At 67.5% G+C, this 115,343-nt stretch carries 103 protein-coding genes and 2 tRNA genes (2 of these 105 only partly in view); 62 read left to right on the top strand and 43 right to left on the bottom strand.

The genetic code is table 11. The features are described from left to right. On the bottom strand, positions 1-519 hold the 5' portion of the coding sequence (locus VYJ16_RS20365; RefSeq protein ID WP_336352155.1) for a M14 family metallopeptidase. 279 nt of this gene lie to the left of the window's left edge; the window shows 519 of its 798 coding nt (coding positions 1-519); its start codon is at positions 517-519; its stop codon lies off the left edge, out of view. Positions 520-720: 201 nt separating this feature from the next. On the opposite strand from VYJ16_RS20365, the gene VYJ16_RS20360 reads away from it, so the two are divergent. From VYJ16_RS20360 to VYJ16_RS20320, 9 genes are all read left to right on the top strand, one after another. After that, on the top strand, positions 721-2,370 hold the full coding sequence (locus tag VYJ16_RS20360; RefSeq protein ID WP_336352154.1) for an ABC transporter substrate-binding protein: 1,650 nt from the start codon (positions 721-723) through the stop codon (positions 2,368-2,370). 4 nt (positions 2,371-2,374) lie between these two features. Next, positions 2,375-3,376 (top strand): ABC transporter permease, encoded by a 1,002-nt coding sequence (locus VYJ16_RS20355; RefSeq protein ID WP_336352153.1) that lies wholly within the window; start codon positions 2,375-2,377, stop codon positions 3,374-3,376. 105 nt (positions 3,377-3,481) lie between these two features. Next, entirely contained in the window at positions 3,482-4,549 is a 1,068-nt protein-coding gene (locus VYJ16_RS20350; RefSeq protein ID WP_379762917.1) for an ABC transporter permease, read from the top strand. After that, entirely contained in the window at positions 4,546-5,826 is a 1,281-nt protein-coding gene (locus VYJ16_RS20345; RefSeq protein ID WP_336352151.1) for an ABC transporter ATP-binding protein, read from the top strand. Before VYJ16_RS20350 ends, VYJ16_RS20345 begins: the two co-directional genes overlap by 4 nt. Further along, entirely contained in the window at positions 5,819-6,892 is a 1,074-nt protein-coding gene (locus tag VYJ16_RS20340) for an ABC transporter ATP-binding protein (RefSeq protein ID WP_336352150.1), read from the top strand. The genes VYJ16_RS20345 and VYJ16_RS20340 overlap by 8 nt, the downstream gene beginning before the upstream one ends. A gap of 146 nt (positions 6,893-7,038) precedes the next feature. After that, the gene (locus tag VYJ16_RS20335) at positions 7,039-8,742 is read left to right on the top strand and encodes a CTP synthase (RefSeq protein WP_336352149.1); all 1,704 of its coding nucleotides are present in this window, start codon (positions 7,039-7,041) and stop codon (positions 8,740-8,742) included. Beyond that, a complete protein-coding gene (gene guaA / locus VYJ16_RS20330; RefSeq protein ID WP_336352148.1) occupies positions 8,742-9,659 on the top strand; it encodes a glutamine-hydrolyzing GMP synthase in 918 nt (305 codons plus the stop codon). The genes VYJ16_RS20335 and guaA overlap by 1 nt, the downstream gene beginning before the upstream one ends. 118 nt (positions 9,660-9,777) lie before the next feature. After that, positions 9,778-10,098: a DUF7126 family protein gene (locus tag VYJ16_RS20325; RefSeq protein ID WP_227133491.1), complete on the top strand. Its 321-nt coding sequence runs from the start codon at positions 9,778-9,780 to the stop codon at positions 10,096-10,098. Between the two features lie 171 nt (positions 10,099-10,269). Further along, complete coding sequence (locus tag VYJ16_RS20320; RefSeq protein ID WP_336352147.1) at positions 10,270-10,983, top strand: FkbM family methyltransferase; 714 nt, start codon at positions 10,270-10,272, stop codon at positions 10,981-10,983. Positions 10,984-11,030: 47 nt separating this feature from the next. Here the strand turns inward: VYJ16_RS20320 and VYJ16_RS20315 are convergent, their stop codons facing one another. The 9 genes from VYJ16_RS20315 to VYJ16_RS20275 all read right to left on the bottom strand — a co-directional run bounded on the left by VYJ16_RS20315 (position 11,031) and on the right by VYJ16_RS20275 (position 22,374). After that, a complete protein-coding gene (locus VYJ16_RS20315) occupies positions 11,031-11,981 on the bottom strand; it encodes a WD40/YVTN/BNR-like repeat-containing protein (protein WP_336352146.1) in 951 nt (316 codons plus the stop codon). 80 nt (positions 11,982-12,061) lie between these two features. Continuing rightward, complete coding sequence (locus tag VYJ16_RS20310; RefSeq protein ID WP_336352145.1) at positions 12,062-12,706, bottom strand: helix-turn-helix domain-containing protein; 645 nt, start codon at positions 12,704-12,706, stop codon at positions 12,062-12,064. A gap of 162 nt (positions 12,707-12,868) precedes the next feature. Further along, entirely contained in the window at positions 12,869-15,190 is a 2,322-nt protein-coding gene (locus VYJ16_RS20305; RefSeq protein ID WP_336352144.1) for a DUF7846 domain-containing protein, read from the bottom strand. Between the two features lie 6 nt (positions 15,191-15,196). After that, positions 15,197-16,351 carry an ABC transporter ATP-binding protein gene (locus tag VYJ16_RS20300; protein WP_336352143.1) on the bottom strand — a complete coding sequence of 385 codons (1,155 nt, stop codon included), beginning with the start codon at positions 16,349-16,351 and terminating at the stop codon, positions 15,197-15,199. Between the two features lie 35 nt (positions 16,352-16,386). Beyond that, positions 16,387-17,997 carry an ABC transporter permease gene (locus VYJ16_RS20295; RefSeq protein WP_336352142.1) on the bottom strand — a complete coding sequence of 537 codons (1,611 nt, stop codon included), beginning with the start codon at positions 17,995-17,997 and terminating at the stop codon, positions 16,387-16,389. 25 nt (positions 17,998-18,022) lie between these two features. After that, complete coding sequence (locus VYJ16_RS20290; protein ID WP_336352141.1) at positions 18,023-19,183, bottom strand: extracellular solute-binding protein; 1,161 nt, start codon at positions 19,181-19,183, stop codon at positions 18,023-18,025. Between the two features lie 176 nt (positions 19,184-19,359). Next, positions 19,360-20,529, bottom strand: a complete 1,170-nt coding sequence (locus VYJ16_RS20285) for an alpha-1 4-glucan-protein synthase (protein ID WP_336352140.1) — start codon at positions 20,527-20,529, stop codon at positions 19,360-19,362. A gap of 101 nt (positions 20,530-20,630) precedes the next feature. Further along, positions 20,631-21,449, bottom strand: a complete 819-nt coding sequence (locus VYJ16_RS20280; RefSeq protein ID WP_336352139.1) for an alpha/beta hydrolase — start codon at positions 21,447-21,449, stop codon at positions 20,631-20,633. A gap of 268 nt (positions 21,450-21,717) precedes the next feature. Continuing rightward, positions 21,718-22,374: a MaoC family dehydratase gene (locus VYJ16_RS20275; RefSeq protein ID WP_336352138.1), complete on the bottom strand. Its 657-nt coding sequence runs from the start codon at positions 22,372-22,374 to the stop codon at positions 21,718-21,720. A gap of 217 nt (positions 22,375-22,591) precedes the next feature. Between VYJ16_RS20275 and VYJ16_RS20270 the strand changes: the two genes are divergently transcribed. From VYJ16_RS20270 to VYJ16_RS20210, 13 genes are all read left to right on the top strand, one after another. Further along, the gene (locus VYJ16_RS20270) at positions 22,592-22,915 is read left to right on the top strand and encodes an AbrB/MazE/SpoVT family DNA-binding domain-containing protein (RefSeq protein WP_227130721.1); all 324 of its coding nucleotides are present in this window, start codon (positions 22,592-22,594) and stop codon (positions 22,913-22,915) included. 13 nt (positions 22,916-22,928) lie between these two features. Beyond that, the gene (locus tag VYJ16_RS20265; protein ID WP_336352137.1) at positions 22,929-23,372 is read left to right on the top strand and encodes a hypothetical protein; all 444 of its coding nucleotides are present in this window, start codon (positions 22,929-22,931) and stop codon (positions 23,370-23,372) included. A gap of 44 nt (positions 23,373-23,416) precedes the next feature. Further along, positions 23,417-23,962 carry a poly(R)-hydroxyalkanoic acid synthase subunit PhaE gene (locus VYJ16_RS20260; RefSeq protein ID WP_336352136.1) on the top strand — a complete coding sequence of 182 codons (546 nt, stop codon included), beginning with the start codon at positions 23,417-23,419 and terminating at the stop codon, positions 23,960-23,962. A gap of 1 nt (position 23,963) precedes the next feature. Next, positions 23,964-25,367 (top strand): class III poly(R)-hydroxyalkanoic acid synthase subunit PhaC, encoded by a 1,404-nt coding sequence (gene phaC, locus VYJ16_RS20255; RefSeq protein ID WP_379762875.1) that lies wholly within the window; start codon positions 23,964-23,966, stop codon positions 25,365-25,367. Positions 25,368-25,988: 621 nt separating this feature from the next. Continuing rightward, the gene (locus VYJ16_RS20250; RefSeq protein ID WP_336352135.1) at positions 25,989-26,810 is read left to right on the top strand and encodes a DUF4112 domain-containing protein; all 822 of its coding nucleotides are present in this window, start codon (positions 25,989-25,991) and stop codon (positions 26,808-26,810) included. 121 nt (positions 26,811-26,931) lie between these two features. Then, positions 26,932-28,491 (top strand): hypothetical protein, encoded by a 1,560-nt coding sequence (locus tag VYJ16_RS20245; protein ID WP_336352134.1) that lies wholly within the window; start codon positions 26,932-26,934, stop codon positions 28,489-28,491. Between the two features lie 102 nt (positions 28,492-28,593). Then, positions 28,594-29,712 carry a hypothetical protein gene (locus VYJ16_RS20240; protein WP_336352133.1) on the top strand — a complete coding sequence of 373 codons (1,119 nt, stop codon included), beginning with the start codon at positions 28,594-28,596 and terminating at the stop codon, positions 29,710-29,712. 15 nt (positions 29,713-29,727) lie between these two features. Then, the gene (locus VYJ16_RS20235) at positions 29,728-30,795 is read left to right on the top strand and encodes a hypothetical protein (protein ID WP_336352132.1); all 1,068 of its coding nucleotides are present in this window, start codon (positions 29,728-29,730) and stop codon (positions 30,793-30,795) included. Positions 30,796-30,859: 64 nt separating this feature from the next. Then, the gene (locus VYJ16_RS20230; RefSeq protein ID WP_336352131.1) at positions 30,860-31,729 is read left to right on the top strand and encodes a hypothetical protein; all 870 of its coding nucleotides are present in this window, start codon (positions 30,860-30,862) and stop codon (positions 31,727-31,729) included. Between the two features lie 82 nt (positions 31,730-31,811). Continuing rightward, entirely contained in the window at positions 31,812-32,846 is a 1,035-nt protein-coding gene (locus tag VYJ16_RS20225; RefSeq protein ID WP_336352130.1) for a hypothetical protein, read from the top strand. 46 nt (positions 32,847-32,892) lie between these two features. Beyond that, positions 32,893-33,480 (top strand): hypothetical protein, encoded by a 588-nt coding sequence (locus tag VYJ16_RS20220; protein ID WP_336352129.1) that lies wholly within the window; start codon positions 32,893-32,895, stop codon positions 33,478-33,480. Positions 33,481-33,537: 57 nt separating this feature from the next. Next, positions 33,538-35,355, top strand: coding sequence for an ATP-binding protein (locus VYJ16_RS20215; protein ID WP_336352128.1), 1,818 nt, complete (start codon positions 33,538-33,540; stop codon positions 35,353-35,355). After that, positions 35,352-38,087, top strand: a complete 2,736-nt coding sequence (locus tag VYJ16_RS20210; RefSeq protein ID WP_336352127.1) for a PQQ-binding-like beta-propeller repeat protein — start codon at positions 35,352-35,354, stop codon at positions 38,085-38,087. The genes VYJ16_RS20215 and VYJ16_RS20210 overlap by 4 nt, the downstream gene beginning before the upstream one ends. A 99-nt stretch (positions 38,088-38,186) precedes the next feature. On the opposite strand, the gene VYJ16_RS20205 is transcribed toward VYJ16_RS20210, so the two are convergent. The 11 genes from VYJ16_RS20205 to VYJ16_RS20155 all read right to left on the bottom strand — a co-directional run bounded on the left by VYJ16_RS20205 (position 38,187) and on the right by VYJ16_RS20155 (position 56,627). Further along, the gene (locus VYJ16_RS20205; protein WP_336352126.1) at positions 38,187-41,039 is read right to left on the bottom strand and encodes a hypothetical protein; all 2,853 of its coding nucleotides are present in this window, start codon (positions 41,037-41,039) and stop codon (positions 38,187-38,189) included. Continuing rightward, positions 41,032-42,039: a hypothetical protein gene (locus VYJ16_RS20200; protein WP_336352125.1), complete on the bottom strand. Its 1,008-nt coding sequence runs from the start codon at positions 42,037-42,039 to the stop codon at positions 41,032-41,034. The genes VYJ16_RS20205 and VYJ16_RS20200 overlap by 8 nt, the downstream gene beginning before the upstream one ends. A gap of 1 nt (position 42,040) precedes the next feature. After that, positions 42,041-45,169, bottom strand: coding sequence for a hypothetical protein (locus VYJ16_RS20195; RefSeq protein ID WP_336352124.1), 3,129 nt, complete (start codon positions 45,167-45,169; stop codon positions 42,041-42,043). 1 nt (position 45,170) lies between these two features. After that, a complete protein-coding gene (locus tag VYJ16_RS20190; RefSeq protein ID WP_336352123.1) occupies positions 45,171-46,373 on the bottom strand; it encodes an FtsZ/tubulin family protein in 1,203 nt (400 codons plus the stop codon). Beyond that, positions 46,373-48,457 (bottom strand): hypothetical protein, encoded by a 2,085-nt coding sequence (locus VYJ16_RS20185; protein ID WP_336352122.1) that lies wholly within the window; start codon positions 48,455-48,457, stop codon positions 46,373-46,375. The genes VYJ16_RS20190 and VYJ16_RS20185 overlap by 1 nt, the downstream gene beginning before the upstream one ends. Positions 48,458-48,492: 35 nt before the next feature. Next, positions 48,493-49,626 (bottom strand): hypothetical protein, encoded by a 1,134-nt coding sequence (locus tag VYJ16_RS20180; RefSeq protein WP_336352121.1) that lies wholly within the window; start codon positions 49,624-49,626, stop codon positions 48,493-48,495. After that, positions 49,623-49,946: a hypothetical protein gene (locus VYJ16_RS20175; protein ID WP_336352120.1), complete on the bottom strand. Its 324-nt coding sequence runs from the start codon at positions 49,944-49,946 to the stop codon at positions 49,623-49,625. The genes VYJ16_RS20180 and VYJ16_RS20175 overlap by 4 nt, the downstream gene beginning before the upstream one ends. Beyond that, on the bottom strand, positions 49,943-51,352 hold the full coding sequence (locus tag VYJ16_RS20170; protein WP_336352119.1) for an FtsZ/tubulin family protein: 1,410 nt from the start codon (positions 51,350-51,352) through the stop codon (positions 49,943-49,945). Before VYJ16_RS20170 ends, VYJ16_RS20175 begins: the two co-directional genes overlap by 4 nt. Positions 51,353-51,447: 95 nt before the next feature. Next, the gene (locus VYJ16_RS20165; RefSeq protein ID WP_336352118.1) at positions 51,448-52,923 is read right to left on the bottom strand and encodes a hypothetical protein; all 1,476 of its coding nucleotides are present in this window, start codon (positions 52,921-52,923) and stop codon (positions 51,448-51,450) included. Between the two features lie 11 nt (positions 52,924-52,934). Then, positions 52,935-54,515 (bottom strand): cell division protein FtsZ, encoded by a 1,581-nt coding sequence (locus tag VYJ16_RS20160; protein WP_336352117.1) that lies wholly within the window; start codon positions 54,513-54,515, stop codon positions 52,935-52,937. A 243-nt stretch (positions 54,516-54,758) separates the two neighbouring features. Continuing rightward, positions 54,759-56,627, bottom strand: coding sequence for a hypothetical protein (locus tag VYJ16_RS20155; protein ID WP_336352116.1), 1,869 nt, complete (start codon positions 56,625-56,627; stop codon positions 54,759-54,761). Between the two features lie 301 nt (positions 56,628-56,928). Between VYJ16_RS20155 and fabG the strand changes: the two genes are divergently transcribed. After that, entirely contained in the window at positions 56,929-57,672 is a 744-nt protein-coding gene (gene fabG, locus VYJ16_RS20150; protein WP_336352115.1) for a 3-oxoacyl-[acyl-carrier-protein] reductase, read from the top strand. Between the two features lie 226 nt (positions 57,673-57,898). Here fabG and VYJ16_RS20145 read toward each other — a convergent pair whose 3' ends face one another. Next, the gene (locus VYJ16_RS20145) at positions 57,899-59,125 is read right to left on the bottom strand and encodes an orc1/cdc6 family replication initiation protein (protein ID WP_336352114.1); all 1,227 of its coding nucleotides are present in this window, start codon (positions 59,123-59,125) and stop codon (positions 57,899-57,901) included. Between the two features lie 1,063 nt (positions 59,126-60,188). On the opposite strand from VYJ16_RS20145, the gene VYJ16_RS20140 reads away from it, so the two are divergent. Both VYJ16_RS20140 and VYJ16_RS20135 read left to right on the top strand, forming a co-directional pair. After that, positions 60,189-61,352: a thiolase family protein gene (locus tag VYJ16_RS20140; protein WP_336352113.1), complete on the top strand. Its 1,164-nt coding sequence runs from the start codon at positions 60,189-60,191 to the stop codon at positions 61,350-61,352. Then, positions 61,349-61,846, top strand: coding sequence for a PhlB family protein (locus VYJ16_RS20135; RefSeq protein ID WP_336352112.1), 498 nt, complete (start codon positions 61,349-61,351; stop codon positions 61,844-61,846). The genes VYJ16_RS20140 and VYJ16_RS20135 overlap by 4 nt, the downstream gene beginning before the upstream one ends. A 100-nt stretch (positions 61,847-61,946) precedes the next feature. On the opposite strand, the gene VYJ16_RS20130 is transcribed toward VYJ16_RS20135, so the two are convergent. Next, positions 61,947-62,753 carry an NAD(P)H-hydrate epimerase gene (locus VYJ16_RS20130; protein ID WP_336352111.1) on the bottom strand — a complete coding sequence of 269 codons (807 nt, stop codon included), beginning with the start codon at positions 62,751-62,753 and terminating at the stop codon, positions 61,947-61,949. Continuing rightward, positions 62,750-63,619 (bottom strand): DUF7547 family protein, encoded by an 870-nt coding sequence (locus VYJ16_RS20125; RefSeq protein ID WP_336352110.1) that lies wholly within the window; start codon positions 63,617-63,619, stop codon positions 62,750-62,752. The genes VYJ16_RS20130 and VYJ16_RS20125 overlap by 4 nt, the downstream gene beginning before the upstream one ends. Positions 63,620-63,805: 186 nt before the next feature. Here VYJ16_RS20125 and VYJ16_RS20120 point away from each other — a divergent pair, with 186 nt between their 5' ends. Further along, positions 63,806-64,483 carry a DUF7504 family protein gene (locus tag VYJ16_RS20120; RefSeq protein WP_336352109.1) on the top strand — a complete coding sequence of 226 codons (678 nt, stop codon included), beginning with the start codon at positions 63,806-63,808 and terminating at the stop codon, positions 64,481-64,483. A gap of 31 nt (positions 64,484-64,514) precedes the next feature. Here the strand turns inward: VYJ16_RS20120 and trxA are convergent, their stop codons facing one another. Continuing rightward, the gene (trxA, locus tag VYJ16_RS20115; RefSeq protein WP_336352108.1) at positions 64,515-64,946 is read right to left on the bottom strand and encodes a thioredoxin; all 432 of its coding nucleotides are present in this window, start codon (positions 64,944-64,946) and stop codon (positions 64,515-64,517) included. 139 nt (positions 64,947-65,085) lie between these two features. On the opposite strand from trxA, the gene VYJ16_RS20110 reads away from it, so the two are divergent. The 4 genes from VYJ16_RS20110 to VYJ16_RS20095 all read left to right on the top strand — a co-directional run bounded on the left by VYJ16_RS20110 (position 65,086) and on the right by VYJ16_RS20095 (position 70,584). Then, entirely contained in the window at positions 65,086-67,545 is a 2,460-nt protein-coding gene (locus VYJ16_RS20110) for a TrbL/VirB6 family protein (protein ID WP_336352107.1), read from the top strand. A 180-nt stretch (positions 67,546-67,725) separates the two neighbouring features. Continuing rightward, positions 67,726-68,130 (top strand): acyl-CoA thioesterase, encoded by a 405-nt coding sequence (locus VYJ16_RS20105; RefSeq protein ID WP_336352106.1) that lies wholly within the window; start codon positions 67,726-67,728, stop codon positions 68,128-68,130. A 106-nt stretch (positions 68,131-68,236) separates the two neighbouring features. Next, the gene (locus VYJ16_RS20100) at positions 68,237-69,022 is read left to right on the top strand and encodes a ribonuclease H-like domain-containing protein (RefSeq protein WP_336352105.1); all 786 of its coding nucleotides are present in this window, start codon (positions 68,237-68,239) and stop codon (positions 69,020-69,022) included. Positions 69,023-69,138: 116 nt separating this feature from the next. Beyond that, on the top strand, positions 69,139-70,584 hold the full coding sequence (locus VYJ16_RS20095) for a cytochrome P450 (RefSeq protein WP_336352104.1): 1,446 nt from the start codon (positions 69,139-69,141) through the stop codon (positions 70,582-70,584). A gap of 44 nt (positions 70,585-70,628) precedes the next feature. Here VYJ16_RS20095 and VYJ16_RS20090 read toward each other — a convergent pair whose 3' ends face one another. Continuing rightward, positions 70,629-71,075 carry a TIGR00725 family protein gene (locus VYJ16_RS20090; RefSeq protein WP_336352103.1) on the bottom strand — a complete coding sequence of 149 codons (447 nt, stop codon included), beginning with the start codon at positions 71,073-71,075 and terminating at the stop codon, positions 70,629-70,631. 119 nt (positions 71,076-71,194) lie between these two features. Between VYJ16_RS20090 and VYJ16_RS20085 the strand changes: the two genes are divergently transcribed. The 3 genes from VYJ16_RS20085 to VYJ16_RS20075 all read left to right on the top strand — a co-directional run bounded on the left by VYJ16_RS20085 (position 71,195) and on the right by VYJ16_RS20075 (position 73,008). After that, complete coding sequence (locus VYJ16_RS20085) at positions 71,195-71,752, top strand: hypothetical protein (protein ID WP_336352102.1); 558 nt, start codon at positions 71,195-71,197, stop codon at positions 71,750-71,752. A gap of 69 nt (positions 71,753-71,821) precedes the next feature. Next, on the top strand, positions 71,822-72,376 hold the full coding sequence (locus tag VYJ16_RS20080) for a hypothetical protein (RefSeq protein ID WP_336352101.1): 555 nt from the start codon (positions 71,822-71,824) through the stop codon (positions 72,374-72,376). A gap of 71 nt (positions 72,377-72,447) precedes the next feature. After that, a complete protein-coding gene (locus tag VYJ16_RS20075; RefSeq protein ID WP_336352100.1) occupies positions 72,448-73,008 on the top strand; it encodes a hypothetical protein in 561 nt (186 codons plus the stop codon). Positions 73,009-73,035: 27 nt separating this feature from the next. Here VYJ16_RS20075 and VYJ16_RS20070 read toward each other — a convergent pair whose 3' ends face one another. Then, entirely contained in the window at positions 73,036-75,021 is a 1,986-nt protein-coding gene (locus VYJ16_RS20070; RefSeq protein ID WP_336352099.1) for a 3-hydroxyacyl-CoA dehydrogenase/enoyl-CoA hydratase family protein, read from the bottom strand. A gap of 116 nt (positions 75,022-75,137) precedes the next feature. Between VYJ16_RS20070 and VYJ16_RS20065 the strand changes: the two genes are divergently transcribed. The 3 genes from VYJ16_RS20065 to VYJ16_RS20055 all read left to right on the top strand — a co-directional run bounded on the left by VYJ16_RS20065 (position 75,138) and on the right by VYJ16_RS20055 (position 78,958). Then, entirely contained in the window at positions 75,138-76,289 is a 1,152-nt protein-coding gene (locus VYJ16_RS20065; RefSeq protein WP_336352098.1) for an acyl-CoA dehydrogenase family protein, read from the top strand. 141 nt (positions 76,290-76,430) lie between these two features. Then, a complete protein-coding gene (locus VYJ16_RS20060; RefSeq protein WP_336352097.1) occupies positions 76,431-78,143 on the top strand; it encodes a sensor histidine kinase in 1,713 nt (570 codons plus the stop codon). Positions 78,144-78,226: 83 nt separating this feature from the next. Further along, entirely contained in the window at positions 78,227-78,958 is a 732-nt protein-coding gene (locus VYJ16_RS20055; protein WP_336352096.1) for a class I SAM-dependent methyltransferase, read from the top strand. Between the two features lie 35 nt (positions 78,959-78,993). On the opposite strand, the gene VYJ16_RS20050 is transcribed toward VYJ16_RS20055, so the two are convergent. The 3 genes from VYJ16_RS20050 to VYJ16_RS20040 all read right to left on the bottom strand — a co-directional run bounded on the left by VYJ16_RS20050 (position 78,994) and on the right by VYJ16_RS20040 (position 80,404). Continuing rightward, positions 78,994-79,395 carry a hypothetical protein gene (locus VYJ16_RS20050; protein ID WP_336352095.1) on the bottom strand — a complete coding sequence of 134 codons (402 nt, stop codon included), beginning with the start codon at positions 79,393-79,395 and terminating at the stop codon, positions 78,994-78,996. A gap of 87 nt (positions 79,396-79,482) precedes the next feature. Beyond that, positions 79,483-79,890 (bottom strand): hypothetical protein, encoded by a 408-nt coding sequence (locus VYJ16_RS20045; RefSeq protein ID WP_336352094.1) that lies wholly within the window; start codon positions 79,888-79,890, stop codon positions 79,483-79,485. Between the two features lie 109 nt (positions 79,891-79,999). Continuing rightward, positions 80,000-80,404 (bottom strand): hypothetical protein, encoded by a 405-nt coding sequence (locus tag VYJ16_RS20040; RefSeq protein ID WP_336352093.1) that lies wholly within the window; start codon positions 80,402-80,404, stop codon positions 80,000-80,002. Between the two features lie 156 nt (positions 80,405-80,560). Between VYJ16_RS20040 and VYJ16_RS20035 the strand changes: the two genes are divergently transcribed. The 3 genes from VYJ16_RS20035 to VYJ16_RS20025 all read left to right on the top strand — a co-directional run bounded on the left by VYJ16_RS20035 (position 80,561) and on the right by VYJ16_RS20025 (position 82,379). Next, positions 80,561-81,199: a DNA-3-methyladenine glycosylase family protein gene (locus VYJ16_RS20035; RefSeq protein WP_336352092.1), complete on the top strand. Its 639-nt coding sequence runs from the start codon at positions 80,561-80,563 to the stop codon at positions 81,197-81,199. A gap of 155 nt (positions 81,200-81,354) precedes the next feature. Further along, positions 81,355-82,044, top strand: coding sequence for an AzlC family ABC transporter permease (locus VYJ16_RS20030; protein WP_379762915.1), 690 nt, complete (start codon positions 81,355-81,357; stop codon positions 82,042-82,044). After that, positions 82,041-82,379, top strand: a complete 339-nt coding sequence (locus VYJ16_RS20025; protein ID WP_336352090.1) for an AzlD domain-containing protein — start codon at positions 82,041-82,043, stop codon at positions 82,377-82,379. The genes VYJ16_RS20030 and VYJ16_RS20025 overlap by 4 nt, the downstream gene beginning before the upstream one ends. On the opposite strand, the gene VYJ16_RS20020 is transcribed toward VYJ16_RS20025, so the two are convergent. Together VYJ16_RS20020 and VYJ16_RS20015 are read right to left on the bottom strand one after the other, a co-directional pair. Continuing rightward, positions 82,380-83,735 carry a RimK family alpha-L-glutamate ligase gene (locus VYJ16_RS20020; protein ID WP_336352089.1) on the bottom strand — a complete coding sequence of 452 codons (1,356 nt, stop codon included), beginning with the start codon at positions 83,733-83,735 and terminating at the stop codon, positions 82,380-82,382. A 158-nt stretch (positions 83,736-83,893) separates the two neighbouring features. After that, a complete protein-coding gene (locus VYJ16_RS20015) occupies positions 83,894-84,646 on the bottom strand; it encodes a GNAT family N-acetyltransferase (RefSeq protein WP_336352088.1) in 753 nt (250 codons plus the stop codon). A gap of 96 nt (positions 84,647-84,742) precedes the next feature. On the opposite strand from VYJ16_RS20015, the gene VYJ16_RS20010 reads away from it, so the two are divergent. The 6 genes from VYJ16_RS20010 (at position 84,743) to VYJ16_RS19985 (ending at position 90,287) form a co-directional block, all read left to right on the top strand. Continuing rightward, entirely contained in the window at positions 84,743-85,783 is a 1,041-nt protein-coding gene (locus tag VYJ16_RS20010) for a succinylglutamate desuccinylase/aspartoacylase family protein (protein ID WP_336352087.1), read from the top strand. 238 nt (positions 85,784-86,021) lie between these two features. Continuing rightward, positions 86,022-86,423: a succinate dehydrogenase, cytochrome b556 subunit gene (gene sdhC, locus VYJ16_RS20005; RefSeq protein ID WP_336352086.1), complete on the top strand. Its 402-nt coding sequence runs from the start codon at positions 86,022-86,024 to the stop codon at positions 86,421-86,423. Next, positions 86,423-86,800, top strand: a complete 378-nt coding sequence (locus VYJ16_RS20000) for a succinate dehydrogenase hydrophobic membrane anchor subunit (protein ID WP_336352085.1) — start codon at positions 86,423-86,425, stop codon at positions 86,798-86,800. Before sdhC ends, VYJ16_RS20000 begins: the two co-directional genes overlap by 1 nt. A gap of 2 nt (positions 86,801-86,802) precedes the next feature. Further along, entirely contained in the window at positions 86,803-87,696 is an 894-nt protein-coding gene (locus VYJ16_RS19995; protein ID WP_336352084.1) for a succinate dehydrogenase/fumarate reductase iron-sulfur subunit, read from the top strand. A gap of 34 nt (positions 87,697-87,730) precedes the next feature. Then, positions 87,731-89,575, top strand: a complete 1,845-nt coding sequence (locus tag VYJ16_RS19990; protein WP_336352083.1) for an FAD-binding protein — start codon at positions 87,731-87,733, stop codon at positions 89,573-89,575. A 196-nt stretch (positions 89,576-89,771) separates the two neighbouring features. Beyond that, positions 89,772-90,287, top strand: coding sequence for a histidine kinase (locus VYJ16_RS19985; protein ID WP_336352082.1), 516 nt, complete (start codon positions 89,772-89,774; stop codon positions 90,285-90,287). Between the two features lie 13 nt (positions 90,288-90,300). Here VYJ16_RS19985 and VYJ16_RS19980 read toward each other — a convergent pair whose 3' ends face one another. Further along, entirely contained in the window at positions 90,301-90,495 is a 195-nt protein-coding gene (locus VYJ16_RS19980) for a XapX domain-containing protein (RefSeq protein WP_336352081.1), read from the bottom strand. Between the two features lie 95 nt (positions 90,496-90,590). Between VYJ16_RS19980 and VYJ16_RS19975 the strand changes: the two genes are divergently transcribed. Continuing rightward, positions 90,591-90,671 (top strand) — tRNA-Val (locus VYJ16_RS19975). Between the two features lie 328 nt (positions 90,672-90,999). Beyond that, positions 91,000-91,236 carry a TrmB family transcriptional regulator gene (locus VYJ16_RS19970; protein ID WP_336352080.1) on the top strand — a complete coding sequence of 79 codons (237 nt, stop codon included), beginning with the start codon at positions 91,000-91,002 and terminating at the stop codon, positions 91,234-91,236. Positions 91,237-91,322: 86 nt separating this feature from the next. On the opposite strand, the gene VYJ16_RS19965 is transcribed toward VYJ16_RS19970, so the two are convergent. The 3 genes from VYJ16_RS19965 to VYJ16_RS19955 all read right to left on the bottom strand — a co-directional run bounded on the left by VYJ16_RS19965 (position 91,323) and on the right by VYJ16_RS19955 (position 93,082). Further along, positions 91,323-91,607 carry a hypothetical protein gene (locus tag VYJ16_RS19965; protein ID WP_336352079.1) on the bottom strand — a complete coding sequence of 95 codons (285 nt, stop codon included), beginning with the start codon at positions 91,605-91,607 and terminating at the stop codon, positions 91,323-91,325. Between the two features lie 92 nt (positions 91,608-91,699). After that, positions 91,700-92,515, bottom strand: coding sequence for an HD domain-containing protein (locus VYJ16_RS19960; protein WP_336352078.1), 816 nt, complete (start codon positions 92,513-92,515; stop codon positions 91,700-91,702). A gap of 90 nt (positions 92,516-92,605) precedes the next feature. Then, positions 92,606-93,082 carry a peroxiredoxin gene (locus tag VYJ16_RS19955; RefSeq protein ID WP_336352077.1) on the bottom strand — a complete coding sequence of 159 codons (477 nt, stop codon included), beginning with the start codon at positions 93,080-93,082 and terminating at the stop codon, positions 92,606-92,608. 189 nt (positions 93,083-93,271) lie between these two features. On the opposite strand from VYJ16_RS19955, the gene VYJ16_RS19950 reads away from it, so the two are divergent. From VYJ16_RS19950 to VYJ16_RS19905, 10 genes are all read left to right on the top strand, one after another. Further along, positions 93,272-93,577, top strand: coding sequence for a twin-arginine translocase TatA/TatE family subunit (locus VYJ16_RS19950; RefSeq protein WP_336352076.1), 306 nt, complete (start codon positions 93,272-93,274; stop codon positions 93,575-93,577). A gap of 20 nt (positions 93,578-93,597) precedes the next feature. Beyond that, positions 93,598-93,670, top strand: a tRNA-Arg gene (locus VYJ16_RS19945). Between the two features lie 608 nt (positions 93,671-94,278). After that, entirely contained in the window at positions 94,279-97,989 is a 3,711-nt protein-coding gene (locus tag VYJ16_RS22215) for an ATPase, T2SS/T4P/T4SS family (protein WP_379762856.1), read from the top strand. Continuing rightward, a complete protein-coding gene (locus tag VYJ16_RS19935) occupies positions 97,986-100,037 on the top strand; it encodes a type II secretion system F family protein (protein ID WP_336352075.1) in 2,052 nt (683 codons plus the stop codon). Before VYJ16_RS22215 ends, VYJ16_RS19935 begins: the two co-directional genes overlap by 4 nt. Then, complete coding sequence (locus VYJ16_RS19930) at positions 100,037-100,564, top strand: DUF7287 family protein (protein ID WP_336352074.1); 528 nt, start codon at positions 100,037-100,039, stop codon at positions 100,562-100,564. Before VYJ16_RS19935 ends, VYJ16_RS19930 begins: the two co-directional genes overlap by 1 nt. 2 nt (positions 100,565-100,566) lie before the next feature. After that, on the top strand, positions 100,567-101,211 hold the full coding sequence (locus VYJ16_RS19925; RefSeq protein WP_336352073.1) for a DUF7288 family protein: 645 nt from the start codon (positions 100,567-100,569) through the stop codon (positions 101,209-101,211). After that, complete coding sequence (locus VYJ16_RS19920; protein WP_336352072.1) at positions 101,205-102,239, top strand: DUF7261 family protein; 1,035 nt, start codon at positions 101,205-101,207, stop codon at positions 102,237-102,239. Before VYJ16_RS19925 ends, VYJ16_RS19920 begins: the two co-directional genes overlap by 7 nt. Continuing rightward, entirely contained in the window at positions 102,236-102,787 is a 552-nt protein-coding gene (locus VYJ16_RS19915; protein WP_336352071.1) for a DUF7266 family protein, read from the top strand. Before VYJ16_RS19920 ends, VYJ16_RS19915 begins: the two co-directional genes overlap by 4 nt. Further along, complete coding sequence (locus tag VYJ16_RS19910; protein ID WP_336352070.1) at positions 102,784-103,536, top strand: DUF7289 family protein; 753 nt, start codon at positions 102,784-102,786, stop codon at positions 103,534-103,536. Before VYJ16_RS19915 ends, VYJ16_RS19910 begins: the two co-directional genes overlap by 4 nt. 83 nt (positions 103,537-103,619) lie before the next feature. Beyond that, entirely contained in the window at positions 103,620-105,374 is a 1,755-nt protein-coding gene (locus VYJ16_RS19905; protein ID WP_336352069.1) for a bacterio-opsin activator domain-containing protein, read from the top strand. A gap of 43 nt (positions 105,375-105,417) precedes the next feature. Here the strand turns inward: VYJ16_RS19905 and VYJ16_RS19900 are convergent, their stop codons facing one another. Then, on the bottom strand, positions 105,418-106,770 hold the full coding sequence (locus VYJ16_RS19900) for an NAD(P)/FAD-dependent oxidoreductase (RefSeq protein WP_336352068.1): 1,353 nt from the start codon (positions 106,768-106,770) through the stop codon (positions 105,418-105,420). 127 nt (positions 106,771-106,897) lie between these two features. Here VYJ16_RS19900 and VYJ16_RS19895 point away from each other — a divergent pair, with 127 nt between their 5' ends. After that, positions 106,898-107,962 carry an ABC transporter ATP-binding protein gene (locus VYJ16_RS19895; protein WP_336352067.1) on the top strand — a complete coding sequence of 355 codons (1,065 nt, stop codon included), beginning with the start codon at positions 106,898-106,900 and terminating at the stop codon, positions 107,960-107,962. Next, the gene (locus tag VYJ16_RS19890; protein WP_336352066.1) at positions 107,959-108,735 is read left to right on the top strand and encodes an ABC transporter permease; all 777 of its coding nucleotides are present in this window, start codon (positions 107,959-107,961) and stop codon (positions 108,733-108,735) included. The genes VYJ16_RS19895 and VYJ16_RS19890 overlap by 4 nt, the downstream gene beginning before the upstream one ends. 23 nt (positions 108,736-108,758) lie before the next feature. Here VYJ16_RS19890 and VYJ16_RS19885 read toward each other — a convergent pair whose 3' ends face one another. The 4 genes from VYJ16_RS19885 to VYJ16_RS19870 all read right to left on the bottom strand — a co-directional run bounded on the left by VYJ16_RS19885 (position 108,759) and on the right by VYJ16_RS19870 (position 111,759). Beyond that, positions 108,759-109,550 carry an urease accessory protein UreH domain-containing protein gene (locus VYJ16_RS19885; RefSeq protein WP_336352065.1) on the bottom strand — a complete coding sequence of 264 codons (792 nt, stop codon included), beginning with the start codon at positions 109,548-109,550 and terminating at the stop codon, positions 108,759-108,761. Positions 109,551-109,552: 2 nt separating this feature from the next. Beyond that, positions 109,553-110,149 carry a TlpA family protein disulfide reductase gene (locus VYJ16_RS19880; protein WP_336352064.1) on the bottom strand — a complete coding sequence of 199 codons (597 nt, stop codon included), beginning with the start codon at positions 110,147-110,149 and terminating at the stop codon, positions 109,553-109,555. 103 nt (positions 110,150-110,252) lie between these two features. Continuing rightward, the gene (nucS, locus tag VYJ16_RS19875) at positions 110,253-111,020 is read right to left on the bottom strand and encodes an endonuclease NucS (RefSeq protein WP_336352063.1); all 768 of its coding nucleotides are present in this window, start codon (positions 111,018-111,020) and stop codon (positions 110,253-110,255) included. Positions 111,021-111,135: 115 nt separating this feature from the next. Next, positions 111,136-111,759, bottom strand: coding sequence for a DUF420 domain-containing protein (locus VYJ16_RS19870; protein WP_336352062.1), 624 nt, complete (start codon positions 111,757-111,759; stop codon positions 111,136-111,138). Between the two features lie 223 nt (positions 111,760-111,982). On the opposite strand from VYJ16_RS19870, the gene VYJ16_RS19865 reads away from it, so the two are divergent. The 3 genes from VYJ16_RS19865 to VYJ16_RS19855 all read left to right on the top strand — a co-directional run bounded on the left by VYJ16_RS19865 (position 111,983) and on the right by VYJ16_RS19855 (position 114,574). Next, complete coding sequence (locus VYJ16_RS19865; protein ID WP_336352061.1) at positions 111,983-112,399, top strand: cobalamin B12-binding domain-containing protein; 417 nt, start codon at positions 111,983-111,985, stop codon at positions 112,397-112,399. Next, positions 112,396-113,454 (top strand): methylmalonyl Co-A mutase-associated GTPase MeaB, encoded by a 1,059-nt coding sequence (meaB, locus tag VYJ16_RS19860; RefSeq protein ID WP_336352060.1) that lies wholly within the window; start codon positions 112,396-112,398, stop codon positions 113,452-113,454. Before VYJ16_RS19865 ends, meaB begins: the two co-directional genes overlap by 4 nt. 127 nt (positions 113,455-113,581) lie before the next feature. Beyond that, a complete protein-coding gene (locus VYJ16_RS19855; protein WP_336352059.1) occupies positions 113,582-114,574 on the top strand; it encodes an alpha/beta fold hydrolase in 993 nt (330 codons plus the stop codon). A gap of 33 nt (positions 114,575-114,607) precedes the next feature. On the opposite strand, the gene VYJ16_RS19850 is transcribed toward VYJ16_RS19855, so the two are convergent. Together VYJ16_RS19850 and VYJ16_RS19845 are read right to left on the bottom strand one after the other, a co-directional pair. Continuing rightward, positions 114,608-115,000 carry a Zn-ribbon domain-containing OB-fold protein gene (locus tag VYJ16_RS19850; protein WP_336352058.1) on the bottom strand — a complete coding sequence of 131 codons (393 nt, stop codon included), beginning with the start codon at positions 114,998-115,000 and terminating at the stop codon, positions 114,608-114,610. Continuing rightward, a protein-coding gene (locus VYJ16_RS19845) for a thiolase domain-containing protein (protein WP_336352057.1) crosses the window boundary here: on the bottom strand, positions 114,997-115,343 show its end. The gene runs 823 nt beyond the window's last position; only the last 347 of its 1,170 coding nucleotides appear in the window; the start codon falls outside the window, past its right edge; its stop codon occupies positions 114,997-114,999. The genes VYJ16_RS19850 and VYJ16_RS19845 overlap by 4 nt, the downstream gene beginning before the upstream one ends.

The raw sequence follows: 115,343 nt of genomic DNA, 5'->3' as shown, positions 1-115,343 counted from the left end.
CGCGAGGGCGTTCCTGACGACGCGCTCGGCGTTGTCGACCGCCGTTTCGGTGCCCTTCAGGCCGCATTCGACGGCGACGCCGTCGACGTGCGACGTGAGACCGCCGGCCTCGGTGCGGATGTCGACGGCGCGGTCCAGGCCGGTGCGTTCGAGCAGTCGTCGCGTCTCCGGGGTGAGTCGCTGGTAGAGCGCGAACGGTTCGGCCGTCGACACCGTCGAGTGGAGGTCGAGGACGGGGAGGCCGTCGACGACGTCGAGGAGTTCGGTCGCGAGCCGCGCCTCGTAGGCGTCGGCGTCGGGGTCGCCGGGGTACGCGCGGTTCAGGTCCACGTCCACGAACCGCTCGCCGGCCTCGGCGGCGCGCTCGTTCGCGACGACGAACAGGACCGCGCCCGCGACCCGGAGGTCGTCGTCCGCGAAGAGTCGCTCCATCGCTCGTTCGCCGCAGGGTTCGTCGCCGTGCTGGCCGACGACGACGGCGAGCGCCGGTTCGCCCTCGCCCAGCGTGTGCGTTCGCATCGACGGTACTCGCGCTCGAACGGGCATAACTGCTCGTGCGTCGCGGGTCACAGCTCCGGTGGTCCGACGCTCCGGCACTCCGGCACCCCGGCGAGCCCGTGTCAGCCGTCCTGAATGAAGCGGCGAGAGTCGGTGAAGAAAGCCGCGACTGCTGGTCATTTCTACGGTGGATTTATATCCATGTCGGCGGTAGTACGGGTCATGCCAGAGAATGACACCCGAAGGCGGGACTTCCTGAAGTACGCGGGCGGCACCGCAGTCGCGGCGGCACTCGCCGGTTGTCTGGGCGGGAACGACGACGAGGGGGACGGCGACACCGACACCACCACCGGCGACGGTGGCGACGGTGGCGACGGCGGTGACGGTGGCGACGGCGGCGACGGCGGCGACGGGATGGACCTCCCGGACTTCCCCGTAAGCGTCACGCAGGGGAACATGCCCTCCGGCCTCGACCCCCACGACCACCGCGAGACCCCGACAGACGTCGTGATGCTCCACGCCTACGAAGGCCTCATCACGCGCGACGCGGAAGGCGCGGCTCAGCCCGCGCTCGCGACCGACTGGTCGCGCGTCGAGGGCGAGGCCGCCGCCGAGTTCCAGCTCCGCGAGGACGTCACGTTCCACAACGGCGATACGTTCGTCGCCGCGGACGCGGCCTACAGCATCAACCGCATCGTCGACGAGTCCGTCGGATTCGCGAGCCCGCAGAGCGACCAGCTCGCCGGCGTCACCGGCGCGGAAGCGGTCGACCAGACGACCGTCCGCGTCCAACTCGACGGCCTCAACCCCATCGTGTTCAGCGAGTTCGCGACGTACTGCGACATCATGCAGCAGTCCTGGGTCGAAGAACGCTCGAAGTCCGAGATCGGCCAGCAGATGAACGGCACCGGACCGTTCCAGCTCGACAGCTACACGCAGGACGAGGAGGTCGTCCTCACGCGCTACGAGGACTACTGGGACGACCCCGCGCAGGTGTCCGAACTCACGTTCGAATCCGCGAGCGAATCGAGCACGCGCGTCAACCAGCTCCTCCAGGGCGAGACCGACATCATCGTGAACGTCCCGCCGCAGGAGGTCAACCGCATCAACAACAGCGACGCCGGGAGCGTCGCCGCCGCACCGAGTACGCGCATCATCTACAACGCGATGCGGTACGACGTCGAGCCGTTCTCCTCGAAGCAGTTCCGGCAGGCGATGAACTACGCCATCGACCTGGAGAGCATCGTCTCGAACGTCCTCGGCGGGTTCGGCGCGCAGACCGGCCAGCCGACGCTCCCCGAGTTCGTCGGGCACAACGACGACGTCGACCCGTACCCCTACGACCCCGAGGAAGCCGAACGCCTCGTCGAAGCGTCCGGGCACGCCGGCGCCGAGATCGAACTGAACACGCCCGTCGGCCGGTACCTGAAGGACCTCGAGATAGCGCAGGCGGTCGCGGGGTACATCGACGAACTCCCGAACGTCTCCGCGACCGTGAATCAGCGGGACTTCGGGTCGCTCGTCGACGAACTCCTCACCGGGAACATCGAGGACAAACCGCCGTGGTACCTCATCGGATGGGGCGAGGCGACGTTCGAGGGTGCGCTCGTCATGACCGCCTTGCTCACGACGAACGGCGCGCTCACGTCGTGGAGCAACGACGAGTTCGACTCGCTGCTCGAGACCGCCGGGAACTCCACGGGCGACGAACGCATCTCGGCGCTCGAGGAGGCGAACGCGCTCGCGCACGAGGAAGCGCCGTGGATCTTCCTCAACCAGCAGTTCAGCGTCTACGGCGTCAGCTCTCGCGTCGACTGGGAGCCCCGGTCCGACGAGCGCATCGACGCCTACGCGATGAGTCCCGCCGAGTAACTCGATGTCGTTCGCTCGGTTCCTGACGAAGCGACTGTTGCAGGGCGCGTTCGTGGTCTGGGGAGTCGTCACCATCGTCTTCGGGTTGCGCGTCATCGCGCCCGGTGACCCCGCGAACGTCCTGCTGCCGCCGGACGTCGACCCGGAGGTCAGACGGCAGGTCATCGCCGACCTCGGCCTCGACGAGCCGCTGCACGTCCAGTACTGGGAGTTCATCAGCGGCATCCCCGTCGGCGACCTCGGCACGTCGCTGACGACGGGGACCGAGGTCACGTCGCGGGTCGCGCGGTCCATCCCGGCGACGCTCGAACTCGCGGTCGCGGCGACCGTGGTCGCGGTCATCATCGCCATCCCGCTCGGCGTCGTCAGCGCGACGAACCGCCACGAGGCCCCGGACTACGGCGCGACGCTGTTCAGCCTCGCCGGCATCAGCACGCCGAACTTCTGGCTGGGCGTGATGCTCATCATCATCCTCTCGGTGCAACTGAACCTGTTCCCGACGAGCCAGCGCGCCATCGGTATCCCCGCCGTGTTCGAGCTCCTGTTCGCCGGACAGCTCGAGGCGGCGGGCGAAGGCCTCGTGACGTGGCTGTGGTACATCACGCTCCCGGCGATAACGCTCGGGACGTACTTCACGGCGCTCATCACGCGACTGACGCGCAGCGGGATGCTCGACGAACTCGGGAAGACGTACGTCCGGGCGTCGCGAGCGAAGGGCCTCCCGGAGTCGCTCGTGCGCTACCGGCACGTCCTCCGGAACACGCTCATCCCAATCATCACCGTCGTCGGCCTCCAGCTCGGGACGCTCATCGGCGGTGCGGTCATCACGGAGTTCGTCTTCGACTGGCCGGGGCTCGGGCAGGTGCTCATCAATAGCATCAACTCGCGGGACTGGCCGATGGTGCAGGGGTCGCTCATCGTCATCTCCGTCGGGTTCGTCGTGGTGAACATCGTCGTCGACACGCTGTACTCGTACGTGAACCCGCGGGTGGGGTTCGACGGATGAACGCGGAACTACTCGACGCATGATATCGGAACTACTCGACGCATGATATCGGAACTGCTCGGCTGGCTGTTCGCGAGGCTCCCCTTCCAGGAGGGCCTGCGCGGGCTGGTGTCGCCACGCACCGTCCGGAGCCTGAAGCGCGGCCTGAACCGGAACGCCCTGGCGAAGGTCGGCATCGTCGTCGTCGTGGTCGTGCTCCTGGTGGCGTTGTTCGCGCCACTGGTCGCACCGGACAAACCGGGCACGCAGAACCTCGAAGAGGCCCGCCTTCCGCCGCTTGGCTTCACGAAGGCGACCGTTCAGGAGGTCCCGGTGCAGGAGAACGGGAGCGTCGTCTTCGAGGACGGCGAGATACTCACGGAGAACCGGACGGTGTACGAGAACGCGACGATAGCGCACCCGCTCGGGACCGACGGGAACGGCCGCGACATCCTCTCCCGGCTGATATACGGCGCGAGGGTGTCGTTGCTCGTCGGGTTCTTCGGGACGGCGCTCGCGATGCTCGTCGGCGTCAGCGTCGGGCTCGTCGCCGGCTACTACCGCGGGAAGGTCGACGACGTCCTGATGCGGAGCGCGGACGTGATGCTCGCGTTCCCCTCCATCGTGCTCGCCATCGCGCTCATCGGCGTGCTCGGCGATTCGCTCGAACAGAGCCTCCCCGACCCGTTCGTGCAGAGCGGACTGTCCGAGGCGTGGCGGTCCGCGCTCGGCCTCCCGACGGGGATGCCAGAGAGCACGGTACTGCCTGGGACGATCATCGTCGTCGTCGCGCTCGTCAACTGGGTGTGGTTCGCGCGGGTCGCGCGCGGCGAAGCCCTCAGCTTGCGCGAGCAGTCGTACGTGAAGGCCGCTCGCGCGCTCGGCGCGAGCGACGCGAAGATACTGGCCCGCCACGTGCTCCCGAACGCCATCACGCCCATCCTCGTGCTCGGCACCATCCAGATCGCCGCGATCATCCTCTTAGAGAGCGCGCTATCGTTCCTCGGGTTCTCGTCGGCGAACGTCTCCTGGGGGTTCGACATCGCGCTCGGCCGCCAGTACCAGTCGACCGCGTGGTGGATCGCCGCGATGCCGGGGCTGGCCATCGTGATAACGGTCGTCGGATTGAACCTCGTCGGTGACTGGCTCCGGGACGCCCTCGACCCCGGCATCGAGGGGGAGGGCGGGGTATGAGTCGCGAGACCGGCCGCGAGTCCGCACGCAACACCGCCCACGAGCGCGACCGCCTGCGCGTCGAGAACCTCACGACGCGCTTCTTCACCGAGGAGGGCCAGGTGAACGCGGTCGAGTCGGTGAGTTTCGACGTCCGCGAGGACGAGATCCTCGGTATCGTCGGCGAGTCCGGGTCTGGGAAGTCCGTGACGGCGCTGTCGGCGATCGACCTCATCGAGTCGCCCGGACGCGTCACCGGCGGCGAGGTGTGGCTGCGCGAACCCGACCTCGCCGAGGAGTTCCGCGACCGGACGCCCGACGCGGTCGACGGCGACTTCGTCGACCTCCGGCAGCTCCCGAAGGGCGTCCGTCGGTCGCTGCGCGGCCCGAAGTTCAGCATGATATTCCAGGACCCGATGAGTAGCTTCAACCCGTCGTTGACGGTCGGCGAACAGATCGCCGAGGCCGTCGAGGTGCAGCGCCGCGCGTCCGCGAACCCCCGGAGCACGCGCTCGCGAACGCAGGGGTACGGGCTCGGGAAGCTCATCGTCGACACGCTCGTCCCGGGCCGCGAGTACACGAGCGACGCGAGCCGCGAGCGCGCCATCGAGCTCTTAGAGCAGGTCGGTATCCCCGACCCCGTGGAGCGCGCCGACGAGTACCCCCACCAGTTCTCGGGCGGGATGCTCCAGCGCGCGATGGTCGCGCAGGCGCTCGCCGGCGAACCCGACGTGTTGTTCGCGGACGAACCGACGACCGCACTGGACGTGACCATCCAGGCGCAGATCCTGGACCTGCTGCGGGACATCCAGCAGGACCGCGGGATGAGCGTGGTGCTCATCACGCACGACCTCGGCGTCATCGCGCGGATGTGCGACCGCGTCGGCGTGATGTACGCGGGCGAGGTCGTCGAACGCGGGTCGCTCGAGGACGTCTTCGAGCAGCCGACGCATCCGTACACGCAGGGGCTCCTGGGTTCGATTCCGGACGTCGAGGACCCCGCAGCGCGGCTCCAGCCCATCGAGGGGAACGTCCCGAACCTCGTCGACAGCGAGATGCCCGACCGCTGTTACTTCGCGGACCGCTGCCCGAAGGCGATGGAGGCGTGCCTCGAACGCCCCCACGAGCGCCCGGTCGACGGCGACCCGGACCACACCGCGCGGTGCGTGCTCGCCGACGGCGAGTACGACCCCGCGACCGCGCTCGAAGACGGGTACTTCGAGGAGACAGCCGACGCGACCGACGGCGCGGCCGACCGTGGTGACGCCGCGACCGACGGAGGTGCCGGCGATGACTGAGGACCCCCTCGTCGAGGTCGAGGACCTGGAGAAGTACTACTTCGAGAACGACACGCTGTTCGACCGACTGCTGGGCCGGGAGCCGCAGGCGGTGCGGGCGGTCGACGGCGTGTCCTTCGACGTCGAGCGCGGGGAGACGCTCGGGCTCGTCGGCGAGTCCGGGTGCGGGAAGTCGACGACGAGCGAGACGCTGCTCGCGCTCCGCGAGGCGACCGGCGGGTCGGTCCGCTTCGACGGCGCGGACGTCTTCGAGATGACGTCGCGCGAGCGAACGCAGTTCCGGCAGGACGCCCAGATCGTCTTCCAGGACCCGTTCTCGAGCCTGGACCCGCGGATGACGGTCGGCGAGATCGTCACCGAGGGGCTGCGCATCCACGACCTCGCGGACAGCGCGGAGCGCACCGAGCGCGCGAAGGAGCTCCTGGAGCGCGTCGGGCTGTCGGCGCGGCAGGTCGACCGGTACCCCCACGAGTTCTCCGGCGGGCAACGCCAGCGCATCGGTATCGCGAGAGCGCTCGCGCTCGACCCCGAGTTCGTCGTGCTCGACGAACCCGTGAGCGCGCTGGACGTCTCGGTGCAGGCGCAGGTGCTGAACCTCCTGGAGGACCTCCAGGACGACTTCGGGCTGACGTACCTGTTCGTCGCGCACGACCTGAGCGTGGTGCGGCACATCTCCGACCGCGTGGCGGTGATGTACCTCGGGAAGGTCGTCGAGACCGGGCCGGTCGACGAGATATTCGAGAACCCACGGCATCCGTACACGCAGGCGCTCCTCGACAGCGTGCCGCGCGCGAGCGTCGAGGAGTACGGGCGTCGCGGCGGGACGCTTGAGGGCGACGTGCCGTCGCCGCGGAACCCGCCGACGGGCTGTCGGTTCCACACGCGGTGCCCGCACGCCAGGGAAGCCTGCAAGCGGGAGTTGCCGCCGGACTACGACGTCGGCGCGAACCACGACGCCGCGTGCTTCCGCGCGGACGACGCCCACGAGTACTGGCAGAGCGCGCCACTCGAGCACGTCGACGAGACCGAGGACGTGGCGAGCGGTGGGGTCGCCGACGACGACTGAGCCGAACCGGCCGACCCGTGGAGTGACCGAACGTCCATGTTCGAGGCGTCTCACCCGACCAAGGTCAGGGTTTCTCCACCGTGCTACCGACCGCCACGCCGGGGGTGCTCCGAAATGGTTTTGGGGCGGCCTCGCGCACACTCGGTATGCCGAAGGAGTCCGACACCGAGTACGACCCGACGCTCGGGAACAAGTTCATTTTCGTAACAGGTGGCGTGATGTCCGGGCTGGGGAAGGGCATCACGGCCGCGAGCACAGGCCGTCTCCTCAAGAACGCTGGCTTCGACGTGACCGCGGTCAAGGTCGACCCGTACCTGAACGTCGACGCCGGCACGATGAACCCCTACCAGCACGGCGAAGTGTACGTCCTCAAGGACGGCGGGGAGGTCGACCTCGACCTGGGGAACTACGAGCGCTTCCTCGACGAGGACATGACGTTCGACCACAACGTCACCACGGGGAAGACGTACAAGCACGTCATCGAGAAGGAGCGCGCGGGCGACTACCTCGGGAAGACCGTCCAGGTGATCCCGCACATCACCGACGACATCAAGCGACGCATCCGCGAGGCCGCCGAAGGCACCGACGTCTGCATCGTCGAGATCGGCGGGACAGTCGGCGACATCGAAGGGATGCCCTATCTCGAAGCGCTCCGCCAGTTCGCGCACGAGGAGGACGAGGAGGACTTCCTCCTCACGCACGTCACGCTCGTCCCGTACTCGAAGAACGGCGAGCAGAAGACCAAGCCCACCCAGCACTCCGTGAAGGAACTCCGGTCCATCGGACTCCAGCCGGACATCCTCGTGGGGCGCTGCGAGGACAAGCTCGACGCGGAGACCAAGGAGAAGATCGCGTTGTTCTGTGACGTCGCGACCGAGGCCGTGTTCTCGAACCCGGACGTCGAGGACATCTACCACGTCCCGCTGATGGTCGAGGAAGAAGGGCTGGACGAGTACGTCATGCAGGAACTCGACCTGCTCGGCACCGCACTCCCCGTCCCCGAGCGCGACAACTCCTGGCGCGACCTCGTCACGCGCGACCGCGACGGCAGCGTGGACGTGGCGCTCGTCGGGAAGTACGACCTCGAGGACGCGTACATGAGCGTGAACGAGGCGCTCAAGCACGCCGGCTTGCACGCCGGCATCGACGTCGACGTGCACTGGGTCGATTCCGACGAGATGGTCGACGGCGACGACGACGGCGAGAACCGAGAGCGCCTCCGCGAGTGCGACGGCGTCGTCGTCCCCGGCGGCTTCGGGTCGCGGGGCACGCAGGGGAAGATAGAGGCCATCCGGTACGCCCGCGAGAACGACGTCCCGTTCCTCGGGCTCTGTCTCGGCTTCCAGATGGCGGTCGTCGAGCACGCGCGGAACGTCCTCGGGTACGAGGACGCTGACTCCGCGGAGATGGACCCGGACACGCCCGACCCCGTCATCGACATCCTCCCCGAGCAGTACGAGGTCAACGACATGGGTGGGACGATGCGGCTCGGCGCGCACCAGACCGACATCACGCCGGGGACGCTCGCCGCGGACGTCTACGACGCGAACGTCTGCACGGAACGCCACCGGCACCGGTACGAGGTGAACCCCGAGTACTTCGAGGACTTCGAGGAGACGCCGCTCGTCTTCAGTGGTCGCGCGGGCAACCGCATGGAGATCCTCGAGCACGAGGACCATCCCTACTTCCTCGGGACGCAGTTCCATCCCGAGTTCCGGTCGCGGCCCGGTCGCCCGAGTCCGCCGTTCGTCGCGCTGCTCGACGCCGTCATGGAGCGCGCGGGCGTCGACGGCGCCGACAACGGGGCAATCGACGGCGATGTCGACGAGGGCGAGGAGGTGACGGTCTGATGGTGGACGTCGACTCGTTCATCGACGAGAAGATCGCTGAGATCAGCAACGAGGTTGGCGACGCGAACGCCGTCATCGCCCTCTCGGGTGGCGTGGACTCCTCGACCGCCGCCGCGCTCGCGTACGAGGCCATCGGGAGCCAGCTCACGCCCGTGTACGTCGACACCGGCCTGATGCGCGAAGGCGAGACCGACCAGATACGCGACGTCTTCGACTACATGGACTCGCTCCGCATCGTCGACGCGAAGGACCGGTTCCTCGACGAACTCGAGGGCGTGACCGACCCCGAGGCGAAGCGTCACGTCATCGGCGAGCAGTTCATCCGCGAGTTCGAGACGGTCGCGAAGGACGTGGACGCGGACTACCTCGTCCAGGGCACCATCTACCCGGACCGCATCGAGAGCGAGGGCACCATCAAGAGCCACCACAACGTCGGCGGGCTCCCCGATGTCGTCGACTTCGAGGGCATCGTCGAACCGATGCGCGACCTCTACAAGGACGAGGTCCGCGAGGTCGCACGCGAGCTCGACCTGGAGGAGATCATCGCCGAACGCATGCCGTTCCCCGGCCCGGGGCTCGCCGTGCGCATCATCGGCGAGGTCACCGAGGAGAAGCTCGACGTCGCGCGGATGGCGAACCACGTCGTCGAGGACGAGCTCGAGGAGTACGAGCCCTGGCAGGCGCTCGCTGCGGTGATTGGAAAAGCGACGGGCGTGAAGGGCGACAACCGCGTGCACGGCTGGGTCGTGAGCGTGCGCTCGGTCGAATCCCGCGACGGGATGACCGCTCGCGCGCAGGAGATCGACTGGGAGACCCTCCAGCGCATCCAGTCCCGCATCACGGGCGGCCACGACAACGTCGCGCGCGTCGTCTACGACGTCACGCACAAACCGCCCGCGACCATCGAGTACGAGTAGCGCCGCGGTCGGCGCCGCAGTCGGCGTCGCGGGGCGCGTGGACGCGTCCCGCGGCATCGCGACGCACGCTCGCGTCGGGGGAAAAGGCACATACTTGCGCGGCCCGATTGGTGACGTGATGCACGCGATTTTCGCTGGTGTCGACGAACACGAACTCGTGGGTGAACTCGAAGCGGTGGGGTACGACGTCACGGTCGTCCCGGACGTCGCGAACCGGCCGGCCCTAGAGGAAGCCGGGGTGCACGACGCCGACCTGTTCGTGCTCACGGACGTCGGGCAGGCGACCTCGATCCCGGTCGCGAAGGACCTGAACGAGGACGTCCGGGTCGTCTGCTACACGGACGACTCGCTGCCGGAGTTCGTCTCCGGCCAGGAGGTGCTGTCGGTCGACCCCGCGCTCCTGGACTCCGCGACGGTCGCCGAGGAGCTCGCGGCCTGACGCGCCCCGAAGTACGCACGCCGACCGCTCGCGGCCGCCGTCGCGAGCACCCACCAGCTCGTTCTTCGCGGTGTCCCGCCGCTGTCGTGCGTATCGAGCGTCGAAACGAGCGCGGAGTCGACGCGCGAGGACGAACGCGAGTTGATGCCGTCGGGACGCGACCGTTCGTGCATGCTCGGGAGCGTCACCAGTCGTGTCACGTCGACCAGCGAACCCGCGGACTCGCCGACCGAGGACGGCCCGGGGACCGTCCAGTCGGTCTACAACCGATTCGTCCGCTCGCATCTGCCGTACAAGCTCAGCACGCACAACGGCGTCACCGCTCGCGGCGCGAAGCTCTTCGACTTCACGGACCGGTTCCCGGAGTACGAGGCGGACATCGTCGCGGCGTTACGCGACCACGTCCGCGACGGCGACGACGTCGTCGTCGTCGGCGGCGGGTTCGGCGTGTCGTCGGTCGTGGCCGCCCGCCGCGTCGGCCCGACGGGGTCGGTGACGACGTACGAGGCGGGCGCGGACCAGTACGACCTCGTCGCGGAGACCTTGGAGATAAACGACGTCGAGAACCGCGTCGACGTCGAGCACGCCATCGTCGGGTCGGCGGTGTCGACGTACACGCCACCCGAGGACGCGGCCGTGGTCGACGCTGCGGACCTCCCGGCGTGTGACGTCCTCGAGATGGACTGCGAGGGCGCGGAACTCGGTATCCTCCGCGAGCTTCGCATCCGGCCGCGCGTCGTCGTCGTCGAGGCGCACGCGAACTTCGATGCGCCGGAAGCGGACGTCCGCGCGGAACTCGACCGCCTGGACTACGACGTCGTCGACCGCGGCGTCGAGGACGCAGCGAAGGGCATCGTCATCCTCACCGCCGTCCGCGACGACTGAGGCGACGGCGCGGTGGACTCGATACTGTGCTCGCTACTCGCGTCGCGTCAGCGTTCGACGATGGTGCCGCCGGCGCCGACGGCGACGGCTGATTCGCCGCCCAGCAGGACCACTGCTTTGAGGTTCTGGCCGGTCGGCGTCGCGTCCGCGGTCCACTTCTCATCTTCGCGGTCGTAGACCTTGCCGCCGCCGCCGACGACGTAGCCCTCGTCGCGGCCGGCGACCTCGATGTCTCGCTGGCCGGCGTCGCCGGTATCGCTCCGGATCCACTCCGAGCCGTTCCAGTGGAAGATGGTGCCGCCGCCGCCGGAGACCCAGACGTCGTCGAAGCCGTCGGAGTCGACGCCGTAGAAGTTGTGGTTCGCGTTCTCGATGCCGAGCTTGTCCCACGTCGCGCCGTCGCGCGTGTACAGCACCGTCTGGTTCCCGTCGACGATGTGTCCGGACGTGGCGTCGTGGAAGTCCACCGCGTTGATCGCCGACCCGGACGCGGGCGTCGTGTACTCCCAGGTCTGAGATTCGCCGTTCTCGAAGCTGTAGTACAGCTTCCCGCTATCGCCCGCGACGTAGACGTTCGCCTCGCCCGCGCGGCCGGTGACGGAGACGTCGTTGAAGTTGTTCGTGACGTCCATCGGCGCGGAGTGGCTCTGGAGCGTGCCGGTCTCGACGTCGTACTCGCCGATGGCACCGCTGGAACCGACGAACCAGAGGCGCTTCCCGTCGTCCGTGACGTCCGCGCCGTACAGCGAGTTCCCGTTCCCCGTCGGGCCGCCGTCGAGCACCTTCACGTAGCCCTTCGGCGTGCGTTCGAGCACGACCCCGCCCGCGCCGACCGCGTACACGCCCGCCGTGGTCTCCTCCACGTCGTACAGCGTGCTGCCCGTCGGCGACTCTCGCGTCGTCCACCCCGATTCGGCGCTCGCGCCGGTCGCACCGACCGCTGCGAGTGCTGCGACACTTCCTGCGCGCTTCATGAACGTGCGGCGATTCGGCGTCATCGTTGTCTCACCAATAGTAATTACTGGGCTGGAAACCGTTGGACGTGACGCCGAACAATTCGATGATTTAAGTACCCGAGTCAGTCGAAGACCTGGTCGCCTATCTTCTGGCGAGCCGCACGGATGTGCGCGGAGAGCGTCGACTTCGAGATGCCGAGGTCGGCCGCGACGTCCGCGGCGGTCGGACCATCCAGCGAGAAGTAGTCGTTCGCGACAGCGTACGCCGCGACCTCGCGCTGGCGTTCCGTGAGCTCGTCGAGGTCCACGATGGCGATGGACCCGTCGCCTGGGAGCGCGTCGGCGTGGAGCTGGCGGAGGGACACGTCGAACCCGGCCTCGCGGAGCGCGCTCACGCACTCGCGGACCTCGGCGTCGTCGCGCGCGGCGAGGTGACAGGAGAGCTCGCCGTCGCGGAACCGCAGGTGGAAGGGTTCGACGGGAAGGAAGCCGAGGCCGCGCCCGAGACAGGGGTCGTGCGGGCACTCGTCGGGGTCGAGCCGACAGATGGCGTCGGTCTCCACCTCGATGACGGGACGAACGCCGTCGACGTCGCTCGCATCCGCCGCCGGGTCGCCGTCGTCCTCGGGAGCGACGACGACCTGCGCCGGCCCCGTCGGGGACCCGGGGACGAACCGGCGGAGGTCGAGGTCCTCGGCGAGCGCGTCGAGCGGACAGGCGTCCGCGGGGTCGACGGCGAGCTCCGCGTGGACGCCGGCGACGTTCATCACCGCTCACCTCCGCGAAGCGGGCACTCCCAGGCCATGCAGGTTCAGTTGTCCAGTCCGGTCACGTAAGGGTCTTCTGTGTTCGATTGCCAATGGAAATATTGGTTCTGTTGGCCGTTCTGGAGCCTGAAACAGTGTCTCTGTCCGTTGTCCGACGGCGACTCAGCGTTCGGTCGAGCGGCAGGCCGAGAGCACACCGGCAGGACAGCTCGCTGGCTTCCGAGAGCCCATATCAGTTGCTCGAGCGGCGGTGGCACCCCCGGTGTCGTCCCTCGCGCTCGTGCTGGACGCGTTCCCGGTCGCGGTCGCCCAGACGTCCACCGCGACGGTGACGCCGGGGTCGCTCTCCTCGGGGAGGTAGGCGGCCCCACCACGGCACGTCCCGAACTCGACGCACGTCTCGACGTACGGCGTCATCACCGCGCTCTCGCTCCCGTCGTGGCCGCCGCGGACGGGGGTCTCGACGCGGTACGTGAGCCCCGCAGTTCCCTGTCCACCGAGGAACGCGGTCACGGTGACGGTGTCCGTGCTCCCGACGCGGACGCTCCCGTTCCCCGTCCGCGGCTCGACGTCGCTCCCGACGAGGCGCGCACGACCGCCGGCGACGACGAGACGCGCATCCACGCCGTCGGTCGTGTCGTTCACGTAGTACGCCACGGAGTCCTCGGCGGTCGTCAGTTCGACCGCGCCGCGGACCGTCCACTCGGGCGTGCCCAGCGAGACGTCGACGCCCGCCCGGTCGCCGCGGGCGACGTCGACGCGCTGGACGCGCGGTTCGACGGATTCGCCCTGGAACGGCAGCCACTGTCCGCGGTACGTGTACCGGTAGTACGAGCGGTTCGGGAACGCGTCGACGACCGCGAAGTTCTCCTCGTCGCGGTCGAGCGCGTACACGGCGTCGCCGTCGAACCCGGGGTCGTTCCGGTACCCCTGTAGCGGGTGGTTCAACCAGTCGCCGTAGATCTGTGGAAGGAAGACGACCGCGTCGTCGTACTCGCGTTCCACGTCGTACGCGTCCGAGAGGTGCTCGCTGGTGACGTAGTTCGCCGCCAGCGGGTGCGCGAGCGCGCCGACGCCGACCGCGGCGACGACGAGCGCGAGCGCGACGCCGACCGCTGCGACGCCCCGGCTCCTGGCGCCGTCTGTTGCGGCGACGCGACGGCGGACTCGGCCAGCGAGGTCGCGCGCGCCGACGGCGCCGAAGACGGCGACCGGGACGAGGACGTCGAAGTGATAGTACGGGCCGAGCGTCCACACGAGGCCGTCGCCGAGGACGTCGAGGTCCCCGAGGACGTTGAGGTTCCCCCAGAACGCGACGTTCCCGAGGACGACGACGGGTGCGATGGCGAGGAGGAGCGCGCGCAGCGTCCGGTCCGGCAGCGCGTCGCCGCCCGTCAAAGCGGTCTCGTCGGTCGCAGTCGTCTCAACGACCTCAGCGTCGTCGTCGATGTCGTCGTCGAACGCGCGCCGAGCGCCCCACGTCGCCAGGAGCGTGCCGGCGATACCGAGGGGGACCCAGCGGACGAGGAGTCTGGCGACGACCTCGGCGTTTGCGCGGACGGCGAGCGCCGGCGTGTACTCCCGCGAGTAGTCGAGTATCTCGCGCGTCCCGAACCCGAGGCCGTCCGCTGGCGCGAACGCCTGGTACGGGAACGTGAGCGCGTCGCCGGTGACGACGACGTTGTAGGCGAGCGCGAGTGCGACGAACGCGACGCCGAGCGCGCCCGTGACGGCGTTCGCTGCGAGCGCGCGCCGCGACCGCACGGCGAACACCCGGTACGCGGCGTGCGCGACGAACGGCGTCGCGAACAGGACCGCGGTGTACGGCCGCGAGAAGAACGCGAGGCCGACGGCGACGCCCGCGACCGCCGCCCACGCGAGCGCGCGTCGGCTCGCGCCGAACCGCGCGGGAGCGTCCGCGGCAGCGCCCGCGTCGTCCGCGGCGTCGACGCGGACGCTCCGGACGTACGCGTACGCGAACGCGAGGTTGAACAGCGTCGTCGGCGCGTACGAGAGGAACACCGACGAGGAGACGACGAACAGCGGCGAGACGAGCAGGAGTCCGCCGGCGAGGAGCGCGGTCCGACGGTCGAACGCCGCCTTCGCGAGCGCGACGACGAGCGCGACGTTCCCGGCGGCGACGACGCCGAGTGCGACGCGATACGAGCCCGCGAGTGCCTTCCCGGCCGCGAAGACGGCGGCGGTGACCGGCGTGTACTTCGAGTACAGGACGTCGCCGTCGCGCACGAAGAACCACGGGCGGAACGCCTCCGGAACCGGCGGTCGCATGAAGACCTGGCCCTCCAGGAGGAGCGCGGCCTGCTGGAGGTACACCGCCTCGTCGTGATTCGTCGAGTGATACGGGAACACGAGCACGGACACGCCGAGCACCACGACGCCGGCGAGTGCGCCGAGCGCGAGCGAACCGGCGCGGTCGCTCGTCCAGACACGTGCGGACGCGAGGAAGGAGTCGACGTCGACCACGAGCAGCTACTGGGTGGGGTACCAGGCGATCGTGTGGTCGGCGACGAGTTCGACGTTCACGCGCTGGCCGAGCTCGAAGTCCGTGACGTGATTGTGCTGGCAGTGCACGACGTCCCCGGACTCCAGTCGAACGCGGTAGACGAACGACGGCCCCATGTACTGGCGGTAGATGATCTCGCCGTTCCCGCCGGACCCGTCCTCGACCGGAGTCGCGCGCAGGTCGTCCGGGCGGACGAGCAGGTCGACCTCGGCGTTCTCGTACTCGGTCGTCAACCCCTCGACCATCGACGCCGGGAAGTCGCCGAGCGCGGTCTCGACCGCGCCGTGCGCGAAGTGCCCGGTGAGGAACGACGCCTGTCCGAGGAACGACGCGACGAACCGCGACTCGGGGTGCTGGAACACCTTCTCGGGCGTCCCAGCCTGCTCGACGTCGCCCTCGTGCATCACCGCGACGCGGTCCGAGATGGAGAGTGCCTCCTCCTGGTCGTGGGTCACCGACACCGCGGTCACGCCCGTCTCCTTGAGGATGGCGCGAACCTCCTCGCGCATCTGCTCGCGCAAGCGCACGTCGAGGTTACTGAACGGTTCGTCGAGCAGGAGGACGCTCGGTTCCGGGGCGAGCGAGCGCGCGAGCGCGACCCGTTGCTGTTGGCCGCCGGAGAGCTGCGCGGGCTTCGAGTCGCGCTGGTCCGCGAGCCCGACGAGGTCGAGGAGTTCCGTGACGCGAGCGTCGGTCGCCTCGTCGTCGCGGTCCTGGAGCCCGAACGCGACGTTCTCCGCGACCGAGAGGTGCGGGAACAGCGCGAAGTCCTGGAAGACGATACCGACGTCGCGATGCTCGGGCTTCCGGAACGTGCCCTCGCCGTTCGCGATGACGCGGTCGTTCAGGCGGACCTCGCCACCGTCCGGTCGCTCCAGGCCGGCGAGCATCCGGAGCGTCGTCGTCTTCCCGCACCCCGACGGCCCGAGGAGCGTGAGGAGTTCACCGTCGTGCACGGACAGCGACAGTTCGTCGACCGCGCACTCCGGCCCGAAGACCTTCGTGACGCCGTCGAGCTCGAGGACGACGTCGTTCGTCGCCGGATCCTCGACGTCGTCTGTCGCCGACGCCCCGTACGGGTCCTCGCGCTCCAGGGCGCGCTTCGGTTCGTTACGAGACATCGCTCACACCATCCATGACGTCGCTTGCACCTTCATTACGTGACATCGTTTCCACCTCGAGAGAGCAACACCAGCATCGAGACCGCGGAGATACCGACCAGCACGAGCGCGGGGACGGCAGCCTTCCCGTAGTGGCGAGACTCTTGTACCATCCAGATGTACGTGACGAGGGTTTCAAAACCTCCCGGTCGAAGCAAGAGCGTCGCCGGGAGCTCCTTCATCGTCGTCAGGAACACGAGCGCGGCCCCGGAGACGATACCGGGCGCCACCAGTGGCAGGGTGACCTTCCGGAACGCCGCTCGCGGCGAGTGCCCGAGCGTCCGCGCGGCCTCCGTGAGTCGGCCGTCGACCTGGAGGACCGACGACCGGACGCTCCCGACCGCTTGCGGGAGGAACCGGACGACGTACGCGAACACGAGCAGCGGAATCTGGCCGTAGAGGAACGGCGCGTACTTGCTGCCGAGCGCGACGAGCGCGACGCCGACGACGATACCGGGGACGGCGTACCCGACGTACGTCCCGCGTTCCGCGAGCCGCGACAGCCGGCCGCCGTCGGTGACGGAGTTGTACGCGACCGGGAGCGCGAACAGGATGCTCGCCACTGCCGCGAGGACGCTCACGGAGAGCGAGTTCCAGCCGTACTCCCAGGAGAACGCGTACCCGAACCCAGTCTGGCCGGTGTCGCGGACGAGCCAGAGGACGAGCACGGCGATGGGGACCGCGAGCGCGGCGACGACGACGAGCGAGCAGAGCGCGAGCGCGGGCCCCTTCAGCCACCCGAGTTCGAGCCGGGTGGCGGCGTCGGGGTTACTGGACGCGTACCCGGAGGCGTCGCCGGCCTCGACCGCGGACTCCAGCGCGATGATGACCGCGGTCACCGCGAGCAGCTGCACGGAGAGCAGCGCGGCGAGCTGGAAGTCGTAGTAGTTCACGAAGAGGATGCGCGTGAACACGTCGTACCCCATGATGGCGGGCGTCCCGAAGTCGCTGAGCGCGTAGAGCGCGACGAGGAGGCCGCCGGCGGCGATGCCGGGGAGGACCTGCGGGAAGACGACGCGGAGGAACGCCGAGGTCCGCGAGTGGTTCAGCGTCCGCGCGGCCTCGAGGAGCGTGCCGTCGAACGACGCGAGGCTCGCGCGCGTCGACAGGAAGACGTACGGGAACGTGAACAGCGTGAGGACGACCGCGGTCCCGACCAGTCCCGTCATCGGCGGGAGCGAGACCGCGATGCCAGCGTCCGCGAGTGCGGCGGTGAGCGCGCCGTCCTCCCCGAAGCCGGTGAAGTACGCGAACGCGCCGATGTAGCTCGGGACGACGAGCGGGAGCGAGATGGCGACCGTGAAGAACCGCCGGAACGGCAGGTCGGTCTGGCTCGTCAGGATGGCGAGCGGGACGCCGAGGACGACCGACGCGCCCGTGACGATACCGACGAGGAGGAGGCTGTTCACGAGCACCTGGACCATCCGCGCCCCCGCCAGGAGGTTTACAGCTCGTGTAAACCCGACGGTGCTCGCTTCGAGGAGGATCCACGCGACCGGGGAGAGCACGAGCGCGGCGATCGCGGCGCTCAACAGGGTGAGTGCGAGCGTGCGTTCGCCGCGCGCTTCGCGACGCAGCGCGTCGACGAATCCCTCCTCGGTCGCCATCAGTGCTCGCCCCCAGCGACCCCCATCAGAGGACGCCGACCTCCCGCATCAGTTCGAGGGTCGGTTCGAGGTCGCTGAGTTCCGTGAGGTCCAGTTCCGGCGGGTTCAGCTCGTCGATCGTCGGCAGGTCGCCGACGGGCTGGACGCCACCGATCATCGGGTAGGCGTACGCTCGCGTCGCGAAGAACTCCTGGGCTTCCGCGGTGAGGAGGTGCTGGGCGAACAACTGCGCGAGTTCGGAGCGCTGCGTGCCCTTGATGATCTCGACGCCGGAGACGTTGACGAGCGCACCCGCGTCGTTCTCGGTGAACGCGAGGTCGATGGGCGGGTTCTCGCGCGCGGCCTTCACGCGGAGCGCGTAGTAGTGGTTCGCGAACCCGGCCGATATCTCGCCGGTGGCGACGGCGCGGGAGGTGAAGTACTCGTCGCGGAACTCCTTGGTGTTCTGGTCGAGCATCCCCTGGAGCCACTGCTTGGTGGCTTCGCGGCCGTCCATGATGCGCATCGCGGTGACGAAGGACTTGAACGCGCCGTAGGTCGGCCCCCACCCCATCGAGTTCGCGAACCGCTCCTGGTTCGCGAACGCGTCGACCTTGTTCGGGATGTCGCTCGCGCTGAAGCGGTTCGTGTTGTACGGAATGGCGCGAGCGCGGCCGGCGACGCCGACCCAGCGACCGTTGCCGTCCTGGAGTTCGCTGGGGACGGGGTCGGTGACGGCGCTCGGGAGCGAGGTCGCGTACCCCTCGTTGGCGACGAGGCCGAGCGAGGAGGCGTCGATGCTCCAGAAGAGGTCCGCGCGCGGGTTCCCGTTCTCGCTCTCCTGGATGATGGTGTTCGCGAGCTGCGTGGAGGGCGCGGACTTCAGTTGTGCGTCGAAGTCGGGGTACTTCTGCTGGAGGAGTTCGATGAGGCCGCGGTAGAGACCGCCCTCGCCGCCGCCGATGTAGATGGAGAGGGTGCCCGAGAGGTCGTCGAGGTCGTCCATCGAGGTGCCTTCGGGTGCGGCGCGGCCGGAGACGAACGGGCCGGAGCCCCGGAAGTCACTGAGACTGACCTCCTGTCCGTCCTCTTCTCCGCCGAAGATGCTGCCGACGCAGCCGGCGGTCGCCGTTGCGGCGCCGGTTGCTGTTGCCGCGAGGACCTCGCGGCGACCGAGACGTCGTCGTGGTCCGTCGTCGTCGCTCATATCTTGATTTAGGTCCGCCTAAAACTTATATACTTGCCGGTTTTAACTCGGGTGTACGCGCCGAGTCGCGGTGAAAGAAACCATACACGGCGGTCGCGCCAGTGCGAGTCACGGCAAGAAGCGACTCTCGACGCGGTGAGAGTGGTCGGCGAGCGGTTCAGCCCGTCGCGACTGCTTCAGTCGTCCGCGAGCGCTGCGGCCTTCTGGCGCGCGGGGAGGCCGTCGAGTTCGTCGAGCGCGTCCAGCCAGTCGTGCATGTACTCGCCGACGTGGTTCAGGAACTCGCCGTTCTCCCAGTCGTCGAAGTCGCCGTCGGCGAGCGCGGTCGCCATCCCGTCCATGACCGCCGCGTACGAGTCCGCGTCCGCGCCGGCGTCGTCGACGAGCTCCCAGACGTGCTCGTTCAGCTCCAGGCCGGGGACCTCGTTCGCCAGGTCACCGAACGTCGACCGCGCGGCCTTGTTGTGCTCGCAGAGCGGGTCGCCGTTGTAGATGCGTTTCCCGAGGACGTCGCAGGCGCGCTTGAGGAACAGGCCGCTCCAGATGTCGTCGAACCGGCCGACGTCCCACGCGTTGTCGTCCATCGGGCACTGGTAGAACGCGGGGACGACCTCGCGGCGGAACGCGAGGTTCATCGAGCACACCGTGAGGTAGTTCTCGCGCGCGGCGACGAAGTCCTCCCCGAAGTCCTCGGCGCTCGTTCGCGTCTGGGCCTGCCCCTGGAGGTCGCCGTCCATGAGGATGCGGACCGCGTCCAGGTCCGGGACGTTCGTCCACAGGCCCTGCGACGCGACGACGTTCTCGACGTGCGTGGTGCCGACCTCGCGCTCCTCGTCCATCGCGGAGTAGGGATACCCGCGCGGGTAGAGCTCGTGCTCGTCGAAGTTCTGGTAGAGGACGTTCACCCACTGCTCGTCGCTGGCGACTTCGGTCAACTCGCCCTCGTACTGGAGGTTCTCCATGTGCGTGCCGAAGAAGTCGACGTCGTCGTGCGGGAGCGTGTCGTCGTCGATGAACAGGCAGTAGGGGTGGTCGTGCGCCCAGAGGTACAGCAGGCCGAAGGAGGTCTGCGCGTGGCTCGCGGCGGGCACGAGGTGACTGTACTCGCTGATGCCGTTGGCGTCGTACCAGTCCTCGCGCGCGGCCTCGTCGAACACCGAGCCTGCGACGTCGAGGTCGTCGAGCATCGCTTGCATCTCGTCGGTCGGACAGAAGTCCTCGGTGACGAGGACGAATTCGAGGCGGTCGGTGTCGAAGCCGTGCTCGCGGGCGTTCGCGACGTAGTCTTCGATGCAGTCCCACTCGCGGATCGTCGGGACGACGACGCAGATGTCGGGTTCCGTCATCAGTTACCCGTAGCCTGTTTAGGCATACCTAAAAGATTGTCTATCTCTTTCGGCGAGCCTAAAGCGGACGGCGACACGGGCCTAGCGGCCCGAGAGTACGGTTACCACTGCGCGACGACGTCGCCGATGCAGCCCTCGCCGGGCTGGTCGTACGAGAAGTGGTCGGGGACGTAGTCGACGTTGTGGTCCTGGTAGTTCCCTGGTTGCGTGCCCTCGCAGCCCTCCTCGCCGACGGCGGAATCCCACTCCGCGGTCGTGTACGCCCAGTTCAGGACGTCGTCCTCGTCCTTCCAGAAGTTGTCCGCCTGCCCGACCGCGTTCGCGACGTGCGGACCGTACCGGCCGCCGGTCGACACCGCGTCGTTGTCCGCCGCGCCGCCGAGCAGCGAGATGGAGTCCACGTAGTCCGTCACGTCGGAGTCGTCGAGCACCTCGATGGCGCGCAGGAGGACGCGGGCACCCAGCGAGTGACAGACCAGTCGAATCCGCGTGTCGGGGTTCTCGTTGCGGTAGTCGTACACGAACTGCGCGAGCTTCAGGCCGTTCGCCTCCGCGATCTCCGTGGAGTCCCACCACCCGAACACCGTCGAATCCGAATCCCACGTGAACCCGACGACCGGCTGGTCGTACCCGTTCGCCCGGTACGCCTCGCGCGCCTCGCGGAACCCGTCCACGGCCTCGTTCGACTCGTTCCGCCACCCGTGGACGTGCACGAGCAGTTCCTCGGGCGCGCCGCCGTCGAGACCCGGTATCGACCCGACCGTGTCGTACTCCCACTTCGTGTACTCGTCCTTCCGATAGACCGACCCGTACCAGGTGATGTCGTAGTGCCCTCGCGTACTGATCCGCGGGAAGGTCGCCGCCTCCTCGGCGTTCGCCCCGCCGCTCGCCGCGAGCAGCCCCGTCGCAGCGGCGCCCACCGCGCCCGCTCGACGCAAGAACTGTCGCCGCCCCGGTTCGGTACCATTGCCCGTGGTAGCCTCTGACAAGCGAGACATATTCTCGTATGAGGGGCATAGGGAATTTATAGCTACCGAGCGAACAATCAAGTAACGTTTTACTCGGTTTGCGATTTGAAAGACAGAACTAGTTCCCGAAACGGACAATCCAGGAGACGCCGGTCGGCCAGCGACGGAACCAAAACGAACGCGGGGCCGGGACCGACGGTCGAGTCCAGGGAACGGGGCGTCAGTTCTCGGGGAGTTCGTCGATGAGGACGACCGCCTCGCCGTCCACGACCGGCTTGTCCGAGGACTCGTCGTGGATGACCGTCGACAGCCGGTACTGGTTGTTCCCGAGGTCCTCGAGGACCTCCACGGTCGCACTCACGCGGTCACCGATCTTGACGGGCCCCTGGAACTCGAGGTCCTGCCCGAGGTAGATGGTGAGTCCGGGGAGACGCGCGAGCGCCGCGCTGATGAGTCCGGAGACGAGCGTGCCGTGAGCGATACGGCCACCGAAACGGGTCTCCGCAGCGAACTCGTCGTCGAGATGCAGCCGGTTCGTGTCGCCGCTCGCACGAGCGAACGCACGGACGTCGTCCTCGTCGATCTGTTTCTCGAACGAGACCGTGTCGCCGACCGTGATGTCGCTCGGCGCGTCGACCGTTCGTTCGAACGCCCAATCCAGTTCCTCGTACGCCAGCGACGGGACCGACCCCTCGCGTACCGCTTCCGGGTCGTCGTCGCTCGGCGCGTACGCGTCGGCGTACCCGTCGACCGTGAACGCGGAGAACGCGGCTCGATTCGCCGCGGTCGCGCCCTTCACCGCGGTCTCAGCGAACCGCGTCCACGCCGACGCCATCGCGGTCAACGGCGTCGCAACCTCGCTATGTCGTTCGCTCATGTTAGAGAGCATACGTCGGTCGGCGTTAAGTCTCCTTTGGCTCGTGGTGAATTCGCCGGGAGATGGCCGGAGAACCCCGATATCCGACAGAATAGCGGTCTGTAATCCGGAGACGGCGACACGTTCACCCCCCGCCTCGGACCCTCTGTTGGTATTGAGAACCATCTGTTACCATTCAGCGGAACGCTTATCATGGATGCGGTCGTACCTGTTGGTGATGACGGACGAGTCGCCGAAGATGCCCTGGTCGCCCGCGATGATGCAGCAGTTCCAGGAACAGATGCAGGAGGCGAGCGAACAAGCAGTGAGCTCCCAGCAGGAGCTCTTCCAGCAGTTCCTCCAGGCCTCCACCGGTAGTTCCGACGCGATGACCGACCTTCGTGGCCTCACGATGGGGTCCGCGATGTTCAAGACGCGCGTCCAATCCGGCGGACGCATCAGCATCCCCGACGCCGAGCGCGAAGCGCTCGACATCGAGGAGGGCGACATCGTCCAAACGATCGTCATCCCAGTCAAACGCAACCGTGATTCCAATGAGTGACACCACCAACCCCATGACCGCAGCCTTCGAGATGCAGCGCCAGATGATCGAGCAGACCCAGGAGATGACCCACGAGGCCATCGACGTCCAGAAGGAGACCGTCCACCAGTTCGTCGACACCATGGAGAACATGGAGTCCCTCGCCGAGCAGAACAACGACGTCTCCAAGCAGACCTGGCACGCGATGTTCGACGCGATGGAGTCCATGATGCCCGAGGGCAGCGCGGACTTCAGCGAGTTCGAGAAGATGGTCGACGACGGCTTCGACCAGCTCACCGAGAGCCAGCAGCAGGCGTTCGACGCGATGAACGACGCGATGGCCGACGGCGCGAGCGCGTACGACGAGTTCGCCGACGCGTACGTCGACGCGGTCGACTCCTCGTTCGACTCCTTCCTCGACACGCACGAGCAGGTCGAGGCCGACGTCGAGGACGTCACCGAGTCCGTCTCCGCGTAATCGTCGACCCAACCGTTTTGAGTACACCCTTCGGAGTAATTACTATGGCAAACCAACAGACAGTCCCGACAGATTGGAACGAGTTCGTCTCCGACATGAACGAGCAGTTCATGGAGGCGATGGAGCAGAACATGGAAGCGCAGGCGTCGTTCGTCGAGCAGTGGAGCGAAGCCGTCGACGCCCAGCAGATGAACCAGCCCGAGATGGAGGAGGGCCTCGAGGGCTACAAGGACGCGTACCAGGCGTGGATGGACGCCGCCGACCAGATGGTCGACCGCGTCAACGACTCGATGGACGGCGAGGAGGTCGACCCGAGCGAGTTCCGCGACATCTGGCTGAACACCGCGAACTCCGCGTTCAAGGACGTCATGGAGACGACCGCGTTCGCCGCGTGGACGGGGTCGACCGTCCAGCAGATGATGGAGACCCAGCGGCAGGCCGACCAGATGGCCGAGGACACCCTCGAACAGCTCGGGTTCGCGACCGACGAGCAGGTCGTCGAGGTCGGCGACCGACTCGTGGAACTGGAGCGCCGCCAGCACGCCGTCGAGCAGAAGCTGGACAAGGTTCTCGAGCACCTGGAGGACTAGCGTGAAGAACCCCTTCGCTGCCACCATGGAAGCCCAGCGGCAGGCCTGGGAGAACGCGAGCGAACTCATCGAGAAGACGACGGTCGCGCCGGAGCGCGCGGAGACGTTCCAGGACGTGGAGGTCGGCGAGACGCCGAGCGAGGTCGTCTACGAGGAGAACAAGCTCAAGCTCCTGCACTACGAGTCCCGGACCGACGAGCAGCACTCGGTCCCGATCCTCGTGGCGTACGCGCTCATCAACCGCCCGTACATCCTCGACCTCCAGCCCGAGCGGTCGGTCATCCGAACGCTCCTGGACAACGGGTTCGACGTGTACATGATCGACTGGGACGAGCCGTCGTCGCTCGACCGGTCCCTGAAGCTCGACGACTACGTGAACCGCTACATGGATAACTGCGTGGACGTCGTCCGCGAGCGCTCCGGGCAGGACTCGATCAATATCCTCGGGTACTGCATGGGCGGGACGATGAGTACGATGTACGCCGCACTCCACCCGGAGAAGGTTCGGACGCTCGCGCTGATGGCGGCCGGCCTGTGTTTCGCTGGCGACAGCGGCGTCCTCGAACTCTGGGGCGACGACGAGTACTTCGAGCCGCGCGCGGTCACGGACACGTTCCACAACGTCCCCGCGGAGTTCCTCGACGTCGGGTTCGCGCTCATGGACCCCGTCCAGAACTACGTCACGAAGTACGTGAACCTCTACGAGAACGTCGAGGACGAGGACTTCGTGGAGAACTTCGCGCGCATGGAGGAGTGGCTCGGTGACGGCATCGACGTCGCCGGCCAGACGTTCGTCGAGTTCATCGAGGACATCTACCAGGAGAACAAGCTCATGAACAACGAGCTGTACCTGGGCGGCGAGCACGTCGACATCGAGAACATCGAGATGCCCGTGCTCCAGATCGTCGCGGAGTACGACCACCTCATCCCGCCGGAGGCGTCGAAGCCGTTCAACGACGCGATTCCGAGCGACGACAAGACGATCATGGAGTTCCCGACGGGTCACATCGGGATGAGCGTGTCCTCGAAGAGTCACGCGAAGCTCTGGCCTGACGTCTGCGACTGGTTCGAGACGCGGATGCCCGACGAGGCGGACGCGGCCGAGCACGACGTCGACGAGGCCGAGGGCGCGGATGCCGCCATCGCGGAGGACGCGACGGACGCGTCCGCAGAGGCACCCGACGGCGACGGCGTCGAGATCGAGGTCGAGGGCACCGACGCCCCCGAACTCACGGACATCGACGGTATCGGGCCGGCGTACGCCGAACGGCTCTCGGACGCGGGCTACGATTCGGTTGCGGCACTCGCCGACGCGGACGCGGTCGAGGTCGCGAGCGACACCGACCTTCCGGTGTCGCGCGTCGAGGACTGGATCGCGCAAGCGAACGACCACCGGCAGGCCTGACTCCTCGGTCCGCTCCTGCCGCGGTCGACCGCGGCGGGACTCGGTGAGCGGAACGGAATCACGGCGCTTCGTGGCGTTCCCGGACGAATCGGGGCCACGGGAGCGTGAGCGGTCTTTCTCTGAGCGGTCTTTCTCTGGCGTTTCGCGGGCCACAAGCTATAGTTTCCTTCGGTTAGCAGGTGCGACGAACGTCGTATGTCTCTCGAATCGCATCGAGGGTCGAGGGGGGACGAGGGGGACCGATTGATCGCGGATGGCGGTCGGCGCGGCTCGAGGACGGAGGTGTGTAGCGAGTGTGGGAACCGCATCGACGGCGGGAAGACGTACTGCCCGCACTGCGGGACCCACGAGCGCGACCGGGGTGACCGGCGGGGTGCTGACGTCTCCTCGCGGCGGACGGCGACGACCACGCGGCGGACCGACGCAGGTGGTTCGCGGCGAGGAGACGATTCGCGACGCGGTCGTGACGTGGGTCGGGATGACGGCTCTGGGAGCGGAGCGCGTTCGCGAGGGGGTGGTGGATCCGTCGACGACGCCGGGCCCTCGCGGCAGCGGGAGGACCAAGGTCGGTCGGCGCGCGGAACGCAATCTGAGCGCGGACGCGACGAACCCCCACGGTCGGTGAACCCAGCGGGTGGTGAATCCCGCAGTGACGGTCGGCCGACGCCGGGCCCTGACGAGGAGTACTGCATCGCGTGCGGGGCGGTGATCGCCGTCGACGCACCGAACTGTCCGGTGTGCGGCGACGAGCGCGGCCCTGCCCGGTCGGAGTCGTCGGCGTCATCGTCGGCGGCCGCCGGAACGGCCGGCGGCGCGGGAGCGACGGCAGGTGGTGCGGCGGCGGCCACCGGCGGTACGGGTGCGTCCGGCAGTGCGGAGTCGGCACTCGATGCGACCGTCGAACCGACGGGGTCGACGGGGGAGTCCGCGAACTGGAGTGGTGCCGAGACGGGCGGCGGCGCTGGCCTGAACCTCGGGTCGAGCGGGAGGATGATGACCGGTGATTCGGTCGGCCGGCTCGACGCGCTCGCGACGACGCTCGACGAACGATGGCGGATACCTATCGTGGGCATCAAGGTCGGCGTCGACCCCCTCATCGGGCTGATTCCGGGAGTCGGCGACACCATCACGCTGCTCATCTCCTCGTACATCGTGCTGAAGGGTATCCTCCTCGGCGCCCCGAGTAGGGTCCTGGCGAAGATGACGGGCGCGCTGGTTGTCGAAGCCCTCGTCGGGTACGTTCCGGTCGTCGGTGATGCGATCGACTTCCTCTGGGGTATCAACGTCAACAACGTCGAGCGACTGAAGGCGAACAGGGAACAGCTCTCGGGAACGCCGAACTACGGGTTCCTCGTCGTCGGGTTCTTCGGACCGATACTGCTCGTGCTCGCGGTGATGGGCTTCGCGTTCATGTGGCTCATGTCAAGTCTCGGCGGTATTTGAGTTCGGACAAGGTGTTACCCGCCCTAGCCATAAATTATAGAACCGTTCCGTTAGGAAATCGAAACAATCGGAAATGTGTCCAGACGAAGGAGCGGAAAGGGGGAGCGGGGAACCGAGAGTCGTGCCCGATGGGGGTCGGCCGGCGTCAGGCAAGGAGGAGTGCGGTAGCTGCGGGAAGCTCATCGAGGCCGGGACGACGTACTGTCCGCACTGCGGGACCCACGAGCGCGACCGCGGGAGCGACGGCGGCAGTGGGTCCGACCGCGGGTCCAGCGGTGGGTCCTCGCGTCGAACCGCGACCGTCTCCCGCCGCGACGACGGCGGGGACGGCGGGAGTCCTTCCGGCAGTTCGAGCGGGGGCTCCTCGCGGAGCACGAGCAACTTCGCGGGCGGGAAGAGCGGCCGCGAGGGGTTCGACGAACGACGCCGTAACCGCGACAGCGGCCGCAACGGCGACGCCGGTCGCGGGGACAGCGGCGGGCGGTCCGGTGGCGCGAGCGGTCGAGAGGGGAGTGCGCGTGGTCGTGGTGACGACGGCAAGCGCGGTCGGGACGACGGACGGCGCGGTCGCGGTGGCGGCTCCCAGCGCGACCGCGACCGGTCGAACGACCGCGGCGATCGGTCGGGACGAAGTGGTGGTTCGAACGACCGCGGCGATCGGTCGGGACGAAGCAGTAACTCCGGTGGGCGCGGTGGCCGCGGCGGGAGTCAGGCCGCGCAGAACGCTGATTCGAGCGGGTCCAGCGGCCGCGGCGGCGGAACCGACCGCGGTGGACGGGACCGGTCGGGGAGCGAATCGCCGGGTAGCGGCGGTCGTCGGATGCCCGACGACGACGAGGAGTTCTGTGCCGCGTGCGGGGAGATAATCGACGCGAGTGCGTCGGTCTGCCCGTCGTGTGGCGACGAGCGAGAGGTAGCGTCCGCCTCGTCGTCGAGTGCTGCGGCCGCGAGTGAGTCCACCGGCTCGTCCGACACCGACTCCGGTGGGAGCGCGGCGAGCGCGAGCGAATCCAGTAGCAGCGGTCGGAGCGGCGGGGGCGCGAGCAGCGGGTCGCCGTCGACGTCGACGTCGCTGAACAACCCGTCGGTCAACGGCTGGCGCTGGAAGATCGGCTGGCAACCCAAGAAGATAATCGTCGGGTTGACCATCCTCGGCGCCATCGTCGGCGCGATGCTGGAGTACATAGGGCAGTTCGCGTTCTTCGGGCTCGTCGTCGGTGTGCTCGTGTGGTTCTGGGGCCGCGGCGAAGTCAACGCCAAGTACATGTCCCTCATCCAGGACTTCCGCGATCAGACGCGGTCGAAGGTCGAACGCGAGACCGGCGGCATGTCGCTGTCCTCGGCGCACACGTTCATCGGCGGGCACGGCAGTTCGCCGATATTCATCGAGCCGTCCAAGAAGTACAAGGCCTCCCACCTCCTGTTCGGCGACACCAGCGTCGTCATCAACCGACAGTACCACTACAAGATGCCGCCACGCGACACGACCCAGGGCGGGAAGCAACAGGAGGTGTTCTACGACCAGATCGCGAACGTGCAATCCGAGGACTTCGCGAACTACGCCGAACTCCAGATATCGCTGTCGAGCGGGCAGACCGAACGTATCAAAGGACGCGACACGTCCGGTATCAACGCCGTGAAGCGCGACCTCCAACAGAAGATGCGCGAAGCACGTCGCTGACCGATTGCGACGCTCCGTCGAGGTCGTCGACGACCCCTGGACTGTCCGTTCAGGTGCTCGTTGGCCGGAACAATTTAGAACCTGATTGTTATAGTAGCGTCTATGTCACTACTGCCGGTTGACACGGACGCCCTCAAAGACATCTGCCGCGACGTGGCGATGTCGAACTACGGGTTTCTCTACGTCACCGACAAGAAGGGGGAGCTGCAGAGCGCGTACGAGAGCGCTGACACGGGGACACTGAACGCGAGCGACCTGTCGGGGTCGGACATGCGCGATGCGTTACGCGAAGTGGCAAACGACGAGTTCAGCGACCTTGAACGCATCCGCGACGGCGTCTACTACGTCGACACGTTCAGCGTCGGGAGTTCCGACGCCATCACGAACGAGTTGACGAGTACGTTCAGTCACAACGTCGTCATCACGTCGGAGACGCTCAGGTCGCGGTTCGACCTGGCGATGGACGACGTCGAGTTCTTCGTCTCCGAACTCACCGAACGCGACCTCGTTCAGCGTATCACGGCCGGCGAGCGCGACTACTACACGATCGGACCGCGGTTGAAGGAGCACGCGGAGAACGTCGGGTTCGACTCGCAGCTCGAGCGGAAGGCCGCGAACGGGAAGATCAGTCACAGCGACCTCGAGGACATCATCAGTATCGCGGCGACGAAGGACATCATCCGGTACCTGGAACAAGAGGGGTACGTCATCGACCTGGACGGCGAGTACCTCGTCGAGAGTGCCCTCGGCGAGTTCGGCCAGCACGCCGCCCATCGGATCGAGGGTAGCGTCGAGGAGCGCTTCGAGGAGTCGAAGTACCTGCTGCCGACCGCGGAGTTCCCGGGCGTGATCCGGTCGGAGATCGAGGAGCAGTTCGACGTGTTGTCGTACGCGCATCGCGTGCAGGACGACATCGTCGAGGAGACCAGGGACGCGGTCATGACGCGATTGGGGTTGGAGACGGAGGACGACATGGTCGTGATGCGCGAGGAGTTCGACGCGTTCGTCGACCAGGAGGCGCGACGCATCCTCGGGGACGTGAAGGCGGAAGCGGACGTGCTGCCGGCGTCGCCGCCCGAGTTCGAGGAGGCGGCCGAGGAGCACGTCGAGGTCGTGCAAGTGAGTAACACAGCGAGGGTGAACGAGCACGTCAGGGAGTCCATCGCGGACGAGTTCGCGGGCGTTGTCGCCGAGGAAGAGTTCGGGGGCGTGGACGCGTAATCTCACGAGAGTGCCATGACACGAGAGTACACGTTCGAGACGAGGGCGGGAGACGGCGGGAGCGCCGTCGTCGCGGCGCCGGCGAGCGACGACGCGGAACGCGTCGAGCTGGAATCGGCGTGGCTTACCGATGGGGACGTCGAGGGGGAGTGGGAGCGTGCGGTCTACGCGGTGCTGGACGCCGAGCTATTCGAGTCGTTCGCGGTCGGTGACGGCGTGGCTCGGGTCGAGCAGTCGACCGCGGTAGAGGCACTCGTCGAGTTGCTCGAGGACATCGGCGACGAGGCGCAAGCGGACGCGCTCGTAGCGTACCTCGCCGACGCGGACGTCTGGACCTTGGACGGCGAGGACGTAGTCGTGCTCAAGGACCCGCGAGACGCGACCTTGTCGGGTCGCGAAGCACTTTCGTGGGCGTTGGCTCTCGACGTCTGTATCGCTCGGATCGACGAGTTCGTCGACGAACTCGAGACGCGTGCGGACCGCGTGAAGACGCTCGACGCCGAACGCGACCGGTTCGAGGCCCGCCTGCACGCGGTCACCACCGAGATGCGTGCACTCGGGCGGGGGTCGAAGTTCCCGGAGGACCCGTCGGCACTCGACGAGGCAGCAGGCGAACGGTACGCGGCGCTCCGCACGCTCCTGGGTGACCTCGTCCGGACCGAGACCGATCCGCGCGGGCTGGGCGCTGACCGGAACGTGTTGATGTCGACCCGGGAGGAACTGTGTACCCGTGCAAGCCAAGTTCGAACTCACGCGATTGAGGGACGAGCGTTCCCGGACGACGCGATCTCGGTCCCAAACCGCCTGGACCGCGTCGTTTCGACGCTGGCGTCCGAGGACGTAATCGGGGTCGTCGAACTGCTCGAAGAGACCAGGATGACATCCGGGAGCGCCGGCAAGTCCACCAAAGCTGCGGGCGTGGGAACCGTCAAAGAAGCGGTCGAGACCACGTCGGATGAGGAGTTAGCGAAGATGGTCGAGGAAGACCTTCCGAACTTGGAATTAGAACAGACCGACATGCCGGAGCTGGCCGAGGAATGCACCGAGGAGGATGCGGACGACGGAGGGACTGATGACGACTGACCGGCGGCGACGGTGGGGTGGGGGACAGGTGCGGAATCGACTGACTGCAGTAAATTAGCTACCAATGCAACGCAACTACACGTTCGAGAGGACGACGGTCGATGGAACCGAGTATGTCATCGCGACCCCGTGCGGGGAAGGGGAGATGGTCCGGATGGAGGTGGAGTGGATGGAGGGTGAGTTGGAGGGGGACTGGGAGCGCGCGGTTCGCGCGGTCCTCGACGCGGAGCTGTTCGGGGCGATGACTGTCGGGTCGGGGGAGGCTCGCGTCGACCGTTCGACGGCGGTTGCGGTGCTGGTCGAGGCGTCGACGGACTCGTCGTCGAACCGCTTGGACCACGTAACGCGCGAGGCTCACGCGGATGCACTGGTCGCGTACCTCGATTTCGCAGATGTCTGGACGGTCGACGTTGGCGACGTTGTGGTACTCCGCGATCCGCGTGACGGGGCGCTCTCCCGACGCGAGACGGTGGCGTGGGCGGTAGCACTGGACGTTTGCGTAGACAGACTCGACAAGTTCATCGAGGATGTCGACGGACCCACTGGGGATAGTGTAGGGAACGAGACCGTCACGGCGAAACTGTCGTCCGTTCGCGGGGGATTCGAGACGAAGGCCAAAGAGATTCGCGCCCAAGCGATTCAACATGGCGAGTTCCCGGTGCACGGAACCGAGTTCACGGACTGTTTCGAGGAACTCGTGATGGAACTCTCAACCGACGACCTATCCACCGTCGGCGAAACGATTGACGACGTGGTGCCGGAGCCCGCGGGCGTCGGAGACGTCAGCGAAAACGTGGAGAACACAACTCGAGATGATCCAGTACGAATCGTGGAGAACCTCAGTGCGGTGCTGGCCGAGCTTGGAGAACAGGATGGAATCGAAGCGTTTGTCGAACAGGAACCGGACACGTCCACGTCGAAACCCGATCAATGACTGTCTCACCCCGAGCGAACGGCGGCAGCGATTCGACGGCGTACAGGCGCGGAACCGAGCGAGTGCAGTGAACTAGCTACCTATGCCACAAAATTACGAGTTCGAGAAGACGACGGTCGACGGTATCAAATACGTTATCGCGAACCCCAAAGGGAACGGGGAGATGGTCCGGATGGAGGCGGAGTGGACCGAAGGCGACGAGGTCGAAGGAAAGTGGGAGGAAGCGGTTCGCGCCATCATCGGCGAGGATTTGCTGGGAGATATGAATCTCGACGGCGCGAACGGCCGCATCGACAAGCGGACCGCGGTGGAGACGCTCGCCGCAGCCGAAGAAGACGGGCAGCCGGTGGTTGCAAGTGAACGGCAGGCTGATGCACTCATCGAGTACTTCGCCGACCAGGACATCCTTCGGCTCGAAGGGAACAAGGTCGTGCTCCTGCAGGACCCTGGAGATCAGAATCTGTCGGGACGAGCGGCTCTGAACTGGGCCGCGACGATGGACGCATGCATGGAGAAGATAAAGGAGACGAAGGAGAACATCGAGCGCGCAAAGAAGAAATTAGAGGAGAAAGAGGAGGAGTTCAAGAGCGGACAGAACGACATCAAGGAGCGGATGCACGAGACCGGACAGAAGTTGAAGAGCTTGGGTGATTCTCCTGGCGTTCCACAGTCACGAGCCGAGTTGGACGAATCCGAACGGACTCGATATGACAACCTCATGGAGGAGTACATCCATCACAAGAAGATGCACGAGGCGCACGTCGAGGACGTTGTCGAGAAGACGAACCAGGGGAAAGGAAAGCTGGCGCGGCAGATGAGTATGCTCAATTCGACGATGGAGACGCTCGAGGAGAAGAAGAAACAGATTCGAAGTGCTGCGGTCCGCGAGCACGTCTTCCCGGACGAAGCGATCGAGATGACGGAGAACGTCGGGAACATCGTCACCGAACTCGCCGGGGTGGGGAACGTTGCTGAGACGGTCGAGAACACCTCGGAGGAGGACTTCGCGGAGATGGTCGAGAACGATCTTCCCAACATGGGGGGGCTGGAGGAGGCCGAGGAACAGACCGAGCAGGAGGAGCACGAGGACACGTCGAATACGAACTTCAATCAGTAACCATCGCATGTCGAGGACGTTACTGGCGAAGTCGTTGTTCGAGCCGTTGAAGACGGTCGAGAGCGCGCTCGAAACCCTCTCGACCGTCGATTCGTACGTCGACGTGGACGTCTTCGAACTCGCGAGCGAAGCGACGGGCGCACTCGCTGAACTCGGGTCGACACTGCACGAAGCCGCTCCGTTCCCGGCGATGGAAGCGACGGAGGCTTCGGGTGACGGTTCGGTCGGCGCGCTTCTCCAGTCGCGGTACGGTACGGAGTCCGATCGAGAGGGTGCGGACGTTGGATCGTCTGACCGCGTGGAGGTCCGTGACGGACGCGAGGTGATCCCGCTCGGGGTTGACGGGGCGACGCGAGGGAACTGGGCCCCGGCGTTTCGGGTGCTGCGTGAGTTCGTCGAAGAGCTCTTGGTGCGCGCTGGGACAGTGGTCCGTCGCGTCCGAACGTTGGAGGACCTCGACGCCCGTCGCGTCTGTCGGTCGGTCCGGCGGATGCTCGCGTCGGTTCGTGACGTGCTTGCTTGGTCTGTCGCTGGCGCGAGGTTCGTCGGTCGGCGCGCAGACAACGGTGCGGACGCACCGATAACGTTCGCGTCGTGGGCGAGCGACACGCTGACCGGAGGGAACGATGCGTAACCAGAGAGATGCGGGCGGCGACGGACGGTCCGATCGAACGCGGGGACGGAGGGAACGATGCTCAATCTGACGCCGATACTCAAACAGAAACAGCCGACGGCGATCGTGGAGATAGGTGAATCGAAGTTCGGGACCGAGCCGGACGTGGTCGCGGTCGAGCACAACAACAGGCGTGCGTACTTCGATCTGGAGACGGTCGACGACGGGCCGTTGTCGACCGATACGATCGGGAACAGCGTCCGGATGCATCAGCACGTCCGCCAGATCTTCGGTGGGATCCGCTCCGATCGCGACCTGAAGGTGGATACGAACGCGTCGGCTCGCGAGGTCGTCGAGTGCCAGTCGGTGAAGATCCATCCGGGCGATAACGACCCGGAGGCGCTCGAGCCGTTCCTTCGGGATTCGTACCTCCTGCATCGCGTCGACGAGGTGATGTTAAAGCGCGGGTCGGAGTTCACGACGTTCAAGCCCCGGGAGATCGAGCCGAGCGATTACAATACGGTGAAGATCGGGTCGGGGACGGACATCGAGTTCGTCGATGGGACGGAGCTCCGTGAACTGGAGTCGGCGCCGTCTGGGACGAGCGGTGGGGCTGCTGGTCCGGGACCGGGCGGTGCCGCCGGTGGTGGCCCGTCCGGTGGTGGCGAGGACGAGTCGGTGGACGTGAACTTGGAGCCGAAGAAGCCGACGGTGTCGTTCGAGGAGGACGTCGCCGGGTTGCCGGAGGTGAAGCGGACGGCGCGGATGCTGCTCGCGTTGTTCGACCCGGAGACGCGGAGCGAGGTCGAGCGGCGGTACGGGGAGGCGTTCGCGTCGCGGGGGAGTTCGATGATGCTGTACGGGCCGCCCGGGTGCGGGAAGACGCTCGTGTCGGAGGCGATCGCGCACGAGGCGATGTACAACACGAGCATCGAGGAGGATTACGGCGAGGTGAAGTTCCTGGAGGTCCGTGGGTCCGACGTCCTCTCGAAGTACTCGGGGGAGTCGGAGAAGCGCGTTCGGGCGGTGTTCGAGAAGGCTCACGGTATCGCTCAGGAGGGGTTCTGCGTGTTGTTCTTCGACGAGGTGGAGACGCTCATCCCGGATCGTGGGGACGATTCGCTCCAGCGGCACGAGCGGTCGTTGACGAACGCGTTCCTCCAGGAGATGAACGACGTGGAGGACAACCTGCTCGTCATCGGCGCGACGAACATGCCGTTCACTATCGACCCGGCGGCGACGCGCCGGTTCCCCGTCCAGCAGTTCATCCCGCAGCCGGACGAGACGGTGATGGCGCAGGTCTGGGAGAAGCACTTGGATTCGGTGTCCGCGGCCGGTGACATCGATTACGACCGGCTCGGTGCGGCGTCGGTCGGGTACACGCCGGCGGAGGTCGCGGACCGCATCCTCGGGAGCGAGTTCCAGCGGGAGCTGGTGCGGAGCGTCATCGAGGGCGACCCGATCGAGCCCGACACGGAGTACCTCCTGGAGAAACTGGAGGCGTCGGAGGCGAAGACGGTCAGTCAGTACGTCGCGAGCGTTCGGAACAAGACGGACGACCTGGAGGGGTACCCGGAGATGCGTCGGTACGTGGAGTCGCAGGCGGAGCGGCTCGGTATCGAATTGGGCGACGAGCCGTCGGGGCTGGCGTCGCTGCTCGGTGCCGGCGACGGCGGTACGGGCGCGAGCGACGCCGGCGACGACGGGCCGGGCGGTTCGGGCGATGACGGGACGGGCGGTTCGGGCGATGACGGGACGGACGGTTCGGGCGATGACGGGGCGAGCGATTCGGGCGGTGACGGGACGGGCGGTTCGGGCGATGACGGGACGGGCGGTTCGGGCGGCGGTTCAGGCTCGGGCGACGCGTCAGGTGGGGCAGTGGGTGATGGAGTGTGAGCGAGTACGCGGAGGTCGGGTCGTTCGAGCTGTCTGGCGTGGACGCGAGCGCGGCGGGCGAGGACGAGGTCGTGTTGGTCGCGGACGGCGACGTCGTGCACGTACAGGGCCGCGAGCGGACGACCCTCCAGGTCGAGGGCGAACCCGTCGACGTGGCGGTCGCGGAGCTCGTGTACGTGCTCACGGCGGGGTCGCTCGTGGCGCTGTCGGTGGACGGACGCGGGTCGCGCGGGTGGTCCGTGGACCTCTCGGGCGAGGACGTCGAGGCGGTCGCTGCCATCCCCGATTCGGACGTCGTGTGCGTGCTCACGCCCTCGTCGCTCATCGGCGTCGACCGGGAGCGCGGGTCGCGGCGGTGGTCGACGGAGCGACCGTACGCGGACATCGAGGGCGAGGACGACCTCGCCGCTGGCGACGAGCACGTGCTCTACGGGACGTGGACGTTCGTCACGGGGTTCGACGCGAGCGGCGAGCAGGTGCTCGACGAGACGCTCGACAGCGCCGTCGTGGACGTCGGGTGGACCGACGGCGTCGTCGTCGCAGCGCTGAAGACCGGGAAGCTCGTCGGCCTCGACGTCGCGGACGGGAGCGTCAGCTGGGAGACCGAGATCAGTGCGCGAGCGGTCGCGTCCGGCGGGGCGACCGAGGCGTTCGTGCAGACCGACGACGGCGTGCTCCGCGTGTCGAGCGACGGGAGTTACGAGCCCGTAGACGACCTGACGCCGGGGACGGTGTATCCGGCTCGAAGCGGGGCGCTCGCGTGCGTATACCGGGACGGGATGTTGTCGGTGTATCGGCGACGTATCGACCCGGACACGGTGGAGGCGGTCCTCGAGACGTCGACGGTCGAGCCGGGGTCGGACGTCGAGGTGCGCGTGCGGAGCGACCTGGAGCGGGCGGCGACGGTGCGGGTCGACGCGACCGTCGACGATGCGGTGCTCGACGAGGACGGCGTCGCCGTGGACGTGCCGGCGGGCGGCGAGGGCGTGGCGACGTTCCGCGTCGAAGAGGTCGAGCGCGTCGACGAGACGACGGTGACCGTCGCGGTCAACGACGTCGAGGTCGTCGAGGAGACCGTCGGAGTGGAACGGCCGACGCCGTCCGCGGACGATATCTCGTGTACGTTCGACCTCGACCAGGTCGACGGGTCGACCGTCGAGGGGACGGTCGTGGTCGAGAACGACGGGGAGACGTCACCGCGACTCCGCGTGGTGGAGGACGACGTGGACCTCGGCATCGTCGGTCCGGGCGAGGCGGCGACGGCGTCCGTGAGCGCGCCGTTCGTCCCCGGCGAGCCGGTCGAACGAACGGTCGCGAGCGAGACCGGCGAGCGCGTTGCGACCGCCACGTCGACGCTCGGTGACGGTCGGACGACGGTGACCGTCGAGCAGACCGTCGACGACGAGTTCCTGTTCGTCGACGTCACGGTCTCGAACGGGACCGACGCCACCGCGACCGACGAACTGGTCGTGTTCGGGCTCGGCGCGCTCGACCCCGTCGAGCGCGAGGTCACGTGCGTCGCCGGGGCGACGTGGACGCTCTCGCTCGCCGTTCCCGGGCACGTCGCGGCGTCCCTCGACGGGAACACGGTCCGCGCGCAACTCGACGGGTCCGCGGCGAACGACTCCGTGGAGCTCGCACTCGACGACGCGTTCGCTGACGCCGACGCCGGCGTCGGTGACGCGGCCAGTGCGTCGCAGACGGGCGTCTCCGCGACCGTCGACCGCTCCCTGAGCGCCGACACCGTCGCGGCGACCGAGCGCTTCCAGGAGTACGTCGCCATCGAACTGGACCGCGACGTCCACGACCTCACGCTCGTCCTCGACGGCGAAGAGCACGCCGTCGGGTCAGCGTCCGCCGGTATCGAGCGACGCCTGGAGCGCAAGCACGCCGTCGCGGTCGACGGCCAGCACCGCGTCGAGGGCGGGCGCGTGGTCGCCGACGGCAACGACGCGGGCGAGTTCGACGCCGCGACCGCGTCGGTCGTCGACGGCGAGATCGCCGCGCGGACGACCGTCGAATGCGGTGACTCGCGCGTGCACGTGGACGGCGAGATCGAGAATCGGACCGGGGACTACGTCGACGTCGTCGGCGTTCGCGTCGACCGACTCGGGACGTGGGACCTCCGCCTCGGTGACGCGCTCGCGCCCGGCGAGGTCGTCGTCTGGGCTGGTGACGTCGCGCCGTCGGAGACGGACGTGACGGCGGCGGAGAGCGCGCTCGGGGTGACGGTGGAGTTCGGCGACCCCGAGGCGCCGGCGGAGTTCCAGTCGCTCGCTCCCGTCGAGCGCGCGAGCACTGACGGACTCGCGGACCGACTGGAGGCGGCCGTCGGCGAGGGAACGCGCGTCAGGGACGAGTACAGTAACGTCGCGCTGGAGCTGACGAACGTCGGCGACCGCGTCGAGCGCGACCTCGAGTTGTCCGCGGCCGGTGACGTCGTCAACGACGTGGTGTACGTCCCCGAACGCATCGACGAGCTCGCGCCAGGTGAAACCGCCGTGCATCCGATCGACGTGAAACCGGCTGGCGAGTCGCTGTCACTCGACGTGACCGTCCACGGTGGCGAGCAGACCGCGCGCATCGAACTCGAAGGCCCGGTCGCGCCGGGCGACGGCGAGTGGGATGCGAGCCATCGCGACGCGTGGCGCGCTCGCTGGGTCGGTGGGAGCGCCGACGACGCGGTCTCGTACCCCGAGCACGTCGCGACCGACTACGAGCGGACGCGCTGACCGTACACTCCGACGGCTTTCCTCGCGAACTCGAAGAACGGAATCGGACGAGAACAGGACGGTTCCGGTGGCGAGCCCCCTCGAATCGACGCTGGCGCGTCAGACGAGGAACTCGCCGGTCGCGGTCTCCTTCGCGTCCGAGATGTACGCGATGACGCCCCTGAGCAGGTGCGCGACCAGCGCGATGAACGCCACCACGTACCCCGCGGACGCGACGTACAACGCGGTCTCGGCGGTCTGGTAGGCGTTCGCGGTCGCCTCGCGCTCCTGTGCGACCTCCGACGCGGTCTCGCTCTCGCCCGCGGCCGCGAACCGCTCGCGAGCGGTCACGTAACTCGACAGCACGCTCTCGGACTTCGACTGGAACTCGCCGAGGTCGGCCGGGTTCAACAGGAGCGGCTGCCCGCCCACGACGGTGAACACGTCCGCGGTCAGGTTGTCGTCGGTCGACCGCGCCGCCTGGAGGTTCTCCTGGCCGGCGCTCACGTTCTCCGCGTACTGCTCGAACGCCCGGTCGGCGGCCGACTGCAGGGTGTTCGCGCGACTCTCCTCGCCCTGCAGTACCGCGATACGCGCGAGCTCGCGCTTGACGATAGCGGCGTCGAGCAGCGACGTGTTGTCCCCGGACAACTGTTGCTGGTAGTGCGCGCGCTGCGTCTCGATGAGGTCGTTCAGCGCGGTGTTCCCGTCGGCGAGCGCGTCTTCACCGAGCCCAGCGAGCTCGTCGTCGGAGAGCTGGGAGACGTACAGCGACACCGTATTGTACGTCGAGGACGCCCGCGTCAGGTCGCGTTGCGCGGCCTCGTGTTCGTCGGCTTCCAGGTGCGCTCGCGTCTGCTCGGTCGCGTTGACGAACGTCGCGAACGTCTGTGCGGCCGTGAACGCCCGCGAGATGTCAGTACCGGATTCGAGGTCGCCGTTCTCGATCTTCGACTCCAGGCGCGTCAGCATCTCCGTCATCGTCGTCGCGGCACTGCCGACGTTCCCGCTCTCGTCGGCGTACGTCGACAGTCGGTCCTTGGTCTCTTGCGCGTCGATGAGACCGGGTTCGGCCGTTATCGTCACCGTGTGCGCGTCGACGTTCTCCCCGTCGACCCTGAACGTCCACTCGTACTCCGTGAGCACCTCCGCGTCGGTGTCGAACTGGAGGCCGAACACGACGTCACTGGACTCGCCGGCGGTGAGCGTGCTCGGGACGTCCCGCTCGACGGTCACCCAGCCCTTGTCCGGGCCGTCGACGCGTTCGAGCGTCAGGTTCCGGACGTCGTTGTACCCGAGCGCCTCGGTCACGGATACGGTTCGGGTGTCCGAACGCGTGATCTCGAGTCGACCGAACGACACCGCGGACTCGCTGAGGCTCACGCGCGTCTCGTGGTCGATCTCCATCTCCGTCTCCACCGTCTCGGTTCCAGCGGACGCGTTCGAGGACGCGTACTCGACGACGAGCGTGTGCGTGCCTTCGGGGGCTCGACTGTCGACGGTGACGTCGAGGATGAAGTCCCGGCTGCTGGTTCCCGGAACTCGGTCCGGGCCGCGCGTCAGTTCCGCGCTCACGTACGAATCGTCGAAGTCCGGCGACCCGACGCTGATGGAGTCGACGGAGAGCGGCAGGTCACCCGTGTTCTCGACGGTCGTCTCGACCTGTCTCGTGTACTCCGAGGCGCCGCGTTCCTCGTCGAACGTGTACGACACCGAGGCGGCGGACGTCTGCCCGAACGCCGCCGGGTAGAACGTGCGCGCGTCGACCTGGAACGTCGTCGCTTCGGCGTCCGAGTCGCTCGTCGGTTCCAGTCTGATGAGCCACGAGAGCTCCTCGTGCTGGGGAGAACGTTCGTTCACCGAGACCCGGAGCGTCCCGCTCTCCGAGCCGCCAGCGGGCACGTACCCGTCCAGGTCGGAGATCCGAAGGGACGCGTTCGGGCCGGCGCCGATCGCTCGCACGATGTCGACGCTCGCGTCGTCGTACCCGGTCTGCTCGACGAGTTCGACCGGGACTTCGACGCTAGTCCCGCGGAGCACCCCGCCGACGTCGTACGTGCTCTCGTCGGCCGTGACGCGCGTCGCCTTCCGCACGTTCACGTCGAACCGGATGGTCTCGCGGTGGCCGAGGTTGTCCTCGACGACGACCGCGACGTCCTTCGGGCCCTCCCTGACGGACTCGTCGACGGTAACCACGACCTCGAACGAACCGCTCTGCCGGCTGTTGACTCTCGACGGCGTCTGGCGGACGGACGCGGAGACGCCCGAGTCCGCGGACGCGCTGACGTCCTGTACGTTCATGTCCCCTTGTCCGTCGTTCCAGAACTCGACGGACACGCGCGTCGATTTCTCGGACTGCCCTTCGAACAGGACCGTCCCGTCGGGCGCTTCGCTCCGCCCGAAGCTCGGCGAGACGTAGTTCACGTCCGCGCTCAACGTCCCCGTCCCGACGTTCGACACGGTCACGTCCACCGACCGCGTCGTGTCGAAACCGTCCTCGCCGCGAGATTCGCCGACGGCGTCGTAGTACACCGTGTACGTCTCGCCGTCCTCGATCTGGAACGTCGAACTGGACCCGCTACGCCCACCACCGGACCACCCGCTGAACGTGAACGTCACCTCGCCGTCGGAGTCCTGGCTCTCCGCCGTCACGGTCGTGTTCTCCGACGCGGTGAAACTGAGGGAGACTCGACCGCTATCCGTCGACCCCTCGAACGCCTCCTGAAGTTCGAGGGTCGTGGACGCGGGCGTCGACAACGCCGCGCCCGCAGTGTCGTTCGATTCCGCTTCCGCGGAGGCATCCACAGCCGGTTCCGCATCCGCGGAGGCACCCACGGTCGATTCCGCCGCCGCGGCACCGACGTCGTCGGTCGACGTCGGCGCGACGTCCGCGCTGGCGACGGTCACCGGCGCGAACGCCGCGACGACGACCAGCGAGAGCACCGCGACGACGAGCGCGGTGGCGTTACGCATCGTTCACCTCCTCCAGCATCACTATCTCACCGATCTGTGACGCCTGCACGGTCTCGCTCCACGTGACGATGCGATGCCCGACGAGCATCGCGACCAGGGCAAGCACCAGACCGTACCCGACGAGGACGCCGGCGCTCGCAACCGCGAGCGTCCCCCGAACGGTCGACACGTCCGACCGCGCTGCCGCGAACGACGACGCGCGCTCGGAGAGCCCGTGCTTCTCGGCGAGCGACTCCGCCTCGCGAAGCTCCGAGATCTTCGAACTGGACTCCAGGTAGTACTCGAACGTCTGCAGGCCGTTCGACGCGAGCGCACCCTGCACGTCGCTACAGGACGAACACGCGGACAGGAACGACGACGCCGTCGACGCCGACGCGTTCATCGTCTCCACGTTCCGCTGGTACTCCGAGCGGACGCTCTGGTACCGCAAGCTCACCTGCGAGAACTTCTTGCTCGCGCCCGCACGCCGGAACGCGACCGACGCCAGCTCCAACTGCTCTATCTGTTCGGGCGTCCGCGACGCGTTCGCCGCGGCCTGCAGGAACTCGTCGCCGCGGTTCTCGTAGAACCGACTGACCGCGATGTCGGCGAGCGGCGCGTACGTCAACCCCTGTTCTTTGAGGGACGTGACCGACGAGAGCGTCCGGTTCGCGGCTCCGAGACTCGTCGTCGTCGACCCGTTCTGCGCCGCCTGGTACGCCTCCCGGAACGACCGGAGTAATCGGAGTGTCGTCGCCATCTCGCGTTCGGTCGCGTCGTCGAACTCCGCGACCTGTAGCTTCGACACCGCGAGCGACCTGATGGTCTCGAACTGCGTGTATCGGTCGAACGCCGGTACCCCCTCCATCGACTGGAACGCCGATAGGTACTCGTCTGCGGTCTCCGGCGGCCCCGAGTCGTCCACGGTCGTCGCCGTCGACGACCGCATCGCAGCCCCCGGTTGTGCCGCGACGACCGACCCCACGACGAGCAATCCGATCAATATCCGAATCCCATTCATGTCAGAACACCGTCTGTTGCATCCGTTCGCGTAACTGGTCGTGCTCGAACGCCTCCTCTACCGCGTCGAGTAACGCCGCGACGAGCAGCGTCTTCGCCGCTCGCTCGACGTCGTCCGATTCCCGCCGCGCCTCCTGGAAGAGCTCCCGGGAGAGCTCCCAGACCTCAGTCACCGGCTCCACCTCGGTCAACGTATCTCGCTCCCGGTCGATTCGGCTCTTCGTCTCCTCGATGCGTCGCGTCAGGTTCCCGTCGTTCGCGTCCGACGCGTGCTCGAGGAACGCGTCGAACGACGCCGCGTCACCCCGGAACTCGACAGCCGCATCCGGGAGGTCCGCGCACGCGGCGAACACGTCCACGTTCCGTTTCGTCGTCATCGCCGTGTTCACGCGAGTGACCGCCTCCTCGGCGACGTCCAGGAGTGCGTCCGCGACGGCCTCCGGGTGCGTGTCCACGTCCACGAAGCGATGCCCTTGCTCGGGGAGCGATTCGACGACGTCGAGCAACGTCTCGACGACCGACCCGTAGTACCGCGGGAACGCGACGTCGCGTCCGGCGCGGTCCGAGAGCGCGGCGACGTCCTCGCGCACGTCCGACAGCCGCGTCCGGACTGCCGGTGGGAGCGTCCACTCGAAGGACGCACGCACCGAGACTCGCGCGTTCCCGCCACGGTCGATCCTCGCGGTCGTCGTATCGGTCCGGAACTCGCTGGACGCCGCCGCGGGGAGGTCCAGGTCGACGACGTAGTCGCCGACGAGGACGTCCACGGTCGCCGTCCCGTTCCGGTCGGTCTCCAGCGTCTGCCGGCGCTCGCGAGCGCGGAAGTCGTCGCCGTCGGCGGGCGCGATGGCGACCGGGAGGTTCCCGGTCGCGACACCGTCGACCTCCGCGGTCACGGACAGCGACCCAGTCTTCCGTTCCAGCCCGACGTCGAACGCTTGCTTCTGGTCGTCGAGCGAGACGTCCCGCGTCGCCCCGACGTACTTCGGGTGCGACACCGACAGCGTCGCGGCCGTGGCGGTGAACGGCAGGACGACCGCGGCCTTTCCACTCCGGTTCGTCGTCTCCTCGACGGGGTCGCCGTCGTCCGGCTCGACGTGCACGGTCGCGTCCGGCAGCGCCTCGCCGTCCGCGCCGTCCGAGAGCCGGACGGCGATCTGCGGGCGCTGGCAGACGATGCGCGCCTCCTTCCCGCGGCTGTGACCGCTCCCGATGTCGACGCGCGTCTCGTACTGCTGGCCCGCGACCGAGGCGCCGACCGTCCACGTCCCGGGCTTGAGCTTGAGTTTCGCTCGGCCCGTGTCCGTCGTCGTCGAGTGGTCGTCGCTGCGCGCGGTCGACCGCGCGGTCACGCTGACCGACCGCTGCACGCGCCGGTTGTCGTCCGTCACGATCTGGACGGTCACCGGAACCGGCGTCTCCGTCCGCGACGTCGACCGACGCTTCGGTGACGTCTTCCCCCAGAGCCCAGCGCTCGCCATCCCGTACGCGGCCGGCCAGGAACCGACCATACTGAAGAAGGCGCCGATGCCCGCGGCCGGAAGCAATCCGAGCGGCCCGAGGTCGCTCGCGGCGAGCCAGATGACGAGGACACCCGCGATGATGCCGGTGATGAGACCGAAACCGAGGACGATCAGCGCGCCGTGTGCATCCGTTGGTCTGACCCCATCGACGCTCGCGTCGATCGCCGACCGGTAGACGCCGAGGCCGGCCGAGACGAGCGCGCCCAGCAGTAGCGTGACGACGACGAGGATACCGGTGTTCACTCCAGTGTACCCGGCCGGGAGGAAGAGGAGCCCGCTCGCGGTAGTGTTCCCGGCCGTCGACCCGTTCGTCGTCGTCGGTGTCGTGGTCGGCGTGCCGTTCCCGGCCGAGGCTGGCGTCTGGAAGTTCGCGTTCGCCGACGAACCGCTGTAGACCGCGTTCGCGCCGACGACGACGAGGTCGGCGTTCGCCGGGACGGTCTCGTTCCCGGCGACCGCGTAGGTGCTCGCGAGGTCGCCGACGTTCGTCAGGTTCACGCGCCGGACGGCGCCGTCGAGCGTCTTGAACAGGATGCTCTGCGCGCCGACGTCCGGCGACACCTGGACGTAACTCCCGTTCAGGGCGACGGAGACGTTCGAATCCGCGTAGGTGCCCTTCCAGCCGTCGAGCACAACGCGGTCGCTGCCGTCGGCGACGGTGAGGTTCGCGGTCACGTCCGCACCGATTGCATCACTCGGGAGCGGAACCCGGTCTCCGCTCGCGGTGACGTTCCCGACGTACTTCCCGGTCGGTTCGGTCGTCTCCACGTCCAGCAGGTACTCGTTCGCGTCGAGCACGCCGACGAGCGGGTTCTCGACGACGAACGATTCACCGGCGACGACGAGTCGCGTCGCGTCCGTCGCCGCAGCGTGCACGTTCACCGACGTCGCCGTCTGCGTGACGTTCACGGGCGCCGCGGTCGCGTCGACCGCGACGCGAGCGTTCCCGAACAGTTCGTCCCGCGAGAGCGTCGAGAGCTCGCTCCGGTCGAGGACGAGCGCCTCCGTCGCGCCCGCGGCGTACGTCGCGTTCAGGCTCCCGTCACCGACCAAGAGCGCGACCTGCGACCCTGGCTCGAACCCGCGCAGCGAGAGCCCGGAGACCCGTAGCGGCCCGTCGTCGAACGCGGCGCTCGCCCCCGAGAGGTCCGCGTACTGGAGGTTTACCGAGTCCGTCCCGAGAACGGACCCGTTCAACTCGACGGCGACCGACGCCGCCGACAGGTCGTCGGTCGTCTTCGGGCCAGTCAGTTGCTTCACGGCCATTCCCGTGACGTACGTCGCCCCGTTCCGCTTCGATTGGAACGTGACGTTCTTCGCGTTCGCAGCGCCCGTATCCGTCACGTTCACCAGGAACTTCGTCTTGGTCTGGTTGCGCGTCGTATTCGTGAACGTCACGTTCACGCGAATCCGGTTCGTGTTGACTCGCTCGACGGCGACCGTCGCGTTCGGCGCGGCCGTCGCGCTCGACGGACCCGAACCGGCGTCGCCGACCGAAGCGATTCCCGGACCGGCGACCCCGGGGCTCCCCGCGGCGACGCCACCGACGACCACCCCAGCGAGTGCGAGCACCGCGACGAGGAGCGTGACGCGTGTTCCCCCCCGCATACTATCCCTCGTTGTGGTCGCGGTACTCCTCGAGGTTCTCCATGACCTGCTGTAACTCGCGGTCACTCAACCCCTCGCCGCCGGGCGCAGCGCCTCGAGCGAGGTTCTCCGTGACCTGCTGGTGCTGGTCCATCGAGTGGTCGAGCAACGGCGTCAGGTCGAACCCACCGAGCAGCAGGAGGACGTCGACGTCGGACCCACGGCCGCGCTTCGGCGTGAGGCTCGCCTGCCCCGCGATACTGAGGTCGTGCTTGTTCTGCCACTCGTTGAACGTCCGGTACACCTCCGGCTCCGTGATCTCGCCGTTCTCGATCATGCTCTCGGGCGCCCGCACGACCGGGAACACGATCTGGGATGTCGCCACGTCCATCGGGACGAACGGGTTCTCCGCCGCCTTGTCGAACATGTACTCCAGCTCGTAGATGTTCCCGTCCATCCCCGTCGCGACCGCGGGCGTGAAGTGATAGGACCCGTACCGTGAGGGGATGGTGACGTAGTCCTCGATGTCGATGACGCCGTGGGTCTCTCGGCCCGCGCCGATCATCAGGTCGATCGCTTCGATGATCATCTCGTTGACGCCATCGTAGTTCTGCCGGCTCCCGCCGTCGTCCAGCTGGGAGTTCGCCGCGAGGATGACCATGTCCGCGTTCTGGCCGCCGTCGAGCACCTTCAGGAGGCGCGAGAGCCCGCAGACGGCGTTGAAGTGCCGTTGGTCGGGCTCCCAGTAGAACGGCCACACCGCCATCGCCACGTGGATGACGCTGTCCATCCACGGCTCGCTCTCCCCGACGCTCAACCCGTTCTTGAACTGGTCGATGACGTACGGAATCGACCCGTTCCCGGTGCCGCCACCGAGCGTCGCGACGTGCAGGAACGCGTCCGCCGTCCCGAACACGCGCTTGACGCGGTTGATGATGCGGTCGAGGTCCTGCTCGGCGGCCTTCCGGCCGTTGTGATACGAGTTCCCGGCGCCCGCGAGGTCACCGAACTCGAGCGCGTGCGTGCTCTCGATGTCCGCGTCCTCCGTGATCGCCGCGTCGATGCGGTCGACGGTGTTCCGGATGTCGTTCCGGTTCGTGTTCATCACGAGGATACGGTCCTCGATGCCGGGGTTCTCCGCGCGACTGAAGAACTGCGAGGCGATACGACCACCACCCTCGCCGGACGCGATGACCGCCCAGCGCGTGAACTGGCCCTGGGACATCACGCATCACCTCCGGCGTGCTTGCGCAGTCCATCGTCGGTCGCGTCCACCGGGAGCCCCGAGTCCGTAGCGAGCGACGCGATGACCTCGTCCGGGACCGGCGTCGACAGGAAGTTCGACCGCACGCGTTCGTAAGAGATGCTCTCGTTCTCGTCGATATTGTACTGGATGACGTTCATTATCTCCTGAGATATCTGCGAGTCGTCGTAGACGTAGATGACGCCGTCGGCACGCGATATCGCGTACCCCTCGACGTCCGCCCACGCGGCTAACAGGCCGGGGACGTACTCGTCGGTAATCGGGAAGTCCATCGCCGTACTGAGGTAGCCCGTCTCCGCGAAACGGTCCTCGAGTCGCGGGCCGAACTCCTCGACCTGCGTTCGAATCGTCGCCTCGCGGTCCCCGACGAGTTGGTCGTACAGCGACACCGCCTCGACGTCGACCGTCGTCTCGACGTCCTCGTCCACCTGAAGCGTGCGCTCGACGGCCGCGTAGTCGTCCTCGCGCGGGTCGACCGAGAGGACGTACTCGCCGAAGGGAACGTCCGCGAATCGCGCGGACCCGACGAGGTGCGTCTCGACGACCGCTCGCTCGTCGAACCCGTCGTTCGCCAGTTCGACGACCGCCGTCCGCTTGTCCTCGCTCCCCTCGTCGTACGCCACAGTCACCTCCACGGTGTACGTCTCGACGGTCCCCCGGGAGAGCGCGGGCGCGTCCGGGTCGAACTCCACGTCCGGGTTCCGCCGGAAGTACAGCCCGAAGAACTGCTCCGCGTGCCGGACCGGCAGGTCGCCGGCCGTCACCGTTCCCTCCGAACGCAACTGCTCGTCAATCGTCTCGGAGACGTCCGGGTACGCCTCGACGACCGTCGCCTTCGTGTCGAGCGAATCGACCGCCTCCACGAGCGGTTCGATCGAGGCCCGCCACTCCGATTCGAGCTCGGAGACGTCGTCGAGCCGCCGGAACGTGCCCGCGTGGTCCTCGTCCGCCGCGGCAGGGCGAGTGTAGTAGCCCGCGGGCAGCGACTCCGATTCGAGCGTTCGAACCGCCTCCTGCAGTTCGGATTCCAGCGCCTCGACGATGTCGCGGGTCGCGGACCGCATCGCGTCCCGATGCCGCGTCAACGCCTCCACGTCGAGCGCGGAATCGAGCGCCTCCAGTTCTCGCTGGACTTCCTCCACCCGGTCGAACGGCTCGACGGAGACGAACCGGTCTGCGTCCGACGCGAGCACCACGTCCGCGAGCGAGAGCAGGGCTTCGCGGTCCGCGTCGAAGGACCCGCTGAGTTCGCTCTCCAGTTCCGAGCGCGCCGCGAGCACGTCCTCGACCGCCTCCTCGTACTCGCCGTCGCGTCGCGCGTTCGCCGCCGAATCGAGTCGCGACTCGACCGCCTGCTCGTCTATCGGGCCGGTCGCGCTCCGACGGATGTCCCGCACGCGTTCGATGGCGTCGGCGACCGTCTCGTCGGCCACGTCTCGGTACTCGGTCAACGGGTCACCGACGACGTCCCGGTAGTCGACGCCGCTGGGCGCGCCCTCCGCGGGCGTCGGCGGCTCCTCGTACGCCGACGGGGGCGCGGTCAGGCCCGCGTCGGCGAGCGCGGCGAGGCTCGACTCGACGCTCGCGAGTCGCGTCGTTACGAACTCGTAGAGCGCGTCGTCGCGGTCCGCCGCGAGCGTCGTCAACTCCCCGTCGATACGCTCTAACTCCTGGAGTTCCGCGCTCGCCGCGTTCGAACCGACGGTGAACGACCCCGATTCGCGGTCGAACTCGCCGGCTTCCGCCTCGTAGTCCGCCGCGAGCGAGTCCGCTCGCGCACGGAGGTTCCCGACGTCGAACCGCGGGAACTGCGTCTCGATGGCGTCGAGCGACCGCCAGACGTCCCTGAGCGACGACCCGACCTGCTTCGCGCGCTGCTCGACGTACTGTCCGGTGTTCCCTTCGCCACCGACGACGCCGCGAACGTACATCACGGCGCTGCCGACGAGGACGAGCGGGACGCCACCGACGACGACGTACACGCCCACCTCGGTGTTCCCCAGGACGAACAAGGCCGCGCCGACCGCGGCGATTCCCACAGTCAATACCCCGATTCCCAGTACCGCGCGAGTTCGAGTCTTCATAGTATCACTCCGAACAGGGAGAATCCAGTGGTGACCACGACGCCGAGCACGGTCGCGCACACGAGCGCGATGCCGCCCCCGACCGGCACCCACAGGGCGTACCTGTTGTAGTCAGCCGTCGAATCGATCCGCTTCCGTCCGATCGTCCGGTTCGCCACGAGGTACGGTAGCGCGCCACCAGCGAGTCCCCCGAGAACGACGCCGAGTCCGATCGCGACGAAGAGGTTGTTCCGTATCGTCGACGCCAGCGAGCGTTCCCTGGCGTCGAGCGCCGCGTCGTACGCGGCCACTGCCTCGTTCGCCTCCTCGCGCTGCGCCGTCTCGCTGGCTTCGACGGCGTCGAGCGCGTCGACGGCGACGCCGGGCGTCTGCGAGTCGCGGGCGACGCCGAACAGGAACGTGCGGAACGACGACGCGCTCGCGTTCAGTTCGGCGACGGACGCGTCGAGTCGTTCGAGCGTCCGGTTCGCGGTGGTCGCGTTGAACTCGCCGGAACCGCTCCCGTTGAGCGCCGCCGTCGTCTCCGCCAGTGCGGTCGTCGCCGACGTCGTCCGGTTCGACGCGCCCACGAACGCCCCTTCGAGCGACCGGTACTCGTCGACCGACGCCGCCGAAGAGACGTACAGACGGCCGTCGACGCCGATAGCGGGGTTCACGGCGTTCGCGACCGGTTCGCTGACCGTCAGTCCGCTGTCCACCTGCTTCATCCGGATCTTCGAGGGGAACTCGACCGTCCCGTACCCAGGTTCGAGGCGAACGCGCGGCCCGCGGTCGCTCGCGGAGAGGACCTCGAAGCCGTCACTCGACTGGAGCTCCCACGCGTCACCGTACGGCGTCACGAGGCCCTGCGACGAGCACAGCCGGAGGTCGAGGGTCACGTTCGCGTACAGGCGCTCGGACCCGGTGACGCGTTCACCGGTGCTCGCGAGCGTCGCAACGACCACGTTCCCGCTGCCGCTCACGCCATCGCAGACCGCGGCCGTGTCCGAAGTGGACGCCACTGTCGAGTCCGTAGTGGACGCCGCCATCGAGTCAGGCGTCGACGCGTCGACGGCAGCGACGGCGCCCGGCATCGTCCCGGCGAGCACCGCGACCGCGAGCACGACAGCGAAGAATCGTCGCCCAGTCATTCGAACGTATCCTCGATTCGCCGCGACTGCAGTTCGTACATCACGACACCACCGATACAGAGACCGACGCCCGCACCCAGACCGATACCCGCGAGGTACTGGACGACCGTCCCGTCGGCGAGTGCCGCGAGCGTCGACACGCGAGCGTTCTGCTCTTGGGCCGCGTCGACGCTCGCCGAGACGTTCGAAGTCGTCGTCTCCTCGGACTGCACCGTGGCCGTGACAGCGCCAGCGCCAGCGAGCACGAGACAGCCGAGGACCAAGCACGCGAGAATCACCCTCACCCCCCCGAGCGAGCCGCCGTCGGACCGGCGTGTCACTGTATCATCGCCTCCGTTTGCTCCTCGTAGGCCTCCGCCTTCTCCTCTATCTCGCGTATCCGGTCCACGTCCTCGCGTTCGTACGTCAGGAGCGTCGTCACCGTCGCGAGCCGACGGTCGTGCAGCGCCACGCCGAGGTTCACCTCCTGGAGCGAACACTGCGCTTGCAGGTACTCGCGGATCGTCGACGTCTCCACGCGCCGCCCACTCCCCGACAGGTAGCCCGACGGCGCCCGCACCAGCCCGATCGCTTTCTGTGCGTCGGACGGGTCCAGGTCCGCGACCGACTGCTTGCTCGTCGCGAGGCGCACGAGCGCCGCGCTGTCGACGTCCTGCTTCCCGACGAACGGCAGCAGGTACCCCGGGAGCGACCGCGTCATCGTCGTCGACCGCCCGAGCGCCGCGTACCCCGCCTTCGAATCGGACGTCCCGACACCGAAGTTCAGTGACGTGACCAAGTCCTGAACGTCGATGTCTGGCGTATCGATGTCGTCGTACTCGCTCGGGTCGACGCCCGAGAGCACCGGGCCGGCGACGAGGTCGTAGACGCCAGCGGCCACGTACTCGTTGTACTCCGAGAACTGGCTCTCCGCCGCCGCCTGATACGAGATACGCTGGTTATCGACGAGGATGATGCCGTCCGCCCGGTCCTCCAGGCGATTCAGCCCGTAGCGGGCGTTCCACGCCTGCCGGCCCGCACCGACCGTCTCCCCGTCGTCGTCGTCGCCGACCTGCCCCATCGTGTTCGGGAGGACGGCGAGTACGACCACGTCAGCGCGGTCGTTCGTGTACTCGTGGATGGCGTCGACGATACTCGGCGCGATACCACAGCCGGTGCCACCGCCGAGTCCGAGACAGACGAACGCGAACTGGATCTCGTCCTGGTCGGTGGCATCCGCGACGCCCCCCGAGGCGCCGCCACCGAAGTCGTCGTCCGCCTGCTCGCCGCCGAAGTCGTCGTCGGCTGGCTCGCCACCCGGGTCGTCCTCGGTCGCCGTCCACTCGTCGTCCGTCTCCGACCACTCCGCGTCACCGCCGTCGGTGAACGCCGTCGTCGACGCACCGAACCGCTCCTCGAGGCGCGTCACGAGCTCGTCGTAGTGCTCGGTCATCACCTCGTCAGCCTTCACCGGGTCGCGACCGAATCCCCCAGTCACCTGTTCCTCGAAGCCGGCCGTGTTCCCGTCCACGAGCCCCCGCTGTTCGGCGATACCGAACTGTGCGTCCGCGTCGACGTTCCGGAGGTTCTGCAGGTCCCGGATCGTCGAGTTGAACACGAGCGGTTCGGCCAGCGCGGTGATGTCGTCCCCGCCGAAGAGACCGAGCGTCGAATCCGACGTGTAATCGAACACGGCGTCGACTATCGCGCTTCCGGCCTGTCCTGCCCCTACGAAGAGATACGTCATTAGATGTCTCTGACACGTGTCTATACGTAGCGTTGATTTAGTATTTCTGGCAGACCGAACTGTTCAATCGTACTTCCAGATAGTTACGTCGCCGGTCACCCGCGGAGTCGTCGCAACATGATGGAGTACTGGTTGCGTTCGTAGAGGTCCTCGACGTGATCGAGGAGTTCGTCCGCCGCCAGCAGGAGACCGCGGGCGCGTTCGGGGTCCGTGCTCGCGTAACTCCGGCCGTCCTCGTGGAGGTCTCGTGCGAGCGACACGAAGTGCCGCGGAATCGTGTGATTGTGGTCGTCCCGACGCTCGTAGTACGCCTCCACCTCGTCGATGCGGTCGGCGACCGACGCTACCAGATCGCTCGGCGAACCGTCCGTCATCGATTCCCCGCGGGTCGATTCGAGCGTCGGAACGAGCGTGTCCCGGTAGAACTCGAGTTCCCGGAACGCGCCGTACCACTCGGCGCGCTCGTCGGTCCGTTCCGCGCCGTCGACGAGTTCGGCGACGCGCTCCAGGAGCGCCGCCTCCACGCGTTGGTCCGGGTCGAGGTCTCGCTTCACCTCGTTCGAGACCGCGACGACCTCGTCCGCGTCGACGTCCTCGAACGCGTCTCTCGTTCGCGCGTGCTCGTCGAGCGCGCCGACAGCGGTCGTGAGAGCGCCCTCCATCCGACCCTGCGGAGTCGCGTCGGGGTCGCGGAGCGCGTCGACGAGCCCCGAGGCCGCCGCACTCTGCGGGCTCGTCCGTCGCTCCACGGCCGCCACCGCGTCCGCGACGGTTCCCTCGTCCGACCCCTGACCCGCCGGACCACTGCCTGCACGGGACCGTTCGCTCTCGGCCGCCATCGACGCGACGTCCGTCGCGATCGGTTCGAGCGCCCGTGCGAGCGACCCGTCCACGTCGCGGAGTCGCTGCGCGAACGCCTCCACCTCCGCTTGGACCGTCACGTCGCCCGTCCGCTCCACCGCCTGCAGCACGCCGTGAGACGCCTCCAGTTCGTCGACCGCGTCCTCGACGGCGTCGCGCGCCAATCGCTCGTCGACGCGTCCATCACCGAGCGCGTCGAGCAACGTCCGCGCAGTCGGCGACCGCGGTGACCGACCCGCCTGCACCGACGCCACCGCCGCGGACGCCACCGCGTCGTCTCCACCGCCAGTCGACCCACCAGTTGCACTGCCAGTCGACCCACCAGTTGCGCCGCCAGTCGACCGACCCCGACCGTCGCTCTCAACGAGGTCCACGCGACCGCGTGCGACGGCGGACGCCAACCCCTCCAACGCCTCCGTCCGTCCCTGCGACGTCTCCACCACGCCCTGGTCGGCAGCCGCCCGAAGCAGGTCGTCGGTCGCACTCGTCAACTCCGTCACGCGGTCGTGGACCGCGCGCCCGTCGGGCTGCACCGACAGCGCGTCCGCCACCCGACGCACCGCCGGGTCCGGGCCGTCGTCACCGACGAACCGATACCCGACCGCCCCCAGCGCCACGCCCACGACCAACGCCACGACGCCGACGACGACACTCCCCATGCCACCGCCCGTCGACTGCAGTACCACGCCGTCGAATATCGGAGACAACATACACGGTCACCTCAAGGCATCTGCTCCCGGCCGAGACAGTCGAACAGCGCCTCAACGTGCTCCCACTCGTCGCGGATGCCCGCGGCCAGCCGAGTGTTGCCGTCCTGCTTCATCGTCAGCGCGTGGTCGTACATCTCCGAGAGCGACTGCATCTCCGGGTTCCACAGCGTCCCCCAGAGGTAGACGTCGTCGAGGTACGGCGTCACGAGCCGGTGCGTGTTGATGTCCACCGTCTCCACCCCCGACGTCGACTCCCGGTCGAGGAAGTCCGGGCCGCCGAGGACCTCCCGGAGGACGCCGTCGTCGAGCAGCGGCGCGAGCGACTTCATCTTCTCCTCGGGGCCGTACACGAGGAACGTCCCACCCCACGCCGTCGTCGGGTCGAAGTCCGCGAGCTTGTTCTGGAACAACGCCTTCCGCGCGAGCATCTGGACCTTCGACCGGTCGAACGACGACGCGTGAATCTTCCCGAGCACCGGCGCGAGGACGACCGCGGGGTCGACCTCTCGCTCGGGGTCGAACGGATACTTGTCCTGCACCGGCCGGAAGCTGTCCGCCGGGTCGAACACCTCCCCGCGGATCGCGAGGTCGACGTCCTGATTCAGGACCTGCGGTATCGACGACATCGTGAACGCCTCCAGGAACGACACCAACGGCTTGTTCAGGTCCGTGTACTCGGGCGGATTGTACCGCTCGATGTCGTGGATGCGCGGCTGGATGTCCTGGGTCGCATCCCGGAGCTTCCGGTTGTCGAAGGGGATGATGGCGTCGACGCTCTTCGCCATCCGCGCCATCCCCAGGACGCCGTTGACCTTCGCACGCCCGGACTGCGACGCGTACTCGCTCGGGATGACGACCGACGAGAACATCGGCTTCCCGACGACCTTGTCGTTGTCCAGCACGCGCTCGCGGAGCATGTCCGCGACGACGGGCGTCGACCCACAGCCCGTGCCCTTCGTGACGCTATGGATGAACATGATCGCCTGCGAGTCACGGAGGTCGACCGGACTGCTATCCCAGCGCTCGTTGAACGGATTCCCCTCGTCCTCGAAGTCCGCGAGCGCGAAATCCCGGCCGTGATCCCAGCGATGCCCCGCACCCGCGTAGTTGTGCGCGCCCTGGCCGATGATGCAGTTCGCGACGATGTCGTGCCGGTTGTACGCCTTCTCGACCTGCGCGTAGTACGTCTCCTCTATCTCCGCGACGTTCGTGTTCAGGATGCTCGCGTCCGCGAGGCCTGCGTCCCAGATGTGGACGCGGTCCTCGTTCTCCTCCGAGAGCGTGTTCCGTCGCAACAGCACTGCGTCCACGATGTGATTCCCCGCACCACCGACGCCGAGCATGAACCACTTCTTCCCGACTGCCGACCCCGACAGGTCCTCGCTGCCCGTCGCACTCGACCGGTCCGGCGACCCGTCCGTCGACGGCTCCTCGGGCTCGTCTTCCGCCTCGTCCGACCAGTACCGCTCCTCGACGAATATCGGGTCGTAGAGGTCCGGGTACACCTGCTCGACGGACTTCGGTTCGTCTCGGTGCTCGTGCGCGATGTGCGCTTCGAGCGAGTCCCGCTCCCACCCGTCACGCGACGTCACGCATATCTTACATGTTCCCGTCATGGAGGGTTCTGAGTACGTAGAAACCGTACCGGCGGCGGTATGAAGTTACTGGCCTCCCAACCTTCGCGGACTCGCACAGCGCGCAACCCAGTGTGGACTCGCATAGCGCGCAGCCAACGTGGGTTCGCGAAGCACGCAGCCCAGTGTGGACTCGCATAGCGCGCAGCCGACGTGGGTTCGCGAAGCGCGCAGCCCAGTGTGGACTCGCACAGCGCGCGACTACGTGTACTCGCGCTTGAACCGCTCCTGGAGCGACTCCAGCGCCGCAGCACCGGTTGTTCCCTCGGCGAACCGCACGTCGACGATACCCGGCAGCGTCGACGGCACGTCGACGGACTCGACGAGGTCGCCCTGTCGGGTCGCGAACTGCTCCAGAGCCGCGACCGAGTCCGGCGTCGCGACGAACGACGGCAACCCGTCCGTGTTCACGTGAACCGTCCGGTCACCGCCGTCGACCGCGTCCTTCAGTTCGTCGAGCAACAAGAGCACCTCGTCGACCACCGACTCCATTTCGACGTGCTTCGTCCGTGACGGCTTCTGGCGCTCCGGCTCCGACCGCGTCGACGCCGGAGTCGACGCGGTCGTCGCCGTCGCGTCGACGCCCTCCCGCGACTCCAGAACGACCGCGCCATCACGCACCGAGTACTCGACCTCGTACTCGCGCTCGAACGCCGGCTTCAGCGCCGTCGCCATCGCCCGCGACACCTCCGGCGGAAGCGACAACCGCTCCTGTCCATGCCCGAGCGCCCCCTCGACGCTCCCGAAGAACTGCACCGACGTCAACAAGCCGGCCGCCGTCTCCCGCGCCGCCGTCACTTGCTCTTGCGCGGCATCGAACTGGCACGCGTGCAGGTCCTCGCGAGCCGTCCGAAGCTGGCGCTCCACCGCGTGCACGCTCTCGACCGCGTCGTCCTGCCCGTCAATAGCCAGTTCCTCCACGCGAGCGCGAACCGCGCCCTCCAACCGCTCCAGTTCCTCGCGAGCGCGCTCCACGTCGGTCTCCGCCGCCGTCAGCGTCTCGTGGAACGACGCCTCCGCATCCTCGACGTGCCGCTGGATGCGCTCGCGGTGCACCTCCACGCGCTCCAGCGCCGACACCACCGTCGCCACGTCGTCGCCCTCTCCGTCGAGCATCGACCGGAGCGCGTGGTCGACGTCACCGACGTGCGTCGACCGACCGTCCGGCGACAGCTCGAACTCGCGGAACGTCGTCGGGAGGTTCACGAGGTCGTACTCCGTCCCGTACCGCGACCGCACCGAGATGGCGACGTCCCCACGCTCGACGACGTCGAGCACCGCCTCCGCTAGCCGCGACTCGATGCGTTCCACCGCCGCACCCGGGTCTCGAGCCTCGACGCGCTCGCGGACCTCTATCGCGCGCTCCCGACGCACCGACGCGGCCGCGCTCCCCGACCTGATCGACTCCAGTTCCGCATCCACGTCCGCGTACCACTCCCGTTCTTCCTTGATGGACGACCGTGCGTCCGCGACCGCGTTCGGCGCGTACTCCGCGAGCGTCTCCATGGACTCGTCGTCGAGCCGCCGGTCGACCGCATCGTCGAACGCCGCCCGTTTCGACGCCAGCGACTCCTCGGCGCTCGACAGCGCCGTCGCCGTCTCCACTTCCAGGTCCGCGTCCCAATCACGCGTGTACGCCCCACCGAGCGCCCCGACGCTCGCGACGAACGGCGTCGCCACGAACAGAGCCAGCCCGACACCGCCGACGTCAGCCGAGAACAACGGTGCGTACACCCCGAAGAACAACACGAGGAACAGGACCGACACCAGGCCAGCGAACGCGAACGTCGCGTCCCGGTTCCGCCACGCACCCATCGCGACCCCCTGGCCGACCCACGCCAACGCGATGAGCGCGAACAGCGCGAGGACGAGCGTGGTACTCGACTTGAACTGTACCGCGGCCGCCCGGAACACCGGCATCGAGATGATCGCTTCGACGACACCACCGACGACGGGCACCGACCGCCCCTGTACGCCCGCGAGCGCGAACACCGCCTGAAGGAACGTCCCGACGACGGGCACGCCAGCGACCCCCCACCCGACGAACGGCAATAGCTCTCTCACGTTCATATCCACCCCTCATCAGGCTGGCAAGAAAACGTTTACCGCCGCCGCCCGACCAACCGAGACCTCCACCGCGCCACGAGACCACCGCTCCGCAGGCACCCCGAATCATCCAGCCGCGACCCGGATTCGACGCTCGGCGACCTCGAATCATCTCTCGACGACATTCGGGTCGTCTCGTGACGGTCGTACTCGACGACGACCACCCGAACGTCGACACGTTCTGGTGTCGGCCGAACCATTAAGATGCAGTTGGGCGATTGTCCAGACACCGTCGAGTCGCCATCGGCGACTCGCATCTCAACGCATGTCTATGGAAGGACGCACCTGTGTCATCACAGGTTCAGGGCGTGGCATCGGACGCGGCATCGCCGAACACCTCGGAGCACGAGGGGCGAACGTCGTCGTGAACTATCGGTCGAGCGACGAGGCCGCGCGGGAGACCGTCGAGAGCATCCACGAGAAAGGCGGTGAAGCCATCACCGCGAAAGCGGACGTCTGCGACCGCGACGAGGTCGAGGCGATGCGCGAGCTCGCGCACGACGAGTTCGGGCAGGTCGACGTCCTCGTGAACAACGCCGGCATCACGCAGGACACGCGGTTCGTGAACATGACGCGCGAGGAGTGGGATCAGGTGATGGACGTGAATCTCGGCGGGATGTTCAACTGCACGCAGACGTTCTACGACGACATCTGGAACGCCGACGAGGGTCGCCTCATCAACATCTCCAGTATCGTCGGGAAGCAGGGGAACTTCGGACAGGCGAACTACGCCGCCGCGAAGGCCGGGATGTTCGGGTTCACGCGCACCATCGCCATCGAGCTCGCGTCGGGCGGGTCGACGGCGAACTGCGTCGCGCCCGGATTCACGCGCACCGACATGCTCGCGGAGGTCCCCGAGGAGGTCCAGGAACGCATCGTCGCCCAGATTCCCCTGGAGCGGTTCGCGGAGATCGACGACATCGCGAGTACCGTCCGGTTCCTCGCGAGCGAGGATTCGAGCTACATCACCGGTGAGGTCATCGACGTCAACGGCGGCATGGACCTCTAGACGGTCCCTAGCCGTCTCGTTCCCTGGGGAGCGCGTTCTCACACCAGTCCCGTTCGAATCACGCCCGTTCTCACACCAGTCCCGTTCGAATCACGCCCGTTCTCACACCAGTCCCGCGTTGAATCGCTCTCGGTCCAGTGACGGCGTGGAGTCGATACGGGCGGTCGCGAGAATCTCGGCGTTCACGTGCAACGGTGGTGTGTGCGGCGCTGCGGGGGCGCTGGCGTCACTCGCCGTGGTCGCCGAGCGCGGCCTGCGTGGTGCGTTCGAGACCGTCCTCGATGCCGAGTTCGTCCTCGAGCGCGCGCCGCGCGGATTCGAGGGGGACGTCGAGCTCGTAGCTGTAGAAGTTCCCGCGGCTCCCAGAGCGGTTCTCGCGCGCGGTGAGGATACCGAGCATCCGGAGGTCCGAGAGGTGGTTGTGCACCGAGCGCTGCGCGAGACTATCGATGCCCATCGCGTCGCAGACGTCCAGATAGCGGTCGTAGATGTTCCGCGAACGCTCCGGGGTACGCCCGGCGCGTGCCAGCGACACGACCGAGAGGAGCGCGAGGTGGCCGTGCTGCGTGAGTTGTCGAATCCCTTCCTCGACGCGCTCGCGCTCCAGTTCGTGCTGGGCTTGCTCCACGTGGCGTTCCTCGAGGAAGTCGTCGCCGTTGTTCTGCGCTTGCTCGCCGGCGAGCAGCAGGAGGTCGAGCGCCTGCCGCGCGCTCCCACGGTCCTTCGCCGCGAGCGCCGCACAGAGCCGGACGACCGCGTCGTCGTACACGTCCTCGCGGAGCGCGATCTCCGCGCGCGACGAGAGGATGTTCGAGAGCTCCTGGGCGTTGTACGGCGGGAACTGGAGTTCGCGCTCGCAGAGCGTGTCCTGCACGCGCGGGTCGAGTTGGTCGCGGAACTTGAAGTCGTTCGAGATGCCGATGATACCGACCTTCGCGTTCTCCAGGTCGCCCTTCGACCGAGCGCGCGGCAACTCGTAGAGGAGTTCGTCCTTCTCCCCGATGGAATCGATCTCGTCGAGGACGAGGAGGACGGTGCCGCCGACCGCGTCGATCTCCTCGTAGAGCTTGTTGAACACGGTCTGCTGGGGGTAGCCCGTCGTCGATATCTCGCCGCCGTCCGGCCGGAGTTCGTTCACGAGTTCGACGGCGACCTGGTACGAGGACGAGAGCGGCTTACAGTTCAGGGTGAGGACGGAGAGGTCGATGTCGTCGTATCCCCGCGCGTCCTCGCGGAGGCGTTCGAGGAGGTACTCGGTGACCGCGGTCTTCCCGACGCCGGTGTTCCCGTAGAGGAAGATGTTGTTGGGCTCCCAGCCGTCGATGACCGGCTGGAGCGCGTCCATGTACGCGTCGATCTCCTCGTCGCGCTCCTGGATGCGGTCCGGCTGATAGCTCTCTCTGAGCGCGTCCTTGTTTGCGAATATCGTCCGCTTGCGCTCGAAACGACGCATGCGTTCGACCGTAGCACTCACCCTATTTAACGACCGCCTTTTCACGTGATTCGAGTGTTTCGAGTGAACGCCCCGAGTCTGGGTGTCGAATCGGACGGCGGTGGCGAGGGCAGCACGTCGTCACGGATTGCAGTGCCAGCGAACGCGGTCACTTCCTCGCCAGACAGACGGCCTCTTTCCCTCGTCCATCCCCACCCGCTTCCTTTCTTTTCTTTTCTCTTCTTTCTAGTCTAGTCTGTCTAGCTAGACTAGGTAGGGTACGAGACTAGGGAGATTGCTGGTCAGTCTACGTGCGGTGGAGCGTGCAGGGAATGAAGCTGGTGGAGAGTGGAGCGGGTGGAGAGTGGAGCGGGTGGAGAGGGGTGCGTGTGGAGGTGCTGACGAGACGGTGTGGATGGGCTGACGGTGGTGAGTCGTCCGGGGATGATGGAGAGGCGAGTGGTTTGGGGGGTGAGAGACACCACTGTTTCGTGTGAAGCGTGGGTTGGGCTAGGGGTCACGTGCGAGCACACCGTTGTTTCGTGTGAAGCGGTGATAGGTTGCCACCGTGATATCGGTTCGTGACACGCCCTGGATTTACAGAACGGCTGCCTCAAGATTCAGGACAGCCACATTCGACGCCTACCCCCACCACCGTTGCAGGTGAAGACCTCCCCTCGTTGACGCAACCGCGGTCCGTTCACTCCACTCCCGCCCACCCACACTCCATACCCCACCCACCCACACTCCACACCCCCACCCACACCAACCCCCCGCTTCACTCGCAACAGTGGTGTCTCTCTCCCCACCACAACCCCACCTGACACCTGCTCGCGGTCGGAACCATCACCGTCGTTCACTTGCACCAGTGGTGGGTGCAGCGGTTCCCGGGTGGACAACCTTCACGAACACACCACCGTTTCACTCGCAATCACGGTGGGTCAGGAACGACACCCTGCCTCACGACCCCATCCCCATACGAGCCGTTCCATTCCCGGCCAAGCTGCCCCATCCCCGGGTTTCGACTCGAACGTGCTTGTCACCAACACGGAGGTATAAGGCGCATCCGGGCGACGGCTCTCGTATGCGAGATGTCGCGATAATCGGCGCGTCCATGACCCAGTTCGGGCAGCGCGACGCGTGGATCCGAGAGTTACTCGCCGAGGCGGGCGACGCCTGCCTCGACGACGCCGGCGTCGAACCGTCCGCGCTCGACCACCTCTACGTCTCGAACATGGCGAGCGGCGAGTTCGAGGGGATGACGGGCGTCCCGAACGCGCTCGCACACGACCTCGGCGCGCTCGGGGCGTACACCCAGCGCGTCGACCAGACCTCGAGCTCGGGCGGCGCCGGCATCTACGCCGCCTGGCAGTCCATCGCCAGCGGCGCGAGCGACGCGACGCTCCTCGTCGGCGGCGAGAAGATGACGCACAAGACCACCGCGGAATCGACGGACGTCATCGCGTCGCTCACGCATCCCGCGGAGTACAAGCACGGCGTCACCCTCCCGAGTTTCGCCGGCCTGACCGCGCGACACTACCTGGAGCGGTTCGACGCGCCCCGCGAGAGCCTCGCGAAGGTCGCCGTGAAGAACCACGAGAACGGCACGCGGAACCCGCACGCGCAGTTCCAGAAGGAGGTGGACCTCGATACCGTCATGGAGTCGCCCATCGTCGCGGACCCGCTTCGACTCTACGACTTCTGTCCCATCACGGACGGCTCCGCGGCGCTCATGCTCGTCCCCGCGGACGACGCCGAGTCGTACGTCGACAGCGCCGACGACTACGCGGTCATCTCGGGCGTCGCCGGCGCGACCGACACGCACGTCGTGCACGAGCGCGACGACCCGACGGTGATGGGTGGCGTCGTCGAGAGCGGCGAGCGCGCGTTCGACATGGCGGGCCTGGAACCCGACGACGTCGACGTGGCGGAGCTCCACGACATGTTCACCATCCTCGAGTTCCTCCAGATGGAGGGGCTCGGATTCGCCGAGCACGGCAAGGCGTGGGAGCGCGTCGAAGCCGGCGAGACGACGATGGACGGCGACCTCCCTATCAACACCTCTGGCGGCTTGAAGTCGAAGGGCCACCCGCTCGGCGCGAGTGGCGTCGCACAGGGCGTCGAGATATACGAGCAGATCGTCGGGGAGGCCGGGCCGCGACAGGTCGACGCGGACGTCGCGCTCGCGTGTAACGTCGGCGGGTTCGGGAACTGCGTCATCACCACCATCCTGGAGGCAGCAGCATGAGCGACCACGACCACACGGACGACGGCAACGGCAGCGAGAGCGTGCACGACGAACCGCGCGTCCGCGAGGGCCACCTCTCGGGCGACGACCTGACCGCGTACGTCTGCACGAACGGGCACGCGACGTTCCCGGGCCATCAGCGATGCCCGGAGTGCGGCGAGTCGCAGGACGCGGAACTGGACCTCTCGGAGACGCGCGCGGAGGTGGTGACGTGGACGACGAGTACGGCGACGCCACCGGGCGTCCGCGAACCGAATCACCTCGCCATCGTCGAGTTCGACCTCGACGCGGCGCTGGAGGCGTCTCACGACTTCACGGCGGGGACCGTGCAGGGGCCGGTGCGGACGCTCGCGCAACTCACGACGGGCGACGTCGAGTCCGGTGACGTCGTCGAGCCGACGTACGTCGAGGAGCTCCGCGAACCCGGCGCTGGAATCCGCGAACCGGACAGTCAGTCCTGGGACGGCTACCGGTTCGAGCCCGTGGAGTCGTAGCGACGGCACAGACCACCGGTTTCGGCTATTCGTCGACGGCCGCGAGTGCGTTATTCGTCGACGGCCGCGAGTGCGTTATTCGTCGACGGCCGCGAGTGCGTTATGCGTCGACGACCGCGAGTGCGACGACGTACTGTCCGCCGAAGACCGACGGGTCCGGCGCGGGGACGTCCGCGCGCTCGTAGACGCCGTCGGGGATGCCGATGTCGCCGAGGAGAAGATCGCCGGGGACGCCATCGAGTCCCGTCTTCGGGAGTGCGAGCGTGAGCGTAGCGTCCGGGTGGACGGCGCGCCCTGGTGCGTCGCCGGTGGTGGCGTCGAAGCCGCTGGGGACGTCGAGCGAGAGCGAGCGTTTCGACCCCTGGTCGACGACCTGCGCGAGGTCGGCGGCGGTGCCGTCGAGTTCGTCAGTGAGTCCGTACCCGACGAGTGCGTCGATAGCGAGGTCGACGTCGAGGACGACGTCGACCGCGTCGTGGACGGCGCCGTCGCCGTGGACGAGCGTCGCGCTGGTCGCGTCGAGCGCGGCCGCTTGGCTGGCCGGTGCGCCCTCGAGTGCGTCGCGGTCGCGGTCGAGGACGACGGTGACGTCGGTGCCGTGGTTCGCCAGGTGTCTGGCGGCGGCGAGCCCGCCGCCGCCGTTTCCGCCGCCGCCGGCGAGAACAGCTGCGTCCTGGGGGAGTCCACCGACGACCGCGCGGCTCGCCTTCGCGAGGTTCCGGCCGGCGTTCTCCATCATCGACAACAGCGGGAGGCCGACGTCGTCGACGGCTGCCCGGTCGACCGCTCGCATCTCGGCGGCGGTGATGGATGGCACGCGAACGCCGCGAGTCGTCTCGAACACGGGACGGGGCGCGTCCGACGTCCCGCCGCGACGGTCCACGGCCCCTGACCGGTCCGCGGTCATGCGTCCGCGTCGCCCCGTCCACCGTCAGCGTCGTCGCCACCTGCACCCGTCGCGTCGTCGCCACCCCCATCGGCTCCGTCGTCGCCACCTGCACCCGTCGCGTCGTCGCTACCTCCATCGGCTCCGTCGTCGCCCGCGTTCGCGTCCGCGGGCTCGGCGTCACCGCCTGCGTCAGACTCGTCGCGCTTCCCGTATCGGTCCTTGAGCGTCTCTATCTCGGCGTCGACGTCGACCTTCACGCCATCGTCGACGGAATCGGCGTCCTGCGCGCCACCGGTCCCGCTCCGGCCAGCCGGGTCGTCGTCGCGGGCGGCGTCCGCGCGCCGCGCGTCGTCGGCGCGGTTCGCGCGCTCCTCGAACTCGTCGAGCGTGTGGTCGCGCTCGCGCGCCTCCCGGAGTCGCGACTGGACGTCGTCCCGGAGCGCGCGAGCCTCAGCTAGGAGTTCGCCGGCCGCACCGTCGTCGGGGAGCGCGCCGGCGTCGAGCGCGGTCTGGAGGTCCGCGAGCGACCCTTCGAGGCGTTCGAGCGTCCGGTCGCTGACGTCGGCGAGCCGCTCGGCGGACCCCGACGCCCGGTCGCGCGCACCGGTGGCTCGCTCCCGTGCACGATTCCCGGTGTCGACGACGCGAATCGCACGCTGGACGGTCTCCAGGAGCTTGATGTTCACCTCGAGGATCGCGATGGTGCCCGGTATCGCGACCTCGTCGGCGAACCGCACGACCTCGCTCGGCGACGGCGGGCGCGGTAGTCCGAGCGGGCCGCGTGGCGGGTCGCGTCGCAGTTCGTCCCGGAGTTCCTGGAGGACCGTCGACAGCTCCTCCGCGCTGGCCGCGAAGTCGACGTCGTCGTCCCGGCGGTCGGTCATGCCCGAACCTTCTCGCCAGGCGGACAAAAGTCTGGCCCGCCCCACCGCGTCGCCTGGCGGCGATGAGCCGCTCGCCGGACGGGCAGCGGGCACTGTGGATGCTGACGGTTCGACTCCCCCGCGCTTTAATCTTGCACGGCCTCCGCCACAATGTTTATTGTATGCTGTATCCGTAGTTCCGCAAGAATGCGGACCGACCACGGCGGGGGCGTACCCGACAGTACTGCGTTCGCGCAGACGCTGTCGAGTCTGAAACAGGAGGGAAGCAACATCCTGCTCGTCGGGCAGACGAGCGGGACAGCACATCACGCCGCCTGCGAGCGATTGCTCGGTGACGGCGAGCAGCCTCGCCGTCGCGTCTACGTCTACACCGCTGGGAACGAGTCCTGTGGGTTCACGGCGACGGCGCCAACGATGGAGGATTCGGCGTGCATCGTCACGCAATCGACGGACGACGGGACGGGCGTGCACGACGGCGTTCCGGAGTCCATCGAGCGGACGGTCGTCGGCAACCAGTTGTTGGCGTCCCTGGGTGCGGAGATAATCGACGCTGTCGCGGCGTACGACGACGAGTTCGACCTCGCGCCGGCGGAACTACGCCTGTGTTTCGACTCCGTGACGCCGTTGCTCCGCGACCACAAGTCCGAGAACGTGTTCCGCCTCTTGCATATGGTGACGTCTCGCGTCCGCGAGGTCGACGGGATGGGGCACTTCCATCTGCCGCTCGCCCGGGACAGCGACTACGTTCACCTGTTGGAGCCGCTGTTCGACGCGATCGTCGAGGTCCGGGACGGCGAGGACGGTCTCGAGCAGCGATGGGACCTCCGTGACCGCGGCACGGACACGGGCTGGATCTCGCTCTGACGTCCGTCTCTCGCTCTGGCTCTCGTCGAGGTCAGGCGTGTTGTGCGACGAGGGCTTCGAGGCTCGCTTTGTCCTTGGCGCCGACGACGCGTTCGACCGGCGTGCCGTCGACGTAGAGGAGCATGGTGGGGACGCCGCGGACGTTCTGGCGTTGGGCGAGTGCCTGGTGTTCGTCGATGTCGACCTTGGCGACGACGGCGGTGCCGTCGTCGTGGAGCGCTTCGACGACCGGCTCCACCATCTTGCACGGCCCGCACCAGTCCGCGTAGAAGTCGACGAGGACGACGTCGTGGGCGTCCGTCACCTCCTCGAGGTGGTCGGCGCCCTCGACGTGGACCGGGCCGGACGGACGGCCCTGTGCGTCGTCGCCGCTCTCGCTTACGGCCCCGCCATCGCTCAGCTTCTCCTGGAGTTCCTGTCGTTTCTGTTCTCGAATCGCGTCGCGTTCGTCTGTCTCTGTCATCGACGCATCCTACCCGCTCCACGTACCTAAAACCACCACAGATGTGTTGGGTTGGTGCACAACCGCTGTTCGGGCGCGCGTATCGAATCTCGATTTCGGACGACGTTCTTTAACGAACGGCGTCGTACGACCGGTAATCATGACCCCTGAGGTCGTCGTTCCCCTCGCGACCGTCCTGGCCGCGGCCGTCCCGCTCCAGGTTGAGATCAGCGCGCAGTTCCTCGCCGGTGTCGCCGGGACGATACTCCTCATGCTGTTGTTCCTGATGGTGGTCGTCCTCTGGGACATCGCGCTCGCACTGCGGGACGTCGCGGAGAAGATAGACTACCTCGAGGACGACGTGGACTCGGACCTGGCGAGCATCAACGGGACCCTCACCCGCATCTACGACCGGATGGGTGGCGGAACGTCGACGGGCCGAGAGGGCGTTTCTGGAGCGGCAGCGGGTCGAGAGGGCGTTTCCGGTGCGTCAGCGGGCGGAGAGGGCGTTTCTGGAGTGGCGGCAGGGCGCGAGGCGTTCTCTGGAGGGGCGACGAACGTGCAGGGGACTAACGTGGTCGGTGGAGGCGTCTCGGCGTCACCTGGGAACGGCGAACCGGGTGACGTTCGACCCGGGCGGGTTCGGGCGCACGCTGCTGGCGTGAATGCTGCTGCCGGCGGGACGACGAGCGTGAATCCGACGGCCGGTAGCGGGCTCCACGAACCTGAGACCCCCGCGGATGGTCGTCGTCGGGTCGGCATGGCTCCGACCGCTGCGACCGCCGGCACGTCGCCCGATGCGCCCGCGGACGGGGAGCCGGCGGCCGCGGGTGTCGGCGTCGATTCGGGTCGCTCGCGTCCGGGCGCTGCACCGGCTGACGCGGCGCCGTCGGAGGGAGACGCGCGCACCGGCGAGGGGGAACCGACCGACGCAGACGACCGTCCCAGCGACGTCGACAGTACCGGCGACGGCGACGACAGTGACTCCAACGGAAGCACCGACGTGACGGCTGGAGCTGGTCCGACGGCTGCTGGTGCCGTCGAGGAACCGGCGGCCGGCGGTGACGAGAGCGGTCCGACTGACGAGAGCGGTCCGACTGACGAGAGCGGTCCGACTGACGAGAGCGGTCCGTCGGTCGATGCGGCGACCCGGAACGTCGGTCGGTTCGCGTCGGACGGAAGCGGCGATTCGGCGTGGTACGACGTCACGATGAACGTGCCACGGACTGCGCGCACGGACGTCGAAGACGCACCCACTGCTTCGGACGCGGCCGCTGGGGAGACGACCGTGGACGAGCGACTCGGATCGGACGACGAGACGACCGTGGACGAGCGACTCGGATCGGACGACGTACGGAACGCGTACGTCGACCCCGTGTCAGCCTTCGGGGACGAGGACGGCGACGGCGAACCGACGGTCGGCCTCGACGACCTCGGGTCGCGCTTCCAGCCGACGTCCACCGACACCGAAGCCGACGAGAACGCACCCGACGCACCAGACGCGTCCGGCACGGGAGCGGACGGTACCCGGGACGATGACGGGAACTCGGTCGTCGACGAGCCCGAACCGAGCGCCGAGACGACCGACGCGACCGCGGACCCGGGCACGGAGGTCGTGGACGTGGAGACGATGCCGTCCGACCCGGTCGATGCCCCCGGCGACGACACCGGTGGAGACGGCCCTGGCGAGGACACCGTCGACGTCGACACCACCGAAGACGACACCACCGACGACGACGTCGACGGGACCGGGCTCGACGAGGCGGACGTCGACGCGGCTGCGGACGACCCTGAAAGCGGCGGCGCGGACCCCGCCGCTGGTGCGGGCGACGACGCCGACGCGGTCGTCGCGGACCTGTCGGCGGCGAAAGCACGGATCCGTGAGCGACACGAGGACGAGGATGGGTCGCTCGACTACGCGTCGCTCCAGCAGGAGGCGGCGGCGACGCCTGGCGTGAAGGGCAGCGGGATGCCCGCCGAGGAGATGCTGGACGCACTCGCGGCCGCGGCCGTCCACGACCTGGACGACCGCCGCGACGAGGACGTTTCGAACGTCGACGCGGTCGAGGACGCGCTCGCGGAGCGACGCGAGGAGACCGACGACGAATCCGACGGCGGCAGCGAAACCGACGGCGCGCCCGGCGGAGCGGACCGCGAAGCGGACGACGCGACCGGCGACGCGGACGACGGCGGTATCGCGGACCTCGTGAACCGCGAACTGGATACGCTCACCCAGGAGGTCGGGGGGACGAGCATGACGCCCGACGTCTCCGACGCGGACCTCGACGCGGCCGTCGACGAGCTCGACGGCGAGTCGTACACGTTCCCGCTCTCCGGGTCGTCGTTCGACGTGACCGCGGACGCGGACTCCGAGACCGCGACGCTCTCGTTCACGTCCGAGGAACCGATCGACCTCGGCGGTGCGCGCGAACGACTCCTGACCTACCAGTTACGGAACTACCTCGACCGCGACGACACCACGCACGCCGAGTTGTCCGTGAACGAGGACTCGGTCGTCCTCGAGATTCCCGCCGCGGACGGCCCGGCGGTGGACGCGTGGGCGGACGCGACCGTCCAGATAATCGACCGCACGCTCTACCTCTCCAAGGACGACGACTGACAGCACGACGACTGACGGCACGGCGACCACCAGCACGGCGACCACCAGCACGGCGACTGACGGCACGGCGACCACCAGCACGACGACTGACCCGTGGCGTGCACGGACGTGCGGGCGACCGTCCGACCGTGCCTTGTCGAGACCGAAAGACGGAGGGTCGTCGTGGGCTGACCGTTGCGCATGACGGACGACGTGTACGCGGTGGACGTGGCGGTACGGTATCAGGACGTGGACGCGCTCGGACACGTGAACAACGCGATATACGCGACGTACCTGGAGGAGGCGCGCGTCCAGTACCTCCCGGACGTCCTCGGTGACACGGGCGCCATCGAGGCGGTGCTCGCGAACCTCGAGATCGATTATCGCCGACCGGTGACGCTCGAGGACGGGTTCGTGACCGTCGAGATCGAGGTCGTGGACGTCGGCACGAAGAGCGTGACGTTCGAGTACGAGGTGTACGCGAGCGGCGACCTGGCGGCGGAGGCGTCGACGGTGCAGGTGGCGTACGACGGCGAGACGCAGGAGTCCGTGGAGATACCCGAGGAGTGGCGCCAGACGCTCCGCGAGTTCGAGGGCCTGAACTGAACGCGCAGCCGGTGGCGCCGCGCCGGTGACGTCGCGGGCGGTGGCATCGGTGGTTCTCGCGCGGTCGAAGCGAGAGGTTTAGGCGCCGCCCGACGAACGGTGTGTCGTGCGACTGGAGAACAGTTTCATCGGCGTGCGGGGCGTGGGCGAGAAGTCGGAACGGAACCTCTGGCGGTCGGGCATCACGCACTGGGACGACTTCGACCGGGCGGCGGCGCGGTCGACGTCCGGTATCGGGTCGACGACCGCGGCGCGCATCGAGGAGTTCCTCGCGGACGCTCGCGAGCGCCTGGACGACGGCGACTCGCGGTTCTTCGGGGACGCGCTCCCGAGCGGGGAACGGTGGCGGTTGTACGAGAACTTCCGCGACGAGACCCTGTTCTTCGACATCGAGACGACGGGCCTGGACGAGCATCGGAACGACGTGACGACGGTGTCGTTCCACAAGGGCGGTGAGACGACGACGCTCGTTCGCGGCCAGGACCTCACCGCCGAGCGCGTCCGCGAGCAGTTCCAGGACGCCGCGTTGGTGTCGTCGTTCAACGGCGCGCGGTTCGACGTCCCGTTCCTCGAGACCGAACTCGGCGTGACGCCGGACGTCCCCCACATCGACCTGATGTATCCCTGCAAGCGCATCGGGCTCTCGGGCGGCCTGAAGCGCATCGAGCAGGACATCGGACTGGAGCGCGACCAGCCGGACATCTCCGGGCAGGACGCGGTCCGCCTCTGGTACGAGTACCAGGACGGCGACGACCGCGCGCTCGAGACCCTCGTCGAGTACAACCGCGACGACACCAGGAACCTCCAGACGCTCGCCGACGAAGTCGTTCGCCGCCTCGACGACCACGTCCTCCCTAGCGACGCCGCCGGGTTCGACGACGACTGGAAGTAGACTCGACGCCCCTTCCTCGAGGACTCGACGTCGGCGACCGGAATCCCGACTTCGTTCATAAGTGAACTAGTCATCTCGACGGAATCGACTTGCCCGAGCCGCGAGGACCTGTGAGTATGAGCGCACCTGCGACTGCCGACGACGAGCGGCCGGACGGCACCGGGGGCGACGGCGGGGCGGCGTACAGGCCGGTCGACCGGGCCGCGATGCGGGGCGAGCGGTCGACGCCGCCGCACGCCGACGGCCTCCCGGGCGTCGGGAAAGTCCTCGAACTGATACGGGACCCGCACGGGTTCTACGAGGACCTCGGGTACGGGTACGACGCGGACGTCGTCGCGTACCGCGTGAACCGGACGCCGGCAGTGATGCTCACGCACCCCGAGTACGTCCAGCAGGTGCTCGTCGAGGACGCCCCGAAGTACCGGAAGGGACACGTCGTGTCGCGAGCGTTCGAGGGGTTCGGGGAGAAGGGACTGGTGGCGAGCGAGGGCGAGGAGTGGGCGCGGGACCGGTCGCTCGTCCAGCCGGCGTTCTACCGGGAGCGCGTGGAGGCGTACGCCGACACGATGGTCGAGGAAGCGGAGCGTGCGGCCGACGAGTGGGCCGACGCGGAGTCGGTGCGCGTGGACGCGGCGACGAAGGAGGTGACGCTCCGCATCATCGCGCGGACGATGTTCGGCACGGACCTCTCCGGGCGCGGGGCGGTCATCCGGGACGCGGCCGACGCCATCCTCTCTCGCGTCGAGCCGACGAACCCGAGCGCGTACCTCCCGGTGTGGGTGCCGACGCCGTCGAACCGACGGTTCCTGAACGCGATGCGTGGCCTGAAGGACGCGATGTCGGAGATGGTCGCCGAGCGTCGCGCGAGCGACGACGCGGACGGCGACGACCTGCTCTCGATGCTCGTCGACGCGGAGTACGACGACGGGGCGACGATGAGCCGCGAGCGCCTCCAGGACCACCTGGTGACGTTCGTGTTCGCGGGCCACGAGACGACCGCGCTCCTCCTGACGTGGGCGCTCCGGTCGCTCGCGCGGAATCCCGGCGCGCAGGCGGAACTCCAGCGGGAGCTAGACGACGCGCTCGCGGACGCCCCCGGTGGTCGCCCGACCGCCGACGCGGTCGCCGACCTGCCGTACCTCGACGCGGTCGTCGACGAGACCACGCGACTGTATCCGCCGGCGTACAACCTGTTCCGCGAAGCGAAGCGGGACGTCGACGTCGGGCCGTTCGAGGTTCCGGCGGGGACGACGGTCACGACGCCCCAGTGGGTCGTCCACCGCGACGAGCGCTGGTACGACGACCCGGAGTCGTTCGTCCCGGACCGGTGGACGCCAGAGATGCGCGAGGCGCTCCCGGAGTACGCGCACTATCCCTTCGGTGGCGGGCCGCGCTCGTGCATCGGGAATCGGTTCGCGACCCTGGAGGCGAAGCTCGTGCTCGCGACGCTGCTCTCGCGGTTCGACGTCACGCCGAAGACCGAGGACGTCGGCGTGCGGTTCACCGCGACGCTCCAGCCCGACCGTCCCGTCCACCTCTACTTCACCGAGCGCACGACCTGAGTCTCGGGTGCCTTGCTCGCGCACGTACACGGCGCCGGGAGCGCTCACTCTCCGAGCGCGTCCGTGACGTACGCGACGGCGTCCCGGGGCGAGTCCGCCGCATAGACGCCGTCGACGTCGTGCGTGCCGAGGCCGGCGACCGGGCGGTCGTAGATGCCCGCGTACCCGAGTTCGCTGAGCGTCCCGTGCCCACCCTCGATTGCGATTACGGCGTCGCCGTTCAGCGGGACGAGCGCGTTCCGTGCGTGCCCGAGGCCGGTCGCGATCGCGACGTCGACGTGTTCGTTCGCGCCCCCACGGTCCTCGCCGGGGAGGATTCCTATCGTCGTCCCACCCGCTTCCTTCGCGCCGGCGCACGCTGCGGCCATCACGCCGCCGCGGCCGCCACAGACGAGGTCGTGTCCGGCTTCGGCGACCAATCGACCGACCTCGCGCGCTCGCTTCAGGTCCGCCTCGCCCGCGTTCCCGCCGCCGATGACGCTCACTCGCATACGGGAGTCGCCGGCCGGGAACTGTACGAATCTACCGGTCGCAACCGACTCCAGGGCCGGGGTCGCGAGCGAGAGCACGCGTCGGAATCGCTTTGTCACGGCGCTGTGAGGACTCGTCTATGGTTCGCATCGAGGACCTCGTGCCGGGATTCGTCGCGAGGCGCGTCCCCCGGCGCCCCGAGTGGGTCGAGGAGAACCAGCGCGACCCACGAACCGCTGCGAGGGTCTACGGATACTTCGCGTTCGGGTTCTCCACGCTGTTCTTCCTCGTCTTCGCCGTCGGGAACCCGCTCGCACTCGCGTACGTCCCGCTCGTGGTCGCGAACGCCGTGGGGTGGACGTGGTTACTCTGGTCGCTGCGCATCCCAGGGGACGGCGAGGTATCGAGACGAACCACGCTCACGACCGGCCTCGCCATCGGAACATTCTCCTGGCTGACCGTCGGCCCGCTCATCTCCACCGCCGGCCTTGCGGCCAGGGTCCTCGGTGGAGAATCCCTCGCCCTCGGGAACGCCCTCGGCATGACGCTCGGCATGGGGCTGTTCTTCTCCATCTGGGGATTCGTGTTCACGCTCGGCATCCCGACCGTCGCGAGCCTCGGGCTCGCGCTCTGGATGCTCGACGACGAGGAACGCGGCGACCTGGAGCGACGGAAGTCGGACTACCAGTTCCAGTGACCGACGCCTCCCGGCTCGCGACCGAGCGCCCCCGGACTTTTGTCACAGCACCGTGAACTCTCGAGCGATATGGGCGTCGAGGACCTGCTCACGGGCTTCGTCGAGCGACGACTCCCGGAGCGACCCGAGTGGGTCGCAGCGAATCCGCGCACCCCCCGCGTCGCCGCTCGCGTCTACGGGACGTTCGCGTTCGCGTTCTCGACGCTGTTCTTCGCGATCGCCGCGTTCGTCGTCGTGCACCCCGGGACGCTCGTGTTCGTGCCGGTCGTCGTCGCGAACGCGGTGGCGTGGACGTGGGTCCTCTGGCACGCGTTCGTCCCCGACTCGGGAGCGCTCTCGCGTCGCCGAACCGTCGCCGTGGGGACGGCCATCGGCACGCTCTCCTGGCTCACCGTCGGCCCACTCGTCTTCGCCACGCAGACCGGGTACTCGGCGCTCACCGGCGCGGCGAGAGCACCCACCCTCTCGAACGTCCTCGCGGGCGGGACGGTCTACTCGATCGGCGGGTTCGTGGCCACGCTCGGCATCCCCACCGTCGCGAGCGTCGCCCTGGCACTCTGGACGCTCGACCACGAGGAGCAGAGTGGCCGCGAGAAACGCGAATCGACGTATCAGTTCCAGTGACGCGGCGCACTCGGGGCAGACGGTTCCCTACCCGGTCGCTTTTGTGACCGGGCCGTGCACGTCAGAGCCGTATGCGCGTCGAGAACCTCGTCCCTGGTTTCGTGGCGCGACGCGTCCCGGACCGCCCCGAGTGGGTCGCGTCGAACGCGCGGGATCCAAGAACGGCTGCCAGGGTGTACGGCGCGTTCGCATTCGTGTTCACTGCCCTACTGGTCGGCATCCCGGCACTCGTGATGATGGAACCCATCGGCGTGCTCTGGGTTATGCTCGTCGTCGTGAACGCCGCCGCGTGGGCCTGGGCGCTCTGGTGGGTTCGGATTCCCGATGCCGGGGCAGTCTCGCGACGGAACGCGCTCTGGACCGGACTCGGCATCGGGTCGCTATCCTGGCTGACTGTCGGCCCGCTGTTGTCCATCGGCTACACGGTCGGTACTTACCTCGGTGAGGGCACGATACCGACGCTCAACATCATCTGGAACGGGGTCGCGTACGGGGTGTACTACACGATTGGCGGATACGTCCTCACGCTCGGCATCCCGACCGTCGCGAGCGTCGCGCTCGCACTCTGGACGCTCGACTACGAGGACCGAAGCGGCCGCGAGAGAAGAGAATCGAACTACGACCTCGAATAGGAGATTCGCGGAGCCGCGGTCAGACGCTTACTTCCCTTCGAATTCGGGGTCGTCGTCGCCGAAGAACGCGTTGATGCCCTCGTGGACGTCCTCGCTGCCGACGACGTGCCCGAAGCCCATCGACTCGACTTCCAGGCCGGCCTCGTGGTTGTCCCAGCCCTTGTGCATCGCGCGCTTCGTGAAGCGCTGCGCGAGCGGCGGGCCGCCGGCGAGCTTCTCCGCGTACGCGAGCGCCTCCTCGTCGAAGGACTCGGCGTCGTACACCTCGTTCACGAACCCGAACCCTTCCATCTCCTCGGCGGGGAAGCGCTCGGCGGTGAAGATGATCTCCTTCGCGCGCCCCATGCCGACGATGCGCTGGAGGCGCTGCGTGCCGCCCCATCCCGGGAGGAGGCCGAGGTTGAACTCGGGCTGACCGAACTCGGAGCGCGAGGACGCGACGCGGACGTCAGCGCACGTCGCGAGCTCCATCCCGCCGCCGAGACAGTAGCCGTCGATGGCCGCGACGACCGGCATCTCGATCTCCTCGAGGCGCCCGAACGTCTCCTGGCCGTACTTCGAGAGTTCGACCGCGCCGAAGGGGTCGGCGCCGCCGCCGGCGATACTCATGAAGTCCGCACCTGCGGAGAACGCCTTCGAGCCCGCCCCGGTGAGGAGGAGCGCGCGCACGTCGTCGTCCTCGTCGACCACGTCGATCGCGGCGTCGAGCTCCTCGATGAGCTCCAGGCTGATGGAGTTCATCTGCTGGGGCCGGCTGAGTTCGATCTGCGCGACCTTGTCGCCGGGGTACGTGAGTTCGAGCGTCTCGAAGTCGACCGCGCCGTCCTCGTCGTCGCCGTCGTCGTCGTAGAACCCGCCTTCCTCGACGACGGTCGCGAGGTAGTCGAACGCCTCATAGCGCGGGTGCCCGCTCTCCTCGTGCGCGTCGTCGAGCGCCTCGGCGAGCGCCGCGACGCCGTACTCGTCACAGAACTTCGCCGGGCCCTTCGGCCAGCGCCCGCCGAGTTTCACTGCCGTGTCGATCTCCTCGGGGCTGGCGACGTCGTCGCCGACGAGGAACGCGACCTCGTTCGCGAGCGCCGCGAGCAGGCGCTCCTTGACGGTCTCGTTGAAGAGGTCGTCGTCCATCGGGACCTCGGCACCGTCGCCGTCCTCGTAGTCGTAGAAGCCCTTCCCGGACTTCTGACCGAACTCCTCGTTCTCGACCTTCTCGACCATCATCGGCGCGGGCTCGTAGCGGTCGCCCGCGACCTCGTGCATGTAGTCGAGGACGTGGTAGCCGACGTCGATGCCGACGTAGTCCGAGAGCTCGAAGCTCCCCATCGGGAGGCCGATGTCGAACTTCGTCGTCGCGTCGACCTCCTCGATGGTTGCGACGCCCTCGTCGACGAGCCACGCGGCCTCGTTCATGAGGGGGACGAGGATGCGGTTCACGATGAACCCGGGGACGTCCTTGCGGACGCGGACGGGCGTCTTCCCGAAGTCCTCGGCGAGGTCCTCGACGAGGTCGAGCGTCGAGTCGTCGGTGTGTGCGCCGGAGATGACCTCGACGAGGTCCATCCGGATCGGCGGGTTGAAGAAGTGCATCCCGCAGAAGCGCTCGGGGCGCTCCGTGAACTCGGAGAGGTCCGTGATCGAGAGCGAGGACGTGTTCGTCGTGAAGACGGTGTGGTCGGGCGCGTACGCTTCGACGTCCGTCCACGTGTCCTCCTTGACGTCCATGCGTTCGGGGACGGCCTCGATGACGACGTCCGCGTCCGCGACGGTCTCCTCGAGGTCGACGAGGGGTGTGACGCGGTCGAGCGCGTCGTCGGCGTCCGCTTCGGTGATCTGTTCGCTGTCGGCGAGCTTGCCGAGCGACCACTCGATCTTCTCGTAGCCGCCCTGGACGAACTCGTCCTTGATGTCCCGCATGTTGACGTCGTAGCCGGCGAGGGCCGCGACCTCCGCGATGCCGTGGCCCATGTTACCTGCGCCGAGAACTGCGACGGTGTTGACTTCTTCCAACTCCATGGACGAGAAGTCAACTGGCAATCGTTTCAAGGTTTCCCTTAGCGAACCCACCAACTCCTGTCTAGTTTACCGGCGGGTACATACCTTTTTAACGAACAATGCGTTAATGGTTTACTATGGACTTCGCGCTCTCAGACGAGCAGAAACAGATCAAGGAAGAGGTCGCTCGATTCGCCGAGAACGAGATCGAACCGGTCGCCCAAGAGTACGACGTCGAGGAGAAGTACCCCTGGGACATCATCGAGAAGGCCGCGGACGCGGGCCTGCTCGGCGCGCACATCCCCTTCGAGTACGGCGGCGCCGACTACGGGAACCTCGAGTCCGCGCTCATCACCGAAGAGCTGTTCGCGGTCGACCCCGGTATCGGCCTGTCGCTGACCTCGACGAGCTTCGGCGCGGACGCCATCATGGAGTTCGGGACCGAGGACCAGAAGGAGCGCTTCCTCGAACCCATCCCGAAGGGTGACGCCATCATGGGCGCCGCCATCAGCGAACCCGACACCGGCAGCGACGTCTCCTCCGTCTCGACGCAGGCGGAGAAGGACGGCGACGAGTGGGTGATCAACGGGAACAAGATGTGGATCACGAACGGGTCCATCGGCGACTACTACGTCGTCCTCTGCGAGACCGACCCGGACGCCGAGGGCCGCTACAACGGCTTCAGTCAGATCGTCGTCGAGGCCGACCGCGACGGGTTCGAGTCCGAGAAGATCACGGGCAAGCTCGGTATCCGCGCGAGCGACACCGCGGAACTCATGCTGAACGACGTGCGCGTCCCCGAGGAGAACCTCATCGGGAACCGCGGCATGGGCTTCCTCCAGCAGATGCAGTTCTTCGACGAGACCCGTACCGCCGTCGCCGCGCAGGGCGTCGGTATCGCGAAGGGCGCGAGCGAGGCGGCGCTCTCCTACGCGCAGGAACGCGAGCAGTTCGACCGCCCCATCAGCGACTTCCAGGCCATCCAGCACAAGCTCGCCGATATGCACACGCGCACCGAGGCGGCGCGCATGCTGACGTACAAGGCGGCGTGGAACGTCGACCAGGGCGAGGACATCACGCAGCTCGCGTCGATGGCCAAGGAGTTCGGGTCGCGCGTCGCGGTCGACGTCGCGAACGAGGCCGTCCAGATCCACGGCGGCGCCGGGTTCGTGAACGACTTCCCCGTCGAGCGGTTCTACCGGGACGCGAAGATCACGCAGATCTACGAGGGCACGACCGAGATCCAGAAGAACATCATCGCGCGCGAGCTCCTCGGCAAGGGCTACTGACGCGACTGTTCGCGGACGACTGACGCGACGAACCGACTCGTTCGTCGTCCGGTGGGCCGTAAGACGTTTTCCGGTGACCGCGCAAGTCAGTGGTAACGGTTGTCAGTATCCTTGTTGTTCAAGGCTCCAGTCTGGTACCTTTTGCTGCTGGCGAGCACTGCAGCGGTCTCGGTCTGGACGCTCGTCAGCCTGCGTCGCGAGGACCCCACCGACCTGACCAGGTTCCTCCAGTTACTGCTGGTGGCCGTCCTCGCGTGGACGACGATGGCGTTCTTCGACGGCCTCGGTATCTCGCCGTCGGTGACGTACGCGTTCACGAAGCTGACGTACCTCGGGATTCCGGTGGTTCCGACCGCGTGGCTCCTGGTCGCGCTCGAGTACAGCGACCGAGTCGACGCCGTCAGCGACCGACTCCTCGCGGGGCTCGCGGTCGAACCGGTGCTCGTGAACGTCGTCGTCTGGACGAACGGCTCCCACGAGTTGTTCTGGGAACTGGACTGGTCGCGCGCGGTGACGCCCATCGTCGACGGCGGGCACGGCGTCCTGTTCTTCGCGCACGTCGGGTACATGTACGTCGTCACGATGGTGGGCGTGGCCGTGATGGTGGACGTCATCCGTCGCCGCGAGCGCCTGTTCCGACGGCAGAGTCTCGTGCTCGGTGCGTGTGCGGTCGTGCCGATGGCCGCGAACGTCCTGTTCGTCGCCGAGGTCGTGGCCGTCGACCCGACGCCGCCGGCGTTCCTCGTGAGCGGTATCGCGTTCTACTGGGTGGTGTCGAGCGCGGACGTCGCGTCCGTCTCGCCGATCGCGCGCCAGACGGTCATCGACACGATGGCGGCAGGGATGTTCGTCGTGCGCGACGGCCGGCTCGTGGACGTGAACCGGCAGGCGCGCAGGTTGTTCGGCGTGGACGAGGACGCTGACGTCGTCGGGGACGCGGTCGTCGATCATCTACCTGACTCGGTGTTGTTCGCGCGGTTCGACGGCGTCGTGGAGACGACGGAGACGGTGGCCGTCGACACGCAGCGGGGCCGCGAGCACTATCAGGTCGACGTCTCGCCCGTCGTCGACGGCGACGAGCGCGTCGGACGGTTGTTCCTCGTGCAGGACGTCACCGAGCGCGTGGAGCGCGAGCGCGAGCTCGAGCGGAAGAACGACCAACTGGAGGGGTTCGCGAGCGTCGTCAGTCACGACCTCCGGAACCCGCTGAACGTCGCGGGGGGCTACGTCGAGCTCATCGAGTCGACGACCGACGACGAGGCCGTCCGAGAGTACGCGGCTGAGGCGGCGACGGCGACCGAGCGCATGGAGACGCTCATCGAGGACATCCTCGCGATGGCGCGCGAGGGCGACGTCGTCGAGAACCCGGACCCGGTGGGTGTCTGGACGGTCGCGCAGCGAGCGTGGGGGACCGTCGACACCGCCGAGATGACCCTGGAGGCGGCGAGCGAGGCGGCGACGACGGCGGTGGTGCTCGCGGACGCGGACCGCCTCCAGCGGCTGTTCGAGAACGTGTTCCGGAACGCTCGCGAGCACGCCGGCGAGGCGGTGACGGTGACCGTCGGCGTGGACGGGTTCGACGACGAGACGGTACTCGACGTCGACGACCGCGCGTTCTGGGTGGCCGACGACGGACCGGGCCTCCCCGCGGACGACGCCGACTCGGTCCTCGAGGAGGGCTTCACGACGAACGACGACGGCACGGGCTTCGGGCTGGCGATCGTCCGGGAGATAGCCGAAGGCCACGGGTGGACGGTCGTCCCCGAGGAGAGCGAATCGGGCGGTGCGAAGTTCCGGTTCCTCGGCGTCGCGACTGCCGACCAGACGGCGGTCGCGACGGCGGACGACGACTGACGTTCGCGCCAGCGATCACGTCGAATGCTACCGTTGCCCACGCTATCCGGGCTTTTTTCGAGTGGGTCGCTGTCGGTACTCGCATGACCGAAGTGTTCGCGCGAGCGCTTCACGACTGGTACCACGACGAGTACGACGGCCCGCTCCGGTATCTCGACGGCGAGGAGACGGTCGAGCACGACGTCGCGGGATACTTCGACGCGTGGTCGCTGGACGACGGCGACGCGCTCGCCGATCTCGAAGCGCCGGTACTCGACCTCGGGGCGGGCGCGGGCCGGCAGGCGCTCGCGGTCCAAGACCGGTCGACGCCTGCCGACGGGGCGCGTGCGACGGTGACGGCGGTGGAGCCGAGCGAGTTCCTCGTGGACGTCCTCCGGGACCGTGGCGTCGAGCGCGTCGTGCAGGCGGACATGTTCTCGCTCCGCGAGCACTTCGAGCGCGACGCGTTCCGGGGTGCGTACAGCGTCGGCACCCAGACCGGCATCGCGAAGTCGCTCCCCGGGTTGCGGGCCTTCCTCGGCGATCTGGCGCACGTGACGACGCCGGACGCGACCGCCGTCTTCGACGGCTACGACCCGAGTCACGAGACGACCCGGGACCTGATCGGGTTCCGCGAGGACCCCGCCGGCGAGCGAGCGTTCCGCGTCGTGCAGTACGAGTACGCCGGCGATCTCGGCCGGCCGTGGCTCTTCCGCCTGTTCACGGCCGCGGAGATACGGGACGCGGTCGTTGGCACCGACTGGACGGTCGCAAAGCTACGCGACGGCGACGGCGACTGGGAGCACACGTACACGGTGACGCTCGCGAAGCAGTGACTTGCTGAAACGAGCGACTGGCGGAATCGACCCCGTCAGGCGAGTGCGTCCTCGCCGCGGTAGACGAGGACGTACCCGGTGGCGAGCGAGAGCGACCACGCGACGAACATCGGGAGCGGGTCGCGGGGCGCGCGCCAGAGGTCGAAGACGAGGACGAGCGTGGAGACGACGAGCACCCACGCGATTGCGGCGGCGAACGCGGCGACGACGAAGTGCCCTAGGCGGTCGAACGAGTACGTCCCGAGTTCGAACGCGACGGTGCCGCCGATGCCGATGCCGAGGACGAGGGGGACGACGAGGGCGCCGAGTGGCTCGCCGAACGCGTCGTCGCCGAGCGCGAGGAACGGTAGCGAGACGAGGACGAACGCGAAGAACGTGTACACGACCTCGACGCCGAGACCGAACCACGCCTGCAGTCGTTGTTCGAGGTCGGCCATGCTCTCGGTGTCGCCACTAGCCCCCGTGAGGGTTTCGGTCCGCGGTCGCGGGCCTCGGAGGGCTGAGCCGCGGGCGACCCGCCTGTGTCATCGGAACAGCTGGCGTTCCTGCCAGTAGACGACGACGTACGCGGTGGCGAGGGCGAGCGTCCACGCGGTCGCGATGGGCGCGGGGTCGCCGGGGTCGGTGGCGAGGTCGAGCGCGAGGACGACGCCGGCGACGAGTGCGCCCCACGCGAGCGCCCCGGCGACGGCGACGAACAGGAACTCGCCGAGGCGGCCGAGCGACCAGTCGCCGGCGACGTAGGGATAGCTCGCGCCGAACGCGAGGACGAACGTGAGGATGGGGGCGAGCGCGCGGAGGAACGGGGAGCCGACGAGGGAAGCGACGAGGGAGAGCGTCGGGTACGCGACCGCGGCCACGCCGAGGAACGCGAACGCGAAGTCGACGGTGGCGAGCAGCCACGACCGGACGCCGCTGGCGGTGTTCTCCATACTGACCCTACTCTCCTCGGATACCTGACGCTATCGGTGTGGGCGGGAGAGGGCGTCTCTCGGGTGCGGCGGCAAGCATCGACGGCGCCGCGCCGCGTCGTCGACCGCGTCAGGACGCGCCGAACGAGGACGCGCTCCCGTGCTCGTAGTCGACGTCGACGGCGTCGCTGTAGACGCCGACGTACGCGGTGGCGAGCGCGAGCAGGCCGGCGTAGAGGAACGGTCGACGGTCACCTGCAGGGATGGCGACGCCGGCGAGCGTCATGACGGCGGCGACGGCGACGAGCCACGCGAACGAGCTCGCGGCCGTCACGCCGATGAACTTCGCGAGCCGGCCGAGCGACAGGTCGCGAGCCGCGAACGCGACCGCGCCGACGAGACCGGCGGCGCCGGCGACGAACCAGACGCGTGCACCGAGCGGCGAACCGAGGACCGCGTCCGCGAGCGCGCTGATTGGGAAGACGATAGCGACGACGCCCAGGAACGCGAGGGCTGCGTCGACGGCCGTGGTCATGGACGTCCGAACGTCGAGTTCGGCTCGTTCCATGTCCGCCAGAACGCCGCTCGACGCCCGTCTGAGTCCGGCCAAATCGTCTAGCCCGGGTCGCGGACGGTCGGCGTCGCCACCGGAGTCGTGAACGCTAACCGCCCGGACGGCGTACGATCGGGCGTGACAGACGACGCCGACGCGCCAGCGACGGACCCGCACGCGTTCCTCCGCGACGACGAGATACTCGGTCCCGTGGTCGCCGAGCACGGCGAGTTACACGTCGAGACCGCCGACGACCTCTTCGAGCGCCTCGTCACGTCCATCCTCCGCCAGCAGGTGTCCATGGCGAGCGCCGCCGCGACCCGCGAACGGCTGTTCGACGCGGTCGACGTGACCCCCGCAGGCATCCGGGCCACCGACGACGACGTCCTCCGGGACGCCGGCCTGTCGCGCCAGAAGACGCGGTACGTCAACGAGGTCGCCGACGCGTTCGAAGAGCACGGCTACTCCGTCGAGTCGTTCGCCGACGAGAGCGACGACGCGGTCCGCGACGCACTCACCGCCATCACGGGCGTCGGCGAGTGGACCGCGAACATGCAGCTCCTGTTCGCGCTCGGCCGCGAGGACGTCTTTCCGGTCGGCGACCTCGGCGTCCGCAAGGGCATGCAGCGCGTGTTCCCCGACGGCGACGACCTCACGCGCGCCGAGATGCGCGAGCGCGCCGAACGCTGGAAGCCGTACCGGAGCTACGCCGCCCTCTACCTCTGGCGCGTCGACGAGGACGTCGCCGAGAGCGTCGACGAGGTCGTCGAGGACTGACCGCGAAGCCACCCGAGCCGGTCGCATCGACCGTCGCGACTGCCCCGACCCAAAGACCGATTGGTGGGGGCGTCGTCGGATTCTGGCATGACCGAGACGAGAGCGTCGCCGCCGGTGATGTCGCCGTGAGCGCTCGCGCCGACGCGCTCGACGGCATGCGAGCGATGACGCCGTTCCTCCTCGGCGTCGTCCCGTTCGGCCTCGTCTACGGCGTCACCGCTGTCGACCGCGGACTCCCGCCGACCGTCGCCGCGGCGATGTCCGCGGTCGTGTTCGCGGGCGCCGCCCAGCTCGCCGCCGTCGAACTGCTGGCCAAGGGATCGCCCGCGGCCGTCGTCGTCGCGACCATCCTCGTCGTGAACCTCCGCTACCCGATGTACGCCGCGAGCATCGCTCCGCACTTCCGCGCGTTCTCCACTCGCTGGCGCGCGCTCCTCGCGTACCTCATGACCGACCAGGCGTACGCGGTCGCGCTCGTCGACTACCAGGACAACGACCGGAGTCCGTCGCGCCGCAAGTGGTACTACGTCGGCGCCGCCGCGACGCTCTGGGTCGTGTGGCAGATCGCGACGATAACGGGCGTCCTCGTCGGCGCACAGGTCCCGCCCGGGCTCTCGCTCGAGTTCGCCATCCCACTGACGTTCCTCGCCCTCCTCGTTCCGAACGTCAAGGGCGCACCGAGCGCGCTCGCCGCCGTCGTCGGCGGCGCCGGCACCGTCCTCGGCACGAATCTTCCCTACGACGTCTCGCTCGTCGTCGCCGCCCTCCTCGGCGTGCTCGCCGCGACCGCGCTCGAAGTGACGCGCGAGACGCCGAACGACACCCCCGCAGGTGAGGGCTCGTGACCGCCAGCGACGCGACGCTCTGGCTCGTCGTCCTCGCCGGTGGCCTCGGCACGTTCGCGCTCAAAGCGTCGTTCGTCGTCGTCGTCGGCCGCGTCGACGAGATCCCACCCCGGGTCGAACGCGCACTCGAGTTCGTTCCCGCAGCCGTCCTCGCCGCGCTCGTCGTCCCCGCGGTGATCGTCGTCGAACCCACAGCCACGGTCCTCCCCGCGGTCGCGTACTCCCCGAAACTCCCGGCCGCGGCACTCGCGGCGCTCGTCGCCTGGAAGACCGAGAACGTGCCCGCGACGATAGCCGTCGGGATGGCCGCACTCTGGACGCTCGAAGCGCTCTGACTACTCCTCGAGGCTCTCCTCCTCTTCCTCGTTCGCCTCGTCGTTCCCGTCGACGGTCTTCGAAACGTCCACCTGGTAGTTCCCGAGGATGTCCCGCCCGAGCAGGAGCGGGTAGTCCATGTGACTGCGGTCCTCGACGCTCGCCGTGACCGTGTGCTGGCGGCCGCCGACGCCGACCACGAGGTCGACCACGGGCCGGGACTTCCCGGACTTCAGGCTCCCGGACTTCACCTTCATCACGGACTTGATCGGGCCCGCGCCGATCTCCGCGGCGAGACTCGTGTCGATGCTCGTCCGCGTCGCGCCCGTGTCGGACTTCGCCACCACCGTCTTCGACCCCTGCGTGCCGTGCACGACGACCTCCTCGGTGTACCCGACGATGACGGGTTCGTCCGAGTCCGACGTCGGCAGCCGCGGCTTACACGACGGCACCGAATCGTCGAGCGTCGCGGAGAGCTCGCGCACGCGCTCCTGGTCGACCGTCCCGCCGGCGCGCTCGATGGCGAGCTTCGCGATGTACGGCGCCGGACTCCGCCCGGTCGCCTCGTACAGGCCCTTGAAGCCCGCGGTCGGGTTGACCTCGAGCACGAACCAGCCGTCGTTCCCCTCGACGATGTCGACGCCAGCGTAGTCCAGGCCGACGACCTCGGAGGCCTTCGTCGCGATGTCGACGACCTCCTCGGGGAGGTCGTCGGTCGCGTCCTCGACGCTCCCGCCGAGCGCGACGTTCGTCCGCCAGTCGTTGTCCGGTGCATACCGGTACATCGCGCCGACGACGTCGTCGCCGACGACGTACACGCGGATGTCGCGGTGCTTCTGGCCGTCGCGCTCGATGAGCGACTGCAGGAACGCGTACCGGTTCCCGACCTTCGGGTTCACGTGCTCGTCGCGCGTGACCTTCCACGTCCCACCGCCGTGCGTGCCGATAGCGGTCTTGTACACCGCTTCCTCACCGAAGTCGTCGCGCGCGGCGTTCAGCGCCGTCGAGTCGAGCGCCATCAGCGCGTCCGGGACCTGGATATCGGCCTCTGCGAGCGCACCGGCGGTCGCGAACTTGTGGGACGCACGCAGCGTCGCGTTCGGCGTGTTCAGCATCGGTCGCAGGCTCTGAATCGTGTTCGCGATACCGAGCTCCTCGCAGGGCTGCTCGGTGTTCGAGAGCAGCATCCGGTTCGCGACCACGTCGACGTCGGGTGTCAGCTCCACGTCGTCGCCGCGCACGCGAATCGTCGTGTTCTCCTCGCGGAGCCACTCGGGTTCGTGCCCGAGGTCCTCGACCGCGTTACAGATCGCTTTGGACTCCTTGCTGTTGTGGAAGCTGAGAACGCCGACGCGTACACCGGAAGAACCGTTCATGTCCATACCCACTCACGGGGGTTCCAAAAGCGTTCCCTGATAGACTTGTATCAAGCGCGTGAGGGTCTCAGTCACTGTTTCCCCGACGGCTTCGACGTGACCGCCGGACGGCGACGGCCTTCGTATCCAGGCCGTCGAACGTTGGGTTCGCGCGGCGTTCAGAGGTACGACGCGTCCCAGCGCGTCGCCTTCCGGCGGTTCTCGCAGTCGTTGCACTCGACGACGCCCATCGAGTCCATCGACACGTCGAACGAGTGGCACGCGCCACAGAAGAACCCGTACTTCTGCTCGCGGTCCGGGTCGCTGTACGCCGTGTACAGCGGGCCGTTCGACCCGCGGTCGGCCTCGCTGTAACTCACGTACACCGACCGACCGTCGACGTCGTACTCGTCGAGGCTCTCCCACTCCGTCCCGCCGGACTCGCCCTGCACGTAGATGGCCTCGGCGTAGGATTCGTCGCCGACCTCCACCTCGCGTTCACCGGCGCGCGTGAACCCGTGCCCCTCGTAGAACGCCGTCCCCAGGTCGTTCCCCTCCAGGACGACGCCCGTGATGCGTTCCGCGCCCGCGTCGACGAGCGCCTCCTGCGCGCGAACGAACAGGCGCGACCCGACGCCGTCACCGCGCGCGTCCGGATGCACGTGCAGCCAGAGCACGCGCCCCTCCACGGGGTCCTTCGAGACCGTCTCCGCCTGCACGAACCCGACGACGTCGTCGTCCTCGACGGCGACGTACAGGAGCGCGCCCTCGGCGGTCACTTGCGCCGCGAGCGTGTCAGCACCGTACCATTCGTCGAGCGCGGCGTCGATGGTCTCCGGATCGAGGAACGAATCGTAGGACTCGTGCATCGACGCCGCGGCGGTCCGCCGCATCGCTTCGAAGTCGTCAGCAGTCGCGTCACGTACCTCCATGACAACCAGTACGACACCATCCGTAATAACGGTCCGTCCCAACTTCACCGGTGCGCGACCTGCAGGCATTTACGTGCCGACGACCGAAGGCGAGTCATGAGCGACGACGCGGCGGACGCGTTCACGTACAACGGGGGCCGCGTGGACCCCGGGGAGACCGCGAACATCCGCTACGGTATCAGCGAGACGTACCTCGGTGACCCAGTCCGCATCCCAGTGACCATCATCAACGGCGAGCACGCCGGCCCGACCGTGTTCCTCTCCGCGGCCGCGCACGGCGACGAACTGAACGGCATCGAGGTCGTCCGCGAGGTCGCCCACGAGTGGGACCTCGCGGACCTCCGGGGGACGCTCGTCTGCATGCCCGTCCTGAACGTCCCCGGGTTCCTCGCGCAGCAACGCTACCTCCCGATCTACGACCGCGACCTGAACCGGTCGTTCCCGGGACGCGAGGACTCGACGAGCGCGAAGCGCATGGCGCACCGCATCTTCACGAACTTCGTGGAGCCGTGCGACCTCGGCATCGACCTCCACACGTCAACGCGCGGCCGAACGAACATGCTCCACGTCCGCGCCGACATGGCCGACGACGACGTCTCGCGCCTCGCGAACGCGTTCTCCTCGAACGTCATCATCTCCAGCGACGGCCCCAGCGGCACCCTCCGCCGGGAGGCCAGCGACGCCGGCGTCCCCACCATCACCATCGAGATGGGGGAAGCCCACCGCTTCCAGCGTCGCCTCATCGACCGCGCGCTCGACGGCGTCCGGAGCGTCCTCGCCGAGTACGGCCTCCTCGCGCAGGAGGCCGTGAGCTGGCCGGGGTGGCGGACCGTCGTCGAGGACAACGACGAGAAGACGTGGCTGCGCGCCGACGCCGGCGGCATGGTCGACATGCACTTCGAGTGCGGGAGCCTCGTCCACGAAGGCGACCGCATCTGCACCATCACGAGTCCGTTCAAGGAGGACAACACCGCCGTCGAAGCCCCGTTCACGGGCGTCCTCGTCGGCATCCTCGAGAACCCCGTCGTCTACCCGGGGAACCCGCTCTGTCACCTCGTCGAACTCGACGAACCGACGCGGCGCGCGCTCGAACGCGACCAGACGCCGACCGCCGTCGACGCGCCCGCGAACGCCTGACTCCATCGACGCGCCCGCGAACGCCCGGTCGAGCAGCGCGAGCGCGACCACCCACTGACCGTCGCGCGACCGAACGGGTTCGGTTCGAACGCCGCCAACCGTCGCTCGCACACCGTCGACTCGTTCTGCGACACCGCCCAGCCAGCGAGAACCCCCGTCGCGACGCCGTCGAACCGCCATCTTGGACGCCGAGGTAGTAACTTCTATACCGGTACGGTCCAAGCGTCCCGCATAGAGCATGAGCCAGTCTTACAACCGCGGTCTCGTCGAGGACTTCGGCCGGTGGAAGGAGTTCCAGGCCGGCATGTGGGCGTGGATCTTCCACAAGTTCACCGGATGGATCCTCGTCGGCTACCTCTTCACGCACATCGCCGTCCTCTCCACGGCAACGACCGGCGCAGAAACGTACACGCAGACGCTCCAGAGTCTCGAAAGCATCTTCATCGTTCGCATCCTCGAGATCGGGCTGCTGTCCACGGCCGTCTTCCACATCCTGAACGGCACGCGACTGCTGCTCGTCGACCTCGGCATCGGGCTCGGGTCGCAAGATAAGAGCTTCTACGCGTCGCTCGTCCTGACGGGCGCGATCGTCGTCGCGAGCGTTCCGACGTTCCTCGCGGGCCTCGGAGGTGGCGCCTGATGGCCGCAGAGACCAGTGGCGCGCCGACGTCCTTCGAGCGCGGTGGCTGGGGCTGGCTCTTCCAGCGCATCACCGCGGCGTTCCTCATCGTCGTTCTCGCGTTCCACTTCTTCCTCCTGCACTTCTACCACCACGCGTACGAGATCACGTTCGCCGGCACGTCCGCGCGGATGAGTCAGGTCGGGTACTTCGCGACGATGTGGCTGTTCCTCGTCACCGCGACGTTCCACGGCGTCAACGGCATCTACAACGCGATGGTGAACCAGGGCATCAAGGGCATCCAGAAGCGCGCGGCACAGGGCATCCTCGGCCTCGCCGGAGTGTTGCTCGTCGTGCAGGGCACGCGCGTCGCACTCGCGATGACGGACCTCGTCTAACAATGAGCACGCAAGTACCAGAACAGGAAGCGGAGGCGGAGTCGAGCGCCGAGGCGGAGGCTGACGCGTCGGCCGAATCACCCCAGGACAAGCGGATGGCGAAGAAGGCCGAGGCCGCCAGCTATCGGGACGCCCAGAAGAAGGCCCAGGAGGAGATCGAGGCCGCCGAGCGCTCGGTCCAACTGAAGGTCTTCCGGTACGACCCCGAGGTCGAAGGGAAACAGGAACCGCGGTTCGACGAGTTCCACGTCCCGTTCACGAAGGGGATGACGGTCCTGGACGCGCTCATGTACGCGCGCGACCACTACGACCCGTCGCTGACGTTCCGGCACTCGTGCCGGCAGGCGGTCTGTGGGTCGGACGCGATGTTCGTCAACGGCCAGCAGCGTCTCTGTTGTAAGACCCAGATGAGCGACCTGGACTGGCCGGTTCGCGTCGAACCGCTCCCGCACCAGGACGTCGTGAAGGACCTCGTCGTGGACATGCAGCACTTCTACGACCAGATGCACTCGGTGGAGCCGTACTTCCAGGGCGACGAGAACGCGCCGAGTGGTGAGGAGCAGAAGCAGACCCGGGAGAACCGCGAGAAGATCAAGATGAGTACGCGCTGCATCTGGTGTGGCGCGTGCATGTCCTCGTGTAACATCGCGGCGGGCGACAACGAGTACCTGGGGCCGGCGGCGATCAACAAGGCGTACCGGTTCTACATGGACGAGCGCGAGGACCAGGAGGAGCTCGAGGAGCACCGACTCCGCATCCTCGAACAGGAACACGGCGTCTGGCGGTGCCAGACGCAGTTTTCGTGCACCGAGGTCTGTCCGAAGGACATCCCGCTCACCGAGCACATCCAGGAACTCAAGCGCGAAGCCGTGAAGAACAACCTGAAGTTCTGGTAGACAACTTCAAGTCATCGAATCCTAAGCACTCAACATGTACGAACACGACGTAATCGTGGTCGGCGGTGGCGGCGCGGGACTCCGCGCGGCGATCGCTGCCCACGAAGAAGGCGCGGACGTGGCTATCGTCACGAAACTCCATCCGGTGCGCTCGCACACGGGCGCGGCGGAAGGCGGCATCAACGCGGCACTCCGAGAGGGCGACGACTGGGAGTTGCACGCGTACGACACGATGAAGGGCTCGGACTACCTCGGGGACGCCCCCGCGGTCGAGACCCTGGCGCAGGACGCCCCGGAGGAGGTCATCCAGATCGAGCACTGGGGGATGCCGTTCAGTCGCGAGGACGACGGCACCGTCAGCCAGCGGCCGTTCGGCGGGCTGTCGTTCCCGCGAACGACGTACGCGGGCGCCGAGACCGGGCATCACCTCCTGCACACGATGTACGAGCAGGTCGTGAAGCGAGGTATCGAGGTGTACGACGAGTGGTACGTGCAGGACGTCGCGGTCACGGACGAGGACGACCCGAGCGAGCGCACGTGCCACGGCTGCGTCGCGATGGACATCAAGACCGGCGAGATTGCCGGCTTCAAGGCGAAGAACGGCGTCATCCTCGCGACTGGCGGCCCCGGGCAGGCGTTCGACCACACGACGAACGCGGTCGCGAACACCGGTGACGGGTACGCCATCGCGTACCGCGCCGGCGTGCCGCTGGAGGACATGGAGTTCGTGCAGTTCCACCCGACGACGCTCCCGAGCACTGGCGTTCTCATCTCCGAAGGCGTCCGCGGGGAGGGCGGTATCCTCTACAACGCCGACGGGGAGCGGTTCATGTTCGAACACGGGTACGCGAACAACGAAGGCGAGCTCGCGAGCCGCGACGTCGTCTCCCGCGCCGAACTGACGGAGGTCAACGAAGGGCGTGGGTTCGAGGACGAGTACGTGATGCTCGACATGCGTCACCTCGGCGAGGAACGCATCATGGACCGCCTGGAGAACATCCTCCACCTCGCGGAGGACTTCGAGGGCGTGGACGGGCTCGTCGAGCCGATGCCGGTCAAGCCCGGGCAGCACTACCAGATGGGTGGCGTCGAGACCGACGAGAACGGGCACACCTGTATCGAGGGCCTGTACGCGGCCGGCGAGACGGCGTGCGTGAGCGTGCACGGCGCGAACCGCCTCGGCGGGAACGCGCTCCCGGAACTCATCGTGTTCGGTGCGCGCGCCGGCAAGCACGCCGCAGGTGCCGACATGGGCGAGCCGAAGATCGAGACGGGCGAACGCGGCGACATCGAGTACGACGACACCGAGATGCCGGTCCAGCCGGGCGAAGCCGGTATCAGTGGCGCCGGTGGCGAGACCGCTGCCGCGGACGGTGGCGCGGTCACGCAGGACCCGACCGCAGTCGTCGAACGCGAGGTCGAAGCCGAACGCGAACGCGTCGAGGAGATGCTCTCGAAGGAAGAGGGCGTGAAGCACTCCCAGATCCGCGAACGCCTCCAGAAGACGATGACGCAGAACGTGAACGTCTTCCGCGAGGAGGAAGGCGTGAAGCAAGCACTGCGGGACATCCGCGACATCCGCGAGGCCTACGAGGACGTGTACGTCGAGGACCCGAGTCGCACGTTCAACACGGACCTCCAGCATACGATCGAGACGCGGAACCTCATCGACATCGCCGAGACGATAGCGATGGGCGCGCTCGTCCGCGACGAGTTCCGCGGCGCGCACTGGCGCAAGGAGCACCAGGAACGCAAGGACGAGGAGTGGCTGAAGCACACGCTCATCGGATGGCACGACGGCGAACCCCAGGTGTTCTTCCGTCCGGTCATCCTCGAGGGCGAGAACAAGACGTACGAGCCCAAGGAACGCTCGTACTGAACGCTCCCGACTCGCGCTTTCGTCGACCGTATCCGTTCCTCGTTCTCGACCCGCGAGCACCGCGTCTCGAAAACGGCAGCCTACTCGGTACCGGCGAGCGTTCTTCCCGCACCTTCCCGGGCCGTGAAACGTGGTCCTGCGGGCACGATATGGTCAATATTACATTACGCTCGTCGCGTCTACGTACCCCCAATCGATGGCTACTGAGACGACCCAATCACCACCGGAGGTCGCAGACCCGTTCGGGGGCGATTGGCGACTGGGACTGGCAAGTGGGCTACTGGGTGGACTCGTCTCCGGCGCGGTGGTATCCGTCATCGACCCGTTAGTACTCCGCGAGATGATTCCGGCGTTGTACGGGGTCGACCCACCGGGCGATGCGGTCCTCGGATGGATACTCCACGTCCTGCACGCGAGCGTTCTCGGGATCGCCTTCGCCGTCATCATCGGACTCAGCGACCGGTCAGGGGCCGATGCTCGGGAGCAGATCGGGGCCGGGCTCCTCTTCGCGCTCGGCGTCTGGGTCGTCCTGACAGCGCTCGCGATGCCACTCTGGCTCGGGGTCGTCTCGTCGGTCTCGCTCCCGTTCCCGTACGTGTCGAGCGCGATGCTCGCCGGACACGCCGTGTTCGGCGTCGTCATGGGGACGATCTACTACGCGTTCGACGCACCGGAAGAGGACACGAAGAACCAAGGTGTCTCCGGCGACTGAGGGCTCCTCGTTCTCAAAGCGGAATCGCGTCCGCGACCGCGCCGACGAGATCGAAGTGCTCGACGAGTTTGAATCCGGCGTAGATGCCGACGATACCCATGACACCAGCGAGCGCGGGCGGTGCCGGTATCGGTGCGTCGACGAGCGCGAACACCGCACCAGCGATCAACCCCGTCAGCGTCGCGAAGACTATCTCTGCGATACTCATAACGACCACGTGCTTGCGCGCAGGAGCGGTTAAGGCGTTCGTTTCGATTCGCCGACCAACGCCCCTATCAGACATCGACTCGAACCGCCGGCCGTGGAAGGGTAGCTCAGTGGGAGAGCAGTCCACGAACGCGATTCGTGGAGAGGCTTCGCGTGGTTCGAATCCCGCCCCTTCCTCGCTACAAACGAAGATTAGTGACGATCACGAAGACGGGACTCGAAGCCTCCCAGTCGCGCACAGCGAACGCAGTGAGCGAGCACGTCTGGGTTCGGTTCGAACTCCGTCGCTCCCCCTTGTCCTGTCGTGTTCTCGACGATGGTCGTCGTCAGTCGAAGAACACGCAAGCGTTGCCAGTGGCGCGAGACGGTCTCCAGTGGTGTCTGAGCGAGCGTCTCTCGCTGCGGGCGTGGCACGTCCAGCCGTCGTCGTCGGCAACCCCCCGATAGTTTCGACGAGTGTCGACACGGAGATTTATGGTCGTCGAACTTTTGGGTTCGTTCTACCATGACTGCCACCACTCGCGCGCGAACGGACGCGACACCCGTCGTTCCGGAGAGCATCGAATCGCCGCAAGCGAAGCTCGTCTACGTCTACCTCGCACAGGAACGCGACGCGAGCGTCGACGACCTCGCGGACGCACTCGGCCTCCGCAAACTCGGTCTGTTCGACGTCATCTCCACGCTCGAAGCCGACGGGCACGTCGAACGTCACGGTGCCGAACGCGTCTCCGTCACTACCTGACGACGACCGACGCATCGAACGACCAAACGCACCGCCGCGGCGAACGAGCCGCGGGTCGACGAGTCGCCCGACCGTCGAGGAAACACTCAATCGTCGACGAACCGGTCGTAGACGAGATCGCCGAGGAACCCACCGACGAGTAGCGGCAGTATCACGTACCCCATGAGCTGGAGGAGAACCAGCGTGAACCATCGCGATAGCGACTCGTGGGGCGGCCAGAGCATCGCGAGGACCTCGCCGACGTAGCTCCAGGAGAGCGCGACGAACGCCAGGAAAACCACCGCCGAACACGCCAGACGCACGCGGAGACGGCCGGCGTCGCGGTCGCTCTCCAGCGGCGGGTCCGGCCAGTCGCGGTCCGCTTCGGTCACGCTCGACGGTCGGGACCACGACGACAGAAAGCTTGCGCTCGCGGCACCAACCTATGGAACGGGAAGCCCCGTCGTTCAGGACGGGGAGGATGTCAGAGCTCGATGCGTTCGACGAGCTCGTCGCCGTTACTCGTCGACTGGATAGCCACGATACGGATCTCGTGTTCGAGCATCGAATCCTGGAGCTTCGCCTTCAGGAGGTTGTCGACCTGGTAGACGCCCGCTGCCGAGTTCATCTCGATCTCGACGAGCACCGGATGGTCCTCGCCCGACGAGAGCGAGACGCTCTCTATCGCCTGACTCGATATCGTATTGATGCCACGGCCACCGCGCTCGTACGGCATCCGCGACCGCCCGCTCTCCATGTCGAGCGCGTCCGCGACCCGGACCACGCCGGCCTCCTTCGTGAGCGGTATCTCCTCGGTGTGATGACAGAGGATGGCGTGCAGGACCTCGCCCTTCACGCGAACGCACTCCGGTTTCGTGTAGAACTCCGGGAGGATGCGGTCGAGTTCGTCGGACGCGAGCGGTATCGAGTAGTACGAGTGGTTGTCGCGATGCACGACGTGCCCGATGTCGTGGAGGGTCGCAGCGAGTGCGACGATGACCGCCTCGTCCTCCTCGTCGAGGCCCTGTTGTTTCGCGCCATTGAACTCGACGCCCGCGCGCTTCAGGAGGTCGTACAGGCAGAGTGCTCGATGCCGAACGATCTTGATGTGCTTCACGCCGTGGTCGTTGTACCCCTTGCGGTCGACCGCGTTCACGTTCTGCGCCTCGAGGTACGTCTGTATCTCCGGGTCGTTCTCGACGAACTCGAGGACCGCGTTCAGTTTCTCGTCCGGAAACGCGTGCTCGCCCTTCGGCGAGTACACACGACCGTTCCCGGTGTCACTTTCAGTGTCGCTCATACCGCGTCGTGGCGCTGCGGAAAGAAGAATCCTCCGTCGAGTCGGTCCGTCTTCGCGGGTTGCCGGCCGCGACACGTGGGGTCGAGTCGGTCAGTCGGCGGCGTCGGCAGCAGTCGCAACCTCGTCGTAGTCGGGTTCCACGCTCGGGTCGTCGCTCACCCACGCGTACGTTATCGTCCGGTCACTATCCAGGACGAAGACGGCGCGCTTCGCGAGCCCGTGCAGGCCGATGTGGTCGAAGCTCGTGCGGACGTCGTACGCGTCGATGATGTCCTTCTCGTGGTCGCTGACGAGCCCGAACGAGAGGTCGTTCTGAGCGCGGAACTCGTTCAGTGAGAACGGCGAGTCGGTGCTGACGCCGTACACGGTCGCGTCGACGTCCTCGAACGCACTCAACCGATCGCGGAACGAACACATCTCGGCCGTGCAGACGCTCGTGAACGCTCCGGGGAAGAACGCGAGGACGACCGGGCCGTCCGCGACGGCGTCCGAGAGCGTGATCGATTCGACGTCGCCGGTCGCGACTGGTGCAGTGAACTCGGGTGCAGTGTCGCCTTCGTCGACCATCACCGCGACACTTGTGGAAGCATCGGCATACCGGTTGCGCTCGCGGAGCCCCTGACGTGTGTTCACACGGGGTTTCGAATCCTCGGCCCAGGAGCGAGTTCGTGTCGATACCTGAACTGGAGTGGTTCGTTCGCGTCGGTCGGACGAGCAAAAAGCCTATATTTGGCGTCGGGTAAGCGTGAGGTAGAGATGGCACTCGAAACGATTCCGACATTCATTGGGGGACTCGGTGCGCCAGAGATGGTCATCGTCTTCCTCATCGCGGTCCTGCTCTTCGGAGCGAACAAGATTCCCAAGCTCGCGCGCTCGACCGGTGAAGCGATGGGCGAATTCCAGAAAGGCCGCGAAGAAGTGGAGGAGGAACTGCAGGACATGCGTGAGGGCCCGTCCAGCAGTAACGACAGCGCGTTCGACGACGACAGCTCGTTCGACGAGACGACGACCACCGACACGTCCACCGACGCGTCCACGGACACGTCCACGGAAACGAACTGATTCTCCACCACGCCCCTCGCGGGCGTGTGGCCTAGCGGATAGGGCGGGAGGTTCCTAACCCCCCGATCGCGGGTTCGAACCCCGCCACGCCCGTGTCTGCACCGAACGCACGTGAGGAGCAACACGGGCATGCGGGGTTCGAATCAGAGAGCGAACGAAGTGAGCGACCGTGGTTCGAATCCCGTCACGCCCGCTTCACTCACTTCGTTCGTTCAGCGAGCGTTCCTGAGTCCCACTCGCGATGCTCGCGGGACTCCCGTCAAGTCCGGTTCCGCCACTTCGCTCGCTCCCCAGGCGTTCCTGTGCAGGAGTCGCGTGGTTGTCGCGCTCGGGGTGCCTGTAGCGTGAGTCGCGGGCGGGGCTCCTTCGGAGTGGTCGGCTCCGTGGTGGTGTAGGCGGTCTGGAGTAGGAGTTGGTTGCGTGCACGTTGCGGTTCCGTAACTGGGTCTTACCGAGAATCCAGTGGCCGCACGCCCCATGTGTGGAATTTAGTGACAATGCCGCCGATATAAATGGCAGTTCATGTCGGGGAATCTCCGGCGGAATAAAGTCGATGCGTAACGCTGCCGTTTCCATCGAAACCGGAAGCAAGCGTAGACCTTCACGTCGGAATAGACAACTAGATGACTGGACGAAGATGGCGATATCATCGATGATAATCGGTGGAAGGTTTTTTGCTCGCACGCGTAAAGGGGTAGGCAATGGCTATTAACGACGCCGACCAGACAGGGCAAGACGGGCTCGATGGGGGCGATTCTGGGGCGTCGGACGAGGCGGCGTCCGATGGCCCGACCGACGGTTCCTCGGTTCGGGTTGGCGAGTACACCTGGCGGGAGTTCATGCAGGAGCACGGGTACGGCGACGACGTATCCGCACTCTACCGGAACGTCGAAGACAGCACAAGCGAGGATTCGAGCAGGATGGGCCTGGGCACCCAGGAAGGGACGGTCCAGACGGTTCCCGAAGGCGGCGACTGGGACCGCGTCGACTTCGACCCCGAACCGTACCTCGGCGTGCACCCCGACGACCTCGCCGCGCACATCACCGAGGACGTCGCACCGGGCGCGAAGTGGCTCTGGAACGAGTTCAAGAGTCAGGTCGACCCCGAGACGACGCCAGTCGTCAAGGACACGTGGACGTGGGAGCACTTCAAGTGGCAGTACTACTACGAGGACGACGGCTCGTGTCCGACCGACGGGGACGGCGAGAAAGTCCAGTTCGACGAGACCGACCACCTGAGCTTCGAGGACGACGAGGTCGAAGGCGTTCTCAGTCAAGGCGACGACTTCGCACAGGAGCTCGCGGAGGTCGTCGAAGAACGCACCGTGAACGTCCAGGAGGAGGTCGAAGAGGACGAGTTCTTCTCGGACCCCGGCGGGAACACGACCGTCGTCAACCGGTACGACCTGGAGAAGGCCGTCCCGATGGAGAAGAAGACGCACTTCCGCGAAGAGGAACGCTACTGGGTGAACAAACCCTACGCGTTCGTCATCATCTTCCTCTCCGAGAAGGAGAACGAGCGCAAGTACTACGTCATCCAGCCGTACATGAACGAGCTCGAGGACGACCTCGAGGAGTTCATGACGGGCAAGCTCCGGACCGCGATCAAGTACAGCGACGAGGACGTCGCGGTCGAAGGCGACGAGGACGCTCGACGGGACGTCATCGACCGCGAGACGAAACGACTCCTGAAGCGCTACGACCTCTTCAAGGGAACGCCGGCGTCCTCGGACTCGGCAGGTGCAGCCTCGGGCACGAAGTCCATCACGGAGAGCATCCGCCGGTTCTTCGGGACCGCGGACACCGACGGGGACGGGGCGCCCGACACGGGCGCTGACGAGGATGCAGAAGGATTCGGGCGAGAGCTCGACGGCATCAAAGCCCGGCCGGAGCCCGTACTGCTCGAGGAGGACCCGGAGACGCTCAACGAGTACCAGGTCGAGAAGCTCCTGTACTTCCTGAAACGGGACTTCATCGGGTACGAGCGCATCGACCCGATCAAGCACGACATCAACGTGGAGGACATCTCGTGCGACGGCCACAACTCGCCGATCTTCGTCTACCACGGCGAGTACGAGCAGATCATCTCGAACATCTATCACGGCGAGCGCGAACTCGACGACTTCGTGGTGAAGCTCGCCCAGCGCTCCGGGAAGGGTATCTCGAAGCGGCGGCCGCAGGTGGACGCGACGCTCCCGGACGGGTCACGCGCACAGTTGACCCTCGGGAAGGAGGTGAGCGACCACGGGACGAACTACACCATCCGTCAGTTCAAGGACGTCCCGTTCACGCCCGTGGACCTCATCAACTGGAACACGTTCTCGCTCGACGAGATGGCGTTCCTCTGGTTGTGTATCGAGAACCACAAGAGCCTCATCTTCGCGGGCGGGACGGCGTCCGGGAAGACGACGAGCCTGAACGCGATCTCGCTGTTCATCCCTTCGAACACGAAGATCGTGTCCATCGAGGACACGCGCGAGGTCGAGCTGCCCCAGCGGAACTGGGTGGCGAGCGTCACGCGCCCGTCGTTCAGCGAGGACAGTCAGGGTGACGTCGACGAGTTCGACCTGCTGCGTGCCGCACTGCGTCAACGCCCGGACTACATCGTGATGGGCGAGATCCGTGGGGAGGAGGGTCGGGTCCTGTTCCAGGTCATGTCGACGGGGCACACGACGTACACGACGTTCCACGCGGACTCCGTCGGCGAGGTCCTGAAGCGGTTCACGACCGACCCGATCAACGTCTCGAAGACGATGTTCACCGCGCTCGACCTGGTGTCGATCCAGACGCAGACGCGCGTGAACGGCCGGAAGGTCCGTCGGAACCGGAACATCACGGAGATCAATCACTACGACGCGGAGAACGACGAGATCAACGTTCAGGACGTCTACCAGTGGCAGGCGGAGACGGACGAGTTCCTGAAGATGGGGGACTCGAACACCGTCGAGGAGATCAAGTTCGACCGCGGGTGGGGCCAGGAGAAGCTCGACGAGGAGCTGTTCAAGCGCCGGGTCATCCTGGCGTACATCATCAAGACCGGGTTGAACGAGTACGCGCAGGTCGCGGCGATCGTGCAGGCGTTCATCAACGACCCGGAGACCATCCTGACGCTCATCGCGAACGGGCAACTGGAGGAGAGTCTGACGGACCTCCGAGAGATGGAGTCCGTCCTCATCGACGTCGACCCGGAGGACGAGGAACTCGTTCCGCGGCCGGACCCGGACGACGAGACGTACAACCTCGCGCAGGACATCCTCGAGCGGGCGGAGGAATCGATGTTCGAGGAGTACCGTGGGAAGATCCCGAGTGGGCTCGCGAGCGCGCTCAGTGGCGTGAGTACCGAGGAGGACGTGGACGCGTCGGAGGCGGTGGAGTCCGGCGGTGACGACTTCGACTTCGGGAGTTCGCTGGACGACGTCGGTGGCGGCGACGGCTTCACGCTCGGTGGGGACGACGAGGACGACGACTTCTCGTTCGGTGACAGTGACGAGACCGATGGGCCGTCGTGGTTGAGCGACGACGGTGGCGGGTTCTCGTTCGGCGAGGGAGACGACGACGCGAATCCGTTCGGCGGGGATTCTGGCGGGTCGACCGACGCGCAGGACGCGAGTTCCGCGCAGGAGTCGGCGCCGGCTGACGCGCCTGAGCTGGAGGCCGGGAGTGGGGCGCAGGAGGACGAGAGCGACGATTCGGCGGTCGGGGATGCGAGCGACGGGAGCGTCGGGCAGGCTGATGCGTCGGCGTTGGACGACGAGGCTGCGTTCGACGCTGGTCCGGACGAGGACGCGGTCCTCGAGGAGGACGGGGCGGCGTTCGACGCTGATGCGGCCGACGACCAGGGGGCCGTGTTCGGTGAGGACGACGCGGCACTGGAGGACGACGCCGGCGACATCGACGCGGAGTTCCCGGCGTTGACGGACGAAGACGACGAGTCGTCGACCGACGACGAACCGTCGCGCGAGCCCGCGAAAGCGGGCGAGTCGCCGGCGTCGACGGAGTCTTCGTCCGCCGACACTGTCGACGACGAGGACACGGCAGCGGCCGGTAGCGGCGACGACGGGGCGATATTCGGTGACGACGAGCAGTCGACCGGTGACGGTGCGTCGAACGCGGACGACGACGTCGACGACGTCGACGAGGAGGCGTTCTTCGGCGACGACGACGAGCCGTTCTTCGACGAGGACGACGACTCAATCTTCGGGGAGAGCGACGGTGCGATCTTCGACGAGGATGCGGACGCGTCGGACGACGACGACAGCGTCTTCGGTGACGACGACGGGGCCGACGGCGGGCCGCCGGACGACGACTCGGTGTTCGGTGGTGGCGACGGCGGTGGCGTGTTCGACGGGGACGAGGATGAGGACGACGAGGACGACGGGTCCGTGTTCTCGAGCGGCGGTGACGAGGAATGAGCCTGCAGACGACCGACCAGGACGGCGGGTTCGACGCGGGCTCGGACAGCCTCGGTGACATGTTCTACCCGCTGTACACGCGGTTGTTCGCGGACGACTCGAACTTCGTCGCGGACGTGGAGACGAAGCTCGCGCAGTCGCGGATGACGGACACCGTCGAGATGTACCTCTCGCGAGCGCTCGGTATCGGCGTGCTCGCGGGCGGCATCCTCTGGCTGATGGGGATGCTCATCGGGTACCTCGTGTTCACGTTCCTCATCACGAACACGGAGAGTCTGACGGGAATCGGTATCACGAACCCGGCGGTCGTCGACTTCATCAACCTCATCAAGATTCCGGCGCTCATCCTCGCAACGGGGTTGTTCCTCGGGACGATCGGGTTCGCGATGGGGTTCGGTGCGCTCGTCGCGGTCCCGTACTCGCGGGCGTCCAGCCGGAAGCGCGAGATCAACATGCTCCTGACGGACGCGGTGTCGTTCATGTACGCGCTCTCCGTCGGCGGCCTGAACCAGCTCGAGATCCTGGAGGCGATGGCGGCCGCGGAGGACACGTACGGCGAGGTCGCCAAGGAGTTCCAGAGCATCGTTCAGGAGACGGAGTACTTCGACACGGACTATCGGACCGCGATCCGGAATCAGGCGATGGAGACGCCGAGCGACGAACTCGCGCAATTCCTGACGGACATGCTCTCCATCGTGAACTCCGGCGGTGACATGGAGGGGTTCCTCTACGACAAGAAGGAGAAGCACATGCGGACGGCGAAGCAACAGCAGGAACTCACGCTGGAGACCCTGGAGTTGTTCGGCGAGATGTACATGACGCTGTCGCTGTTCCCGCTCCTACTCATCATCATCCTCGTCATCATGCAGATGCTCGGCGAAGCACAGGTGACGATGCTGTACGGCACCGTCTACGGCCTCATCCCGCTGACTGGCCTGGGGTTCCTCGTGCTGGTGTCGACGGTGAAGGAGGACGAACCGGGCGACGGGTACCTGTTGCCGAGTGACGCGGACGAACGGTTGCTGCAACAGCAGGACGCCGGCCTCCTGAATCTCGGGCTCGTCGAGCAGTACGCTGACCGCGGGTCGATGTTCAAGCGCATCAAGAACAAGGAAGGCACGCACGAGACGATCCGCGTGCTGAAGGCGCCGCACCTGTTCTTCCGCGAGAACCCGGCGTACACGGCAGCGATAACGGTCCCGCTCGCGCTCGTCGTCGTCATCCTCGCGGCGCTCACCGGGTCGGTGCCGACGAGCTGGGAGGGCATGCAGAACGCGCCCGTCTGGGGGACGTTCATGTACGTCTACATGCCGGCGTACCTGATCTTCCTGCCGTTCGCGGTGTTCCGCGAGTGGAACGTCCGCTCCCGGAAGGCCATCGTCTCGAACATCTCCGACAACCTCCGGAAGCTCTCCTCCGCGAATGACACCGGCCTCACGCTCCTGGAGTCGCTGAAGACGGTGTCGGAGACGACGAGCGGGAAGATGGCGACCGAGTTCGACACGATGCACGCGAAGGTGAACTACGGGATGAGCCTGAAGGACGCGCTCGTCGAGTTCAACAACAAGTACCACATGCCGCGGATGGCGCGGACGGTGAAGCTCATCTCGAAGGCCCAGGAGGCGTCCAGTCAGATCACGGACGTGCTGTCGACGGCGGCGCAAGCGTCCGAGAACCAGGACGACATCGAGCGCGAACGGAAGTCCCGCACGCGCATGCAGGTCGTCATCATCATCATGACGTACCTGACGCTCCTGGCGGTGATGGCGATACTGAAGACGCAGTTCCTGGATACGCTCCAGGGCGTCACCGCGAACTCCTCGAGCGGCGGCGGTGGTGCGTCCGCTGGCGGTGCCGCGTCGGGACTGGGGAGCAGCATCAACGTCTCGCTGCTGTCGATGCTGTTCTTCCACGCGGTCACGATGCAGGCCATCCTCTCGGGCGTCATCGCGGGCTACATCCGTGACGCGGACATCACGAGTGGCCTGAAGTTCGTGCTGGTACTGCTGACGATCGCGCTCGTGGTCTGGGCAGCGGTGGGCGTATAATGTCGGCGCGAGACCTCACCGGCCTCCGGGGACGCGACCGCGGGCAGACGACGCAGGACTTCGCGGTCGGTATCAGCGTGTTCCTGTTGACGGTGACGTTCACGTTCGCGTTCGTGCCGTCGACCGTGACGCCGTTCGGGTCGCCGGTGACGGACGCGATTCCCGCGAAGTCCGACCGCGTTGCAGCGACCGTCGTCGACACGTACGCCGAGGATGGAAGCGCGCGGACGCTGGACCTCGACGAGATGGTCGGCGAAGTAATCGGTTCGTCGGACTCGGGCGTCACGGTGTCCGGGACCGATATTCGGAACGAGTTCGGATTGCGTACAACCGCGCAGGTCAACGTCACGATACAGACGCGTTCCGGTGACGTCGTCGAGACGAACTACGACGGTGGGACGTATCGACTGACAGGCGGCGACGATTACCCGTCGAATCAGGCAGCGGCGTCCACGACGAGAGTCATTCGTCTGCCGGGCGTCGATGACTGTAAGACCGGGTGTCTGCTCGTCGTGAGGGTGTGGTAAGCATGTTCGATGACAACAGGGGACAGGCGTACACGCTCGAGGGGTTCATCGGGTCGATACTCATCTTGACCGCGGTGTTGTTCGCGCTCCAGTCGGTCGTCATCACGCCGACGACGGGTGGGACGGTCGACCGCGACGCGCGCGACCAGGTACGCTTGGAAGCGCAGGACATGCTGGTCCTGAGCGCGGATTCGGGGAACCTCTCGAAGATGATCCGGTACTGGAATGGAACGGAGTCGAACACCGACCGTCGGTTCGCGGCGTCGGACGGCCGGTCGCTCGGGTACAGTAGCGACCTGCCACCTGGGAAGGCACCGCGAGGACTGTTGCTGATGTTGGAGGAGGCGTTCGAGGACAAGAACGGGTACAACGTGCTCGTGACGTACCAGGACGATTCCGGGAACCCGGACGGTGGGACGATGACGATGGTTCGGAACGGATTCTCGACGCAGAGTGGCGTGGTGGCGACGTACACCATCACGCTCTACGACGACCAGCGCCTCACTGGTCCGGGCGGTGACGAGCGCGCGCTCTCGTGGTACGACACGGACAAGAGCGACGGCGACAACGGGTATTATCCGATTCCGGACGCGTACGATGACAGTCCGGTGTACAACGTGGTGACGGTGAAGGTGATCGTATGGTAGGAGTCGCGTTCGACGAGCGAAGCGACCGCGCGCAACTCATCCTCGTTGGCGCGGTCGCGATCGCGTTCATCGTGCTCGGGCTCGCGGTCGTGTTCAACACGGTCCTGTACACGGAGAACGTCGCGTCGACGGGCGCGGCGAGCGCGCCGCGGGACGCGCAACTCCTGAATGACGAGGTCGAGGTGAGCGTGAAGCGACTTGCGGAGCGCGTAAACGCGAAGGGAGCGTTCGGCAATCCGGTGGACCAGACGGAGGCGTATGACGGGATTACCGCGAACGTTTCCACGTACAGCGACGGGTTGACGAAGGTCGCCGGAGCGGCTAGTCCAGCGGTTGCGTCGGTCCGGGTGAGTTCGTCGAGCGCTGACGTGACGTACGGTGCTCGCATCCAAGATAAAGGGGGGTCGGATTTCACCGCGCCGGGCGGCGCCCCGAATTGGACGCTCATGCAACCGCCTGGCGGCGACGCTATCGTCCGTGACTTCGATATGACTGTCGAACGATCGAGTTTGACGGCCGGTGGACAGGATGCGTTCCGAGTCATGTGGTCGCCGCCGTCGTCGAACGAGAACCACGTGGTGTGGATTTACGAGAAGTCGTCGACGAGCGAGGTCGCGATACGGACCGTGAACGATTCCCCGCAGCCGTATCGGGACTTCTCGGGGACGGAGTGCGTGCTCCCGGGCTCCGATAGCGCGTCGACGGTGACGTTCAACTTCTCCGACGGTAACGTCCAGGGGTATGACGCTTGCGACGGACAGCTAGGTCCGTGGGAGGCCATCGATAATGGGACTGCTCGAAACGTAACGTTCATCCGAGGGGATAGTGTCCAGGGGTCGTACTCGCTCACGATGAACGACGAGCCGGAACTGAACCCGACGCTCCAGTTCCAGGACGCCAGCTTGGGCGCCGGCGAGCCGTTCGTGACGTGGGACGCCTGGGAATTCGAGATAGAGGTCCGCTACGATTCGGGACAGGCGACGTTCACGGAGGAGTACTACGTGGAGGTGTACAATCGCTCACGATGATTCGGAGTAACTTCTTTGCGGACGACCGGGCGGTGTCTATCGCGGTGACGCACGTGCTGACCATCGGTATCACGACTATCCTCATCACGGGATTGCTCGTCGGCGGGAGCGGGCTGCTTCGCGACGAGAAGGAGCGTGCGACCAAGACGGAGCTGCGGACCATCGGGAACCGGATGGCGTCGGAGATCTCGTCGGCGTACTACAGCGCCGAGGACGCTGGGGGCGGGACGATGGCCGTTCGCGTCTCCCACCCGGAGTACGTCGCGGGGGACAACTACAACGTAGAGTTACGTGAGGGAGACGCGAACTGTGACGCACCTGGAGACCTGGCGCCGACTCCCTCAGACGTACAGTGTTTGGTTCTATCGACTCCCGGTGGTGTTGAGAGCGAAGTCGTCGTTCCAATCGACCCACAAATAGATCTTCAGGGGTCACCGCAGACGGTGAACGGCGGGTCGTTCTACATCGTTATCGATAGTTCTGGTGATTTGACGCTTCAGAACGACGCACCGTCGCCGTCGTTGTCCCCTATGGAGGTGCGACTATGATGCGTTCGCTCGGGCTGACGGGCGACGAGCGCGCGGTGAGTGACGTGCTGGCGTTCATCATCGTGTTCTCCATCATCATCACCTCGGTTGCGCTCGTGTACGGGACGGGGTTCTCGTCGATCCGCGAGGTGCGTGACGGTGAACAGAAGGCGAACGCGGAGCGTGCGCTGGAGGCGGTCGCGTTGAGTATGAGCGACATCGTGAAGGGCGAGGCGAAGCGTCGCGGTGGGTCGCTGAACCTCGGTGGCGGTCAGTTGCAGGTCGACGAATCGACGGACATCGAGGTGCTCGTCGACGGGACAGAGGTAACGCCAGACCCGAACCCAGTCGGGTCGTTCGAGTTCTACGTGGACGATACGGCGGTCGCGTACGAGTCCGGCGGCGTGTTCCGGCGTGACGGGACGGCGTCAGTGACGGTGCTGCAGCCCACGATGACGTGTACGAGCGAGAGCGCGGTGGTGTCGCTCGTCGCGGTGACGTCGTCGCAGGGCGCTATCGGGTCGACGGACAACGTCGAAGTGACTATGGAGGAGCAGTCGACCGAGCTCCTGCACGCCGAGACCGGTTCGAGCATCGGGGTTCAGGTCGATGTCGCCGACACGGAGTACGCTCCGGCGTGGGAGCGGACGCTCGACGAGCAGGGGTGGAATATCGACAGCATCGGGTCGAACTCCGTGGAAACCTCGTGTTCGACCGACCGCGTCGTCGTTCGCTTGGTGGTCATCGAGATGACGTACGGGTCGCCGTGACCTGTTCGAAACCCAACTCACGTAGGGTCGGCCTACGTAGTTAGGGGAGTCTGTTTTGAGAGGGCCGTCTGAATACGTGCGCAATGAGTACTGACGCGACCGAGGACGTGCCGTCGAACGAGGACGCCCCGGTAGTCCTCGTGGTTGACGACGACGTGGACCTGGCGGAGACCTGCGAGTACTGGCTGGACGCCGGACAGTACGTGCCTCGCGTCGCGAACAGCGGCGAGGAGGCCTTAGAGGCGATGAGCGAGGACGTGGACGCCGTCCTGCTGGACCGACGGATGCCGACGCTGTCGGGCGACGAGGTCCTGGAGGCGTTCCGGGACCGCGGGTTCGACGTGCCGGTGGCGATGATGACGGCGGTCGCGCCGGACACGGACATCGTCGACATGCCGTTCGACGACTACCTCGTGAAGCCGGTGTCCCAGGACGACATCCTGGAGGCGGTCGACGAGATGCTCGCGCGGTCGTCGTTCGACGAGGACGTCCGCGAGTACTTCGCGATGAGTTCCACCGAGGAGGCGCTCGCGGCGCGCGAAAGCGAGGAACTCCGGGACGCCGACGAGCTAGCGGCGCTCCGCGAAGAGATCACCGAGCAGTACGAGGAGTACGAGCCGGTGATCGAGCGCCGGGAGCGCGAGCTGGATCGGTTGACGCACATCAATACGGTCATCCGGCAGGTCGACCGCGTGCTCGTGGACGCGGAGAGTCGCGAGGAGATCGAGTCGGAGGTGTGTGCGTCGCTCGCCGACTCGGGCGCGTACTCGGTCGCGTGGATCACGGGATACAACGAGCGCACGGAGCGGTTCGACCCGCGGGTTGCGGCTGGTGCGGACGTCGACCGCGTCGAGTCCGAGACGGGTGACGTGAGCGAGGTGGCGACGCGCGTGAAGGACGCGGTGTCGACGGGTGAGGTTCGAGCGATCGATTCGGTGTCGGAGGCACATCGGGAGGCGGTGTTCGGCGACGATCCGGTCGAGGAGACGTCTGCGGTGATCGCGCCGCTATCGTACCGCGAGAAGACGTACGGCGCGGTCCTGGTGTACGCGGAGCGCGCGGACGCGTTCGGCGAGCAGGAGCTCGAGGTGTTCGGCGAGCTCGGGGAGCGCATCGGGAACGGTATCAACTCGGTCGAGCAACGCAAGCTCTTGCTCGCGGACACCATCGTGGAGCTGGAGTTCCGGCATACGGACCGGTCGGATCCGTTCGTCGACCTGTCGGCGTCGACGGGTGCGACGGCGAACCTGAAGGGTGTGGCGTCGACGAGCGACTCGTCGTTGACGTGCTATCTGGAAGCTGCGGGGGTGTCCGGGGAGTCGTTCCTGGAGGCGGCGACGACGCACGACCTCGTCGAGGACGTTCGGTTGGTGACGGATGGCGACCCGTCGCTGTTCGAGATCACGGTCGCGTCGTCGGCGGTGCACACGCTCTCGTCGTCGGGGGCGACCGTGAAGACGTTCCGCGTGGAGGAGGGCGAGGGCCGGCTGGTCGCGGAGGTCGCGCCGGACGCGGACCTGAAGGCGCTGGCGCGCGCGGTCGAGTCGGCGTACGAGGAGACGTCGGTGCTCTCGAAGCGCCGCGTCGAGCGCTCGGTGCAGTCCGGCGAGTCGTTCCGGAAGGACCTCGAGGACCGATTGACGGAGCGCCAGCAGACGGCGATGGAGACGGCGTTCTCGGCGGGGTACTACGAGTGGCCGCGGGAGTCGACGGCGGAGGAGGTCGCGGAGGCGATGGACATCTCGTCGCCGACGCTCCACGAGCATCTGCGTGCGGGCGAGCGCAAGCTCCTGCAGTCGTTCATGTCGGAGGTCGACGACGAGGACGAACCGCGGTGAGCAGCGACAGCAGTACGCTCGGTTCTGACTTCCGCTTGCGACGTCAGGCGTCGTCGTGGCCGGGGTCGAGGTCGAGTTCGTCGTTGACGAGGTCGGTGGCGTTCTGGAGTTCGCCGATCCCGGAGAGGTAGCCGGCGCCGACGCTGGCTTTGAGGGCGACGGCGGCGCGTCCGGTGATGACGGTAGGGCCGACCTGAGCGACGGCGCCGTTCCCGATGGAGACGAGCCAGCCGGGGGAGTCGAACTCGAAGCGCTTCATGCGCGGTTCGAAATCGCCTGGCTCGCTCGTCCGGCGGTGCTCGACGAGCGCCGCGACGTTGGCGGCGGCGACGCGTGCTTCGCGGATGGCTGATTGGGCGCTCGCGGGGACGGCTTCGCCGTCGGCGTCGACGACGCGCCCGGCGTCCCCGACGACGAACGTGTCGCCGCCGACGCGGAGGTCGGCTCGGGCGTCGACGCGGTCGCCGTCGGTCGCTTCCGGGCCGGCGATGCCGCCGGTCCAGACGAACGTGTCGTACTCGATTCGCGTGCCGTCCTCGAGGACGACGGCGTCGGCGGTGGCTTCGGCGACGGCGGCGTTCGTGCGGACGTCGACGCCGGCGTCTTCGAGTGCGTCGTGCACGGCGGTCTGGAAGTTCTCGGGGAATCCGGGTGCGACCGAGGGTCGCATCTCGAGGACGGTCACCTCGAAGTCGTCGGCCGAAGCGGCCTCCGGCCCCAAGTCGTCGGCCGCGGTGTCGTCGGCGGTGGCGTCGTCGGCTGCGGGGTCGTCGGCCGCGGGGGCGTCCGTTTCGAGGTCTTCGGTCGGGTCGTTCGCGTCGTCGATGCTGACCTGGACCGGGTCGGTGTCGTCGGTCAGCGACGGGTCGCTGTCGTCCGTCGGCGATGGGTCGGTGTGGGCGTCGCGGAGGGCGGCGAGTTCGCCGGCGACCTGCACGCCGGAGAGGCCGGCGCCGCCGACGATGGCGCGACCACCGGACTCGATCGCGTCGAGGACGGACTCGCGGATGGTTTCGGCGTGCGAGACGCGCTTGCAGGGGATGGCGTGCTCGCGGACGCCGGGGAGGTCGTAGTACGCGGTCTCGCTCCCGAGGCAGACCGCGCCGACGTCGTACGTGAGGACGGTGTCGTCGGCGAGCGTCACCTCGTTCGCGTCGGTGTCCACGTCGACGACGGTGCCTTCGCGGACCTCGGCGCGGTCGAAGAGGTCGTGGAGGTCGAGCGTGATGTGGTCGGCGACCCGGGGTTTCCGGATGACGCGGTGGACTTCGTGCTGGACGACGTGCGTGCCGGTGTCGTCGACGACGACGACGTCGACGTCGTCGTCGAGGGTGCGTTCGAGCTTCCGTGTCAGCGCGACGCCGGCGTACCCGGCGCCGAGAACGAGGACTCGCATGTCGGTCCCTTGGAGCCGAATCGGCATATGCTGGGGGGTGCCGGCACGACCGCGAGAGCGCCCGCGGGAGGGTCGTGGCCGACCGAGACCGGGACGCATTAGCGCGTCGACGCCGAAGCGTCTCGCGATGACTGATGCGCTCGTCGCGACTGACGTCCGGAAGGCCTACGGTGACGTCCAGGCCGTCGGTGGGGTGTCGCTGTCGGTGGCCGCGGGCGAGGTGTTCGCGCTCGTCGGCCCGAACGGGGCGGGGAAGACGACGCTCGTTCGGACGCTCACGGGAACGGCGACGCCGGACGCTGGCAGCGTCGAACTCCTCGGCGAGAACCCGAAGGCGGCCGACAGGGAGCGCCTCGGCGTGCTCCCGCAGTCGTTCGCGCCGCCCGAGCGGCTGACTGGGCGGGAGGTCGTCGCGTACTACGCGGGCCTCTACGACGACGCGCGGGACGTCGACGACGTTCTCGCGGCCGTGGGCGTGACCGAAGCGGCGGGCGCGAACTACGGCGACATGAGCGGTGGCGAGCAACGCCGGGTGTGTCTCGGGAGTACGCTCGTGAACGACCCGGACGTACTCTTCCTCGACGAGCCGACGACGGGTATCGACCCGGCGGGCCGACGGACGGTCTGGAGCCGCATCGAGGAGCAGGTCGCGGGCGGGACGACTGTCGTGTTGACGACCCACGACATGCGGGAGGCCCAGCGGCTCGCGGACCGCGTCGGCCTGCTCGCGGACGGCGAACTCGTTGCGGTGGGTGCGCCCGAGGACCTCGTCGCGGAGCACGCTGGCGCGCCGAGCGTCGTCGTCGACGTGGACGCCGTCGAGGATTCGCGCGACGCCGGCGAGGGCGACTCCCGGAGGGAGCCGCCCGTGGAGGCCGCGGAGCGTGCGCTCGCGGACGCCGGGATGGACGTGTCGACGCACGGGACCGAGGTCCGCGTTCGCGGCGTCGCCGCGCGCGACGTCGCGGCGGTCGCGGACGCGCTCGACGACGCCGACGTCCCGTACTCGGGGTTGTCGTGGCGCGAACCGACGCTCGAGGACGTCTATCTCGCGCTCGCCGGCGAGACGTACGAGGCGGGCGTCCAGGACGCGTCTGGACTGGCTGGCGGCCGGGGACGCGACGGCGCGGTCGCCGGCGTTCGCACGGACGGTGGACCTGCGGAGGGCGTGCAGGGAGGTGAGTCGTCGTGAGTCGCGTCGGCCGCGTCCGGTCGGCGTCGATGGCGGCGTCGCGGTCGTTCCTCCGACGGCGCGTCGCGGTGTTCTTCACGTTCTTCTTCCCCGCGATACTCGTCGGTATCTTCGGCGTGCTCGTCCAGACCGACGGCGCGGGCGCGGGACTGTTCACGGAACCGGCGTCGTACTACGTCCCGGGGTACGTCGCGGTCGTCGTCCTGTTCACGCCGCTCTCCAGGGTCGGGAGCGAGGTCGCGCGCCACCGCGAGCACAACCGATTCGAGAAGCTCGCGACCACGCCCCTGACCCGGGGCGAGTGGCTGCTCGCGCAGACGCTCGTGAACGTCGGCATCATCGGCGTCGCCACCGTCCTCGTGCTCGCGCTCACCACCGCGCTCACGGGTGCGAGCATCGTCCTCTCCCCGCTCCTGCTCGTCTACGTTCCCGTGGGCGTGGCGTGCTTCTGCGGGGTCGGCGCGCTCCTGGGCGCGTTCGCGGACAGCCAGGACGGCGCCGTCACCGCGAGCAACGCCATCGGCCTCCCGCTTCTCTTCCTCTCGCAGACGTTCGTCCAACCGACGCTGCTGCCCGAGTGGTTCCACCCGCTCGTCGCACTCAGCCCGCTCACGTACTTCGCGCAGGGCCTCCGGCAGGTCATCGCGCCCGCGTCGACCGACGCGGGCACGGTCGTCCTCGACCTCGGCCCGCTCGCCGCACTCGGCGTGCTCGCGGTCGCCGCCGTCGCCTTCCTCGTCGCCGGCGCGTACGCCATCCCCCAGACCGACTGAGACCGCGTGCTACGGCAGCCGGCTCAGAGCCCGAGCAGGCTACCGATTCCCGCGACGTCGAAGACGACGACGAGGTAGTAGGCGGCGACGGCGACCATCACGACGCCCGTGATGCGGTTGACGAGGCCGGCGTTCCGGGCGAGTGCGCGCGTGACGGCGCGACCGCGGGCTTCTGAGACGGCGGCGAACGCGAGCAGTGGCGCACCCATCCCGAGGCCGAACACGAGGAAGCCCGCGAATCCCGCGATGGGGGAGTCGAAGAGGATGGGCGTCCGGGCGAAGAACAGCGCGATGAACCCGGGGTTACAGGGGAGGACGATACCGCCGAAGAACAGCCCGTAGACGAACGCGGACCCGTAGGCGTTCCCGGTCTCCGGGGGGTCGAGGCCGGGGAGGCGGTCGACGGCGTCGTGGTCGAGCGCGAGCGCGACGCCGAGGACGAGCAGCACCGCGAACGCGGCGGGGGAGACGATCTCGACGACGGTCGTCAACGACTCCTGGAGGAAGTACGCGAACACGAGGCCGACCGCGCCCATGAACGCGACGACGCCCGCGACGACCGCGAGGCCGAGGCCGAGCGACGACCGCGACGCGCCGCCGTCGCTCGCGGTTGGGTTCGCGGCGACGCTGCTCGCATCGCCGCTCGTTCCAGAGCCACCGCGGTCGCTGCGCGCGAGATACGAGAGGAAACCCGGGTAGAGCGGGAGCGCGCACGCCGCCGTCAGCGGCGTGAGGACGCCGACGACGAACGCTTCGACGAACGGCGCGACGCCCGCCGGAAGCTCGAACCCGAGCTGGAGGGCGACGGCGAGCACGGCTAGCAGTCCTCGAGCGCGGACTCGAGGAACTCGACGGACTTCTGGCCGTCCTTCAAGCGTTCGACGTCGTCGGGCCCGCACATGCGGAGCATCGGGACCGACGGCGCGTTCGCCATCGACGACCCGAACTCGCTCGTCACCGACTTCGTCCATTCGCCGGGGGCGACCGCGTACCGCCAGTCGAACCCGTGCTTCTCGGCGTGGTCGCGGACCTTCTTCGCGTCCTCGTTCGGGTCGATGTCGACCGCGACGGTCGTCACGTCCGGGTTCGCGTCGTGGAAGTCGATCATCGTCTTCTGCTGGCGGAGACAGTTCGAGCACCAGACCGCGAACGTTTCCACGAGCACCGGCCCGTCGGCTGCGAGGTCGGCGATGGTGAACGACTCGTCGCCGCGGACCGTCGTCAGCGTGATGTCCCGCCAGTCCGTGCTCGAGCCACCGTCGCCGCTGCTACCGTCGCCGCTGCCGCCATCGCCGGCGCCGTCGCCATCGGTCGGGTCGCCGTTCCCGCTACCCGTGCTCAGACACCCCGCGAGGCCGGCGAGTGCGCCGGCGCCGACCGAGGAGAGGACCGCTCGCCGCGTGGGACCGTTCATGTCAGTACAGGAGGGCGCCGCGGGTTAATTCGTTCCCCCGGTCGTGCGCGAGCGACGCCAGAGCGTCCGGCGCCAGCGGCAGAACTCGGTGACGATGCCGGCGTCAGGAGAAGTCGGTGAGCGTCGTCTCGGAGGCTTCGCGGGTCTCGACGTCGAACTCGGCGAGTCGCACGAACTCCATGTCGTTGTCGCGGAGCGCGCGCTTCACGCGGTCGCTCGTCGACGGCGCGACGAGCATCCCCCGGACCTCCGGGTTGGACTCGCGGTAGAGCTCCATGTAGCGCTTCAGCTGGTCGAAGTGGTTCAGCGTCGCCTGCCGGCGCTTCACCTCGACGACGACCGGCGTCCCGTCCGCATCCTGTGCGAAGAAGTCGAGGTAGCCGTACTGGGTCTCGCGCTCGTGCTCGACGATGCGGATACCGGCCTCGAGCGCAGTCTCGGGGTTCGACTCGATGTACTCGTGCATCTCCGCCTCGGTGCCGCGCTCCTGGTACTCGACGGCGTCCTCGGCGTCGAACCGCGACACCGAGTAGACGTCCTGGAGGTACACGCGCAGGAACTCGTTCGGGTTCGACCGGCGCGCGTACAGCAACGGCGCGTCCTCGTCGCTCTCGCCCGGTTCGAGCTTGATGGTGGCGCCACCGGGCATCCAGTTCACGGGCTTGTGGCCCGAGGGCCGATGCACGAGGAGCGTCCCGTCGGGCTTGCAGACGACGAGACGGTCGCCCGGCCCGAGGTAGCCGCCCGAGCGTCCGTCGTACTCGACCTCGCACTCGGCCTCGATGGAGACGACCGCGCCCTCGCGGAGCCCGTCGCCGACGACGCGAGCGACGGTGGCCGCGTCCGGGGACGCGAAGCGTTCGACAGTCACGACGACTCGATACCCGAGGCACCAGTAAAAACCTATCCGTTGCCGGAACGGGTCGTCGTTGCGAGCCGTCACCGCGAGCCGTCATCGCGAGCAGTCACCGCGAGTCGTCACCGCCTCAGACGGGGAGCGGAACCGCGACGACCGCCTTCACGAACTCGAAGCCGTAGATGTGGTTCAGCATGAGGTACGTGACGACGCCGAGCGAGAGCGAGAGGATCCACGCGCCCGCGGCGATGCGGCCCACCTTCCGGTGCGGGGTCTCCTGGCGGAGTTCCCGTGGCGTGTGCGTGACGCCCAGCAGGATGGCGTACAGCACGACGGGGACGGAGACGATGGAGAGCAGGATGTGGATTGCGAGCATCGCGAGGTACGAGTAGTAGAGCGCACCGGGTTCGAGCGCGATCTCCTTCGTGCCGCCACCGCCGGTCTTCAGGAGGTAGAGCACGAGGAACACGAGGATGAGTGCGAACGCCCCACCCATGAGTGCGCGGTGCCGATCGACGTTCCCACGCCGGATCTCGATCCAGCCGAGGACGAGACACGTCGTCGCGAGCGTGTTTATCACCGCGATAGCGTCGCTCAACGCGTTCACCGTGTCCAGCCCGATGTCGGGGTAGATGGGGAGCCCGAGGTAGAGCGTTCCGAGCACGAGCGCGTACCCGACGACCGTGAGCACGATAGTCAGCGACCGCACCGACCCCTTCAGGTCCCGGAGCGGCGGTGTCGTCGTTTCCGTCATCGAGCGGCGCTAGGGAGAGCGCGAGTAATTGCTTTTGCATTCCGGGCCACTCGACGCCGACGACGCGCGGCCAGCGCTGGTCGCGTCGCTGTCGGCGGCGTCGTCCCTGGCGGTCGCTGTCGGCGCTGGAACCGCTGGTGGGCCGGTCCCACCGAGAACCCCTACCCGTACAGGGTGTCGTGCTTCCGTTAAAGTAAAACCTGCCGGAAGGGAACAGTCGTTCATGAGTCAGAGCCAGGAGGAGCGGTCCATTCGCTGCCTCGTCGCGAAGGTCGGCCTCGACGGGCACGACCGCGGCGCGCACGTCATCGCGCGGGCGTTCCGCGACGCCGGATTCGAGGTCATCTACTCGGGGCTCCACAAGGCGCCCGACGAGATCGTACAGGCGGCGGTCCAGGAGGACGTCGACGTCATCGGGATCAGCATCCTCTCGGGCGCGCACAACACGCTCGTGCCGAAGGTCATCGACGGCCTCAAAGAGTACGACGCGTTCGAGGACACGCTCATCCTCGTCGGCGGCGTCGTCCCCGACGAGGACAAAGCGCACCTCAAGGAACTCGGGGTCGCCGAGGTGTTCGGTCCGGGGACGTCGATGGAGCAGACCATCGAGTTCGTCCGCGAGAACGCGCCCGAGCGATGACGCTGTCGACGCAGGAACTGCTCGACGGCATCCTCGAGGGGAAGCATCGTGCGCTCGCGAGAGCGATCACGAGAATCGAGAACCGCCAGGAGGGCTACCGCGACCTCGTGTCCGGGCTCTACGAGCACACGGGCGATGCGGACGTCATCGGTATCACGGGGAGTCCGGGCGCGGGGAAGTCGACGCTCGTCGACAAGGTCGCGAAGGCGTACCGCGACCGCGGCCTCACCGTCGGTATCGTCGCCATCGACCCGTCGTCGCCGTACACGGGTGGCGCAGTGCTCGGTGACCGCATCCGGATGGCGTCGAACGTCGGCGACATGGACGTGTTCTTCCGGTCGATGTCGGCTAGGGGAAGCCTCGGCGGGTTGTCGACGGCGACCGCGGATGCCGTGAAGGCATTGGACGCGTTCGGGAAGGACAAGGTCATCATCGAGACCGTCGGTGCCGGCCAGAACGAGATCGACATCGTGCAGGCCGCGGACACCGTCGTGGTCCTCGTTCCGCCGGGTTCGGGCGACAACGTCCAGATGCTCAAAGCTGGTATCCTCGAGATAGCGGACGTGTTCGCCGTGAACAAGGCCGACATGGACGGCGCGGACCGCACCGTCCAGGAGCTAGAGGAGATGGTGCACATGGACGACGGGCACGTGAGCGTCGCCGCCGGCCATCACGGGATGGGCGTCGACACGGAAGTCGATATGCCCGAGAAGGGCGACGGGAGCGAGGATGCGCCGGAGCCGTGGGAGACGCCGGTGCTGGAGACGGTGGCGACGACCGGCGAGGGCGTCGACGAGTTCCTCGACACCCTCCAGGCGCACGCGGACTGGCTGGAGGACACCGGGCAGATAGATGCGAAGCGACGGCAGCGGACCGCCGAGGAGATCCGGACGTTGCTCCGCGAGGACGCGGGCGCGCTCGTCGAGGACGAGATCGCCGAGCACGGTGGCGTGGACGCGCTCGCGGAGCGCGTGCTCGACGGCGACACCGACCCGTACAGTATCGCGGACGAGGTCCTCGACCCGGTCGCGGCGTGTCTCGAACGCGAGGACTGACGGCTCGGGTTCCTGTCGGAAGCGGGACGTCTGCGTGCCATTGGAGTGCAGGTTTCGTGGCTCCGTCGGTGTCTTCTGGCGGCGAGTCGGCACGGCGTTCAAGAGGCTCCACGTCGTATGTCAGGATATGAAACTGAAGAAAGCGGCGTACGCCACGGTAGGCGCGGTCGGTGCAGTCGGTGCAGGTGTCCTCGTCGACCGCGCGCTCAGACGGAAGGCCGGTGACCTCCCACGACCGCTTCCCGGAACGGGCGAGACGTACCGGTGGCGCGGCATCGACACGTACTACACGGACCTCGGGAATCCCGAGCACCCGACGCTCGTCCTCGTGCACGGCGTGAACGCGGCCGCGTCGAGCAACGAGTTCGTCGCCATCGCCGAAGCGCTCGCCGAGGACTACCACGTCCTCGCCCCCGACCTCCCCGGGTTCGGGCGCTCGGAGCGTCCACCCATCGAGTACACGAACGAGCACTACGAGGCGTACCTCGCCGCGTTCCTCCGGGACGTCGCCGGCGAGGACGCGACCGTGCTCGCGTCGTCGCTCTCGAGCGCGTACGCGGTCGCCGCCGCCGGCGAGGACGACGTCGACGTCTCGCGGCTCGTGCTCGTGTCGCCGACGGCGTCGACGATGCCGGGCGGCGAGAAACCCCTCGTCAGGAAGGCGTTCCGTGCGCCGGTCCTCGGGACGCTCCTCTTCGACGCCGTCGCGAGCGAGCGGTCGCTCGAGTACTTCAGCGACGACCACTCGTACTACGACGCCGACGCGTACTCGACCGAACGCAAACGGTACGACTGGCAGACCACGCACCAATCCGGCGCGCGGTTCGCGCCCGCGTCGTTCGTCTCGGGGTACCTCGACAGCGACCTCGACCTCGGCCCGGCCATCGCCGCGCTCGACGTCCCGACGACGCTCGTCTGGGGGCGCGAAGCAGACATCACGCCGCTCGCAGAGGGCCGGACGCTCGCGGACGACGCGAACGCGAAGCTCGTCGTCGTCGACTACGCCGCACTCCTCCCGCACGACGAGCACCCGGACGCGTTCCTCGACGGGCTCGCCGACGACCTCGACCTGGACCGCGAGGTCGACGCCGACCGCGTCGCCGTCGAACGCGAGAACTGACTACAAGAACTGAACGCGAGAAGCGGCCTTCCCTTACTGCGACCGGAACACGACGAGGTCGTCGCCCGTCGTCTCGGTCTCGGCGACGTCGATGGCGACCTGCATCCCGACCTCCACGTCCTCTACGTCGACGTCCCGTAGCTGGCCGGTGACGCGGACGTCGCCGAACCGCGCGATACCGACCGCGTACGGCGTGTCGTCCGCGAAGTTCGGCGTCGCGACGTGCGTTATCGTGAACGTCTTCAGTTCGCCGCTGTCGGGCAGCGGCGTCTCCTCGATGTCGAGCGACCCGCAGTGCGGGCAGACGCGCCGCGGCGGCAGCGACCCGTGGTCGTTCTCGCACGACAGATAGTAGCCCTCGCCCGCGCGGACGGCGTCGATCCACTCGTCGTAGCCGGCGTCCGCCACGTCCTCGTCGCCGCTCATGACTCCATCACCTCGAGCACGTGAACCACGGCAGACGCGACGGTGCCACCGGCGTTGTGCGCGAGCCCGGTGTCCGCGTCCGCGACCGCGTCGCTGTTCGGGTGGTCGCCGCGGAGGAGCATCGCGAGCTCGCAGATCTGACTCGCGCCCGTCGCCCCGACCGGGTGCCCCTTCGCTTTCAGGCCACCCGAGAGGTTCACGGGCATCTCGCCGTCCTTCGTCGTCCGACCGTCCGCGGCCGCAGTGACGCCTTCGCCGACCTCGCAGAGCCCGAGCGACTCGAGCGCGAGCACCTCCGCGATCGTGAAGCAGTCGTGGACCTCCGCGACGTCGACGTCCGCGG

It is taken from the genome of Halorubellus litoreus (genome assembly GCF_037081675.1).
GTDB classification, from domain to species: Archaea; Halobacteriota; Halobacteria; order Halobacteriales; family Natrialbaceae; genus Halorubellus; species Halorubellus litoreus.
The sequence above is the reverse complement of the archived record's forward strand: the minus strand, read 5'-3'. Positions and strand labels throughout refer to the sequence as shown.

Bases quoted from the DNA above. Each gene is read 5' to 3' on its own strand.
- VYJ16_RS20195 (WP_336352124.1), bottom strand. From the start codon at position 45,169: ATGCGGGGGGGAACACGCGTCACGCTCCTCGTCGCGGTGCTCGCACTC.
- VYJ16_RS20270 (WP_227130721.1), top strand. From the start codon at position 22,592: ATGACGGACGAGTCGCCGAAGATGCCCTGGTCGCCCGCGATGATGCAG.
- VYJ16_RS20085 (WP_336352102.1), top strand. From the start codon at position 71,195: ATGGTTCGCATCGAGGACCTCGTGCCGGGATTCGTCGCGAGGCGCGTC.
- VYJ16_RS20075 (WP_336352100.1), top strand. From the start codon at position 72,448: ATGCGCGTCGAGAACCTCGTCCCTGGTTTCGTGGCGCGACGCGTCCCG.
- VYJ16_RS20325 (WP_227133491.1), top strand. From the start codon at position 9,778: ATGCACGCGATTTTCGCTGGTGTCGACGAACACGAACTCGTGGGTGAA.
- VYJ16_RS20170 (WP_336352119.1), bottom strand. From the start codon at position 51,352: ATGACGTATCTCTTCGTAGGGGCAGGACAGGCCGGAAGCGCGATAGTC.
- VYJ16_RS19915 (WP_336352071.1), top strand. From the start codon at position 102,236: ATGATTCGGAGTAACTTCTTTGCGGACGACCGGGCGGTGTCTATCGCG.
- VYJ16_RS20355 (WP_336352153.1), top strand. From the start codon at position 2,375: ATGTCGTTCGCTCGGTTCCTGACGAAGCGACTGTTGCAGGGCGCGTTC.
- VYJ16_RS19895 (WP_336352067.1), top strand. From the start codon at position 106,898: ATGACTGATGCGCTCGTCGCGACTGACGTCCGGAAGGCCTACGGTGAC.
- VYJ16_RS20290 (WP_336352141.1), bottom strand. From the start codon at position 19,183: ATGAGCGACGACGACGGACCACGACGACGTCTCGGTCGCCGCGAGGTC.
- trxA (WP_336352108.1), bottom strand. From the start codon at position 64,946: ATGACAGAGACAGACGAACGCGACGCGATTCGAGAACAGAAACGACAG.
- VYJ16_RS19880 (WP_336352064.1), bottom strand. From the start codon at position 110,149: ATGAACGGTCCCACGCGGCGAGCGGTCCTCTCCTCGGTCGGCGCCGGC.
- VYJ16_RS20240 (WP_336352133.1), top strand. From the start codon at position 28,594: ATGTCACTACTGCCGGTTGACACGGACGCCCTCAAAGACATCTGCCGC.
- VYJ16_RS20010 (WP_336352087.1), top strand. From the start codon at position 84,743: ATGAGCGACGACGCGGCGGACGCGTTCACGTACAACGGGGGCCGCGTG.
- VYJ16_RS20265 (WP_336352137.1), top strand. From the start codon at position 22,929: ATGACCGCAGCCTTCGAGATGCAGCGCCAGATGATCGAGCAGACCCAG.
- VYJ16_RS20215 (WP_336352128.1), top strand. From the start codon at position 33,538: ATGCTCAATCTGACGCCGATACTCAAACAGAAACAGCCGACGGCGATC.
- VYJ16_RS20230 (WP_336352131.1), top strand. From the start codon at position 30,860: ATGCAACGCAACTACACGTTCGAGAGGACGACGGTCGATGGAACCGAG.
- VYJ16_RS19850 (WP_336352058.1), bottom strand. From the start codon at position 115,000: ATGAGCGGCGACGAGGACGTGGCGGACGCCGGCTACGACGAGTGGATC.
- VYJ16_RS20000 (WP_336352085.1), top strand. From the start codon at position 86,423: ATGGCCGCAGAGACCAGTGGCGCGCCGACGTCCTTCGAGCGCGGTGGC.
- VYJ16_RS20130 (WP_336352111.1), bottom strand. From the start codon at position 62,753: ATGACCGCGGACCGGTCAGGGGCCGTGGACCGTCGCGGCGGGACGTCG.
- VYJ16_RS20345 (WP_336352151.1), top strand. From the start codon at position 4,546: ATGAGTCGCGAGACCGGCCGCGAGTCCGCACGCAACACCGCCCACGAG.
- VYJ16_RS20340 (WP_336352150.1), top strand. From the start codon at position 5,819: ATGACTGAGGACCCCCTCGTCGAGGTCGAGGACCTGGAGAAGTACTAC.
- VYJ16_RS19990 (WP_336352083.1), top strand. From the start codon at position 87,731: ATGTACGAACACGACGTAATCGTGGTCGGCGGTGGCGGCGCGGGACTC.
- VYJ16_RS20190 (WP_336352123.1), bottom strand. From the start codon at position 46,373: ATGTCCCAGGGCCAGTTCACGCGCTGGGCGGTCATCGCGTCCGGCGAG.
- VYJ16_RS19970 (WP_336352080.1), top strand. From the start codon at position 91,000: ATGACTGCCACCACTCGCGCGCGAACGGACGCGACACCCGTCGTTCCG.
- VYJ16_RS20360 (WP_336352154.1), top strand. From the start codon at position 721: ATGCCAGAGAATGACACCCGAAGGCGGGACTTCCTGAAGTACGCGGGC.
- VYJ16_RS20315 (WP_336352146.1), bottom strand. From the start codon at position 11,981: ATGACGCCGAATCGCCGCACGTTCATGAAGCGCGCAGGAAGTGTCGCA.
- VYJ16_RS19925 (WP_336352073.1), top strand. From the start codon at position 100,567: ATGTTCGATGACAACAGGGGACAGGCGTACACGCTCGAGGGGTTCATC.
- VYJ16_RS20090 (WP_336352103.1), bottom strand. From the start codon at position 71,075: ATGCGAGTGAGCGTCATCGGCGGCGGGAACGCGGGCGAGGCGGACCTG.
- VYJ16_RS20080 (WP_336352101.1), top strand. From the start codon at position 71,822: ATGGGCGTCGAGGACCTGCTCACGGGCTTCGTCGAGCGACGACTCCCG.
- VYJ16_RS19905 (WP_336352069.1), top strand. From the start codon at position 103,620: ATGAGTACTGACGCGACCGAGGACGTGCCGTCGAACGAGGACGCCCCG.
- VYJ16_RS20045 (WP_336352094.1), bottom strand. From the start codon at position 79,890: ATGGAGAACACCGCCAGCGGCGTCCGGTCGTGGCTGCTCGCCACCGTC.
- VYJ16_RS20200 (WP_336352125.1), bottom strand. From the start codon at position 42,039: ATGAATGGGATTCGGATATTGATCGGATTGCTCGTCGTGGGGTCGGTC.
- sdhC (WP_336352086.1), top strand. From the start codon at position 86,022: ATGAGCCAGTCTTACAACCGCGGTCTCGTCGAGGACTTCGGCCGGTGG.
- VYJ16_RS20140 (WP_336352113.1), top strand. From the start codon at position 60,189: ATGCGAGATGTCGCGATAATCGGCGCGTCCATGACCCAGTTCGGGCAG.
- VYJ16_RS19910 (WP_336352070.1), top strand. From the start codon at position 102,784: ATGATGCGTTCGCTCGGGCTGACGGGCGACGAGCGCGCGGTGAGTGAC.
- VYJ16_RS19855 (WP_336352059.1), top strand. From the start codon at position 113,582: ATGAAACTGAAGAAAGCGGCGTACGCCACGGTAGGCGCGGTCGGTGCA.
- VYJ16_RS20225 (WP_336352130.1), top strand. From the start codon at position 31,812: ATGCCACAAAATTACGAGTTCGAGAAGACGACGGTCGACGGTATCAAA.
- VYJ16_RS20050 (WP_336352095.1), bottom strand. From the start codon at position 79,395: ATGGCCGACCTCGAACAACGACTGCAGGCGTGGTTCGGTCTCGGCGTC.
- meaB (WP_336352060.1), top strand. From the start codon at position 112,396: ATGACGCTGTCGACGCAGGAACTGCTCGACGGCATCCTCGAGGGGAAG.
- VYJ16_RS19950 (WP_336352076.1), top strand. From the start codon at position 93,272: ATGGCACTCGAAACGATTCCGACATTCATTGGGGGACTCGGTGCGCCA.
- VYJ16_RS19985 (WP_336352082.1), top strand. From the start codon at position 89,772: ATGGCTACTGAGACGACCCAATCACCACCGGAGGTCGCAGACCCGTTC.
- fabG (WP_336352115.1), top strand. From the start codon at position 56,929: ATGTCTATGGAAGGACGCACCTGTGTCATCACAGGTTCAGGGCGTGGC.
- VYJ16_RS20015 (WP_336352088.1), bottom strand. From the start codon at position 84,646: ATGGAGGTACGTGACGCGACTGCTGACGACTTCGAAGCGATGCGGCGG.
- VYJ16_RS19960 (WP_336352078.1), bottom strand. From the start codon at position 92,515: ATGAGCGACACTGAAAGTGACACCGGGAACGGTCGTGTGTACTCGCCG.
- VYJ16_RS20310 (WP_336352145.1), bottom strand. From the start codon at position 12,706: ATGAACGTCGCCGGCGTCCACGCGGAGCTCGCCGTCGACCCCGCGGAC.
- VYJ16_RS20055 (WP_336352096.1), top strand. From the start codon at position 78,227: ATGACCGAAGTGTTCGCGCGAGCGCTTCACGACTGGTACCACGACGAG.
- VYJ16_RS20295 (WP_336352142.1), bottom strand. From the start codon at position 17,997: ATGGCGACCGAGGAGGGATTCGTCGACGCGCTGCGTCGCGAAGCGCGC.
- VYJ16_RS20235 (WP_336352132.1), top strand. From the start codon at position 29,728: ATGACACGAGAGTACACGTTCGAGACGAGGGCGGGAGACGGCGGGAGC.
- VYJ16_RS20300 (WP_336352143.1), bottom strand. From the start codon at position 16,351: ATGTCTCGTAACGAACCGAAGCGCGCCCTGGAGCGCGAGGACCCGTAC.
- VYJ16_RS19930 (WP_336352074.1), top strand. From the start codon at position 100,037: ATGTCGGCGCGAGACCTCACCGGCCTCCGGGGACGCGACCGCGGGCAG.
- VYJ16_RS20260 (WP_336352136.1), top strand. From the start codon at position 23,417: ATGGCAAACCAACAGACAGTCCCGACAGATTGGAACGAGTTCGTCTCC.
- VYJ16_RS19955 (WP_336352077.1), bottom strand. From the start codon at position 93,082: ATGGTCGACGAAGGCGACACTGCACCCGAGTTCACTGCACCAGTCGCG.
- VYJ16_RS19980 (WP_336352081.1), bottom strand. From the start codon at position 90,495: ATGAGTATCGCAGAGATAGTCTTCGCGACGCTGACGGGGTTGATCGCT.
- VYJ16_RS20095 (WP_336352104.1), top strand. From the start codon at position 69,139: ATGAGCGCACCTGCGACTGCCGACGACGAGCGGCCGGACGGCACCGGG.
- guaA (WP_336352148.1), top strand. From the start codon at position 8,742: ATGGTGGACGTCGACTCGTTCATCGACGAGAAGATCGCTGAGATCAGC.
- VYJ16_RS19935 (WP_336352075.1), top strand. From the start codon at position 97,986: ATGAGCCTGCAGACGACCGACCAGGACGGCGGGTTCGACGCGGGCTCG.
- VYJ16_RS22215 (WP_379762856.1), top strand. From the start codon at position 94,279: ATGGCTATTAACGACGCCGACCAGACAGGGCAAGACGGGCTCGATGGG.
- VYJ16_RS20320 (WP_336352147.1), top strand. From the start codon at position 10,270: ATGCTCGGGAGCGTCACCAGTCGTGTCACGTCGACCAGCGAACCCGCG.
- VYJ16_RS19995 (WP_336352084.1), top strand. From the start codon at position 86,803: ATGAGCACGCAAGTACCAGAACAGGAAGCGGAGGCGGAGTCGAGCGCC.
- VYJ16_RS19900 (WP_336352068.1), bottom strand. From the start codon at position 106,770: ATGCGAGTCCTCGTTCTCGGCGCCGGGTACGCCGGCGTCGCGCTGACA.
- VYJ16_RS20070 (WP_336352099.1), bottom strand. From the start codon at position 75,021: ATGGAGTTGGAAGAAGTCAACACCGTCGCAGTTCTCGGCGCAGGTAAC.
- VYJ16_RS20180 (WP_336352121.1), bottom strand. From the start codon at position 49,626: ATGACTGGGCGACGATTCTTCGCTGTCGTGCTCGCGGTCGCGGTGCTC.
- VYJ16_RS19870 (WP_336352062.1), bottom strand. From the start codon at position 111,759: ATGACGGAAACGACGACACCGCCGCTCCGGGACCTGAAGGGGTCGGTG.
- VYJ16_RS20335 (WP_336352149.1), top strand. From the start codon at position 7,039: ATGCCGAAGGAGTCCGACACCGAGTACGACCCGACGCTCGGGAACAAG.
- VYJ16_RS19920 (WP_336352072.1), top strand. From the start codon at position 101,205: ATGGTAGGAGTCGCGTTCGACGAGCGAAGCGACCGCGCGCAACTCATC.
- VYJ16_RS20285 (WP_336352140.1), bottom strand. From the start codon at position 20,529: ATGACGGAACCCGACATCTGCGTCGTCGTCCCGACGATCCGCGAGTGG.
- VYJ16_RS19865 (WP_336352061.1), top strand. From the start codon at position 111,983: ATGAGTCAGAGCCAGGAGGAGCGGTCCATTCGCTGCCTCGTCGCGAAG.
- VYJ16_RS20165 (WP_336352118.1), bottom strand. From the start codon at position 52,923: ATGTTGTCTCCGATATTCGACGGCGTGGTACTGCAGTCGACGGGCGGT.
- VYJ16_RS20205 (WP_336352126.1), bottom strand. From the start codon at position 41,039: ATGCGTAACGCCACCGCGCTCGTCGTCGCGGTGCTCTCGCTGGTCGTC.
- VYJ16_RS20155 (WP_336352116.1), bottom strand. From the start codon at position 56,627: ATGAACGTGAGAGAGCTATTGCCGTTCGTCGGGTGGGGGGTCGCTGGC.
- VYJ16_RS20125 (WP_336352110.1), bottom strand. From the start codon at position 63,619: ATGACCGACCGCCGGGACGACGACGTCGACTTCGCGGCCAGCGCGGAG.
- VYJ16_RS20020 (WP_336352089.1), bottom strand. From the start codon at position 83,735: ATGAACGGTTCTTCCGGTGTACGCGTCGGCGTTCTCAGCTTCCACAAC.
- VYJ16_RS20275 (WP_336352138.1), bottom strand. From the start codon at position 22,374: ATGAGCGAACGACATAGCGAGGTTGCGACGCCGTTGACCGCGATGGCG.
- VYJ16_RS20105 (WP_336352106.1), top strand. From the start codon at position 67,726: ATGACGGACGACGTGTACGCGGTGGACGTGGCGGTACGGTATCAGGAC.
- VYJ16_RS20040 (WP_336352093.1), bottom strand. From the start codon at position 80,404: ATGACCACGGCCGTCGACGCAGCCCTCGCGTTCCTGGGCGTCGTCGCT.
- VYJ16_RS20030 (WP_379762915.1), top strand. From the start codon at position 81,355: ATGCGAGCGATGACGCCGTTCCTCCTCGGCGTCGTCCCGTTCGGCCTC.
- VYJ16_RS20145 (WP_336352114.1), bottom strand. From the start codon at position 59,125: ATGCGTCGTTTCGAGCGCAAGCGGACGATATTCGCAAACAAGGACGCG.
- VYJ16_RS20120 (WP_336352109.1), top strand. From the start codon at position 63,806: ATGCGGACCGACCACGGCGGGGGCGTACCCGACAGTACTGCGTTCGCG.
- VYJ16_RS20110 (WP_336352107.1), top strand. From the start codon at position 65,086: ATGACCCCTGAGGTCGTCGTTCCCCTCGCGACCGTCCTGGCCGCGGCC.
- VYJ16_RS20065 (WP_336352098.1), top strand. From the start codon at position 75,138: ATGGACTTCGCGCTCTCAGACGAGCAGAAACAGATCAAGGAAGAGGTC.
- VYJ16_RS20135 (WP_336352112.1), top strand. From the start codon at position 61,349: ATGAGCGACCACGACCACACGGACGACGGCAACGGCAGCGAGAGCGTG.